Source organism: Collinsella sp. BA40 (assembly GCF_008014645.1).
Classification (GTDB): domain Bacteria; phylum Actinomycetota; class Coriobacteriia; order Coriobacteriales; family Coriobacteriaceae; genus Collinsella.
In genome coordinates, this window is record NZ_VOWY01000011.1 from 62,293 (window position 1) to 147,348 (window position 85,056).

At 64.4% G+C, this 85,056-nt stretch carries 59 protein-coding genes, 3 tRNA genes and 1 other RNA gene; 47 read left to right on the forward strand and 16 right to left on the reverse strand.

Features of this window, described 5'->3' with window-relative positions; all coding sequences use genetic code 11:
- Positions 1–6 precede the first annotated feature (6 nt).
- Positions 7–444, reverse strand: coding sequence for a universal stress protein (locus E4J93_RS05455; RefSeq protein ID WP_147588456.1), 438 nt, complete (start codon positions 442–444; stop codon positions 7–9).
- Positions 445–678: 234 nt separating this feature from the next.
- On the opposite strand from E4J93_RS05455, the gene E4J93_RS05460 reads away from it, so the two are divergent.
- The 7 genes from E4J93_RS05460 (at position 679) to E4J93_RS05490 (ending at position 14,014) form a co-directional block, all read left to right on the forward strand.
- A complete protein-coding gene (locus tag E4J93_RS05460; protein WP_147588457.1) occupies positions 679–1,635 on the forward strand; it encodes an undecaprenyl-diphosphate phosphatase in 957 nt (318 codons plus the stop codon).
- Positions 1,636–1,834: 199 nt separating this feature from the next.
- The gene (locus E4J93_RS05465; protein ID WP_147588458.1) at positions 1,835–3,151 is read left to right on the forward strand and encodes an NCS2 family permease; all 1,317 of its coding nucleotides are present in this window, start codon (positions 1,835–1,837) and stop codon (positions 3,149–3,151) included.
- Positions 3,152–3,400: 249 nt separating this feature from the next.
- Positions 3,401–4,528 (forward strand): hypothetical protein, encoded by a 1,128-nt coding sequence (locus E4J93_RS05470; RefSeq protein WP_147588459.1) that lies wholly within the window; start codon positions 3,401–3,403, stop codon positions 4,526–4,528.
- Positions 4,515–5,183, forward strand: a complete 669-nt coding sequence (locus tag E4J93_RS05475) for an ATP-binding cassette domain-containing protein (protein ID WP_147588460.1) — start codon at positions 4,515–4,517, stop codon at positions 5,181–5,183. Before E4J93_RS05470 ends, E4J93_RS05475 begins: the two co-directional genes overlap by 14 nt.
- A gap of 219 nt (positions 5,184–5,402) precedes the next feature.
- Positions 5,403–5,744, forward strand: a complete 342-nt coding sequence (locus E4J93_RS05480) for an arsenate reductase family protein (RefSeq protein WP_147588461.1) — start codon at positions 5,403–5,405, stop codon at positions 5,742–5,744.
- Between the two features lie 237 nt (positions 5,745–5,981).
- Positions 5,982–8,960, forward strand: coding sequence for an ATP-dependent helicase (locus tag E4J93_RS05485; RefSeq protein ID WP_255431932.1), 2,979 nt, complete (start codon positions 5,982–5,984; stop codon positions 8,958–8,960).
- A gap of 272 nt (positions 8,961–9,232) precedes the next feature.
- The gene (locus E4J93_RS05490) at positions 9,233–14,014 is read left to right on the forward strand and encodes a discoidin domain-containing protein (RefSeq protein ID WP_147588462.1); all 4,782 of its coding nucleotides are present in this window, start codon (positions 9,233–9,235) and stop codon (positions 14,012–14,014) included.
- A 248-nt stretch (positions 14,015–14,262) separates the two neighbouring features.
- Here the strand turns inward: E4J93_RS05490 and E4J93_RS05495 are convergent, their stop codons facing one another.
- Together E4J93_RS05495 and E4J93_RS05500 are read right to left on the reverse strand one after the other, a co-directional pair.
- Positions 14,263–15,321 carry a ribonucleotide-diphosphate reductase subunit beta gene (locus E4J93_RS05495; protein WP_147588463.1) on the reverse strand — a complete coding sequence of 353 codons (1,059 nt, stop codon included), beginning with the start codon at positions 15,319–15,321 and terminating at the stop codon, positions 14,263–14,265.
- 42 nt (positions 15,322–15,363) lie between these two features.
- Positions 15,364–17,919, reverse strand: coding sequence for a ribonucleoside-diphosphate reductase subunit alpha (locus E4J93_RS05500; protein ID WP_147588464.1), 2,556 nt, complete (start codon positions 17,917–17,919; stop codon positions 15,364–15,366).
- 215 nt (positions 17,920–18,134) lie between these two features.
- Between E4J93_RS05500 and brnQ the strand changes: the two genes are divergently transcribed.
- The 3 genes from brnQ to E4J93_RS05515 all read left to right on the forward strand — a co-directional run bounded on the left by brnQ (position 18,135) and on the right by E4J93_RS05515 (position 21,206).
- On the forward strand, positions 18,135–19,454 hold the full coding sequence (gene brnQ, locus E4J93_RS05505) for a branched-chain amino acid transport system II carrier protein (protein WP_147588465.1): 1,320 nt from the start codon (positions 18,135–18,137) through the stop codon (positions 19,452–19,454).
- A gap of 479 nt (positions 19,455–19,933) precedes the next feature.
- Positions 19,934–20,650 carry a YitT family protein gene (locus E4J93_RS05510; protein WP_255431933.1) on the forward strand — a complete coding sequence of 239 codons (717 nt, stop codon included), beginning with the start codon at positions 19,934–19,936 and terminating at the stop codon, positions 20,648–20,650.
- 76 nt (positions 20,651–20,726) lie between these two features.
- Complete coding sequence (locus E4J93_RS05515) at positions 20,727–21,206, forward strand: S-ribosylhomocysteine lyase (RefSeq protein WP_147588520.1); 480 nt, start codon at positions 20,727–20,729, stop codon at positions 21,204–21,206.
- 7 nt (positions 21,207–21,213) lie between these two features.
- Here E4J93_RS05515 and E4J93_RS05520 read toward each other — a convergent pair whose 3' ends face one another.
- The gene (locus E4J93_RS05520) at positions 21,214–22,095 is read right to left on the reverse strand and encodes a MurR/RpiR family transcriptional regulator (protein WP_147588466.1); all 882 of its coding nucleotides are present in this window, start codon (positions 22,093–22,095) and stop codon (positions 21,214–21,216) included.
- A 187-nt stretch (positions 22,096–22,282) separates the two neighbouring features.
- Here E4J93_RS05520 and E4J93_RS05525 point away from each other — a divergent pair, with 187 nt between their 5' ends.
- The 15 genes from E4J93_RS05525 to E4J93_RS05595 all read left to right on the forward strand — a co-directional run bounded on the left by E4J93_RS05525 (position 22,283) and on the right by E4J93_RS05595 (position 38,665).
- Positions 22,283–23,722 carry a glycoside hydrolase family 1 protein gene (locus E4J93_RS05525; RefSeq protein WP_147588467.1) on the forward strand — a complete coding sequence of 480 codons (1,440 nt, stop codon included), beginning with the start codon at positions 22,283–22,285 and terminating at the stop codon, positions 23,720–23,722.
- A 295-nt stretch (positions 23,723–24,017) separates the two neighbouring features.
- The gene (locus E4J93_RS05530; protein ID WP_147588468.1) at positions 24,018–24,845 is read left to right on the forward strand and encodes a PRD domain-containing protein; all 828 of its coding nucleotides are present in this window, start codon (positions 24,018–24,020) and stop codon (positions 24,843–24,845) included.
- 111 nt (positions 24,846–24,956) lie between these two features.
- Positions 24,957–26,408: a PTS transporter subunit EIIC gene (locus E4J93_RS05535; RefSeq protein ID WP_147588469.1), complete on the forward strand. Its 1,452-nt coding sequence runs from the start codon at positions 24,957–24,959 to the stop codon at positions 26,406–26,408.
- A 78-nt stretch (positions 26,409–26,486) separates the two neighbouring features.
- A complete protein-coding gene (locus E4J93_RS05540; protein WP_147588470.1) occupies positions 26,487–27,041 on the forward strand; it encodes a PTS glucose transporter subunit IIA in 555 nt (184 codons plus the stop codon).
- Positions 27,042–27,063: 22 nt separating this feature from the next.
- Positions 27,064–27,321 carry an HPr family phosphocarrier protein gene (locus E4J93_RS05545; RefSeq protein ID WP_147588471.1) on the forward strand — a complete coding sequence of 86 codons (258 nt, stop codon included), beginning with the start codon at positions 27,064–27,066 and terminating at the stop codon, positions 27,319–27,321.
- Between the two features lie 228 nt (positions 27,322–27,549).
- Positions 27,550–27,861, forward strand: a complete 312-nt coding sequence (locus tag E4J93_RS05550) for an aspartyl/glutamyl-tRNA amidotransferase subunit C (RefSeq protein ID WP_147588472.1) — start codon at positions 27,550–27,552, stop codon at positions 27,859–27,861.
- Complete coding sequence (gatA, locus tag E4J93_RS05555; RefSeq protein ID WP_147588473.1) at positions 27,861–29,354, forward strand: Asp-tRNA(Asn)/Glu-tRNA(Gln) amidotransferase subunit GatA; 1,494 nt, start codon at positions 27,861–27,863, stop codon at positions 29,352–29,354. The genes E4J93_RS05550 and gatA overlap by 1 nt, the downstream gene beginning before the upstream one ends.
- Positions 29,351–31,009: an Asp-tRNA(Asn)/Glu-tRNA(Gln) amidotransferase subunit GatB gene (gatB, locus tag E4J93_RS05560; RefSeq protein WP_147588474.1), complete on the forward strand. Its 1,659-nt coding sequence runs from the start codon at positions 29,351–29,353 to the stop codon at positions 31,007–31,009. The genes gatA and gatB overlap by 4 nt, the downstream gene beginning before the upstream one ends.
- 206 nt (positions 31,010–31,215) lie before the next feature.
- Positions 31,216–31,581, forward strand: a transfer-messenger RNA (tmRNA) gene (ssrA, locus tag E4J93_RS05565).
- Positions 31,582–31,846: 265 nt separating this feature from the next.
- Positions 31,847–32,722 (forward strand): patatin family protein, encoded by an 876-nt coding sequence (locus E4J93_RS05570; RefSeq protein WP_147588475.1) that lies wholly within the window; start codon positions 31,847–31,849, stop codon positions 32,720–32,722.
- A gap of 166 nt (positions 32,723–32,888) precedes the next feature.
- Positions 32,889–33,332 (forward strand): 50S ribosomal protein L13, encoded by a 444-nt coding sequence (gene rplM / locus E4J93_RS05575; protein WP_147588476.1) that lies wholly within the window; start codon positions 32,889–32,891, stop codon positions 33,330–33,332.
- Positions 33,333–33,334: 2 nt separating this feature from the next.
- Complete coding sequence (gene rpsI, locus E4J93_RS05580) at positions 33,335–33,730, forward strand: 30S ribosomal protein S9 (protein ID WP_147588477.1); 396 nt, start codon at positions 33,335–33,337, stop codon at positions 33,728–33,730.
- Between the two features lie 182 nt (positions 33,731–33,912).
- On the forward strand, positions 33,913–34,410 hold the full coding sequence (locus E4J93_RS05585; protein WP_147588478.1) for a PTS glucose transporter subunit IIA: 498 nt from the start codon (positions 33,913–33,915) through the stop codon (positions 34,408–34,410).
- Positions 34,411–34,437: 27 nt separating this feature from the next.
- Positions 34,438–35,169 carry a glucosamine-6-phosphate deaminase gene (nagB, locus tag E4J93_RS05590; RefSeq protein WP_147588479.1) on the forward strand — a complete coding sequence of 244 codons (732 nt, stop codon included), beginning with the start codon at positions 34,438–34,440 and terminating at the stop codon, positions 35,167–35,169.
- Positions 35,170–35,845: 676 nt separating this feature from the next.
- Complete coding sequence (locus E4J93_RS05595; protein ID WP_222705691.1) at positions 35,846–38,665, forward strand: BTAD domain-containing putative transcriptional regulator; 2,820 nt, start codon at positions 35,846–35,848, stop codon at positions 38,663–38,665.
- 2 nt (positions 38,666–38,667) lie between these two features.
- On the opposite strand, the gene yhbY is transcribed toward E4J93_RS05595, so the two are convergent.
- From yhbY to E4J93_RS05610, 3 genes are all read right to left on the reverse strand, one after another.
- A complete protein-coding gene (gene yhbY, locus E4J93_RS05600; protein ID WP_147588481.1) occupies positions 38,668–38,967 on the reverse strand; it encodes a ribosome assembly RNA-binding protein YhbY in 300 nt (99 codons plus the stop codon).
- A gap of 196 nt (positions 38,968–39,163) precedes the next feature.
- A complete protein-coding gene (locus E4J93_RS05605; protein ID WP_147588482.1) occupies positions 39,164–40,036 on the reverse strand; it encodes a class I SAM-dependent methyltransferase in 873 nt (290 codons plus the stop codon).
- Positions 40,037–40,268: 232 nt separating this feature from the next.
- A complete protein-coding gene (locus E4J93_RS05610) occupies positions 40,269–41,633 on the reverse strand; it encodes a PFL family protein (RefSeq protein WP_147588483.1) in 1,365 nt (454 codons plus the stop codon).
- A gap of 151 nt (positions 41,634–41,784) precedes the next feature.
- On the opposite strand from E4J93_RS05610, the gene E4J93_RS05615 reads away from it, so the two are divergent.
- Positions 41,785–42,798 carry an SGNH/GDSL hydrolase family protein gene (locus E4J93_RS05615; protein WP_187231621.1) on the forward strand — a complete coding sequence of 338 codons (1,014 nt, stop codon included), beginning with the start codon at positions 41,785–41,787 and terminating at the stop codon, positions 42,796–42,798.
- On the opposite strand, the gene E4J93_RS05620 is transcribed toward E4J93_RS05615, so the two are convergent.
- From E4J93_RS05620 to E4J93_RS05630, 3 genes are all read right to left on the reverse strand, one after another.
- Positions 42,795–45,290, reverse strand: a complete 2,496-nt coding sequence (locus E4J93_RS05620; RefSeq protein ID WP_147588485.1) for a homocysteine S-methyltransferase family protein — start codon at positions 45,288–45,290, stop codon at positions 42,795–42,797. The two genes, E4J93_RS05615 and E4J93_RS05620, sit on opposite strands and share 4 nt — an antisense overlap.
- Positions 45,291–45,400: 110 nt before the next feature.
- The gene (locus E4J93_RS05625; protein WP_255431934.1) at positions 45,401–46,123 is read right to left on the reverse strand and encodes a hypothetical protein; all 723 of its coding nucleotides are present in this window, start codon (positions 46,121–46,123) and stop codon (positions 45,401–45,403) included.
- Between the two features lie 45 nt (positions 46,124–46,168).
- Positions 46,169–47,041 (reverse strand): methylenetetrahydrofolate reductase, encoded by an 873-nt coding sequence (locus tag E4J93_RS05630; protein ID WP_147588487.1) that lies wholly within the window; start codon positions 47,039–47,041, stop codon positions 46,169–46,171.
- 336 nt (positions 47,042–47,377) lie between these two features.
- Here E4J93_RS05630 and E4J93_RS05635 point away from each other — a divergent pair, with 336 nt between their 5' ends.
- From E4J93_RS05635 to E4J93_RS05655, 5 genes are all read left to right on the forward strand, one after another.
- Positions 47,378–52,720, forward strand: a complete 5,343-nt coding sequence (locus E4J93_RS05635) for a discoidin domain-containing protein (protein WP_147588488.1) — start codon at positions 47,378–47,380, stop codon at positions 52,718–52,720.
- 111 nt (positions 52,721–52,831) lie between these two features.
- Positions 52,832–57,844 (forward strand): glycoside hydrolase N-terminal domain-containing protein, encoded by a 5,013-nt coding sequence (locus tag E4J93_RS05640; RefSeq protein ID WP_147588489.1) that lies wholly within the window; start codon positions 52,832–52,834, stop codon positions 57,842–57,844.
- 440 nt (positions 57,845–58,284) lie between these two features.
- A complete protein-coding gene (locus E4J93_RS05645) occupies positions 58,285–60,375 on the forward strand; it encodes a glutamine synthetase III (protein WP_147588490.1) in 2,091 nt (696 codons plus the stop codon).
- Positions 60,376–60,456: 81 nt separating this feature from the next.
- Positions 60,457–60,533 (forward strand) — tRNA-Glu (locus tag E4J93_RS05650).
- 67 nt (positions 60,534–60,600) lie between these two features.
- On the forward strand, positions 60,601–61,134 hold the full coding sequence (locus E4J93_RS05655) for a biotin transporter BioY (protein WP_147588491.1): 534 nt from the start codon (positions 60,601–60,603) through the stop codon (positions 61,132–61,134).
- A gap of 222 nt (positions 61,135–61,356) precedes the next feature.
- Here the strand turns inward: E4J93_RS05655 and E4J93_RS05665 are convergent, their stop codons facing one another.
- The 5 genes from E4J93_RS05665 to E4J93_RS05685 form a co-directional block, all read right to left on the reverse strand.
- Complete coding sequence (locus tag E4J93_RS05665) at positions 61,357–62,139, reverse strand: hypothetical protein (RefSeq protein ID WP_147588493.1); 783 nt, start codon at positions 62,137–62,139, stop codon at positions 61,357–61,359.
- The gene (locus tag E4J93_RS05670; protein ID WP_147588494.1) at positions 62,132–62,599 is read right to left on the reverse strand and encodes a peptidylprolyl isomerase; all 468 of its coding nucleotides are present in this window, start codon (positions 62,597–62,599) and stop codon (positions 62,132–62,134) included. Before E4J93_RS05670 ends, E4J93_RS05665 begins: the two co-directional genes overlap by 8 nt.
- Before the next feature lie 126 nt (positions 62,600–62,725).
- Entirely contained in the window at positions 62,726–63,742 is a 1,017-nt protein-coding gene (locus tag E4J93_RS05675; protein WP_147588495.1) for a hypothetical protein, read from the reverse strand.
- Positions 63,742–64,824: a hypothetical protein gene (locus tag E4J93_RS05680; RefSeq protein ID WP_147588496.1), complete on the reverse strand. Its 1,083-nt coding sequence runs from the start codon at positions 64,822–64,824 to the stop codon at positions 63,742–63,744. The genes E4J93_RS05675 and E4J93_RS05680 overlap by 1 nt, the downstream gene beginning before the upstream one ends.
- 262 nt (positions 64,825–65,086) lie before the next feature.
- Entirely contained in the window at positions 65,087–65,500 is a 414-nt protein-coding gene (locus tag E4J93_RS05685) for a NusG domain II-containing protein (RefSeq protein WP_147588521.1), read from the reverse strand.
- A 225-nt stretch (positions 65,501–65,725) separates the two neighbouring features.
- Here E4J93_RS05685 and E4J93_RS05690 point away from each other — a divergent pair, with 225 nt between their 5' ends.
- On the forward strand, positions 65,726–66,940 hold the full coding sequence (locus E4J93_RS05690) for an iron-containing alcohol dehydrogenase (protein WP_147588497.1): 1,215 nt from the start codon (positions 65,726–65,728) through the stop codon (positions 66,938–66,940).
- A 554-nt stretch (positions 66,941–67,494) separates the two neighbouring features.
- Here the strand turns inward: E4J93_RS05690 and E4J93_RS05695 are convergent.
- Positions 67,495–67,570 (reverse strand) — tRNA-Val (locus E4J93_RS05695).
- A gap of 148 nt (positions 67,571–67,718) precedes the next feature.
- Here E4J93_RS05695 and E4J93_RS05700 point away from each other — a divergent pair.
- The 15 genes from E4J93_RS05700 to E4J93_RS05770 all read left to right on the forward strand — a co-directional run bounded on the left by E4J93_RS05700 (position 67,719) and on the right by E4J93_RS05770 (position 84,899).
- Positions 67,719–69,281 (forward strand): Mur ligase family protein, encoded by a 1,563-nt coding sequence (locus tag E4J93_RS05700; protein ID WP_147588498.1) that lies wholly within the window; start codon positions 67,719–67,721, stop codon positions 69,279–69,281.
- Between the two features lie 157 nt (positions 69,282–69,438).
- The gene (locus E4J93_RS05705; RefSeq protein ID WP_147588499.1) at positions 69,439–70,344 is read left to right on the forward strand and encodes an HAD family hydrolase; all 906 of its coding nucleotides are present in this window, start codon (positions 69,439–69,441) and stop codon (positions 70,342–70,344) included.
- A 10-nt stretch (positions 70,345–70,354) separates the two neighbouring features.
- Positions 70,355–71,266, forward strand: coding sequence for a glutamate racemase (gene murI / locus E4J93_RS05710; RefSeq protein WP_147588500.1), 912 nt, complete (start codon positions 70,355–70,357; stop codon positions 71,264–71,266).
- Between the two features lie 66 nt (positions 71,267–71,332).
- Positions 71,333–72,067, forward strand: coding sequence for a ribonuclease PH (gene rph / locus E4J93_RS05715; protein ID WP_147588501.1), 735 nt, complete (start codon positions 71,333–71,335; stop codon positions 72,065–72,067).
- Positions 72,068–72,127: 60 nt separating this feature from the next.
- Positions 72,128–72,772 (forward strand): RdgB/HAM1 family non-canonical purine NTP pyrophosphatase, encoded by a 645-nt coding sequence (gene rdgB / locus E4J93_RS05720; protein WP_147588502.1) that lies wholly within the window; start codon positions 72,128–72,130, stop codon positions 72,770–72,772.
- Positions 72,769–73,215, forward strand: coding sequence for a D-aminoacyl-tRNA deacylase (gene dtd, locus E4J93_RS05725; RefSeq protein ID WP_147588503.1), 447 nt, complete (start codon positions 72,769–72,771; stop codon positions 73,213–73,215). Before rdgB ends, dtd begins: the two co-directional genes overlap by 4 nt.
- A 174-nt stretch (positions 73,216–73,389) precedes the next feature.
- Complete coding sequence (locus tag E4J93_RS05730) at positions 73,390–73,686, forward strand: Veg family protein (protein ID WP_147588504.1); 297 nt, start codon at positions 73,390–73,392, stop codon at positions 73,684–73,686.
- Entirely contained in the window at positions 73,686–74,579 is an 894-nt protein-coding gene (ispE, locus tag E4J93_RS05735) for a 4-(cytidine 5'-diphospho)-2-C-methyl-D-erythritol kinase (protein ID WP_147588505.1), read from the forward strand. Before E4J93_RS05730 ends, ispE begins: the two co-directional genes overlap by 1 nt.
- A gap of 37 nt (positions 74,580–74,616) precedes the next feature.
- Positions 74,617–74,693 (forward strand) — tRNA-Pro (locus E4J93_RS05740).
- Positions 74,694–75,039: 346 nt separating this feature from the next.
- Positions 75,040–75,306, forward strand: a complete 267-nt coding sequence (gene tatA, locus E4J93_RS05745; protein ID WP_147588506.1) for a twin-arginine translocase TatA/TatE family subunit — start codon at positions 75,040–75,042, stop codon at positions 75,304–75,306.
- Between the two features lie 104 nt (positions 75,307–75,410).
- Positions 75,411–75,884: a transcription elongation factor GreA gene (gene greA / locus E4J93_RS05750; RefSeq protein ID WP_147588507.1), complete on the forward strand. Its 474-nt coding sequence runs from the start codon at positions 75,411–75,413 to the stop codon at positions 75,882–75,884.
- Between the two features lie 130 nt (positions 75,885–76,014).
- Positions 76,015–78,012, forward strand: a complete 1,998-nt coding sequence (lysS, locus tag E4J93_RS05755) for a lysine--tRNA ligase (RefSeq protein ID WP_147588508.1) — start codon at positions 76,015–76,017, stop codon at positions 78,010–78,012.
- A 508-nt stretch (positions 78,013–78,520) separates the two neighbouring features.
- Positions 78,521–80,407: a hypothetical protein gene (locus E4J93_RS05760; protein WP_147588509.1), complete on the forward strand. Its 1,887-nt coding sequence runs from the start codon at positions 78,521–78,523 to the stop codon at positions 80,405–80,407.
- Positions 80,408–80,564: 157 nt separating this feature from the next.
- On the forward strand, positions 80,565–82,022 hold the full coding sequence (locus E4J93_RS05765; RefSeq protein ID WP_147588510.1) for an aminoacyl-histidine dipeptidase: 1,458 nt from the start codon (positions 80,565–80,567) through the stop codon (positions 82,020–82,022).
- Between the two features lie 201 nt (positions 82,023–82,223).
- Positions 82,224–84,899 (forward strand): ATP-dependent Clp protease ATP-binding subunit, encoded by a 2,676-nt coding sequence (locus E4J93_RS05770; protein ID WP_147588511.1) that lies wholly within the window; start codon positions 82,224–82,226, stop codon positions 84,897–84,899.
- The last annotated feature ends 157 nt before the right edge of the window (positions 84,900–85,056 follow it).

Sequence of the window (85,056 nt, forward strand, 5' to 3'; positions counted from 1 at the left end):
CCGAACCTATTTCACAACCAGAATGTCGCAGTCCGTGTTCCGCAGCAGGAACGTGGAGATCGACCCCAGCAGCGCGTACTTGATGGATGACAGCCCGCGTGCGCCGCACAGCACGAGGTCCGGCTGGATCACGTCGAGCATCTCGTCCTTGAGCGTCTCGCGGATGCGTCCAGCGCGGATGACGACTTCGACCTCGGGGATGTCCGGGTTGGCCTCGGCTTCGGCCACCTGGTCCGCGATGGAGCTGCGGAAGGCGGTTTCTAGGCCGTTGACCAGGTCGACGGGGTAGGAACCGGCGGATTCGAGCGCGGTCGAGTCGATGACGTGGCCGATGACGAGTTTCGCGTTGTTGTTCGCCGCGACCTTGATGGCGCGTGCCAGCACGAAGTCTTGCTGCTCGGTGCCGTCGAGCGAGACAAAGATCTTGGAATACCCTTCGTTCATAAGATCCTCCTGTCAACCGGTGGCCGGCGAGCGTTTGCTGGTCACCAACGTTTGCTGACGCTTTACCTAGCTAAACATATACCCATATGTTGCATGGGAACCTCTCTATTCCGTGAACGAATCCGCATTTTTCTTGCAGCGGCTCCGCCTGGGCGATAATGAATGACACGTTCAAACATATTGTGCGGGTCCGCATCGCTGGGTATTCGGGCGCGCCGTCGATTGGAGGCGCCGATGGACATCGTCGAGCTGCTTAAGTCTGCGTTCCTCGGCTTGGTCGAGGGCATCACGGAGTGGTTGCCCATCTCGTCGACCGGCCACATGATCTTGGTCGACGAGTTCATCAAGCTCAACGTGACCGAGGAATTCTGGAACATGTTCCTGGTCGTCATTCAGCTGGGCGCCATCCTGGCGGTGTGCGTGCTGTTCTTCCGCGATCTCATCCCCTTCGGTTTCGGCAAGGACCGCGAGGAGCGCCGCAGCACTTGGAGCCTGTGGGGCAAGATCATCGTGGGCTGCCTCCCCGCGGCGATCATCGGTATCCCGCTCGACGATTTCATGGAAGAGCATCTCTACAGCTCGACGGTCGTCGCCGCCGCGCTCATCGTGTACGGCATCGCGTTCATCCTCATCGAGAACTGGCGCGCGAAGAAGCTCGCGGCGCGCCTCGCCTCTGGTCGGCCTGCTCCGGGCGCTCGCCCCGCCGGCGCGCATTTTGCGGCGTCCCCTGCCGTCGCCGACGCCACGCCCGAAAGCGACTTCGGTTCCATCACCTCGCTGGACGACCTGTCGTATAAGACCGCGCTGGGCATCGGCTGCTTCCAGGTGCTCTCGCTTATCCCCGGAACCTCGCGCTCCGGTTCCACCATCATCGGCGGCCTGCTGCTGGGCACCACGCGTTCCGTTGCGGCCAAGTTCACGTTCTTCCTGGCTATACCCGTCATGTTCGGCGCTAGCTTTCTCAAGCTCGTGAAGTTCTTCCTCAAGGGCGGCGTGTTCGACCCCAGCGGTCTGGCCATCCTCGGCGTGGGTTGCGCCGTGGCCTTCATCGTGTCGCTGCTCGCCATCAAGTGGCTCATGGGCTTCGTCCGCCGTCACGATTTCAAGGTGTTCGGTGTCTACCGCATCGTGCTGGGCGTGATCGTGCTGGCGTACTTCTTCGGCATCGCGCCGGCGCTCGGGTTGGCGTAGGCGCTCTTCATACGGGAAAGCGCGAACGAGCGCGCGGGGCCGCAGGACGTAAGGTGCCTGCGGTCCCGCTGCGTTTGGGAGTCTTTTACAGCGTGTAGCTGCTGTTATACTTTTACGAGTGTTTTCCATACGAGGAACACAATGTGCCCGCGTTCTGCTATGGTGAAGCAGTTTTTTGTTCGCCATAGAAGGGTAACGCATGGACAAATTCTTCAAGTTCACGGAGCGTGGCTCCAGCCTGGGCACCGAGGTCCGCGCTGGTATCACCACGTTCCTCGCGATGGCATACATCATCGCGGTCAACCCCGCGCTGCTCTCGGCGGCCGGCATCCCGGTCTCCGCAGCCGTCACCTCCACCTGCTTTGCCGCGGGTATCATGACCATCCTCATGGGCCTGTTCTCCAACCGTCCGCTCGCCTGCGCCTCCGGCATGGGCATCAACGCGGTCGTGGCGTTCTCGCTCACCGCTGCCGCCGGCGGCGACTGGAAGGTTGCCATGGCCGTCATCCTGCTCGAGGGCCTGGTTATCCTGGCGCTTGTGCTGTGCGGCCTTCGCGAGGCTATCATGGACGCCGTGCCCGTTTCGCTGCGCCACGCCATCGCCGTGGGCCTGGGCATCTTCATCGCCCTGCTCGGCCTTATCAACGGCGGCATCGTGGTGAACGATGAAGCCACCCTCATCACCTTCGGCTCGGTGTACGACCCGGTCTTCCTCGTCGGCATGATCTCCGTCGTGGTCACCTTCATGCTCTATGTGTTCAAGATCAAGGGCTATATCCTGTGGGGCATCATCATCGCTGCCGTCGTGGGCATTCCCCTGGGCGTCACCGCCCTGCCCGAGGGCATCGTCTCCATGCCCGATTTCACCACGTTCGGCGCACCCTTCCAGCAGGCTGCCGATGGTTCCGGCATGGCTATCGTCAAGGTGTTCGTGAACCCCACGCTGCTGGTGTTCGTCTTCTCCATCATGCTTTCCGACTTCTTCGATACCATGGGCACCGCCGTGGCCGTGGGCAAGCAGGGCGACTTCCTCGATGAGGACGGCAACGTCAAGGACATCCGTCCGATCCTGATCGTGGACTCGCTGGCCGCGTCCGTGGGCGGCCTGCTGGGCGCTTCTTCCTGCACCACCTTCGTCGAGTCCTCCGCCGGCGCCGCCGACGGCGGCCGCACCGGCCTGTCCTCCATCGTGACCGGCATCATCTTCCTGCTCGCTGCGTTCTTCTCGCCGCTGGTGGGCATGATCGCCGCGCCCGCGACCTGTGGCGCGCTGGTCATGGTTGGCTTCCTGATGATGAACGTCGTGGCGGACATCGACTTCACCAACCCGCTCGACGGCATCCCCGCCTTCATGACCATCATCGGCATCCCGCTGACCTACTCGATCTCCATCGGTATCGGCTTGGGCTTCCTCACCTACACCGTGATGGCCGCCTGCACCGGTAACATCAAGAAGATCAAGCCGCTCACCTGGGTGGTCGACATCGCCTTCATCATCTCGTTCATGATCGCCTAGCAAGCGCGAACAACGAGTTACACTCCGTGCCCTGGCACGCCCTTCTGCGGCGTGCCAGGGCTTCTTTTGCGATAATGGGCGCTATAGTTTCGTTTGGTTGATTATCATTCGCTTGATCGCTGCAGATAATATACAGAATTCTCTATATAACACTATTGCGTAAGCAATTCGTAAAGTGTTATTCGCGTAGACGCCATTGGGACTCTACTGTGATAAAGTGACCTCACTCGTTAATGATTGGAGGTCAGATTGATTCGCTATCTTGAAAGCAATCTCTTAAGAGACAGGGGCATATGGATAGGCGTGGTGATTTTATGCGTAATTGGACTTATGCCGTTTCTTCTTGCTACTCCGACGAGCAATTATAATTTTTCGCCAGAGCGCTTTAAAATGGAGCAGCAGATCCTATCGGATGGGATGCTTGCGGGCGCATATGATACTGCTCCCTCTGGTCTGCAGGAGCTGCTTGGGCGTGAATCCGAGGCGTACGGTAGGATTTTGGCGCAAAGTCCAGGGTCTGTTCTGTATTACAAGGCTGTAGACGACCTGGAGGGGCTCCAGGCTGAAGAGCGTGGTGCGGGGTATCTTGTCGGCGACGATGGCGTGGGCGATTTCTGTGCCTCTATTGCTGGGCGCCTTTCGGATATGAGAGAGCCTGGGTTGTTTGCCTCGGCTCGAGAGCTGCCTGCAGCGTATTACCTTTCTTTCTTGTTTTCACAAGTGCCGTCACCGGTCTTCTTTTGTCTTGCATTTTTGGTTTGCTGGAAGAGTCGGTCGGTTTGGATGTCTACATCCATTCTGTTTCGATCTCCAATACCGGCAGGCAGGCGGTATTTCACGTACCTCTTGCTATCGATAGGGAATTCTGTCGTTTTATATAGCGCGGTCGTCTTCATCATCTGCCTTCCGGCGTTGGCGTATAACGGAATCGGCTACCTTGAGTACCCGGTGGCTATGCTCCAGGGCGGCGGGGTGACCGAGAGTACCGTCGGACTCTCTCTTGCCCAATCTTTTACGTCAGTTTTGCTGGTTTCCAGTTTGAGCGCGGCTCTGATGGGCCTATTTCTCAGGTGCGATGGCTGGGCTTTTGTCTCCCTCCTCATCCTTGTAGGTTTTTCTTTGCTTCCAATGACCCCTCTTTTCTTTGGTCTTGGAGATGCAGCGATGGGGGCTTTTTATTCTTCTCCTCTTGCTGTGTTTGATTTCAACCGAGTGTTCGGCGGCTTTTCGTATGTTGCTGATATCGAGAATGCTCACATCTTGATCGACTTGGATTTGATCTTGTTTACCGCCTGCGCATTTGTGATTGCATGTGTTCTGCTTGGGGTGGTTGTATGTGCTGCATATAAGGGGGGTCGTAGAAATGCTGCTACTTGAGGATGTTTCCATTAAGCGAGGCGGTCATTCTTGTCATGTGGAGAAGCTTCATTTGAAACCAGGTACCGCTCTTGGGCTTGTAGGTCCAAATGGATCGGGTAAAACAACCTTCATGAACGCGCTCGTCGCCGCTCCGGGAATTCGGATTTGCGGGAAAGTCGAAGCCGATGGAGCTGGTTACGGAAGCTATTCGGGCTATCTTGCTCATTTCTTTTACTCCGCAGGAACCGGACGCGATTTATACCGAAGGCTGACCGTGCGGGAGACTCTGGAGCTAGTTCGATCTGCCTGGAAATCGCATTCCGATGTTGATAGTACGCTGCAGCTGTTCCACATGGAAGCGTACTCCAACAAAAGGGTCGAGGCTCTTTCGCAGGGGCAGGAGCAGATTCTCTACCTGTCTCTAGCATGGATATCAGATGCGCCGTACGTGCTGCTTGATGAGCCGATGAATGCACTGGATCCCATTCGATCTCGGCTCGCATGTCGGATCGTTCTCGATTTAAAGCAGCAGGGGAAGGGCGTGATCATTTCATCGCACATCATGAGCGATATCGATGCGTTATGCGATTCTGTTGCTTTTCTAGTGGATGGCGAACTCCGCTTAGAGGAGGTGACGGACAGCAGGGAGCGCTATCTACAGCTGTACTCGTAGATGACAATCATCTTTCTATGGAAGAAGTGACAACAAGTGTGAGTACAGGGTCTGGTGAGCGGGCTCGGTGGGACCTGGGCGATATAGCCTGCCGCACGCATCTTCTGAAATGAGAGCTCTTGTAGACGGGATGGCTGTCAACGGACGGTCATCCCGTATTATTTCAAAAGAGTAGAAATGCATCGCGACCGTAGGTGTCGCCACGAAGGAGGGAAGACTGTGAACATCCAGATCTTCGGGACCAAGAAGAGTTTCGACACCAAGAAGGCGCAGCGCTGGTTCAAGGAGCGCCGCATCACGTTCCAGTTCATCGACCTTAAGGAGAAGGGGATGAGCAAAGGTGAGCTCGAGAGCGTGATGCGCTGCGTGGGCGGCATCGACGGCGTGCTTGATGCAGGTGCCAAGGACCAAGACACCGTGGCGCTCATCACCTACCTGGCCGAGAGCCAGAAGTTCGAGAAGCTGTTGGAGAACCAGCAGGTGCTGCGCGAGCCCATCGTGCGCAATGGGCGGCAGGCCACCGTGGGTTACCAGCCCGATGTATGGGGCGGCTGGGAGTAGCTCGCAAGTGGGACGCGTGCGGGAGCTGTGACGAACGGGCGCGGTGCGCGAGACGACGGGCGCGCGGGCATGGCGTTGGCGCGGGAGCCGTCGCGGCGGAGGCGGAGTCGCGTGGGAAAACGGTAGGCGCGCCCGCGTGCGGCGGACGCGTTGGTACGGCTCGGTATACTAAGTGGGTTCAAATGAGGGGTCTGCTCGCATGCGGGCGGGCCGCGTGAATGAGTCCAAGGAGTGTCCATGCCTCGCCAGCCGTATCCGTGGGAGAAGAATATGAGTGCCCAGCAGGGCGAAGCCGAACAGCCGACGCGCCCCGCGTATCCGTGGGAGAAGGCCTCGCCTGCGTCGCCGTCGCGTCCTGCTGCCGCCCCGGCGCCCCGGGCGGTTCAGGGCTCGCTGTTCGGCGATGCAGCGCCCTCGCCGACGCCCGAGCCGCTGCCGTGGCAGACGGCTGCCCCCGCGCCTGCTGCGGCTCCGACGCCGTTACCGTGGGAGGCGCCCGCGCCCGTGCCGGCGGCCCCGGAGCCCGACCTCGTGCCGCTCGATGCCTATGGCGCCGCCCCCGAGGCAGCCGCGCCGCGCCCGCGCCCGCAGCTGCCGAAGGTGGATATCGACTCGCTCAACCCCGCGCAGCGCGAGGCCGTTACCACCACCGAGGGCCCGCTGCTGGTGCTCGCCGGCGCCGGCTCCGGCAAGACGCGCGTGCTCACCTTTCGCATCGCGCATATGATCGCCGACCTGGGTGTGCGCCCCTGGCAGATCCTCGCCATCACCTTCACCAACAAGGCCGCGGCCGAGATGCGCGAGCGCCTGGGCGCCCTTCTGCCCGACGCCACGCGCGGCATGTGGGTGTGCACCTTCCATGCCATGTGCGTCCGCATCCTGCGCGAGGACGCGGACCTGCTGGGCTACTCCGGGCAGTTCACCATCTACGATGATGACGATTCCCGCCGCATGGTGCGCGAGATCATGCAGGGCCTCGACATCGACCAGAAGAACTTCCCCATTAACATGATTCGCGGCAAGATCTCTGCCGCCAAGAACGCCATGGTGGGCCCCGAGGAGATGCTCGAGCGCGCCGACGATCCCAAGGAGCGCAAGGCCGCCCAGGTCTACCTGGAGCTGGAGCGCCGCCTTCGCGCCGCCAACGCCATGGACTTCGACGATCTGCTCGTGCGCACGCTCGAGCTGTTCCGCACGCGCCCCGAGGTACTGGAGAAGTACCAGGAGCGGTTCCGCTACATCAGCGTCGACGAGTACCAGGACACCAACCACGTCCAGTACGAGATCGCCAACCTGCTTGCCGCCAAGTACCAAAACCTCATGGTCGTGGGCGACGACGACCAGTCCATCTACAGCTGGCGCGGCGCCGACATCTCCAACATCCTCGATTTCGAGAAGGACTTCTCTCAGGCCAAGGTGGTCAAGCTCGAGCAGAACTACCGCTCTACCGGGCACATCCTCAACGCGGCGAACGCCGTGGTGCGCAACAACTCGCGCCGCAAGGACAAGCGCCTCTTCACGGCGCTGGGCGACGGCGAGAAGATCCAGGCGTACCAGGCCGGTGACGAGCGCGACGAGGGCCGCTGGATCGCGGGCGAGATCGACAAGCAGCACGACGCGGGCGTGAGCTACGACGACATGGCCGTGTTCTACCGCACCAACGCGCAGTCGCGCGTGCTGGAAGATATGTTCCTGCGCGCCGGCGTGCCGTATAAGATCGTGGGCGGCGCGCGATTCTTCGACCGCGCCGAGATTCGCGACGTGATGGCCTATCTCAAGATGATCGTGAACCCGGCGGACGAGATGAGCGTGAAGCGCGTGATCAACACGCCGCGCCGCGGCATCGGTTCCAGCTCCATCGAGAAGATCGAGCAGCTTGCGGCCGAGAACGGATGCTCGTTCTTCCAGGCCTGCGAGCTCGCGTGCGCCGAGACCGGGCGCTTCACGGCCAAGGTGCGCAACGCTCTGGGCGCCTTCGTGAACATCGTGCGCGAGGGGCGCCGCATGGACGGCGAACTCAAAGACGTGGTGGATGCCATCGTCGATCGTTCCGGTCTCATCCAGGCGTTTCGCGCCGAGGGTACCATGGAGGCCGAGGGCCGCATGGAGAACATCCAGGAATTCCTGGGCGTTGCGGCGGAATTCGAGGAGACGCACGACGACATCGAGGGTACGCTGGAGAGCTTGGCCGAGCTGCGTGCCGCGGGCCTGGCCGATGTACCGCAGGACGTTCCCGCAGGCGCGGTTGGCGCGGTGAGTGCCGCGGCGCTGCCCACGGGCGCCGGCATGCCGCTCAACGCCGCCCTGGCATCGGCGGGCTCCGCGCTCGGGGGCGTACCGGCCGATCCCGCCATGGAGCCGGCGGGCGAGGGGCCCAATGCGGCCGTCATCGCCGCGGCCGAGCTCGAGCGCACGTACGGACCGCTGGCGTGCAAGGCGCTGCCGGCGCTGCTCGAGTGGTTGGCCCTTCGTAGCGACCTCGACTCCCTTGCCGGCGACTCGCATGCCATCACCATGATGACCGTGCACTCGGCCAAGGGGCTGGAGTTCCCCGTGGTCTTCGTGGCGGGCATGGAGGAGAGCATCTTCCCGCATGTGGGCGGTTTCGGGGGAGACGACGATCCGGGCAAGCTCGAGGAGGAGCGTCGCCTGGCCTACGTCGCTATCACGCGTGCGCGCAAGCGCCTGTTCCTCACCTACGCGGCGACGCGCCGTACCTACGGTTCGACGCAGGCGAATCCGCGTTCGCGCTTCATCAACGAGATCCCCGCCGAGGACATCGAGTTCTCCGGCGTTGGTTCGGCCGGTTTCGAGGGCGTGGGCTGGGAGAAGCGCGGCGATCGTCGCGGAACCTACGGTTCCGGCACCGGCAGCGAGTACGGTGGCAGCGTCTTTGGCTCGTATACGCGCTCGACCGGTCGTACGCAGCGCCGCACGGGCGTGAGTCCGGACGCCGGGCGCAAGCCCGCGACCTTCGGGTCGGGCTCCGGCGCCGCGCGGCCGCGCAAGGCTGCCGCCACGCCCGCGGTCGAGCAGCGTCGACCCGATGCGGCGAAGGCCGCCGAGACCTTCGCGCCGGGCGACCACGTGAGCCATAAGACGTTCGGTCCGGGTACGGTCGTGTCGGCATCCGGCGACATGATCGAGGTGCAGTTCGAGAAAAGCGGGCAGACGAAGAAGCTTATGAAGGGGTTCGCTCCCATCGTCAAACTCTAGGGCGGCTTCCCCGGGCACCGCATCTCGGCCTTCAAGCGGGGGACGCGCCACCCTAAGGTGCGCCCCCGCTTTCGGACCGATCCGCGGCACCTAGGAAACCTGCTGGCGTTACGGGTGGGCGGTTTCTGATACCGTTTGTGGAACCAGTAGGGCCTTTCGCCGAAAATGTGCATTGCTATCTGCTTTATACCAATAACCTAGATTGGATTACCTATGTGAACGCTGCGCCCTGGAGGGTGGGGCGGTGAGGTGTTCGCAGATTGGAGTAAGGCATGCACATGTCTGGAAAGGGCGCGCGTTTCTCGCTGACGCGCATGGTCGCTGCGGTTGCAGTGGCTGTGGCGTTCGCGCTGCTCGCCGTTCCGCTCGGGGTGGCCTACGCGGCTGACACCGTAGTGGACACGGTGGGCGTGAACCACGTGCGCACGGCCACGATGGAGGCAAGCGCTTCCGAGGCGCCGACGCTCGGTGCCGAGAAGGCCAACGATGGAAGCAAGGAGAAGGCTTCCCGTTGGTCCAGCGGTACCCAGGTGCCCGCCAAGGACGACAAGACGTTCCTTTCGGCAACGTTCAAGGTCCCGACGCTCATCAAGCGCGTCGAGGTGACGTTCGAGAACCGCGACGTCGACATCAAGCCCAGCAACGTTAAGGGCTTCGAGCTGCAGTATCAGGATGCGAACAGCTCCGAGTGGAAGACCGCCCAGGTTGTGAGCAACAAGACCAGCGGCTCGACCGGCGGCTTCGCCACCGAGGTCACCGTCGACCTCAAGACCGCTATTACGGCCAAGGCTATCCGTCTGACCAAGTTCGATGTTGCTGCCGGTTCCACCGAGTGGAACGGCGTGTCCGTCGTCGAGCTCGAGGCGTATTCCAACGAGAAGCTCGATATCGAGGAGACTGCCGACGTCAACCACGTTCGTAAGTCCACGATGTCCGCAAGCGGCCAGGAGGCCCCGACCCTCACCCCCGACAAGGCGGGCGACGGCGACAAGGGCACCCGTTGGTCCAGCGGCGAGCAGAAGCCCGGCAAGGACGAGCGCACCTACCTGGTCTCCACGTTCGAGAAGGCCACCAAGGTCCGCTTCTTCAAGGTTCAGTTCGAGGATCGCGGCTCCAACCCCGTTGCCCCCAGCAACGTGAAGGCGTTCGACATCCAGTACAAGGCTCCCGGTAGCGATGCCTGGACGAAGCTCCAGACCGTTACCAATAAGAAGAGCGGCGAGGGCTACACCCCCAACGTCGACGTCTTGCTGAGCGAGGACGTCGTCGCGACGGCCGTCCGTCTGACCAATTTCGATATCGCTGCGGGCACGAGCCCGTGGAACGGCGTGTCCGTCGTCGAGCTCGAGGCGTACTCGAACGACCGCACCGCCGTGAAGACGCTCGACCAGGTCGTATCCGAGATCGCCAACAACGTGACCGTTGAGGCCGATGCCGCGCAGCTGCCGAAGCCCGTCGTTCCCGAGGGCTTCACCGTCGCGCTGAACGGCTGCGATTTCGAGCAGGTCGTCGCTGCGGACCGCACCGTCGTGCATCCGCTCACCGACAAGGACGTCAAGATCTCCTGGACCGTTACGGAGACCAAGACCGGCGCCAAGAAGACCACGGGCGACCTCAACTACGTGATCAAGGGCAAGAATACCCAGGCCGAGGGCAAGAACGCCCGTCCCGTGGTGGTCCCCGAGATCCAGGAGTGGTTCTCCAACTCCACCGCCAAGGTTGCGCTGAGCAAGCTCACCAAGGTGACCTACCAGGCTGACGAGCTCGAGGCCGTCGTCGAGGAGTTCGTTGCCGACTACAAGGACTTCACCGGCACCGAGCTCAAGGTCGTGAAGGGTGCCGCCCAGGCCGGCGCCTTCAACTTCACCTTCGGCGCGCCCGAGGGCGATAAGATCCTCGGCGACGAGGGCTACACGATGGACATCCAGGCCGACCGCATCAACGTGCAGTCGCAGTCCGTCACCGGCAACATGTACGGCATGCAGACCATCCTGCAGATGACCAAGACCGAGACCGATGGCTTCCCCGTCGGCCAGATGCGCGATTATCCGCGCTTCCCGATCCGTGGTTTCATGTGGGACATCGCGCGCAAGCCCATCTCGCTCGAAATGGTCGAGATGACCGCCCGCACCATGCGTTACTACAAGATGAACGACTTCCAGCTTCATCTGTCCGACAACCTGATCTTCCTGGAGAACTACAAGTCCGACGACGAGGCTCTGGAGAAGGCGTACGCTGCGTTCCGTCTGGAGAGCAGCGTGAAGAACGAGAAGACCGGCGAGACCGCTACGGCGAAGGACTACTTCATCACCAAGGATGAGATGCGTTCCTTCATCAAGACGCAGCGCTCCTACGGCATGAACATCGTTCCCGAGATCGATATGCCCGCGCACGCCGTCGCGTTCACGCGTGCATTCCCCGAGCTCGCCGTTATGGACGCGACGGTCACCACGCGTCCTGCCGACCGTTGGGCCGTCGACCACCTGGATCTTCGCAACCCGAAGACCATGCCTTTCATCAAGAGCATCTTCGACGATTACACCACGGGCGATAACGAGGTCTTCGACGACGAGACCGTCGTGCACATCGGTGCCGACGAGTTCATCATCCCCAACGGCCGTCCGGTGTACTGCGAGTTCTACAACGACCTCGTTCCGCACCTGCAGGCTAACGGCAACACGCCGCGCGTGTGGGGCAGCTTCGACAGCTCCTGGCTCGCGGGCGGCGGCACCGAGCCGGCCGACGGCTCCGTGCTGTGCACCGGTGTCCAGATGGATATCTGGTCGCTTGGCTGGGCTAACCCCATCCGTATGCACCAGAAGGGCTTCTCGCTCATCAACATCCTGGATAGCTACGGCTACATGGTTCCCAACGGCGGCGGCAACCGCGGCGCCTATGGTGACTACCTGAACACGAAGAGCCTCTACAAGAGCTTCGATCCCAACAACTTCGGCGGTAGGGTCCTCCCCGCCAGCGATCCGAAGATCCTGGGTGCCGAGTTCGCCATCTGGAACGACAACATCGATACCAACGCCTGCGGTCTCACCGAGGCCGACGAGTACGCGCGCTTCTTCGATGCGATGCCGGTCTACGCCGAGAACAACTGGGCTCCCACCGGTCAGGAGAAGGGTGCCGGCGACGAGGGCTTCAACAAGCTGTACGAGATCGTCGAGACCACCGGCGATGCTCCGCGCGTGAACCCCTACAGCAAGGTGTCCAAGAAGGGTGACACCTACGCCGAGTACACCTTCGAGAACGGTCTGAAGGATTCCAGCCAGAACGGCCGCAACCTCACCGAGGGCGCCAAGGCACAGGTCAAGAAGGGCGAGCTCGTCCTCGAGGGCGGCGCTTCCTACGTGACCTCCCCGATCCAGAAGATCGCCACCGGCACCGAGCTGTCCTTCGACATCACGCTCGATGAGCCCGCCTGCCCCGGCGACGTCCTCTTCGAGGCCGACGCCCCGTACGGCACCCTCGACATCCGCGTGATGGACAACGGCAAGCTCGGCTTCACCCGCGAGCTGTACGATTACTACTTCGATTACAAGCTCCCGGTGGGCAAGAAGGTCAGCATCATGCTGCGCGCCGAGACCCAGAAGACGACGCTCTTCGTTGACGGCGAGAAGGTCGGCACCGCAACCGGTCGCTTCTTCGATCACGACATGGTGAAGAAGGACGGCATCGAGCACGCCACCCTGACCATGCCGCTCGAGCGCATCGGCTCCAAGGAGAACGGCATCGCCGCTCGCATCGACAACGTCGTGGTGAAGCCTGCTCAGGCTGAAGAGGCTGTCGACCAGTACAACAAGGCTGCCTGGAAGGGCAAGACCAACTCCCAGACCCTCACGGGCGAGAGCGCTGGCGGCCACATCGAGCATGCGTTCGACAACAATGCGTCTACGATCTGGCATTCCAACTGGAAGGCCGCCACGAGCGATAACGTCAACGGCAGCCTGAAGGTCACGCCCATGATCTGGGCCGAGATCGACTTCGGCAAGGGTTATGAGATCAACCAGTTCTCGTTCACCCCGCGCCAGGACGGCACCGGCAGCGGTCGCATCACCAAGGCCAGCCTGTTCCTCAAGAAGTCTGCTGACGGCGAGTTCGAGAAGGTCGCTACCGATCAGGTCTTCGCAAATGATTCCAAGAAGAAGGTCTTCACGTTCGACACCCAGAAGGTATACGGCGTGAGGCTCGAGATCACCGATGCCAACGAGCACGGTAACAACAAGTACGTTGCCGTCTCCGAGTTCGATATCGCCAACAAGCCGGTTCCCACCAACACCGTCTACGTTGCCGCTAACAGCTACGCTGCGGCCGAGGACGGCACGCTCGATCTTGCCACCGGCAAGCCCGTCGACGGCGTCGTGACCGGCACCGGCAAGGACCTGGACGATTCCAAGTCCGTGTACCGCGCCGAGGTCAAGGCCGGCAGCGAGCTCACCATGACCGCGAAGCCCGGCGAGAAGCTGGAGTTCGTGGGCTGGTTCGCTCCGTGCTCCGATGAGCCCGTGTCCGAGGACCTGGCCTACAAGGTTCCCACCGCCTACAACGTTGCGCTCGAGGCCCGCTTCAAGCGCGTCGACGGCGGCGTGACCCCCGAGCCCAAGCCCGAGACGTTCACCGTGACGTTCAAGGCCGACGGCAAGGTCGTCGAGACCCAGACGGTCGAGGAGGGCAAGGTCGCTACCAAGCCCGCAACCGATCCGGTGAAGGACGGCTACACGTTCGTGGCCTGGCAGCTCGACGGCAAGGACTTCGACTTCTCCACCAAGGTGACCTCCGACCTGGAGCTCGTCGCCAAGTTCCAGAAGAACGAGGATCCGAAGCCTCCGGTCGACCCCGACAAGCCGGTCGATCCCGACAAGCCCGTGAACCCGGACAAGCCCGTGAACCCGGACAAGCCGGCCAAGCCCGGTAAGCCCGACGGCGGCAACAAGGGCGACTCGCTCGTCCAGACCGGCGACGCCTCCATGGCCATTGCAGCCCTCTCCATGCTGGGCGGCAGCGGCCTGCTGGCAGCTGGCTACGCGCGCGCTCGTCGCCGCAAGTAAGCCCAGCGCCTAGGCGCCGTGCTTATATAAAGCAATAGGGATGGAGCCCTCGGGTTCCATCCCTATTTTTATGGCTCGCGGTCCTGCGAACATCCCCTGCATGCGAATCCTCTTCGTGGTCGCCCAACATGGCGGCGATGCGAAAACGAGCCGCGCCCGCATCGCGATGGCGACATGCGGGCGCGGCTCGTATAGTCCCGTGCGAATGATCGGGGGGCGTTATCGAAGCGGGCGGGTCGTCGCGGGTCTTACAGGTCGTCGACGAGCGCCGTGGACTTTGCGTAGGCGGTCGACTTCGCCTCGAAGAAATCGGTCTTCACCATGTTAGCGTTGCTGTACTGCGAGACCCAGGCCATATCGGCGGGCTCGCGCTGGTTGTCGTCGAAGAGGTAGCCGTACCCCAGCGAGCTCCAGCGCAGGTTGCCCAAGTAGCGGATGTAGTCCGTCACCATCTGCTTGGTGAGGCCGCGGATGTGGTCGCCGATGACGTAGTGGCCCCACGCGATCTCCTGGCGCACGCCCTCCTCGAGCATGGCGCGCAGCTCGGCGACCGCCTCGTCGGTGAAGAGCCGGGGCTCCTCCTTCTGCAGCTCCAGGATGATGCTGCGGAAGAGCCAGAGGTGCGTGTTCTCGTCGCGGTTGATATAGCGGATCTCCTGCGCGCTACCGGGCATTTTGCCCATGCGCGCGAGGTTGTAGAAGAACATGAAGCCCGAGTAGAAGTACACGCCCTCCAGGATGTAGTTGGCCATGAGGACCTTGAGCAGCGTGGCGCCGTCCTTCTTCTGCTGGAACTCGTTGTAGCGCTCGCCGATGAAGGTGTTGCGCGCGAGCAGGCGCTCGTCGGTCTTCCATTGATAGAGGATGGAGTTGCGCTGTTCGGGGCTGCAGATGGTATCGAGCATGTAGCTGTAGCTCTGGCTGTGCACGCACTCCTGGAACGCTTGGATGTGCAGGCAGAGGTTCACCTCGTTGGCGGTGACGTACTCGCTGATGTTGGGCAGATTGGCCGTCTGCAGCGAGTCGAGGAACACCAGGAACGACAGGATCTTGTCGTATGCCGCGCGCTCGTCGGGCGACAGGTTGGGGTAGTCCTTCACGTCCTGCATGAGGTTGATTTCCTCAGGGATCCAGAAGTTGTTCATGGCCTGGCGGTACCAGCTGGAGACCCAGGGGTACTTGAGGTTGTTGAAGTCGTTGAGGTTGGTGGTGTCGCCGCCGATCATGCGGCGCGCGGCGACGTCGGTGGGTCCGTCGGGGTTGAAGAGCGGCTTGGGCGCGAGCCCGGCTGCGGGGTCGATGGACATGGGTCCTCCTTCTGCGTGCGGTGCTGTCTGATGGCGCGGGGGCTAGCTGGAGCAGCTCTCGCACTCCTCGACCTCGAGGGACTTGCTGCGTACATAGTAGATGGTCTTCACGCCGCGCCGCCATGCCTCCAGGTAGAGGTCGAGCACCTGGCGCATGGTGTAGTCGTTGGTGATGTAGAGGTTCATCGACTGGGCCTGGTCGATGTGGCGCTGGCGCACGCCGGCGGCGCGGACGCTCCAGGTCTGGTCGATGTGGTGCGCGGGCTTGTAGTACCAGTAGGTGGCGGGGGAGAGCTCGGGGGCCACGCGCGGCAGCATACTGCCCTTCTTCTCCTCGAGGAAGAACTTGCGCATGACGGGATCGATGCCGGCGGTGGTGCCCGACAGGATCGAGGTCGAGCTGGTGGGGGCGACCGCCAGCAGGTAGCCGTTGCGCATGCCCTGCTCGCGGACGCGCGCCGCCAGGGCGTCCCATGCCTCGCCCGTGTAGCCGCGCTTCTCGAAGTACGCGCCGTTATCCCAGTCGCTGCCCTCGAAGAGCTGGTAGGCGCCGCGCTCGGCGGCCAGGTCGCACGAGGCCTCGATCGCGAAGCGGTTGATATCCTCGAAGACGCGGTCGACGAACTCCAGATGCGCGTCGCTCTCCCAGGCGATGCCGTTGACGGCGAGCATATGGTGGTAGCCCGAGACGCCCAGGCCGATGGCGCGATAGCGCTTGGTGGTGATCTCGGCGTACGGAAGCATGTAGTAGTTGAGGTCGATTACGTTGTCCAGCGCGCGCACCACGGTGCGGACGGTCTCGCGCAGCTTGGGCGCATCCGCCACGGGCAGGCGGCCGAGCGACAGGCTCGCCAGGTTGCACACGACGAAGTCGCCGGGGCGCGTGGTCTTGACCACCACGGTGTCGCCGTCCTCGGTGCGCACCTCGCACGAGACCTCCTCGATGGGGCTCATGTTCTGCGCGATCTCGGTGCAGAGGTTCGAGCAGTAGATGATGCCCGCCTGGGGGTTGGGGTTCGCGCGGTTCACGGCGTCGCGGTTGAAGGTGAAGGGCGTGCCGGTCTCGACGGCGCTCTTCAGGATGAGGCGGACGATGTCCTTGATCGAGAGCGTGCGCTTGGGTATGCGCGGGTCGGCCACGCAATCGAGGTAGCGGCGCTCCCACTCCTCTCCGTAGTAGTCCTCGAGCGCGTAGCCCTTCACGGTGAGGATGTCGTGCGGGCACATGAGGTGCCAGGACTGGTCGAGGTCCTCGTCGGCCATGCGCCAGAAGAGGTCGGGATAGCAGATGGCGGGGAAGACGTCGTGCGCCTTCATGCGGTCGTCGCCGTTGTTGGTGCGCAGCTGCAGGAACTCGGGCAGGTCGCGGTGCCAGGCGTCGAGGTAGACGGCGACGGCCCCCTGGCGCATGCCGAGCTGGTCCACGGCGACGGCGGTGTCGTTGATGACGCGGATCCAGCGGATCACGCCGCCGGCGACGCCGGAGAACCCGCGGATCGAGCCGCCGGTCGCGCGGACCTTGCCGAGGTACATGCCCATGCCGCCGCCGTACTTGGAGACCTGGGCGAAGTTGTCGACGCTGCGGTAGATGCCGGCGAGGCTGTCGGGCACGGTGTCGATGAAGCAGCTGGAGAGCTGGTGGTAGGGCTTGCGGGCGTTGGAGAGCGTGGGCGTGGCCATGGTGACCTCGAGGCGCGACAGCATGTCGTAGAAGCGGCGCACCCATCCCAGGCGGTCGACCGGCTCGCGCATGGCCAGGTGCAGCGCGATGCCCAGGTACATCTCCTGCGGGCTCTCGAGCACCTCGTGGTCGTGCGAGCGAACGGTGTAGCGCTTGAGCACGAGGTCAAGGCCGGCGTAGGTGAACAGCTCGTCACGGGAGTCGTCGATGAACCCTGCCGCCTCGTCGATCTCGGCGCGCGCGTAGCTCTCGAGGATATACGGGCCGTAGAGGCCCTCGTCGGTGAGGAAGCGGATCTTGTCGTACAGCGACGCCAGGCCCCGGCGCGCCTCGGCGCGGCTGAGCGCGCGGTGCGCGGAGAATGCGAGCAGCCGTCCGGCGATGAGCTCCCAGCGCGGCGCCTCCTGGCAGGTGAGCTCGACGGCGGCCTTGGTGAGGGCGTCGAGCCGGTCCTCGATGGACATGCCCGGCTTCGCGAACGACTGGAAGCGATGGTCGAGCTGGTCGAGGCTGTAGGCGGGTTCGGGGAAGTCGCGGGCGATGCGCTCCAGGACGGGCTCGAGTCCGGAGTCGCCGGCCGCGCGGGCGATCCCCGCCCGGAGCCCGCGCTGCTCGGCGCGCTCGTGGCGGTAGAGGATGTAGGCTTTTGCGACGTCGTAGTAGCCCTGTTCCATCAGCGTGCGCTCGACGAGGTCCTGGATCTCCTCCACGCTGCGCGCCCCGGTGCGCCCCATGGCGTCCTCGACGGAGGAGAGCAGCTCGTCGAGCTGCTCGTCGGCAGCCTGCTGGTCGATGTCGGCGAAGGCGCGCTGCATGGCTACGCGGATCTTGCTGCCGTCGTAGCTCTCGACGCGGCCGTCGCGCTTCGTGATCTGCGCGGCACGCGGTCCGGTTGCGGTGGATGCGGTTTGCTGCATGCGCGTGGTTCCTTTCAAGCGTATTGGTTCGATTCGTTTCATGTGGCTAACTATGCTACCAAAACTATCTCATTTATAGGACGCGAAACGGCGGGCGATGGTCCCTTCTTATTAACAACGGGAGTCATCGAGAAGTTTGTACCCATCGCGCAGGGGGAGTTTGATAGAGTACATCCCTAATACGCCGGCGCAATCTCGACGTGAATGGAGCGGCCATGGAAAAGCAGGCTTTAAGCCCACGGCAATCGGTTCTTGTGGGCGTCACGCTGTTCTCGATGTTCTTCGGTGCGGGAAACCTTATCCTGCCTCCGCTCGTCGGCTTCCAGGCGGGCTCCGAAGGCGTTCCCGCCATGGTTGGATTCCTGCTGGCGGGTATCGGATTGCCCGTGCTCGGCATCATAGCAGTGGCGCTTGCGGGAACCATTCGCGATTTAGCCTCGCGCGTGCACCCCGTATTCGCAAGCGTGTTCGTGGCCGCCGTCTACCTGGCGATCGGCCCCTGCCTGGCGATCCCGCGCACCTCTTCGACGTCGTTCGAGATGCTACAGCCCCTGCTTCCCGTCGGGGTTCCGCTCGAGGCGGGCCGCCTGGCGTTTTCCATCGCATTTTTCGTGGCGGCGTACCTGCTGGCCATGCACCCTGGGCGCCTGACGCATCTTTTGGGCCGCGTGACCGGTCCCGCGCTCATCGCGCTCATCATCGCCGTCACGGGCGCCGCGCTGCTCAGCCCCGCCCCCGAGGGCGTGGCCGCAGCCCAGGGCGCGTACGCGCAGGGTGCGGGCATGCAGGGATTCCTGGTGGGCTACCAGACCATGGACCTGCTGGCCAGCCTCACGTTCGGCATCGTGATCGCCACTAATATCCGCGAGCTCGGCGTAACGAGCGACGCCGGCCTCACGCGCGAGGTGTCGCGCGCGGGCCTGTTCGCCGGCATCCTCATGGCGCTCATCTATTGCGGCCTCGCCGCGGTGGGCGCCAACCTGAGCGTCGCGCAGCCGGAGCTTACCAACGGCGCCGCCATCTTGAGCGCTTCCGCGTCCCTGCATTTCGGCACCGTGGGCTTGGTGCTTGTCGCCGCGATCTTCCTGCTTGCCTGCTTGAACGTCTGCATCGGCCTCATCAGCTGCTGCGGAACGTATTTCGCCGGCGTGTTCCCCCGTGTTCCGTACAAGATGTGGGCGCTTGGCTTCGCGGTGTTCTCCTGCGTGGTTTCCAATTTCGGCCTCGATGCCATCCTGGCGTTCTCGGTGCCGTTGCTCAATTCCATGTACCCCATTGCCATCGTGCTGGTGCTCATGGGGTTGCTGCATACGGCGTGCGACCGGCTTCCGCAGCTTTGGCCCTGGGTGGTGGGCCTTACCGCTTTGGTGAGCGTGGCGACGAGCGTGCGCGATGCGTTCTTCACGGGCGCTTGGCTGCCGTTCGACGCGATCCCGCTGGCGTCGCTTGGCATGGGATGGGTTCTGCCCGCGCTGCTGGGCGTGGTTCTCGGTGTAATTCATGCGCGGATCGAAGCTGCGCGCGAGAAGGCGTAGCCGGACGCACCGTTCGGCATCGCCGGTGGCAGTAAAAGCAATAAATGAGTCTTTCGAAGACGCGGGCCCCCGAATGTATATTCGGGGGCCCGCGTTTTGCTCTACACATGTGAAATAAAAGGTATGCTTCGGCGGCTAAAGCTCGAAATGCGAGGGCGTTTCGCCGTCCGGGTGGCAGGGCGGGGTTCTCCAGGTGCCCGCAGGACCCCTTCGCAACGCTGCCATGGACTCAAAATTTGCATTTTCTGCCATTGCATCCGGCGTTCAGGGCCTTGTGGTCGACAATGAAAACGGATGTCCATTATCTATATGCAGAAGATGGGAATTATTATTCAGTTTCGCCGTTGGAAACCAAAACCATTGCCAATAGTCCGAAATCGGACATATGGAGCTGTCGTGTACTCTGCTGGTCGAGCCTTGGTCGCATTTTTCTCGTTGGATACGCTGGAAGGGCAAACCATCGTAGGGGGATTATCGTCATGGGACAGGCTAGGGATATGCGCCGCCTCCGTGCGGCGCGCTTTTTGAAGAAGCTGGCCATCGTGCTGCTGGGCGCTGCCATCTTTACATTCGGCGTCCACAACATTCACGAGGTCACGGGTATCACCGAGGGCGGCGTTATCGGTTTCATGCTGTTTCTCAACAAGTGGTTCGCCGTTCCCTCGTCCATCGCGTCGCCGGTTTTGGACATCATCTGCTATGCCGTGGCGTTCAAGCTTCTCGGCGGCGGGTTTCTGGGTTGGTCCGCCATCGCCACCACGGCGGTTGCCGGGTTTTATCGCGTGTGGGAGAGCTTTCCGCCCATGCTGCCCGATTTTAGCGGCGACCCGCTGATCGCGGCTATTCTGGGCGGTCTGTTCGTAGGGGTGGGCGTCGGTCTGGTCGTGCGCCAGGGCGGGTCGGCCGGCGGAGACGATGCCTTGGCCCTGTCCATCTCGAAGGTGACCGGCTGGCGCGTGGGGCGCTGCTATCTGTTTACCGACCTGTCCGTTCTCGCGTTGTCGCTCAGCTATATCCCGGTCGAGCGCATCGCCTGGTCGCTGATCACGGTGACGATCTCGTCGGCCGTTATCGACGTTGTGGGAGAGATCTCGTGGAACCACGTGCACGAGCTGGGCGAGGCCCTGCGGGAACGCCGCCTGCCCCGCTTTGGCTCGGTGGAGGCGCTCCAGCCATGCGAGGAACGATCGGAATAGGGTAGGGGATACGGCTGCGTCGGAGTAGAATCTGATGCAGCCGTTTTTGTGTGAAGGAGAGCGCATCATGCAGGACATGGAAAAGATCGCCAGTTTCACCGTCGACCACCTGGTGCTCGAGCCGGGCGTGTACGTATCGCGCGTGGACCGCGATCCCGCAAGCGGGGCCGTGGTGACCACGTTCGACCTGCGTCTGACGGCGCCCAATCGCCAGCCGGTCATGAACACCGCCGAGCTCCATACGATCGAGCACCTGGGCGCCACCTATCTGCGCAACCATGCCGAGTGGTCGAGCCGGGTGGTCTATTTCGGTCCCATGGGGTGCCGTACGGGCTTTTACCTGGTGGTATTCGGCGAGGTCGCTTCTCGCGATATCCTGCCGCTGGTCACGGGCCTGTTCGAGTTCGTGCGCGATTTCGAGGGCGAGATTCCGGGCGCCCGCCCCGAGGAATGCGGCAACTATCTTGACCAGAACCTGCCCATGGCGCGCTGGCTCGCCCGTCGCTATCTGGATGAAACGCTGCTCGTGGCCGACGACGCGCACCTGGCGTACTGATCTTGTGCTAGCGCGGTAGCTCCGCTTCGCTTCGACTGAGCGCGGGCAGCTTGGTACGAGGGAGCGCGTGCAGCAGAAACGCCTCGCTGCGCGCCCAGTTGCCGGCGAAGATGCGCGCGAAGAGCGAGTCGAGCACGTATTGCACGGCTATATGGCTGGCAAACTGCGTGATGCGCTGCTGGAGGTCCTCGCGGTCGCTGACATGCAGGTAATGGGCGAGGCCGGGGTTGAGCCGCGCGGCGCGGGGCGTCCCCACGAGCACGGCGGGGACGTGGCGCTCGGCGAGGACGGGTAAGAGCGTGGCGAGATTGGGGGCCATGCCGGAGTACGAGATGAGCAGCGCCGCGCTTCGATCGTCGGAGGCGAGCGCTCCCCAGATCTGGCGCTCCACGTCGGCGTGGCAGGCGGCGGGCATGCCGCATGAAAGCAGGCGGTTGCAGAACATCTGGGCGGGATAGAGGTTGTGCGACTGCGTGTAGATGTCGATACGGTCGGCTTGGATGAAGAGGGCCGCCGCGCGGTCGAGCTCATCGGGGTCGAGCAGCGCCCGGGTATCGCGAAGGGTTTCCTCGTATACGGAATTCATGCGGTCGAGGATGGCGGCCGCGTCGTCGTGTGCCGCGAAGGGGAAGTTGATGTCGACCGGTGCCTCGCGAGAGTCGCGCCCCGTCCGCGCGCGGGCGAACTCGACTTTGAGCTCCTTGTAGCCCGAGAGCCCGATTTTCTTGCAGAACCGATGCACGCTGGGGATGGAGGCGTGGGCCGCTTCGGCGAACGCTTGGATGCTGTAGGCTTCGAGGCGGTCGGCCAGGGAGAGCGCCGTGGCGGCGAGTTGCTGCTCGACCGGCGTGAGGCCGCGTGCATGCTCGATGCGGTGCAGAATATCCATAGGGGCCGCCTTTCATCCTACGGTGGTATCAGAATGTATCAAAAATATCATGCCCATCATCATGAGCTTGGAAAATAAGTATCGGATTCGATGATCTCTATTGCGGACACAGGGTCGCGCTGGCACGATGTGCGATGAAGGGCGGCCGAAAGGTGCGGCCGCGTCCGAGCAGCCAAGGAGGACTGCCATGCGGTTTCCGAAGAACTTTTTCTGGGGCGGTGCCACGGCGGCGAACCAGCTTGAAGGGGCCTGGAACGTCGATGGCCGGGGGCCGTCGGTCGACGATCATTTCACCGGCGGCGGCTACGGAAAGCCGCGCGAGATCACGATCGACATCAAGCCCGACGTGCTGTATCCCAACCACGATGGCGTGGATTTCTACCATCGTTACGAGGAGGATATCGCGTTGTTCGCGGAGATGGGCTTCACGATGTTCCGGATGTCCATCGCATGGAGCCGCATCTTTCCCCAGGGGGACGACGCCGCGCCCAACGAGGCCGGTCTGGCGTTCTACGACCGCGTGTTCGAGTGCTGTCGTGCTCACGGCATCGAGCCGCTGGTGACGCTGTCGCATTACGAGATGCCCTACCACCTGGTCGAGCTCTATAACGGCTGGGAGAGCCGCGAGCTCATCGGCCTGTTCGAGCGCTATTGCGCCACGGTGTTCGAGCGCTATCAGGATAAGGTGCGCTATTGGCTCACCTTCAACGAGATCAACTGCGGCACCTCGCGCATGGGGGCGCTGTTCGAGACCTCGATGATCCGAGGCTACGAGGGCCCGGGTTCGAAGGTCGTGGTCACGCCGCAGCAGTGCTATCAGGCGCTGCACCACCAGTTCGTGGCGTCCGCCCGCGTGGTGCGCCTGGCGCACGAGCGCTATCCGCAGTTCAAGATGGGCAACATGGACTGCTTCATCCTTTCCTACGCGGCCACGTGCGATCCCGTCGACGTGCTGGCGACGCAGCAGGAGATGAACCGCATGAACTGGTATTGCTCCGACGTGCAGGTGCGCGGACGCTATCCGTTCTACGCGAAGCGCTATTGGGCCGAGCACGGCATCGAGCTCGATGTGCGCCCGGGCGATCTTGAGGATATCGCTGCGGGCACGGTCGATTTCTATACGCTGTCGTACTACATGTCGGCAACCGTGGGCACGCATGGGGACCACGAGCAGACGGCGGGCAACATGTCGTTCGGCGGCAAGAACCCCTATCTGGAGAGCACCGACTGGGGATGGCAGATCGATCCGACGGGCCTGCGCATCGCGCTCAACGAGATCTACGCGCGCTACGAGATTCCGCTTATGGTGGTGGAGAACGGTCTGGGCGCCTTCGACGAGGTCGAGGAGGACGGGGCGATACACGATCCGTACCGCATCGCCTACCTCGAGAGCCACGTGCGCGCCATGGGCGAGGCCGTGGCCGACGGCGTCGACCTTATCGGATACACCTGGTGGGGGCCGATCGACCTGGTGTCGGCGGGCACCGGCGAGATGCGCAAGCGCTACGGGTTCATCCATGTCGACAAATACGATGACGGCACCGGTACGTACGAGCGACGCCGGAAGGATTCGTTCTATGCGTATCAGCGCATCATCGCGACGAACGGGGCCTGCCTGGATGGGTAGGGCGGATCCAACCGCCCGCCCGCCGGCGATGTCCGCGGAGGCGTTCCGTTGCGCGCGGCGCAGATCGCGACCGACGGGCACGGGGCGGCGTGCGTCCGTTCGTCGTGTGCTAACATACCGCTCGCCGTGAAATACCTACCGTTTACGGTGTGATATACCGAGCGATTGCGGGCCCTGTTCTACCATCCATGGCTGCAGCAAGGTTGTTACTCCTCGGGAGGCATCACTTGCGCACCAAGATGCGGGGGCCTGGTGGCTCCGGTTCGTGCGCAGCGATGTTCCGAGGAGTTTTTTCATGCTCATCCTGAAGAAAATCAACAACAACGTGGCCCTGGCGTCCGATGGCGCCGGCGAGGAGATTGTTGTCTTCGGCAAGGGCGTCGGGTTTCCCCGCATGCCGTATGAGCTCGAGGACGAGTCGGTGGTCGAGCGCGTGTTCGCGCACGTGGACGAGGAGTATCGGGCGGTTCTGCAGTCGGTGTCCGACGACGTCTTGCTGGCGGCGTCCGATATCGCCGCCATGGCCGCCGAATCCCTCGATTGCGCGCTTTCGGGCAACCTTGCATTCACCCTGGCAGACCACTTGCAGTACGCCATCGAGCGAACCGCCGACGGTATCGTGTTCGAGAATCCCCTGGCGAACGAGGTCCGCTTCGTGTACCCCCGCGAGGTCGAGCTCGGCGCCCGCGGCATCGAGATCGTGCGCGGGCGCACGGGGGCGGAGCTCCCTGGCTGCGAGGCCGTCTCGATCGCGCTGCATCTGGTGAACGCCGAGCTCGACGGCATGGGGTCCGTGCAGGATATGGACGTCGTCATGAAGAGCACCGCGGCGATCGAGCGCGCCACGCAGATCATCGAGCGCCGTTTCGGCATCGAGCTCGATCGCACATCCTATGCATACGTGCGCTTCGTCGCGCACATGCGCTTCCTCATGCGCCGCCTCATGCAGGGCGGCGGCAAGCAGACGCAGAACTCCAGCCTGTTCCGGCGCGCCTCCCGGGAATTTCCCGAGGCATACGCATGCGCGCGCGATATCGACGAGCACCTGTGCTCCGCCTACGGCTGGAATTGCTCCGATGAGGAGCTCCTCTACCTCATGATGCACGTCAACCGCCTGCGCTAGCGCGGCGGGCTCGCAACATTTGTTTGGTCTCATATCGCCGGCGCCGGGCCCGTGCCGTGCGGTCGAGCATAGTTCGTAACGTATTTTCCTTGATGAGAAAGGAACGTATCCATGGCAGGAACGTACGATGACCTCGCACGCGTCATCCTTGAAAACGTGGGCGGCAGCGCCAACGTGGACAGCATCGGCCACTGCATCACCCGTCTTCGCTTCAAGCTCAAAGATGAGGCGAAGGCGAACGACGAGGTGCTCGAGGCGACCGACGGCGTGGTGAAGATCATGCACGCCGGCGGCCAGTACCAGGTCGTCATCGGGCCGCACGTGAACGAGGTCTACGATGCCGTGGTCGCGGCGGGCGATTTGAACGCCGGCGGCTCGGTGGACGAGGACGCGCCCGCCAAGAAGCAGACCTTTATGAACGTCGCCATCGACCTCATCTCGGGCATCCTCCAGCCCGTCCTGCCCGTGCTCGCCGCGGGCGGCATGACCAAGGGTTTGCTGAGCCTCGCCGCTTTCCTGGGTTGGATCAGCAAGGACTCCGGAACCTACACCGTGATCTGCTCCTTTGCCGACGGTATCTTCTACTTCCTGCCGATCTTCTTGGGCCTTACCGCCGCTCGCAAGTTCAAGATCAACGAGTTCGTGGGCGCGGCCATCGGCGCCGCGCTGTGCTTCCCGGCCATGGTGAACATCGGCGCCACCGCCGAAGCGCTGGGCTCCGTGCTCGCGGGCACGCCGTTCGAGATGAGCTACTACGCAACGTTCCTGGGGCTGCCCGTGATCATGCCGCAGTCCGGCTACACCTCGAGCGTCATCCCCGTCGTCCTGGCCGTGTGGTTCGCCTCGGTTCTCTATAAGAAGCTCGAGTCCGCTACGCCGTCCGCCATCCGATTCTTCGTGGTGCCCATGGCGACGCTGCTCGTGACCGTGCCCATGACCTACCTCGCGATCGGTCCCGTGGCCTCGATCGTCACCAACGGCTTGTCGCTGCTGCTCCAGAGCATCTACGAGATCCCCATGGTCGGCGGCCTGCTGTGCGGCGCGTTCCTGGGTGGCGTCTACCAGGTCATGGTCATCTTCGGCCTGCACTGGGCATGTGTTCCCATCGTCCTTACCAACCTTTCCGTCCTGGGCTTCGACGCCGTGCTGTCCGGTCGCGAGGTGTGCACCTTCGCCCAGACCGCCGCGACGTTCGCGATCTTCCTGAAGACCCGCGATTCCAAGCTCAAGCAGATCGCGCTGCCCGCTGCCATCACCGGCTTCTTCGGTACGACCGAGCCCTGCATCTACGGCGTGACCCTGCCCAAGAAGAAGCCGTTCATCATCAGCTGCATCGCTTCGGCTATCGGCGGCGGCTTCGTGGGCCTGATGGGCGTCAAGAAGTTCACCTCCGGGTTCTCCGGCATCCTGGGCCTGCCGATCTTCGTCGATCCCTCGGGTGCCGAGGGCGTCACCAACGTGATCTGGCTCGTGGTGGGCATCCTTATCGCCATGGCCATCTCGTTCGTGGGCACCTGGCTGACCTACCGCGATGAGGATAAGCAGGCGGCTGCTGCTCGATAGGAGGCCTGCCGTTCGGTTGCGGTTCGCGGGAGAGCCCGCCGTGCAGGAAAAACGGTTCATATGATTGGGGAATGTGCCATGGGTTTGTTCGATGTGTTCAAGAAGAAGGACGCGCCGTCGAAGCGCGAGGAATCTCGGGTCGCCATCGAGGCGCCCGCGACGATCGAGGTCCAGGCGGGGGCGGGCATCGTGTGCGCTCCGGTGACCGGAACGCTCATCGCGATGTCCGAGGTGCCCGACCCGGTGTTTTCCAGCGAGGTGCTGGGTCGCGGCTGCGCCGTCTGGCCCGCGTCCGATGTGGTACGCGCGCCCGTTTCCGGCGAGGTCACGGTCACCATGGGCCACGCGGCCGGCATCAAGTCGGACGACGGCATCGAGGTGCTCGTGCACGTGGGCATCGATACGGTGAATCTCGAAGGCAAGGGGTTCACGGGGTATGTGGCCGCTGGGGACCGCGTGGTGGCGGGCCAGCCGCTGCTGGCGATGGACCGCGCGGCGATCGCCGCGGCGGGGTATAAGGACTGCGTCATCGTTGCCGTATCGAACTCCGCCGCCTTCTCGTCGGTCGAGCTCGCGGCCGATGCGAACGCCGAGATTCAGGCTGGCGCCGCCGCGCTGCGGGTCACGCGCTAGCATATCCTTCGAAAGGACGCCCATGCAGACGTTTGTCTATGAAATCACCGATCCCGCGGGCTTGCATGCCCGGCCTGCCACGAGCATCGCCGCCGAGGCGAGCAGATGGCCGTGCGAGATCATCGTAGCCCTCGACCGCACGCGGGATCGCGTCTCGGCGTGCGACCTCATGGGGCTTATGGGGCTCGATGCGCGCCAGGGCGACCGCCTGCAGGTGAGCGCGGACGGCTCGCGCGCCTCCGAGGCGCTGGCATCGCTGCTGCCGGTGTTCGATTTCTAGCCGTCTTGCCCGGGGCCGTCGCGCCCGGGTGGTCAGCGGGTCCCATCAACCGCCCCTTTCGTTTCCGTACGGAAATGGATGGGGCGGTTTTTTGCGCCCGCTGGGGGCGCGCGACCCAGCGGGCCATGCGCCGCGACGCGCGCGATGCCCGTGCTTGCTCCATCGCAATAAAGCGGCCGCCATATGTCTATAATGGTGAACATTCGTACGCAAGCGGAAGGAGCGCCTATGGCACTCACCGAAACGGACGTGCGCGGCATTGCGGAATATGCGCGCATCGCCCTGGATACCGACGAGCTCGCCGAGATGACGGCCTATCTGAACGATGCCGTGGCCATGCTCGATCCCATATTGGAATATGCCGATGCAGACGTCGAGCCGACGTTCCATCCCATCGGGGACCTTGCGAACGTCGTGCGCGCGGACGCCGCGGACGCGGGGCGCTCGCTTCCGATCGACGAGGCGCTCAAGGATGCGGCGTCCACGCGCGGGCGCTCGTTCCGCGTGCCCTCGATTCTGGGCGAAGGGGGTGATTGCTGATGGCGTGGATCGATTCGCTTTCGGCGGCCCAGATCGCCGCGGGCGTGGTGGCGGGCGAGTTCGGCGCAACCGAGGTCGCGCGCGCTTCGCTCGATGCGGTCGAGTGCCGCGATGCCGAAGTGGGCGCGTTTTTGCAGGTGTCGGCAGACGCCGCGCTCGAGGCGGCGGCGCGCATCGATGCCTCCCGCGCGGCCGGCGACCCGCTGCCCCCGCTGGCCGGCGTCCCGCTGGCCATCAAGGACAACATGAACCTGGCCGGGACGCGCACCACATGCGCCTCGCAGATGCTGGCATCGTATGAGAGCGTCTACACGGCCACGTGCGTGCAGCGCATGCTCGATGCCGGCTGCCTGCCCATCGGCAAGGTGAACATGGACGAGTTCGCGTTCGGCTCGTCCACCGAGAACTCGGCATTCCACCCCACCAACAACCCATGGGACCTCGAGCGCGTGCCCGGCGGGTCGTCGGGCGGCTCGGCTGCCGCGGTGGCGGCGGGCGAGGTGGCGCTCTCCTTGGGCTCCGATACCGGCGGCTCCATTCGCCAGCCTGCATCTTTCTGCGGCGTCGTGGGCATGAAGCCCACGTACGGCGCGGTCTCGCGCTACGGCGTGGTGGCTTTTGGCAGCTCGTTGGATCAGGTGGGCCCGTTCGGCCGCACGGTCGAGGACGTCGCGCTCGCCATGAACGCGCTCACCGCGCCCGGCCGCGATCCGCTCGACGGCACCTCGCAGGAGTTCGCCGTTGATTTCTGCGAGCACCTGGATGACGGCGTGACGGGGAGACGCGTGGGCGTCGTCCCGGCGCTCATGGAGGCCGAGGGCCTCGCGCCCGAGGTGCGCCGCGCCGTCGAACGCGCGGCCGCCCAGCTGGAGCAACAGGGCGCGCAGGTCGTTGAGGTTGAGCTTCCGCATCTCGACGCCGCTATCGCCGCTTATTACGTGATCGGGCCCGCGGAGGCGTTCTCTAACCTGGCCCGCTTCGACGGCATTCGCTACGGCTATCAGGAGGAGGACTGCGCGAACCTGGCGCAGCAAAGCGCGCTGTCCCGTGCCCACGGCTTCGGTAGGGAGGCGAAGCGTCGCCAGATGCTCGGCGCCTACCTGCTGTCCAGCGGCGTGTACGACAAGTATTACTACGCGGCCCAGAAGGCGCGCACCATGATCACGCGCGATTACGCTCGGGCGTTCGAGCAGGTGGACGCCATCCTCATGCCCGCCGCGCCGCGTACCGCGTTCAAGCACGGCGAGCTGTCCGACCCCACGCAGATGTACCTGTCCGACCTGTATACGATCTCGCTCAACATCGCGGGCAACGGCGGTATCTCCGTGCCGCTCGGCCTGGGCGAGGATTCGGGTCTGCCCGTGTCCGCCCAGCTGGTGGCGCCCGCGTTCCACGATCGCGAGCTTCTCACGTATGCCCGTGCACTCGAGGTCGCGTTCGGTGCGGCGCCCGTAGCGCCCGCTTGCGCCCAGAAGGGAGGTGAGCTTGCATGAAGGAGCTCGCCGAGGTCCTGAAGGACTGGGAGGCCGTGATCGGCCTCGAGATCCATACCGAGCTCACCACGCTCGATACGAAGATGTTCTGCGGCTGCACGCTCAGCCATGACGACGAGCCCAATGCGCACGTGTGCCCGGTGTGCCTGGGCCTGCCCGGCGCGCTGCCCGTGCCCAACGAGCGCGCGATCGAGTATATCGTCAAGGCGGGCCTGGCAACCAACTGCCAGATTCAAAAGCGCTCGATGTTCTATCGCAAGCACTACTTCTATCCCGATATGGCCAAGAACTTCCAGACAACGCAGGGGCCCGTGGCGTTCTGCATGCACGGCAGGTTGGACCTGGACGTGCGCGGCCGCGGCGCCGCCGAGCGCCCGGAGTGCGCGTTCGGCGAGGGCGAGGCGAGCAGCCTCGCCAGTGCGAGCGCCAACGCCGTGGGCCTGTCGGCGAGCATGGGCGAGCAGATGCCCGAGGGCGCGTCGTGCGGAGGTGCGGGCGAGCTGGGGCTGCCCGAGCGCTTCGACGACGGCAGCTACCGCGTGCCCATCCGCATTCTGCGTATCCACATGGAGGAAGATGCGGCCAAGCTCAACCACCTGGGTGGCGAGGAGGGCCGTATCACGGCGGCTGCCGAGAGCCTGGTCGATTACAACCGCTGCGGCACCCCTTTGATCGAGCTGGTGACCGAGCCCGACCTGCGTACGCCCGAAGAGGCTCGCCTGTTCATGGAGAAGCTGCGCCGCATCTTCCTGACGCTGGGCATCTCCGATTGCTCGATGGAGAAGGGCTCCATGCGCTGCGACGGCAACGTGAGCCTGCGCCGCCGCGGCGAGACGGCCCTGGGTACCAAGACCGAGCTCAAGAACCTCAACAGCTTCAAGGCGTTGCACGACGGCTTGGCGTACGAGATCTGTCGCCAGGCCGAGGTGCTCGAGGAGGGGGGCGTCATCTACCAGGAGACTCGCCACTGGGAGCCGAGCCGCAAGCGCACCGTGGTGATGCGCGTGAAGGAGACGGCCGACGACTACCGCTTGTTCCCCGACCCCGATCTGGCTCCGTTCGACTTGTCGGATGAGTTCATCGATCGCTGCGCATCGGAGCTGCCCGAGCTGCCCGATGCGAAGCGCGACCGCTTCGAGGGCGCATTCGGCATCAAGCGCGCGGACGCCGAGCAGATCGCCGGCGACCCGGCGACCGCGGCGTTCTTCGAGCAGGCGGCCGACGGTCTTGCCGGAAAGGCGGCGCAGGTGGTGGCCAACCTCATCGTGAACGAGCTGGCAGGCTATCTCAAGGCCGCGGGGGCGTCGTTGGAAGAGAGCGGCATCGCGCCGACGCAGGTTGCCTCCCTGGCCCGCCTGCTCGCCGAGGACGCGATCTCGAGCAACCAGGCGCACGAGGTCTTCGAAGCCATGGCGGAGAGCGGCGACGACCCCGAGAAGATCGTGGACGAGCGCGGCATGCGCCAGGTGAGCGATGCGGGCGCGTTGCAGCCCATCGTGGACGAGGTGCTTGCGCGATGCGCCGACCAGGCCCAGCAGTATCGCGACGGCAACCAGAAGGTCATCGGCTTTTTGGTGGGGCAGTGCATGAAGGCGAGCCGTGGTAGCGGCAACCCCAAGCTCTTCAACGAGTTGCTGCGCGCGAGCCTGTCGTAGGCCGGGGCGCGGTGGCGCCGGGCTGTTACGATGGGAGTCGCCATCACGTCTGCACGTTCGCGGCGCGCGGTCGGCTCCGTGGTTTAGCAACGACGTAAACGTGGTAGAATACGTAACCCAGCCATCGCGTTGCCGCGAGGGCGGTGTACTTTGACAGGTCGATGCATGCGCGGCGCATGGCCGCGGTGCCCAGACCTCTCGCACGAGGGGGCGACTGGTTTCGACACGATAGCTCTGAGAGAGGAAGCAAGCCGTGGTCTCCTCGCCCACGTTAAACTGGGGTACCGTCAAAATGAATTGACAACAATAATTTCTCTGGGCAGTATGCCCTCGCTGCTTAATTAATTAGCGGCGCGTCAAACCGGGGATTTCCCCGACTCCGGGGCGACGTCATGTTAGGGGAATGCTCCCGTGCACGTAGCCGGTATGGCACGGGATAAGATCGAACCAGCTAGGAACCTGCGAGCGCGTTGCCGCGCGCAACGGTTCCGAATCTAAATCGGCGACTGAGCTTGGAGATGCCGATCAGGGAGCTTTCGTGGACCGGAGTTCGATTCTCCGCGCCTCCACCAACCGTTACAGCAGGTAGATGTATGCGTCTACCTGCTTTTTTCTTGTGTATGGATCTTGCTGGGAGCGATGCCGGGGCGGGGCTCGGGGGCCGTGTGCGACGCTCGCGCCCCGCCTTCGAGCCCGCTGCACGGCCGGCAAGTCTCGCCGCGGGCTCGGGCTTGCTCGGATACGGCGTCCTGATTGTCTGGAGGGTGTTTGCGCGGCGCGTGTTTGTGGTAGAAGAACAGTTGTCGCTCATGTGCCTCGCCGAGAAAGGACATCGTCATGGATGCTCAGCAAAAAGCCGCCAACGCGGGAAAGGTCGCCCTGGTGCTCGAGGGTGGTAGCTTCCGCTGCGAGTTCACGGCGGGCGTCCTCGACGTGCTGCTTGAGCACGGCGTCGATTTTGCCGCGTGCTATGGCGTATCGGCTGGTGCGCTGAGCGGTATGAATTACAAGTCGCGCCAGATCGGCCGCGTGAACCGCGTCAACCTGGCGTACTGCAACGACGGCAACTATATTGGCGCGAAGTCGCTCGCAACGAGCGGCAGCATCGTTGGTTACGATTTCCTGCTCAACGATATCCAGGATCGAATCGATCCCTTCGATAACGAGACATTCGAGGCAAACCCCATGAAGCTGTTTGCCGTAGCCACCGACGTGGTGTTCGGTACGGCCGCCTACCTTCCGGTTGCCAACGCCGTGCTCGATGTCGACGTCTTGCGTGCCACCACCTCGCTTCCCTTGGTGACGCAGCCGGTCGAGATCGACGGCGACCTGTACCAGGATGGTGGCGTGGCGGACTCCGTGCCCATCGAGCACGCGCTCGAGGAGGCGGGCTTCGACCGCGCGGTCGTGGTGCTTACCCAGGATCGTTCGTATGTGAAGGGCCCCTATGACCTCATGGGTCCCGCCCGCGCCCGCTACAGCGCCTATCCGTATTTCCTGGAGGCGCTTGAGAACCGTCATGAGCGCTACAACGAGCAGCGCGAGCATATCTGGGAGTACGAGCGCCAGGGCCGCGCGCTCGTGGTTGCCCCTCCGACGCCGGTGGAGATCGGGCATATCGAGCATGATCCAACCAAGTTGCTGGGCCTGTATATCCAGGGCCGCCAGGAGGGTAAGCGCCTACTAGGGGCGATCTGCGATTTCTGCGCATAGGCGACCGCCGTCATGTGCGCTGACAATCATGTTCCGTCTGTGCAGAAACTCTGGTAGACAGCCGAAAGCACGTTGACTCGCGCCGCCTAAGCGGTATACTCAACAGGTTACTTTGCAGAGCCCCGTGAAACTCTGTTAAGACACGTACTGTACATGGAGGAGTCAAGTGATTCAGAAGTCGACTCACTACGCCAAGCAGGGTGAGGTTTCCCGTAACTGGGTCCTCATCGACGCCGAGGGCGCTATCCTGGGCCGCCTTGCCACCCAGATCGCAGCTATTCTGCGCGGTAAGACCAAGCCCCAGTTCACGCCCAACTCTGACTGCGGTGACTTTGTGGTAGTCATCAACGCCGATAAGGTCCAGCTTAGCGGCAACAAGGCAGACCACAAGGTTTACTACCGTCACACCGGCTACAATGGCGGCCTCAAGGCCGAGAGCTTCCGCCAGGCCATGGAGAAGCACCCCGAGCAGGTCATCGAGCGCGCCGTCCGCGGCATGCTCCCCAAGACCACGCTTGGTCGTCAGCAGCTCAAGAAGCTCAAGGTCTACGCTGGTGCAGAGCATCCGCACGCTGCCCAGAACCCCGTTAAGATTGACCTGGAGGCTTAAAGATGGCTGAGAACACCGTTGTTTACTACGGCACCGGCCGTCGCAAGAACGCCGTTGCTCGTGTCCGTATCGTCCCCGGCACCGGCAAGGTGACCATCAACAAGCGTGACGCTGCCGAGTACTTCGGCCGTCAGCAGCTGCTCGATGGCGCCCTGGCCCCCTTCAAGGTTACCGACACCCTCGGTTCCTTCGACGTCATCGCCCTGTGCGATGGTGGCGGCATCTCCGGTCAGGCTGGCGCCCTGCGCCTCGGCATCGCTCGTGCTCTGCTGAACGCTGGCGACTACCGTGCCGACCTCAAGCGCGCTGGTTTCCTTACGCGCGATGCTCGCGTCGTCGAGCGCAAGAAGTTCGGTCTCAAGAAGGCCCGCCGCGCTCCGCAGTTCTCCAAGCGCTAATTTCTTCTCCAAGAAATACACGCTTCGACGGGATCCACCCATTACGGTGGGTCCCGTTTTTTCATTGCATGGCATATTAAGAACATTGCAGTATATAGGTATAGGCTACCTAACACAGATGTTTTGGGTTACGATAATGACGTCTGCCAAAACGGTCTCTGCACGGGTGATCGAGGGAAATAATGTTCAGTAGGCTTCTACAGTCGTTTGGTTTGGGTGTTCGCGAGCGCGTGCTGTGCGCTCCGCTTGCGGGCAACGTGAAACCGCTCTCCGAGGTCCAGGATCAAACGTTCGCGCTTGGTTTGCTGGGCGAGGGCGTTGCGATCGAGCCCACGGGAAACCGTGTGGTTGCGCCTGCCGACGCAAAGGTCGAAGCCATATTTCCAACCGGTCACGCTGCCGCCCTTCGTACTGACGACGGCTTCGATGTCCTCATTCACGTGGGTCTCGAGACGTACAATCTGGAAGGGCGCCACTTTTCCGTGAAAGCGGAGCCGGGAGATAGCGTTGCCAAGGGTGATGTGCTGATCGAGTTTGATCGCGAGGCCATCGCCGCCGAAGGATACGACATCACGGTGTTGGTTCTCATCCGCAACGCTGCCGAGTTTGCAAGCCTCAAGGGCAGCGTGGGTACCCATGTTGCCGAGCTTGACAAGTTGATTGCCGTCAAAAGTCGGTAATCCGCGATCCTAGGGAAAGGGGTCACTATGATCAGGATCGTTCGTGCTCGTGACTACGAGGATATGAGCCGTAAGGCTGCCAATATCATTTCCGCTCAGGTGGTGCTGAAGCCCAATTGCGTCCTTGGCCTCGCTACGGGCTCTACTCCCATCGGTACCTATGAGCTTCTCGTCGAGGGCTACAAGAAGGGCGACCTCGACTTCTCCCAGGTTTCCAGCTACAACCTGGATGAGTATCGCGGTCTCACCCACGATGATCCCCAGAGCTATCATTATTTCATGAATGAGAACCTCTTCAAGCATGTGAACATCGACGTTGCCAACACCCACGTGCCCGACGGTGCCAACCCGGATGCCGCCGCCGCATGCTCCGAGTACGATGAGATGGTCGCTTCCGCCGGCTATCCCGACCTCCAGCTGCTGGGCATCGGCAATAACGGCCACATCGGCTTCAATGAGCCGGCCGAGGCGTTCTCGAAGGGTACCCACTGCATCGATCTTACCGAGAGCACCATCGAGGCCAACAGCCGTCTGTTCGACAACATCGAGGACGTGCCGCGCCAGGCGTACACGATGGGTGTTCAGACCATCATGAGCGCCCGTAGCATTCTGGTTGTCGCCAACGGCGAGAAGAAGGCCCAGGCCGTGTACGACATGTGCTTTGGTCCGATCTCCCCGGCTTGCCCCGCTTCCATTCTTCAGCTGCATGGCAACGTCACCCTGGTTGCCGACGAGGCCGCCCTCGCGCTCTGCAAGTAAGCGCGCGCTGCTGGCGGAAGGCTTAACTGCCATAGGCATCGTTCCATGTTGTCGAAGCCGCTCGGTCATGTACGACCGGGCGGCTTCGCTGTGTTTTGAGCTTCTTTGGACCGAGCGACGATGTATCCACAGCTGGTCCGGGAATTCGATTGTGACTAACAGCTGGCTAACAGTTTTCTAACAACCGGTGGATCTCCGCGCATCGCCCTCTCATTATCACAATTACCATGAAGATGGTAATAAATTATGCCAAGGGTCCCTATAGTTCTGCGAGGGGTTCTCGTTACACTCTCAACTGAATACCTGCTACCATAGGAAACGGGATAATGCATGCAAATGTGCATAAACCTGTTCTGTATGGATCAACTGTGACCCTACAGACAGGTATTGGTTCTCTTACCGGCAAAGCGAATGAGAGAAGATCCCTGACCCTTGATCACCTCATTCGCTTTACCGTGTAAGCGTGCACGCGAGGTGATTGGGGGAAGGAATGGACGAGATGACCAATGCACGTGCGATGGCGCGATCCGTGGGGAGCCAAGTAGGTGATTGCAGTCCGGTCGACCGTGGGGACCACTTGGTGGTTCGAGGTGAACAGGTTCGAGCGCTGCTTGCGGCGATGGATGGCGCGGGAATCGTATTTTTAAGCGCGCCGAAGGGATTTGGCAAGACATCCATGTTGATGCAGTGCGCCGGCACGCTGCGCGAGATGCCCTCGACGGGCGACGTGGTGCTTCGGGATGCATCGAGCTGCGACGCTCCGGGATTCGTCGGGCTGCTTGATGATCTTTCGAATTCGCTTTCGCCCCTTCCCACGCCGTATGTGCTGCTGGATGGTTTGCCGCTTTTAAATAAAGAACAAGTACAGGTAGTTGCGGCACGCCTGAGGGCCATGAGGGACGAGGGAATGAAAATCGCCATCGCGTGCACGCCGGCGAGTGCGAATCTGATTCGTGCGGTTTCGGACTCGACGAAGTACGGTGCTCCGTTTTTGCTGGTGCAGCCGCGTGAATACGCTGCATGGTCCAAGCTGTATGCCATCTCGCCCTCGGTGGATATCTATGCGCTGACACGCGGTATCCCGTGCTTGGTTGCCGAGGCGCATGGTGTGGGAGCGTCGGGGGAGCGCGGGCAGCTTGAACGGGCCGTGGCGACCTTGTACCAGGATGTTTTGCAGGATCTGGGGGAGCGTAAAGACCCTCTCGCGGTTTTGCTCGCATTCATGGTGATGATGGGCAGCGGAACGATTGCCGACTTCGAGAGAAACGGCATGGGGGTTCATACGGAGCTGCTCGTGCGCCTGCAGCGCGAGTATCCGATCGTGATATACGATGCGGAGCAGCGCGCGTTTCGCTGTTTGGGAAGCGATTCCGGTGTGCTTTCGCTGCTGCGTCGATCAATCGTGGAAACTCGTCGCCAATTCGCGATGAAGACGGTCAGAATGCTGATGCGTGCTCGGCGCGTGGATGCTGCCGTAGCCCTTCTGGAAGAGCTTTGCGATACCGCGGAATGCCTGCAAGCCATCTCGCAATTCCCCGTTTTGTTTGCGCTGCATGGCCATGTTAAGTTCATTCGGTCGGTGCTTGCCCATATGGACGGAGAGCAATTGGCGACCATGGATGTTTCCGTTGCGTTGGCTGGATGGATGGCCGGGCTCTTTACCGGGGAGTATAAGCTCGCTCGTGCGATGGCTACCGAGTTGCGTCATCGCGCGCATGAGATTGCCTCGTGCGTAAGCTATGAGGACTGGGTGATCGCGGTCGCCGTATCGGGACTGTGGAGCGATTGCAGGGCTGTGAACTTGCCCGCCATTATGGATTCGTATAAGGAGACGGGCTCGGTACGCGAAGCGGAGATCTTGAAGCGCCATGTGTCGAGGCTGGATGGCGTGCTGAGCGAATCGGCATCCAAGATGGCGATGCCGTATAGCGCGCCCGAGGAGGGCGAGGACGACGTTATCGTAACGAATATCCTCGAATACCTCGATGGTGTCTATATCGGGGCGCTTGTAGACGGTTGCGAATGGGACACGTCGGTCGACGAAAGGCTGACGAACCTGGTAAGACTGCTGAATGCGCACGATATGGGTGCGATCGCCGCTCGCGCCCGCGTGGTCGCATCGGTGCATCGACTCATGCATGCACGTCCGCTGATCGATGAACGAGCGTTTTCCGATGCGTCTCGCGTGGCGGTTCGCGAGTCGAATTTGGATGAGCAGCTTTTGATGTTGTTGCTCGAGGGCTGGCAATTCTTGATGTTGGGGCAGTTCCTGAATGCGCGCTTCCGTGCCCAGCAGGTGCAGAAGCTATCGGATGGTAGCAGGACGTTTCTGGTTGGTTGGGCGCAGATTCTCGAGCGCGTGGCAAAACTGCGTACGGACGCACGGCTGACGGTGCGCGAGGAGGCCGAGCAGTGCGATCTGTCAACGACCGCCCGTACGCCGGCGGAGGCATGGGTGACTGCGATGCAGCTTTCGGTGGCGCGCTTCGATGCCGATTTGTCGGCATGGTTCTCGGTGAACCGTGCGCAGCTGCTCGATCCGGCGTTTCGCATGCGCATACGCGTTGCCCTGTATGCGCTGGGAGGCCGCGCCGAATCCGTGCAGCGATTGATTCCACGCGATATGGCCAATTCGTACATGCTCGAGGACGGGCTTACGAAGGGGTCGTCGGGGCATACGGACTCCGTCGCGCTGCGTGAATGCATGGAGGATGCGGACATGGTGAACGTGAGCCTGTTTGGAGGCTTCAGCGTATCCCAGGGTGGCCGTATCTTGACGAACGAGGTGTGGAAGCGTCGCAAGGCGGCGATCCTGACGGCGCGCTTGGCGCTGGGAATTCCTAGCTTCGTAAGCAAGACGGTGCTGACGAACGAGCTATGGCCGGAGATGGAGCCGAGAAAAGCGCGGCAGAACCTGTATGTGAATCTGACGGCGGTGCGCCGGGCATTCGGCCAGCGCGACCAGGGGCCGCAGTATATCGTGACGCAGGCGGACGGCATAGCGTTGAATGGGGAGTATTCGGATACCGATATACGTGATTTCAATACGCTGGCGCGCGAGATATTGGTTCAGCGGGCGGGCGTCTCCATGCGTCAGGTGGTGGATGCCGCGCTAAAGCTGGAAGAGGTGTATAAGGGACCGCTCTACGTGCCCGATTGCGGCGATACGCGCTTCTTCGTCCGTATGAGGAAGATGTATCAGGCTAAGTTCATCGACTGCATGATGCGGGGAGTCGATGCGGCGATCGAGGAGGGCGATCTCTTGTCGGCATCCTGGCTGTCGAATGCAGCGATACGGCAGGAGCCGACAAGAGAAGACGTGGTGCGCCGGGCGATGCGCGTGATGGATCTTGAAGGCCGACGTCGCGAGCTCGTGGAGCTGTATCAAAGCCATCTCCATTATGTGCGTACGGAGCTGCATGGTCAGCCCGAGCGCGAGACCCGCGAGCTCTATGAGCGCATCATCAAGGAAAACGAGGATAGGGTCTTGTTGTAAGGCTAGGAGAGCACGATCCTTTCGATATCGTCACGGCTGCTCTCGCGATACAGGGCGAAGCGATGGCCGATAACCTGCACGACTTCGGCGCCGGTGCTGTTGGCGAGCAGGTTGGCGGCCTCGCGCGTCTCGAGAGTGCTGCCATCCTGGACGGCGCATTTGATGAGCTCGCGTGCCTCGAGTGCGGCCTCGGTTTCCTTGACGAGGGAATCGGTGATGTCGGACTTGCCGATATGGATGATGGGGTTGAGGTGGTGGGCCAGGCTACGGAGCTGGCGAATGTTCTTACCTGAGAGGGCCATGGGTGATCGCTCGCTTTCTGGATGGCTTGAAAATGACTGATGCATTACCGTAGCGCAGCTTTCGGCGGGAACAAGGGAATACGTGGTAGTTCGCAAAGAATGCGCAAGCGGAGAAGGGGAGGCAGGGGGCATGGTCCGGCGGTGCCGTGTCGTGGCGCGAATCGAAACCGGACGGTCGGGGTAGCTTGGGAAGGCATTATGCGCCGGCAGGATTCCAGGAGATGAAGGCCCAGGTAACGGTGCGCTCGTGGTCGAGCCGCAGGGCGCCTTGAGGCTTGCCTTTGCCTCCGGGTTCACCTGCATGCGGATTATCGAGAAGATGGTCGGCGAGATATGAACGCAGTTCGGGAAGCTTGTGGGCATGTGCATCGTCGAGCATGCGGGAATAGTCGGCAACGGCCTCGTCGAGGGAGTCGAAGGTGTCAAGGCGGGGGGAGACGATATAGGAGACTTCGGGCAGACGACCGAGTTCTATAAGCATGTTGAAGGCATAGATGAAGTCGTTGCTAGGGGTGACATCGATGCCGATGCCCTCCATGACTCGAGCGTCATAGCGCGGGCTCGGTCCGACTACGAGCGTGGTGCAGCAGCGACGACGCGCTGTTTGGTCGAGCTTGAACAGGGCGGCCTGGAGGTCGGTGGTGGCGATGGATCTGCTGGCGATTGCTACGTCTACGGATTTACGGGCGATGCCGCAGGCTTCCCAGTCATCTTCCCACGCAAGGTGGCGGCATGAGATCTGCTGGCCGAGGGAGGCTTCTTCGGCGCACTCGCGCAGCGTGTCGAGCATGGCGTGCGAGAAGTCGCATGCCAGGACCAAGGCTCCGTTATGGGCGAGCGGGATGGCGAGGGAGCCGGCGCCGCAGCCCATGTCCAATACGGTTTCGCCGGAGAGGACGCCTGCGTGCTCGAGGAAGGCGGTACTGTAGGGATGGGTTGCGTGGGGTCGAAAATGACGGGCGCGCTGGTCCCAGATGGCGGGGTCGTCGGCGGCGCGACGGTGCTGCTGTCGAGCTTTCCAGGCTTCGCTCCAGTTGATAGAGGAGGGGTCTGCGATGTCGTCGTGCATATCGCATGTCCTTTCGGGTCGATCGGTCGATGCGCGGATACGCTGCGTGCAGCCGGTGGGGAGCGTCCGCTTCGTCGGGCCGTCCTGTTCTTGAGCACCCGCATATGACACGGGCGTGAGGGGAGGCGCCCCGCATGGGAAAAGGGCCGCACCCGAAGGATGCGGCCCAGGTGTGCCTTGCGATTGCGCTCGCCGGAGGCCGCGTGGAGAGCGGCGTGGAGAGGGGTGGATGCTAGTTCTTGAGCGAGTTGAGGGGAGCCGGGAAGCGACCGCCGCGATGGGCGAGGACGGTGCCGGCATGGGGGTTGACGCGCATGATGGGGGCGCGACCGAAGAGCCCGCCGTAGTCCACGCATTCGCCTTCCTTCTTGCCGAAGGCGGGGATGATACGGACCGCGGTGGTTTTGTTGTTGATGACGCCGATCGCCATCTCGTCGGCGATGATGCCGGCGATGGCCTCCACGGGGGTGTCGCCAGGGATGGCGATCATGTCGAGGCCGACCGAGCAGACGCAGGTCATGGCCTCGAGCTTTTCGAGGGACAGGGCGCCGGATTCGGCGGCGGCGATCATACCGGCGTCTTCGGACACCGGGATGAAGGCGCCGGACAGACCGCCGACGGACGAGCTCGCCATGACGCCGCCCTTCTTGACGCAGTCGTTGAGGAGGGCGAGGGCCGCGGTGGTGCCGGGGCCGCCGCACTGGCCGACGCCGATGATCTCGAGGATGCGGGCAACCGAATCGCCGACGGCGGGGGTGGGGGCGAGAGAAAGGTCGACGATGCCCTTCTCCACGCCGAGGCGACGTGCGGCCTCGCGGCTCATGAGCTCACCGGCACGGGTGATCTTGAAGGCGGTCTCCTTGATCTTCTCGGCGACCTCCATCATGTCCGCCGTATCGGGCAGCTCCTCGAGGGCGGCGGCCATGACGCCGGGCCCGGAGACGCCGACGTTGATGACGGCGTCGGCCTCGCCGCTGCCATGGACGGCGCCCGCCATGAAGGGGGAGTCCTCTACCATGTTGGCGAAGCAAACGAATTTCGACGCGCCCACGCACTCGCGGTCCTGGGTGATGCGGGCGGCTTCCTGGATGGTCCGGGCGCACATCAGCACGGCGTCCATGTTGATGCCGGCGCGCAGGCTGGCAACGTTGACCGAGGAGCATACGCGGCTCGTCTCGCTGAGGGCCTGCGGGATGCAGTTGATGAGGCGACGGTCGGCATCGCCGATGCCCTTGTGGACGAGGGCGGAGTAGCCGCCGAGGTAGTCGATGCCCAGGGTCTCCGCGGCGCGGTCGAGCGCATGGGCGAGCGGGACCAGGTCGACGTCGCTGCATGCGGCGGCAACCTGGGCGATGGGTGTAACGGAGATGCGCTTGTTGACGATGGGGATGCCGTATTCGCGCTCAAGGTTCTCGGCGGTTTCGACGAGGTGCTCGGCCGTTCGGGTGATGTGGTCGTACACCTTGGTGCACATCCGCTCGAGGTTCTCGTCTGCGCAACCCATGAGCGAGATGCCCATGGTGATGGTGCGGATGTCGAGGTTTTGCTTGGAGACCATGCCACGGGTCTCGGCGATTTCGGCGGGCGTGATTGACATGCGCCTCTCCTGTCGGATTCTCGGGTTGCGTGCATCCCTGGATTTGCGGTTCTCACCATTCTACCGTGCACCCGAGGGGGTCTCTGCCATACGATTGAATTTATGCAGAAGTTACCTGCTCAAGCAGGAAAGGGAAGAGGAGGGCTCGGATATGGAGGAGAACGTCGTGGCGGGCACGGGCAGCGCGTGCGGTGCGTGCGAGCGGATGACGGCTGCCCGGCGAGCGGCGATCGAGCTGGTGGGTCCAGGCGTCTCCGTGCTGGGGGATTCGATCAGCACGCTGCGCGGTGCCGTGCCCGAGGGCTGGCGCGTGCATTATGAGGGGGAGGTTCATGTCCCAGGTGTCGAGAGCCGGGGCGACACATGGTGGGGCAAGGTGATCGAGCACGTGGGTGGGCGCCTCGTTGCGAATTCATCGTATTCTGGTTCGGTGGTCGAGGGCTTCGGCTTTCCCGCGGGCATAAGCGATGCGCGCATCGGGGCCCTGGTGGGCGCTGCGGGCGAGAAGCCCGACCTCGTCTTGGTGTACATGGGAATCAACGATTACGGATGGGGTGGCGGCAGGAACCAGGTGATGGGTGGAAGCCTGTCGGCGTCGGCGCGTCGGGAGGAACTCGAGGGACCCGCCATGGTGGAGCGCGTCGTGGGCCCTGTCTCGCTCGAGCGGTTTGAAGCGGCGTACATGCGCATGCTGGAAGGTGTGCGACGGATAGCGCCCGAAGCGCAGGTGTGGTGCTTGACGCTGTGCCCCGGCCATACCGAGGAGCGGCGGTTCGCGTGCTTCAAATATGCGATCAGGGGCGTTGCGCTTGCAGAATACAACGATGCCATCAGGCGCGCGGCGGCCGTCGCCGGTGCCCATGTGGCGGATATCGCTTCGTGCGGCGTGTGCTACGACGCCGTCGATGCATGCCATCCCACGGCTGCGGGTATGCAGCAGATAGCGGACATGGTGATCGCGCAGATGGAGGGCGTGCCGGCTCCGGCGTGGGCGGCGCGAGCCCCGCATGCGCTGCCCGTGTGCGCCCGGCCGTACTGCGCCGGATGCCCCCGCGACGACGCGGACGTCCGTCGGTGGAGCATCGCTTGCGCGGGGCCGCGGGCGGAGCGCAACGGTCGCTGCGGGGCATCGCCGGATGCGGGTGACGGCGTGCTCCGCAGCTAGCTTGAGAAAACGCGCTCGGCGATGCGCGCGGATTCGGCGGCGTCCTTGGCGTAGAAGTCCGCCCCGATCTGCTGCGCGTATTCGGGGGTGAGGACGGCTCCGCCCACGAATACGCGAACGCCGGGGGCTTCGCGCCGCAGGATCGCGATGGTCTCCTCCATGCTGGCGACGGTGGTGGTCATGAGGGCGGAGAGCCCGACCAGGGGGATATCGTGCGTGCGGACGGCGTCGAGCACGGCGAGCGGATCCACATCGCGACCCAAGTCGAATACGTGGTAGCCGTAGTTTTCCAACAGCATCTTCACGATGTTCTTGCCGATGTCGTGGATGTCGCCCTTGACGGTGGCGAGCGCGATGCGGCCCTTGTCGGCGACGTCGCCGGCGGGCATCGCATCACGGATCGTGTCGAATCCGGCGCGCGCCGCTTCGGCGGATGCCATGAGCTGGGGGAGGAAGAAGGTGCCGCGGTCGAAGCGTTCGCCCACCTCGTCCAGAGCGGGGATGAGCATGTGGTCGATGATGTCGAGCGCGCCGTAGCCGGCGAGCAGCTGGCGTACGCGCGCGGGGACATCGGCCTTGCGCCCGGTGAGGACGAGGTGATGCAGTTCTTCGACGGGCGATTGCGAGCCGGGGGCGATCGGTGCGTCCGGGGCTCCGGCGCCAGGGGCTTCGATGCTCGCGCCCGCCGGGGTTGTATAGGGGTCGGACCATGTCGCGTAGCGCTCGATATAGGCGCCCGAACCGTCGTCCTCGCCGTTGAGCACGCGGTAGCTGCGGACCGTATCCATGTAGCGTGCGGATCCGGGGTTCATGATGGGCGCATCGAGGCCCGCTCCGAAGGCGGCGGCGAGGAAGGTGGAGTTCAGCAGCGAGCGGGCGGGTAGTCCGAAGCTCACGTTCGAGACGCCCAGCGCGCAATGGACGCCCAGCTCCGCGCGGCATCGCGCGACGGCGTCGAGGATCTGGCCGACCTGTTGCTGGTTGGTGGAGGCGGTCATGACGAGGCAGTCGATGAGGATGCGATCGCGGCCGATGCCGTAGCGCGCGGCCTCGTCGATGATGCGGCGCGCGATAGCGATGCGCCCCTCTGCCGTGGCGGGGATGCCGTCCTCGTCGAGCGTGAGCCCGATGACGTTGCAACCGTAGTGCGCGGCGAGCGGCAACACGGCGTCGAGCGCCTCGCGCGACCCATTTACCGAGTTGATGATGGGTTTGCCCGCGTAGGCGCGTACGCCGGCCTCGATAGCGCGGACATCGGTGGAGTCGATCTGCAGCGGTAGCAACGTGGCGCCTTGCAGCGCCTCGACGGCGCGCGCGATGAGCGCGGGCTCGTCAAGGCCGGGAAGGCCGACGTTGACATCGAGGATGTCGGCGCCCTGCTCTTGCTGGCTGATGCCCTGGCCCACCACGTAGTCGATGGATCCCTCGCGCAGCGCCGCCTGCAGGCGCTTCTTGCCCGTGGGGTTGATGCGTTCGCCGATGACCGCGATACGGCGACCTTCGGCGGGCAGCTCTACCAGGCCTTGCGCGCTGGTGACGGTGAGCGAGCCGGGCGCGCGGCGCGGTTCGGGCGCCCGCCCGGCGATGATTCGAGCGAGCTGCTCGATGTGTCGCGGGTCGGTGCCGCAGCAGCCGCCGATGATGCCGACGCCGTCGGCGACCATGGCGGCAACGTCGTCGCGATAGGCGTCGGGCCCGATGTCGAACACCGTGCAGCCATCTTCGATATGGGGAAGCCCTGCGTTCGCCTGCACCATGACGGGCTTGGCGGTCGCGGCGAGCATATCGCGCGCGAAGGGGCGCAGCTCCGAAGGGCCGAGCGAGCAGTTGATGCCAAGGACCTCGACGCCGAGCGCATCGAGCGTGACGGCGGCTATGGCGGGGGACGTGCCCAGGAAGGTGCGTCCGTCGGCTTCGAAGGTCATAGTGGCGAAGATGGGCAGGTCGCATACGTCTTTGGCTGCGAGGACGGCGGCCTTTATCTCGGCGAGGTCCGTCATGGTCTCGATGACGATGAGGTCGCACCCCGCATCGGCCGCGGCACGCGCGCAGCGCGCGAATTGCCCGTAAGCCTCGTCGAAGCTCATCGTGCCCAAGGGGCGCAGCAGCGCGCCCAGCGGGCCGATATCGCCTGCGACGTAGCGGGCGCCGGCGGCGCGGGCGCACGCGGTGGCAGCTTGGTAGACCTCCTCGACTTCGGCGCGCCCATCGAGCTTGAGCGCGTTGGCGCCGAACGTATTGGTGGTGACGACCTCGGATCCCGCCGCTACGTACGCGGCGTGGATGCGCGTGATGGCGTCGGGATCGCTGAGGCACAGCAGTTCGGGTAGGGCGCCGGCGGCCAGGCCGGCGGCTTGCAGCATGGTGCCCATGCCGCCGTCGAACAGCAGATGGCGACGGCCCTCGAGCGCCGCGCGCAGGTCGGCATCGGCGATGCGGATGCTATCGAGGGTGCGTGGTGCTGCGGGGACATGATGGGCGTAGGTGGGCATGGGGAATCCAATCGGGGATGGGGTGGTGGATGACGGTTGGCCGGCGGGCCGAAGGCCGGTGCCGGGCGAGGGCGCCGCCGCGTGTGTGGCGAGGGTTCGCGCAGGCGGGGCTAGCTGTAGCAGACGAGGCCCCGGGAGCGGTACGGGCACGCGTTGGATTGCCGGCAGATGGCGCAGCTCGGGCGCGTGTCCGCATCGCTGGCGGGCCCGTCGAACAGGCCTATGAGCGCGGTGACGCTCTTGCAGGGAACAAGCAGGTTGGATGGCGTGGGTGCCACGCCAAGCAACCGTGCGGCGTTGAGGGCGTCGAGCAGCGACGGTTGCGCATCGAGCGGGCAGTCGCCGTATCCGCAGCTAAAGCGCCAGTTGGTGGAAAGCCCGCGCGCGCTGCCCGTGGAGCGGATGCGCGCTTCCAAGGCGTCGACGGCGTCTTCGACATAGGCCGAGCAGGCCGCATCGTATAGGGTGGCTGCCAGCGGGTCGCTCGCGCTCAGGACGCGCATGCGCCGTTCGGTGCCCATCCCGAGGGTGCAGCAGAGCACGGCGCAGCCGACGGCGTCCTTGAGATGGCGGAAGATGTCGCGCCCGCGCAGCTCGATGCCGCTGCCTGCAAGGTGGATGCACGGCGCCCCGTTCGCGTCGACGCCGGCTGCATCCACGCCGAACGTGCGAAACGCCCCGGCGGGCCGGGCGTCTGCGACGGCGAGCTCGGCGGCTTCATCGATGCGCCTGGCAAGGTCTGGACCCAGTTGCTGGCCGGTGTAGCCGAGGTAGCGCAGCATCTCCGGTCGGCTCAGCTCGGGCAGCTCGTCTGCGCTCGGTTTCCAGACCATGGACGCGTGCAGCTCGCTCGCGGCTCGGGCGGCGTCGGCGCCCATCTAGCGTCGCAGCGCGCTCATGGCGGCGCGCGCCACATCGAGGCGGTTCATGGTGTAGACGTGGCAGCCGTCAACGCCGTGCGCGGCGAGGTCCTCGAGCTGGCGGCACGCGTACTCGATGCCCGCGGCGCGCAGGCTCGCGGGATCGTTCTCGTAGCGGGCGAGCAACTTGATAACGGGCGATGGAAGCGAGGCGCCGCACATGAAGACCATGCGGGTGATCTGCTGCTTGCTCATGAACGGCATGATGCCGGCCGTGATGGGAACGGCGATACCCGCGGCCGCCGCGCGCTCGCGGAAGCGGTAGAAGTATTGGTTGTCGAAGAACAGCTGGGTGACGAGGAAGCTCGCCCCGGCGTCCTGCTTCTGCTTGAGGCGCTGGATGGAGAGGGCGGGGTCGTCGCATTCGATGTGGCCCTCGGGGTACGCCGCGGCACCCACGCAGAAACCGGCGTCGACCAGCGCGGGGATGATGTCCTTGGCGTAGCGGTAGTCGGCGCAGCCCGGTCCGGTGGGCGCGCCATCGGGGACGTCGCCGCGCAGCGCGAGCACGTTGCGGATGCCCGCGCCGCGCATCTCCTCGATCTTCGCGGCGAGGTCGGCGCGCTTCAGCGATATGCAGGTGAGGTGTGCGACGGACGGTGTCTGCAGCTCGTCGTTGATCATGCGGGCTATGTGCGTGGTGGCGGCGTTGTTGCCCGATCCGCCGGCGGAGTACGTCACGCTCACGAAATCGGGGGCGAGCGGTGCGAAGGCATGGGCTACCTCGCGGGCTCGCTCCAGTGAAAGCTCTCCTTTTGGCGGAAACATCTCGAACGACACCGGTAGGGTGCCGTCGTGCTGGGCGCGTTCGAATATCTGCGCGATCGTCATATGAAATCCCCCTTGTGCGACATGTGCAGTCCACTATAGCGCAGCAGCCTGATCGGCCCGGCGGGCGACAGCCTACGATACAGGTTGGTTACGAACGCTCGCTCGCGCGCGCGATTGGTTGGGTGTCGCTTTCCATCTGGGTGCTCCGTTGCCCGTCCACCCATTTCGAGCTGGCATTATGATAGTGATACCAATATTGAAGCAATGTGCCGTTCGCCGTTTAATGGGTTGCGTTTGCCATGTAACCGGTGGGTTGGTGTGCTGGTTATGGCATGCTGCCCCTTATATATGGCGAAGCTATGCGTCGATATCGAGTCGATGCTAGAAGGAGGTTGCATGACTACATTGCACACCCAGAATCGCCCTGAAAAGGGGGTGCGGAACACGCGGAAGCGTCGTGTTCTGTGCGCGGCGCTCGCGGGCGCCCTGGCGTTTGGCGCGCCCGCTACGGCGGCCATCGCTGCGGGCCTCGCTCCGTCGGTGCGCTCGCAGTCGACCACGCAGATGAGCTCCAAGCCGGAGGTCGTCTATATCAATAGCGTGGCCGATCCCGCCCAGCGCGTTCAGGGCTTCAACGAGAACTGGAAGTTCAAGCTCGGCGAGGCGTCCGGCGCCAGCGCCGAGGCCTTCGACGATTCCTCGTGGACCGTCGTCGATCTTCCGCACGACTACAGCATCGACCAGGACTACACCAAGACGGGCGAGGCCGAGAGCGCTTACAAGCCCGGCGGTATCGGCTGGTATCGCAAGTCGTTCGAGGTTGGCAAGGATCTTGCCGGCAAGCGGGTTCGCGTTGATTTCGACGGCGTGTACATGGATGCGACGGTGTATATCAACGGCCAGGAGCTGGGCAACCACCCCTATGGCTACACGCCGTTCTCCTTCGACCTCACCCCGTATCTCAAGGTGGGCGAGCAGAACGTCATCGCCGTTCGCGTGAACAACGAGATCCCGTCCTCCCGGTGGTACTCCGGTTCCGGCATGGGCCGCGACGTCGACCTGGTCGTGACCGATCCGGTCCATGTTGCCAAGGACGGCGTACAGGTAACCACCCCGCAGCTGGAGACCCAGAAGGGCGGCAACGTTACCACGCACCTCAAGACCACCGTCGCCAACGCGGGCGAGAGCCAGGTCGAGGCCACGCTGGTCCAGACCGTCTTCAAGCGCGGCGGCAACCCCGAGCAGGCCATCGGTACCCAGACCACCAAGGTCGCCGTCAAGGCCGGTACGTCCAAGGCCGTCGAGGCCGACCTCTCGGCTGCCAAGCCCGAGCTGTGGAGCACGGACAATCCCGTTCTCTACACCGTGCGCACCGAGGTGAAGGTGGGCGGCAAGACCCTCGACACCTACGATACGGACTTCGGCTACCGCTTCTTCAAGTTCGACGCCAACAAGGGCTTTTCCCTTAACGGCAAGACCATGAAGATCAAGGGCGTCTGCATGCACCACGATCAGGGCGCCCTGGGCTCCGTCTCGACGCGCGACGCGCTCGAGCGCCAGGTCAAGATCTTGAAGGACATGGGCTGCAACTCCATCCGCACCTCGCACAACACGCCCGCCCGCGAGCTGGTGGAGGTCTGCAACGAGCAGGGCATGCTGCTCGACCTCGAGTTCTTCGACGGCTGGACCGCTCGTAAGAACCAGAACTCCAAGGACTACGCGCGCTTCTTCAACAAGGCGATGGGTGAATCCAAGCTGGTGGGCGCCGAGGCGAACAAGCCCTGGGCCCGCTTCGACCTCGAGCAGAGCATCGCGCGCGATTTCAACTCCCCGGCAGTCATCATGTGGTCCATCGGCAACGAGATGACCGAGGGCACCGATGCCGGCGTGCCGCAGTTCCAGAAGGTTCAGAAGGACCTGATCGACTGGGTGAAGGCCGCCGACGCCACGCGTCCGGTCACCACGGGCGACAACCAATATAAGAACAACGGGAGCACGGCGCTCAACCCGCAGGGCATCGCCGATGCCAACGGCATCGTGGGCTTCAACTACGCCGATGGGGGCGTGTACGACAAGGCCCATAGCGAGCATCCCACCTGGAATCTGATCGGTTCCGAGACCGCCTCGGCCATCAACAGCCGCGGTGTCTACAACACGCACGGCAAGGACAACGCCGCCCAGCAGCTCACCGCCTATGACTACAGCGCGGTTGGCTGGGGCCATGTTGCCTCCCAGGCGTGGTACGACGTGCTGACCCGCGACTTCATGTCCGGCGAGTACGTATGGACCGGCTTCGACTACCTGGGCGAGCCCACCCCGTGGAACGGCATCGACGCCGGCGCCAAGGGCACCTGGCCGTCGCCCAAGAACTCCTACTTCGGCATCATCGATACAGCCGGCCTCCCCAAGGATTCCTACTATCTGTATCAGAGCCTGTGGAACGAGGACCTCAACACCCTGCACGTCCTGCCTGCATGGAACGGCGACGTTGTGAAGAAGGACGGCCAGAACAAGGTCGACGTCGTGGTGTACACCGACGCGCCGAAGGTCAAGCTGTTCTTCACGCCCAAGGGCTCCGACCAGCGCCAGCTCATCGGCGAGAAGTCCTTCACCACGAAGACCACCAAGGACGGCCTGTCCTACCAGATGTACGAGGGCGAGGGCGCCTATACCGGTAGGGACATCCATCGCAACCTCTACCTCACCTGGAAGGTCCCGTACGCCGACGGCACCATCACCGCCGAGGCCTACAACGCCCAGGGCGAGAAGATCGATACCACGAAGTGGCAGGGTCGCCAGAGCGTAACCACCGCCGGCCCCGCCGCCAAGCTCAAGGCCGAGGTCAACCGCGAGGGCATGACCGCTAACGGCACCGACCTCGCCTACATCACCGTGAGCGTGACCGACGCAGCCGGCAACCTGGTTCCCAACGCTGCCAACAACGTGAAGTTCGAGGTTTCCGGCGCCGGTAGCCTTGCCGGTATCGACAACGGCAACTCCCCCGATCACCAGTCCTATCGCGACAACAACCGCAACGCGTTCTCCGGCCAGCTTGTGGGCATCGTCCGCGCTGGCGAGAAGGCGGGCGACGTCACCGTCAAGCTGAGCGGCAAGGGCCTGGAGACCCAGACCGTCACCATCCCCGTTGCCGCCGCCGCGGATGCGCCTGCCGCCAAGACCGCCGACAGCCTGCTGTTCGCGCGCTATCACTATGTGAAGACCGGCTCTTCTCTCGAGCTTCCCAAGACCGTTCAGGTTCGCTACGTCGACGGCACCTCTGCCGACAAGGCCGTGGCCTGGGATCAGGTGCCCGCCGACAAGCTCGCTGCCCCCGGCAGCTTTACCGTGAGCGGCACCGTTGCCGACACCGATGTTCGCGCGACCGCCGTGGTCACGGTTGTCGACGACATCGCGGCGCTGCTCAACTACTCCACCACGGTGAGCAAGGGCGCCACGCCGGTGCTGCCTGATTCGCTTCCCGCCGTCATGTCCGACGGAACCGTGCTGAGCGCGAACTTCCCCGTGAAGTGGACCGAGCCCGAGGCCAGCGCCTACGACAAGGCGGGCACCGTCGAGCTCACCGGTACGTCCAACGTCTTCGGCAAGGATGTGACCGTCACCGCGTCTATCCGCGTCCAGGAGGAGGCCATCGCCATCGGCGGCAATATCGCCAAGGATGCGATGAAGATCACGCAGAGCGTGCCCGAGAACAAGCAGAGCGACACGCTCATGGCCATCGTCGACGGCGCCACCGATCCCGGTGCCAATACCGACGGCGGCAAGAACCCGACCTTGTGGTCGAACTACGCTTACTCGCAGGACGGCAACAAGACCGCGAGCATCACCTTCGAGTACGCCACGCAGCAGCGTTTCGGCCAGTTCAAGGTCATGTTCGCCAAGGACAGCTGGTCCGCCCGCTTCCCGGCTGATAACACCACGAAGTTCGAGGTGTCCGAGAACGGCAAGGAGTGGACCCCGTTGACCGTTACCGAGACACGCGGCGAGGCCCAGGGCAACAAGCGCCTCTATACGTATGATTTCGCCCCGGTGACCGCGACGTTCGTGCGCCTCACGGTGACCAATGCCGACGAGACGCTTTCCGGCCGCAAGCCCTGCACCGCGATCACCGAGGTCGAGCTCAACACCGCCCAGGGCAGCTTCACGACCAACGCTACGGCCAAGCTGGCCTCCCTCAAGGTGAACGACCGCGCCGTGCCCGACTCGGCGCTCAAGCAGGGTAGTTACAACACGGCCGCCCAGGCCGCCAAGGTGGAGCCCGTCTCCGCGGACAACGCTGCCGTGACGGTGCTTCCCGCCCACGATGGCAAGATCTTGATCATCATCGAGTCCGAGGACCATCAGACCCGTAGCACCTTCACCATCAACCTCGGCGCTCCCGAGACGATGGATCCCGCGGACGACTCGCGCGACTATCCGGTCGACAAGATCGTGAGCAAGGAGACCGGCAGCGTGCACGAGCCCGCTTCGGGCAACGAGGGCCCGCTGGCCTTCGCCTTCGACAAGAACAACGACACCTACTACCACTCCCACTGGACGGCCACCACGCTCGACAACCTGTGGGTGACCATGGAGCTCGAGGAGCCCACCGCTATCGACGGCCTGCGCTATCTGCCGCGTCCCGCCAACAGCGGTAGCCACAACGGCACCATGTTCGGCGCCAAGCTGCAGTACAGCGAGGACGGCAAGACCTGGAAGGATGCCGGCAGCGCCACCTGGCCCTCGCCGGAGGAGTCCGGCTACACGCGCGACTGGAAGCTCCTGCAGCTCCCCAAGCCCGTCACCGCCAAGTACTTCCGTCTCCAGGCTACGGCCACCTATGCCGACGGCGGCCGCAACAACGCGTTCCTGAGCGCGGCCGAGCTGCGCCTCACCAAGGCTGCCGCCAAGCCCGCCACGGACATCGCTAGCGATGCCGTGTCCATCGAGGTTCCCGCCTCGGTGACGGTGGACCGCGTCGACGCCCAGCACCCCGTGGACGCCTCCCAGGTGAACGTCGTGGTCAAGCACGGAGACAAGACCCTGGAGAACGGCGTGGACTACACGCTCGAGTTCGCCGACAACACCGCTGCCGGCACCGCCAAGGTGACCATCAGCGGCATGGGCGCGTATACCGGCTCCGTCGAGCGCTCCTTCGAGATCAAGCTCGCCGACCCCGTGCTCGAGGGCATCGCCGTGAAGGCTGCGCCCGCCAAGACCATCTACAAGGTGGGTGACAAGCTCGACCCCGCGGGACTCGTGCTCGTTCTGAGCTTCTCGAACGGAACCACCCGCGAGGTGGCCTACGGCTCCGACACCGCTGCGGCCTTCTCCTTCGTGCCCGCGCTCGATACGGTGCTCGACCAGGAGAACCCCGCGCTCGAGGTCACCGTTGCCTACGAGGGCAAGACGGCCGTCTTCGATGTTCGCGTCGAGAAGGCCGAGGACCCCAAGCCCGAGCCCGGTCCCGACCCCAAGCCCGAGCCCGGTCCCGACCCCAAGCCCGATCCCGAGCCCAACCCCGGCCCCAACCCCGAGCCCAACCCCGAGCCTGCTCCCGATCCGGAGCAGCCAGGCGGCGGCAACCAGGGCGGCCAGGGCAACCAGGGCAACCAGGGTGCCAACGGCAAGCCCGGCACCAACGGCGGCCTTGTCCAGACCGGTGACCCGGCGGGTATCGCCGGCATCATCGCCATGGGCGGCGCTGCAGCGCTCGTTGCCGCGCGCCGTCGTCGTCGCTAGTCGACAGCTTTGATACGAGGGAGAGCGCTGCAGCAAGCGCCCTCCCTCGTTTTGTATCTGCGCTGCCTGCGGGCATGCGCTCATGAGCATCACGAGAGAATGGACCCAACCATGTGGAACGGTCGAACATCAAAGGGGGCGAAGCGTCCGCTCGCAGCCGCCGCGATGGCGGTGCTGGCGGCGACCGTCGCCCTGCCGGGCGTAGGTTGGGCGGCATCGCGCATCGCCGATGCCGCCGACGTCACGGTGAACGCGGTGACGCTGGGCAACCCGCTGCGCCTGCGCTACGACGAGTCCGCGTCTGCGGCCGGTGACGCCGCGGGCGACGTGTGGGCGAAGCGCACGCTGCCCATCGGCAACGGCGATATGGGCGCCAACGTGTACGGCGAGGTGCAGACCGAGCACCTCACCTTCAACGAGAAGACGTTGTGGACGGGCGGCCCCAGCGATTCGCGCAAGAATTACAACGGTGGCAACAACGCCTCGAAGGGCGATAACGGCCGCACGGTCAAGCGCATCCAGCAGCTCTTCGCCGAGGGTAAGAACGAAGAGGCCGCGCGTATGTGCGACCAGCTCATCGGCGATCAGGCGGGCTACGGTGCCTACCAGGCCTGGGGCGATATCTACCTCAAGCATACCGATGTCAAGGCGTCCGGCGCCACGGGCTACGAGCGCTCCCTCGACCTGCAGACCGGCGTGGCGGGCGTCGAGTTCGAGCAGGGGGGCAAGCGCTTCTCGCGCGAGTTCTTCGCCAGCCATCCCGACAAGGTGCTGGTGGGTCGCCTCGAAGCCGCCGGCAAGGCCGGCGTGAACGTGGAGATCAGCTTCCCCTCCAAACAGCCGGGCGCGCGCGTCCAGGCTTCCGGCGACCAGATCACCATGACGGGCCAGGTGCAGGATAACCAGCTGCAGTACGCCGCGGTCCTGAAGGTGGTCGCAACCGGCGGCAGCGTGAAGGCCCAGGGCGACAAGCTCGTGGTGTCCGGTGCCGACGACCTCACGTTCTACGTCGCTGCGGCTACGGATTACAAGAACGACTATCCCGTGTACCGCACGGGCGAGAAGGCCGACGTCCTGCTCGCGCGCGTGCAGAAGACGGCCGACGACGCGGCCGGGCGCGGCTACGACGCCGTGCGCGCCGCGCACGTCGAGGACTTCTCCGCGCTCATGGACCGCGTCGAGCTCGACCTGGGCTTCGACGGCGCGGTGTCCGACCGCATGACCGACGACCTGCTGGCCGCCTACCGCAACGGCTCGGCCAGCGCCGCCGAGCGCCGCCAGCTTGAGACCATGCTGTTCCAGTATGGGCGCTACCTCACGCTGGGCTCCTCGCGCGAGGATTCGCAGCTGCCCAGCAACCTGCAGGGTGTGTGGAATGACAGCAACGCGCCTATGTGGGCGTCCGACTACCACATGAACGTCAACCTGCAGATGAACTACTGGCCCACGTACTCGACGAACCTGGCCGAGTGCGCCACGCCCCTCATCTCCTACATCGATTCGCTGCGCGAGCCCGGCCGCGTGACCGCCGCCATCTACGCCGGCGTATCCACGCCCGAGGGTGATACGCAGGGCCAGGGCTTCATGGCCCACACGCAGAACACGCCCTTCGGCTGGACCTGCCCGGGCTGGCAATTCCAGTGGGGCTGGTCGCCCGCGGCCGTGCCCTGGATCCTCCAGAACGTTTACGATGCCTACCGCTACAGCGGCGACGTCGAGCTGCTGCGCCGCGATATCTACCCCGCGCTGCGCGAGGAGGCCCAGCTCTACAGCAAGACGCTCATCAAGGACGAGAACGGCAAGTACATCTCGTCTCCCGCGTACTCGCCCGAGCAGGGTCCGCGCACTGCGACCAACACCTATGAGCAGGTGCTCGTGTGGCAGCTGTTCCACGATGCCATCGAGGCCGGCAAGCTGGTGGGCGAGGACGAGGCCGTGCTCGCCGTGTGGCAGGACCGCTTCGACAACCTGCGCCAGCCCATCGAGATCGGCGCCGACGGCCAGATCAAGGAATGGTATATCGAGGAGAAGTTCAACAAGGACGCCGCCGGCAACACGCTGGGCGAAGGCTACAACCATCGCCACATCTCGCACATGCTGGGCCTGTTCCCCGGAACCCTCGTGTCCCAGGACACGCCCGAGTGGTTCGAGGCCGCCCGCACGTCTATGAACCTGCGCACCGACTCCAGCACCGGCTGGGGCATGGGCCAGCGCATCAACACCTGGGCGCACCTGCGCGATGGCGACCGCGCGCTCAAGCTCATCGGCGACCTGTTCCGCAGCGGCATCTATCCCAACCTGTGGGACACGCATCCGCCGTTCCAGATCGACGGCAACTTCGGCGCCACCTCGGGTATCGCCGAGATGCTGCTCCAGAGCTCCGGCGGCTACATCGACCTGCTGCCCGCCCTTCCGCGCGACTGGGACCACGGTAGCGTGTCGGGCTTGGTGGCGCGCGGTGACTTCGAGGTGTCCATGGAGTGGGCCGCGGGCAAGCTCGTGACCGCCGATATCACCTCGCGCGATGGCGGCGTGGCCACGGTGAACGTGAAGGATGCGGCGCTCGCTACCGTGACGGACGCTTCCGGCGCGCCCGTTTCCGTGAAGGCTATCGCTGCCGACCGCATCAGCTTCGACACCGAGGCCGGTGCCACCTACCGCATCTCGCAGATTCCGTCGGTCGAGCGCCCCGCGGCCCCGCAGAACGTGGCCGTCGCCCGCACGGGCGAGGGCCAGGCTACCGTGAGCTGGGACGCCGTTGCCGAGGATGCGACCTATATCGTCGAGCGCCGCGTGGATAACGGCGATTGGACGCCCGCGGGCAACGCGCTTGCCGCCACGAAGCTGGTTGACGATGCCTGCCCGATGGGCTTCGGCGTGGTCGAGTACCGCGTGACGGCCATCGTGGCCGGCCTTCGCGGCGATGCGAGCGCTCCCGTGGCGTTGCCCGAGGTGGGCGCCGTGTGCGAGGCCCTGGGCCGCGTGGACGACCAGGATCCGGCCGTGGCCTATAGCGGCGCTTGGGCCAACTGGAACAACACCACCGACGGCAACTATGCCAACACCATCAAGTACCTGCAGAACCCCACGGGTACCGAGACCGCCAGCCTCACCTTCCGCGGCACGGGCATCGAGGTCGTCACCGTGACCAACAACGACCGCGGCTACTACGAGGTGAGCATCGACGGTAAGGTCGTGGCCGAGCGCGTCGACACCTACTCCGCCACCAGCGTTCGCCAGAAGACCGTCTATTCCAAGACGGATCTGGAGCCCGGCGTGCATACCATCGTGCTGCGCGCCACCGGCGCCAAGAACAGCGCCTCTTCGCTTGCCAAGGTCGAGCTCGATGCGTTCAGCGTGATCGATGCGTCGGCCAAGCCGGTGACTGCTGTGACCGTGCGCTCCGCCAGCGGCATGACCACCCTGGCTCGCAGCGCCTCGACGCTGCAGATGGTGGCCGACATCAAGCCCGCCGATGCCCGCGTCGCCGACCTGAGCTGGTCGGTGGCGCCCAAGAGCGGTAGCGCCACGGGAGCTATCACCGCCGACGGCCTGCTGACGGTGCAGGGCGAGGGCGTGCTCACGGTAACCGCCGCATGCGGCGATGTGGCCGGCTCGATCGACATCACGGTGGCGCCCGCGGGCACCGTGTCCACGGCGGTGGAGGACTGCAAGGGCACCCCGCCGGTGGACGCCCGCGGCACCCTGAACGACGACCCGCGCCTTACCTGGACGGGTGGCTGGTACAGCTGGGGCGAGGCCGGGCACCACGGCGGCTCCAAGGGCGAGAGCAACGCGCTGGGCGATTCCGTGACGCTGCGATTCGACGGCACGGGTATCCGCGTGTACTCCGCGCGCAACGACGACAACGTGGCCTTCAAGGTCGAGTTGGATGGCGCGGTCGTGGAGGAGGCCCTGTCGCTGGGCGGCGCTGATCAGAAGAACGTGAAGGTCTTCGAGAAGCTCGGCCTGGAAAACGGGCCGCACACCATCAAGCTCACGTCGGTCGCCCGCGCCGGCGCAGGCCAGAACAAGTCCAACGTGGACTGGTTCGAGATCATCGCCCCGAGCGATGCCGCCGATAAGACGGAGCTCCAGGCACAGATCGAGGCCGGCTCCGGTCTGCTCGAGGGTGCCTACACGCCCAAGAGCTGGGACGTCTACGACAAGGCGCTCGACGCTGCGGTGAAGGCCATGAACGATTCCAAGACCACTTCGCACGCGGCGGCCGAGCACGCGGCGGCCCTGAAGGACGCTCGCGAGCAGCTCGTCGAGGTGGATGACGCGTCTATCGAGGTGGACACCTCGGCTAAGATCAGCTTCCGCGCGGTCGAGTCCCGTGCCGTGTTCGCCACCTGGGGCGCGGTGAAGGATGCGGCGAGCTACCGCGTGCGCGTCTACCAGGCGAGCGCCGAGGGCGAGCCCGTGGCCGAGCTCGTCGTCGACGGCGCCGCCGCACGTGCGAAGGGCCTGTCGCCCGAGACCGCGTACGTGCTGCGCGTGGATGCCCGCAACGCCCAGGGTCGTGTGATAAAGCGCATCGAGGGCGCCTTCGACACCTTGCCGTCGGCGTCCGCGGACGCCCTGGCGGCACCGACCAACCTCGCCGTGAAGTTTGCCGCCGAAGCAGGCAAGGCCCTGCTCACCTGGGATGCCGTCGAGGGTGCCGAGCGCTATCGCGTGTACGTGAACGGCGTTGAGCGCGGCGTGTCGCAGACCGCTTCGGTCGAGTTGTCCGGCCTGCAGGAGGGCATGCTGTACTCGGTGAAGGTCGTGGCCGGCACTGATGACGGCGCGATGTCCCTACCGGGTGCGCTCGCGTTTACCTATGACGGTCCGCAGAAGCCCGACCCCGAACCGGAGCCGAATCCGGACCCGAAGCCCGGCCCCGAGCCGAATCCGGACCCGAAGCCCGACCCCGACCCCGAGCCCGATCCGGGGCAGCCGGGTGACGGCAACCAGGGTGGCCAGGGCGGCCAAGGTAGCCAGGGTAACCAGGGCGCTAACGGCAAGCCCGGCTCCAACGGCGGCCTTGCCCAGACCGGCGATCCGGCGAGCATCGCCGGCCTCGTCGCCATGGGCGGCGCGGCAGCGCTTGTTGCCGCACGCCGTCGCCGTCGTTAGCCGATAGCGCGATCAGGCGGGGGAGAACGCGATAACGCGTTCTCCCCCGCTTTTGTTTTGGAGCGACGGTGAGGAGCGTTCCGATGTCGCATACAAGGGCGTTTTGGAGGAGACGGAAGAGTGTGCCCAGTCGACTGCGCGGCGCGCCTCTTGCATTGCGGAGGCGTGGTTGCCCTTGTGCCCCGCGCCCGTCCCATCACAGGAATGCGGGTCTGGCAGCGTACGGGACGCTGGAAGATATCTGACGTCGCACGTTGTCAATTGTTGTTTCAGAACGGCTCCGCTATGCTTAAGCGAATGCACTCTGTTGGGAACGCGCCTGCGTGTGAACCGCGGCGCCCGGTGTAGGCCGGCGGGGGAGCGCATCCGTAATGACCGTTCGTCAGGGAGCGGCGTCCTGCGACGCTGCGTCCGTCGCTCCATATGAAAGGGAACGCCCTATGGCTGATCTTACCGAGCGCTTTGGAACCATGGTCTTCTCGGAAGACGAGATGAAGCGCTGGCTGCCCAAGGATGTGTACAAGAAGCTCGCCAGGACCATCGAGGAGGGGGAGCCGCTCGACCTCGACGTGGCGAACGCCGTGGCGCACGCCATGAAGGAATGGGCGCTCCTGCACGGTGCAACGCATTACGCGCACTGGTTCCAGCCGCTCTCGGGTATCACCAGCGAGAAGCATGACAGCTTCCTCGAGCCCAACCACGACGGCACGGCCATCACCAAGTTCTCGGGCAAGGCGCTCATCAAGGGCGAGTCCGATGCGTCGAGCTTCCCCAACGGCGGCCTGCGCGCGACCTTCGAGGCGCGCGGCTACACGGTGTGGGACGCTACCAGCCCTGCATTCATCAAGGACGACGTTCTGTGCATCCCCACGGCGTTTTGCTCCTATACCGGCGAGGCGCTCGACAAGAAGACCCCGCTGCTGCGTTCGATGACCGCGCTCGACATCCAGGCCAAGCGCGTGCTGGCGCTCTTCGGCAAGCATCCCAAGAAGGTCGTCCCCAACGTCGGCGACGAGCAGGAGTACTTCCTTATCAAGAAGGAGGCGTACCGCCGCCGCCGCGACCTGGTCATCACCGGCCGCACGCTGTTCGGCGCCGCGCCCGCCAAGGGCCAGGAGCTCGAGGAGCATTATTTCGGCGCGATTCGCCCCACGGTTTCGGCCTATATGAAGGATCTTGACAACGAGCTGTGGGCGCTGGGCATTCCGTCCAAGACCAAGCACAACGAGGTCGCTCCCTGCCAGCACGAGCTCGCGCCCGTGTACTCCGAGCTTAACGAGGCCGTGGACAACAACCTTCTCATCATGGAGAAGATGAAGCTCATCGCCAGCCGCCACGACCTGGTGTGCCTGTTGCACGAGAAGCCGTTCGAGGGTATCAACGGCTCGGGCAAGCACAACAACTGGTCGCTCGGCACGGCCGACGAGAACCTGCTGGAGCCCGGCGACACGCCCGAGGAGAACCTGCAGTTCATCGTCTTCCTCACCGCCGTCATCGAGGCCGTGGACAAGTACCAGGACCTGCTGCGCGCCAGCGTCGCAAGCTGCGGCAACGACCATCGCCTGGGCGCGGGCGAGGCGCCGCCGGCCATCATCTCGATCTTCCTGGGCGACCAGCTCACCGAGGTCGTGGAGATGATCATGGACGGCGAGGCTTCCGTTCACGCTACCACCGACACGCTCGACCTGGGCGCCGTGGTGCTGCCCAACCTCGAGCAGGACAACACCGACCGCAACCGCACGAGTCCGTTCGCCTTTACGAATAACAAGTTCGAGTTCCGCGCCGTGGGCTCCGAGGCCAACGTGTCCGACGCCAACATGGTGCTGGACACCGCCGTGGCGCAGGCGCTGCGCGACTTCGCCGACGCGCTCGAGGGCACGCCGGCAGACGAGTTCCCCGACGCCGCGTTGGCCTACTGCGCCGAGCACCTGCGCGAGCACCGTCGCATCCTGTTCTCGGGCGACGGCTATTCCGAGGCATGGCACGAGGAGGCGGCTGCCCGCGGCCTGGTGAACCTGCCTACGACCGCCGAGGCCCTGCCCGCGTTCGTCGCGCCTAAGAACCTCGCGCTCTTCGCCGAGATGGGCGTGCTCACCGAGGCCGAAGCGGCGTGCCGCTACGAGGTGAAGCTCGAGAAGTACAACAAGCTCATGAACATCGAGGCAACCACGATGGTGCGCGAGGCGCGCCGCACGTACCGACCGGTCATCACCGCGTATGCAACGAAGGTGGCAAAGGGTCTCGAGACCATCCGCGCCGCCGGGGCCGAGGCTGCCATGGTCTTCGAGCAGGAGACGCTCAACGAGCTGTGCGAGGGCATCACGGCTATCAACATGTCCATCGCAAAGCTCGATCAGCTGCACACCAAGGCCGAGGCCGTCCAGGACGGGCAGTCCCAGGCCGAGGTCTACGCGCACGAGGTCGTGCCCGCCATGGCCGAGCTTCGCGCCGCTGTGGACGCGATGGAAGAGATCGTTGCCGCTGACTACTGGCCGGTGCCCACGTACGACGACATCCTCTTCTACGTGTAGGAGGCTTCTCCGCGTTGCTTGGGGCGTAATTCCAATTTGACGCAACCGCGACCGAAGATTTCTGCTATACTGTCACGCGCTGTCCCCATCGTCTAGCGGCCTAGGACGCCACCCTTTCAAGGTGGATATCACGGGTTCGAATCCCGTTGGGGGCACCATCGAATTATCAAGCCCGGTTCCCTGGTGAGCCGGGCTTTTTGCTGTCGAGCCTCACGGAGGGCGAGTATGCAGGCACGAACTATTACGACCGCGGGTATATCCGTCGCGCTGCTAGCGGTGTCGGCATGGTTCACCGTGCCGCTGGGCCCCGTTCCGTTCACGCTGCAGACCATGGTGCTGGCGATGCTTCCCGCTGCGCTCGATCGCAAGACGGCGTGCGCTGCGGTGGCGGTCTACCTGCTGGTGGGAGGCATCGGCGTGCCCGTGTTCTCGGGTTTCGGCGCCGGAGCGGGCGTGCTCGCCGGTCCTACGGGCGGTTACCTGTGGGGTTTCCTGCTGGGCATGCTGGCGGCCACGACCATCGTGCGTGCGCTGTCCGGCCGCTTGTCCCGCTTCGCTGCTTCGCTTGCGGGCGATATCGCCATGCTTCTGATCGCCTATGCGTGCGGCACGCTGCAGTTCATGATGGTGGCGTCGCTCGATGCCGCCTCGGCGCTGATGCTCGCCGTCGTTCCGTTCGTAGTGCCCGACCTTGTAAAGCTCGTGGTGGGCGCTCGCGTCGGCTGTGCGGTTGCACGGGCGCGTGCTACCCGGCCGTAAGCGCGCCTGCAGCATCGATGCGCAATCGTACGCGCTCGCCGAGCCTGATGCCTGCAAAACGAGGGTTTTGTACGATCTTTTGCGGAGCTTCGCAATAATCAAGAAAGCCGCAGGTGTTGCACCTGCGGCTTTCTTTTTGAAAAAGCTGGGTATTTGCAGCCGCTGCGCCGGAGCCGTACAAAACGGCCACGGAACAGTCGGCTCGCATCCAATTCGAACACGCTACCCGCGTGCAGCATCGTAGCGCTCGGCTGAGCGCTGCTGGGCCGTGTGGCGCGTGCGCGGGGAGTAGATCACGTGCGTGCGGCAGTACGCGCAGCACAGGTCGCAGCCCGAGCAGGCATCGGCGTCCACGCGGTAGGCGGGGGGAGCGAAGACGAGCGCGGGACATCCCGTGATCTGCTTGCACCGGTGGCAGCCCACGCAGGCGTAGCGGTCGATGTCTACCGGTGCGGGCGCATCGCGACCGATCAGCTGCGCGCACGGCGAGGCGAAGATCACGGCGCGCACGCCCGGCGCGTCCAGCGCCTCGCTCATCGTGTTCGCGGCGGCAACGGTGTCCAGCGGGTCGACTACGGCAACGCTCGTCGCGCCCAGTGCCGTAGCGCGCCCTGCAAGCCGTTCCAGCGACTCGTGAGTAAGGAATGAGCTGCTCGAGGCCATGACGGCTAGAACGGTTACCGTGCCTTCAGCGGCCAGGTTCCCCAGCGGGCCGTCGTCTGCGGCCTCGGCGAGCTGCGTATCGCGGACGAAGTGCACGCAGGCTTCGACCGCGGGCTCCTCTGCGGTGCCGCCGGCGGGGACGGCCGCGCGATAGCGCTCGAGGAGCGCGTCCTCGCCGCCCGGGCAGGTGGTGGCGGCGGGATGCATCGGCCCCGCCGCCGTGCAGCCCGCGTCTCCGCAGATCACGCGCCCTGCACCGCGCCCCAGGGCTTCTTTGCAGGCGATATATGCTGCTCGATGCGGGCAGCCGGCGCAGGCGACGCCCCGTTCCACCTTACGCATGGGCGCCTCCGTCCACGGGCTCCGTGTAGTCCTCGCGCGACAGCAGCTCGAGCTCGAAGTTGAGTCCGCAGCCGGCCATGGGATGGTTGAAGTCGAAGATCGTCATGCCGTCGTCCTCGACTTTGACCACGCGCGCGAGCTGCTGGTAGCCCTCGTCGTTCATGAGGTAGATCATCTCGCCTACAACGAGGTCGTCGTAGTTGGGAATCTCGACGGTGGGCATGGTGTAGAGCAGCTCCATGCGGCGCTCGCCGTAGGCCTCGCAGGGCTCCAGATGCACGCGCTTCTTCTCGCCGGGCTCCATCGAGAGGACGGCCGCCTCGAATCCAGGCACGACCTCGTGGTTGCCCTCGACGTAGGTGAGCGGCGTGCGGCCCTGCGTGGTGTCGAACACCTCGCCATCGTCGAAGCTGCCGGTGTAGTGAACGGTGACGGTGTGCTTGAGCGAGAAATCAGACAAGGCGCGATCCCTTCTTGCGCGTGGAGCCGCCAAAGGCGACGTGAGTCTTGCAGATATTGCAGGTTGCAGGGGCGTTTGACGAGCCGGTTGCAAGGATGTGCGCAACCGGCTCGAGAGGAGCCGCTGCTAGAAGCCGCGGCGGCGGGCGAAGTCTTCCGAGGCGGCCTCGACGCCCTCGACGGTGGCGGCCCAATTGGCGAAATCGGGCGTGTCGGCGATGATGCCGTCGGCTTCCCAGACCGCCTGATGCGAGCGCCGCCAGGCTTCGGAGACCTCGGGCCGTACCGGGAGGTAGGGTGTGAGGTACGTGGGGTTGAGCAGGAAGAACGCCCCGCCCTCGCAACGGCCTGCGAAGTCGCGCAGCGCCCGACGGGCGTTCTTGCGGCGGCCGAGCTTGTAGAACAGCAGCGTGCGTCCGAGCAGGTACCAGGGCGATTCTTCCGCTGCCTCGCCGATTGCGCGGGAACAGGCGAAGAACGCGTCTTCGTCTTCGAGGCGCGCGAGCGCCAAGAACAGCGTGCCCTCGGCGTGGTTCGCGTAGCCGCGGGCACGAAGGACCTGCTGGGCGTATGTCCCCGCCGCACGGTAGCGTGCGCTGGTAAGGCTGCCCTGCGAGAGCGCCTCGACGCAGTGGAGCCATCCGATGACCTGAGGGTCTTCAAGCGTCCGCGCCGCGGCCTCGTCCTCGTTCGCGCCGCGCCACAGGCCCGGTGCCTCGGGGTCGAAATCATCGTGCGCGCAGCGGATCTGCTCGCGTGCCTCGCGCTCGAGTGCCAGCAGGTCGCGCAGGCAGTCATCGAGCGGAACGTCGGCCAGCAGCAGGTCGAGTAGGCGCGCGTCGATGCACGACCGGTCGGTTTCGATGATCTTGAAGAGCGCGAGGCGTGTTTCGTCGAACAACCGCGAGCGCTGCCGCTCGAACTCGCCGTCGGGAAGCTCCTCCATGCGCGCGAGCTCGGCGATCATACGGGCGTGCACGCGCGCGTACGAGACGAGCGCTTGCGCATGCGGTTCGTGCGCATAGGCCTCGGGGTTGCGTTCGATCTCGGAGCGCACGAGCTCGCGCGCGGCGTCGGTAAGATCGGGGTGCGCGGCAGCGTACGACGCCTCGAGGTATCGGCATACGTAGATGGCGGGATCCATCAGTTCCTCCCCTCGGGCGAGCCGCCGCGTCCGCTGGGCGAGGGCTCGGCGTGGGATCCCAGCGCGTCGCGGACGAGGTCGTGGTTGGCGATCCAGCTCGAGAAGCAGGCGTTGTCGGGAGATCCGATGCCTTCCTGCAGCAGGGGCGTGGCCTCGCTGAGCGCGAGCACCAGCTCGTCCTCGCTCCCCGGGGCCACGTGGACGCGGGCGAACACGCCTTCGGGGAATTCGGGTTGGAAGTAGAGCGCTTGCACGGCATGGGGGAAGCCGTGCACGATGGCGGCGAGCGTCTCGGTGGCGCCGTCGAAGTCGTAGGCGCGATATGCAGCGCTCATCTCGGCGAGCAACGTCCAGGGGTCGGCGGCGCGCTTGGCGGGGCGTCCGGCGCGGCGCGGCTGGAGGGGCGTCGAGGCATAGGCGAGGGTGTGGCGGCTGCGGTAGGCGGCGAGCTCCTCATGCGTGGCCTCGAGCTTGGCGAGGGCGAGCAGGCCGGTGTGGCGGATGTCGCCGGGGTCATGCGGGGCGATCGCGAGGCATTGCTCGGCCACGGTGAACGCCATGCGGTACTGGCCGGAGATGAGTGCCTGGGCCGCCAGCGCGGACAGCCAGCGCAGGTAGGGGCGCGTGCCCAGGTCGCTGGCGAATTCGCGGGTGTATGGATCGTCGGCCGAGCCGGCCAGGGCCGACAGGTCGTCGAGCGCCTCCTTGCGATGGTCGAGCAGGAAGCTCACGTACGCGTCGTTGCTGGGCGATTCCAGCGCGGCGAGCATGCGCACCGCATCCCAGTTCTTCGGGTCGAGCTCGACGGCTTCGCGCAAGAACCCTTCTGCGAGGTCCTCCTGGCGTACGACGTCCTCCTCGGATGTGAGGAACGGGATCTGATAGTCGATGACCTCGGCTGCGCGCGCCGTGAGGTGGAAGGAACGGTCGCGGTCGGTGTGGATGAGCTGCGACGGGTCCGTCTGGTACGCGCCCATGCCCTGCTCGATGAACGCGGCGTCCTCCAGGGGAAACACGTTCTTGCGGCGCATGTCTTCCAAGATGAGGCGCAGGCAGTCCTCTTGTATGGGGTCGAACGCCACGGCGCCTCCTTTCCCTAGGGTTGTTTCGTAAGGTACTAGTGTACCCGCTCGGCGGCATATGCGGGGTGCCGCCATGTTCGCGGGCACATCCGTGTCACAACTGCGTGGCGCCGAAGCCCGGCATTTCGCGCGCAGATGACGGGGGGCGGGCTTCGCGCGCCGCAAGCCGCGCGGCGGGCGGGCCGCCCGGCCGGATCGCGTGGCCGCCGAGGGCCGGGTGCGATCGTCGGGCTTCGGGCTTCGGGGCGGGCGCCCCGTGCGTCTACGAGAGCCGCGCCGCGTCCTGCTCGTTTGCCACGATCTCTACGACAACGCCGTGGGGGAGGCAGACGATCTGCTCGCCGGGGGCGTCGACGGGGTCGTGCTGGACGCATACCTGGTTGCCGCAGTTTGCGGATTCGACCCGCACCGCGCCGTCATGGATGGATATGCGGTTTTCGCCCGCGTCGACGTCGGCGCCACGGCCCGTTCCCGGCGTCCCGACGGTGTAGGAGACCGAGGAGCCAAGCGGGTCGCAGCGGTAGAAGCCGTCTTTCGACTGGCATACCACCAGCGCGCCCGCGGCGTTCGCGCCGTCGTCCGCACGGCCCAGCGCGAACCAGAGCGCGCCCGCCGCGACGCCCAGCGCGATCAGGGCGATGAGGATGCGGTCACCTGTTTTTATATGAAGAGCCATGTCGACGACCTCGGTGGCGAGTGGTGGGGGAATAAGAGGCATGTTCGGGGTGGTCCGGAACGGTTTTGCCGAATTTATAGCGCCATCATTGTTCCAAAGGACTACACTAAACACAAGCCTGTGCACAGAGGGGTGCATGGTCTCATATGGTCCAAACGGAGCCGTTTGGGTGCTCCGTTGCATAGCGGGCCCTGGAGAGAGGGGTCTGCAGAATGGAGGCATTCTATGGGACGTTTTACTAATCCGCGCGATCTGTATTTCGGCGAGGGCGCCCGTCACGAGGTCAAGAACCTCAAGGGTTCCCGTGCCATGATCGTCACCGGCGGCGGCTCCATGCGTCGCGGTGGCTTCCTGCAGGATGTCGAGGCCGATCTTAAGGAGGCCGGTTTCGAGGTCGAGATCTTCGAGGGCGTCGAGTCCGACCCGTCCGTCGAGACGGTCATGAAGGGCGCCAAGGCCATGGAGGCCTTCCAGCCCGACTGGATCATCGGCATCGGCGGCGGCTCGCCCATCGACGCCGCCAAGGCCATGTGGCTGTTCTACGAGTATCCCGAGGAGACCTTCGAGCAGGCCGTCGTGCCCTTCTCCTTCCCGGAGCTCCGCACCAAGGCCCACTTCTGCGCGATCGCCTCGACCTCCGGCACCGCAACCGAGGTCACCGCGTTCTCCGTCATCACCGACTACGAGAAGGGCATCAAGTACCCGCTGGCCGACTTCAACATCACCCCTGACGTCGCCATCGTCGACCCCGAGCTCACCTACACCATGCCTGCCAAGCTCTGCGCCCACACCGGTATGGACGCGCTGACCCACGCCATCGAGGCCTACGTCTCCACCGCCGGCTCCATGTACACCGACGGCAACGCGCTGCACGCCATCCGCGAGATCGTCGAGTGGCTGCCCAAGTCCTACCAGGGCGACCATGAGGCCCGCGCCCACATGCACGACGCCCAGTGCATCGCCGGCATCGCCTTCTCGAGCGGCCTGCTCGGCATCGTTCACTCCATGGCGCACAAGACCGGCGCCGCCTTCACCGGCGACCACATCATCCACGGCTGCGCCAACGCCATGTACCTCGGCAAGGTCATCCAGTTCAACGCCCGCGACGCCCGCGCCAAGAGCCGTTACGCCTTCATCGCCAAGGACGTCCTGCACCTCGCCGGCGAGACCGAGGACGAGCTCGTCGAGGCTCTGGTCCAGAAGATCCGCGACCTCAACGACGCCCTCGACATCCCGCAGGGCATCAAGAACTACGGTCAGTACGGCGTGAAGGCCGACGAGTCCATCATCGACTACGACGAGTTCGAGTCCAAGAAGGCCGACGTCGCCGCCAACGCCATCCTGGACGCCTGCACCGGCTCCAACCCGCGTATCCCGACGCAGGAGGAGATGGAGCAGCTGCTCGAGTGCGTCTATACCGATACCCCGGTGACGTTCTAAGATTCGAATTGCATGCGCGCGATCACTTCGCGCGCCGCACGGCCCGGCAGCCCCAGCGGTTGCCGGGCCGTTTTGCGCTTCAGGGCGCGGGTGGCTGCACTTTTATCATCGAAGTCCCGCTCTAGAGGAGGGGGCTTCGTGGCTGTCACCCCCGAAGTGGGTGGAATATTGCTGGCACTCAATATACACTCCAATACAGTAAAGTGCTCAACTGGGGAAATATTGCCGATTCCAGGCAAATCAGGAGGTCTCTGAACGTGGTTGGGAAAAATCCACTCACTTCGGGGGTGAGGGGATGGGCTCGAGTGCGGCCTGTTCGCCGAGGCCCTCGGAAAAACCGCTCACTTCGGGGACGAGGGGATGGGACAACCCTCGGGAGGTGGGATTCCGCGTGCGTCCCGCGCCGCCCGCGCCCTCGCTTCGGGCTTCGCGGCCCTCGCGCTGCGCCGGCGAACGCCCGCGCGTTCACTCGGCTCCGCGCCCCCGTGGGTTCGAATCCCGTGCGCCGCGCCCGAAAAAGAAACGGCCCCGTTGCCGGGGCCGTCGCAGATCAATGGTGGGCGATGAGGGATTCGAACCCCCAGCCTTGTGCGTGTAAAGCACCTGCGCTAACCGTTGCGCCAATCGCCCGTGGGGTTTGAGTATAGTGGCAAAGGTGCATGTATGGCAAGGATGCATTTGGAAGAAGTTCAATCTATGATGAAACGATAAGCTGAAAAGGGGACGCGGTCGTGCAAGCGACCGGATTTATGTTCGTGCGGCTTCGTTTGGAGGAGCTATGACTACGTCTGTCCATGCCTCGCTGGACCCCGAGGCCCTGCAGGTTCCCGGTGTGCTGGGTGAGTATATCGACGTGCTCGACGCCGCGGGCGTGCTCGATGGCATCGCTGGTGCGGCCAATCTCGATGAACTGTCCGATCTGCCCATATCGTTTGTGAGCTATGATTCGCGTGCGGTGGTCCCGGGCACCCTGTTCATCTGCAAGGGGGCCGCGTTCAAGCCCGAGTACCTGGCCCAGGCCGCCGAGGCGGGCGCCGTGGCATATGTGTCCACGCAGCATTACCAGGATATCGATTTGCCTTGCTTGCACGTATCCGATATCCGACGCGCGTTGGCGCCGTTGGCGTCGCGCGCGTACGGCAATCCGTCCCAGAACGTGCGCATCAGCACGTTTACCGGTACCAAGGGCAAGACCACCAGCGCGTTCTACCTCAAGGGGATTCTCGACGAGCAGGCGCGCCTGGATGCGCACGGCCCCGCGGCCATCATATCGACCATCCTGATCGACAACGGCGTCGAGCGCATCCCATCCCAGCTCACGTCTCCCGAGCCCCTCGAGCTCAATCTCTATCTGGCCAGCGCGGCCTCGCTGGGCGCTACCGACGTGGTGATGGAATCGTCGAGCCAGGCGCTCAAGTACGGACGCGTGGCCGGCGTGCGCTTCGCGGTGGGTGCGTTCACCAACATCAGCGAGGACCACATCTCGCCCATCGAGCATCCTACCTTCGAGGACTACTTTGCCAGCAAGCTCACCTTGTTCGCCCAGTGCGATGCCGCGGTGGTCAACCTCGATATGGACTTTGCCGATGAGGTCCTGCGAGCGGCGTCGTGCTGCCCGCGCGTGCTCACGTGCTCCATGCGCGACGAGTCGGCCGACATCTACGCCTCCACCTGGCGACAGGAGGGGCACGACACGAAGATGACGGTCGTGGCGCCGCGCGGTACCTACGAGGTGCTCGTGCCCACCATCGCCGAGTTCAACCTCGCCAACGCGCTCGGTGCCATCGCGTGCGCCGAGGCGCTGGGGGTCGATGCTCGCGCCATCGAGCGGGGCCTGGCAGCCGTCCGCGTGCCCGGCCGCATGGAGCGTATCGACTCGCCCGATCCCGATATCGCCGGCATCGTGGACTATGCCCACAACGAGGTGAGCCTGCGCGTCTTGCTCGAAAACGTGCGTCGCAGCTATCCGGATCGCGAGCTCTGCGTGGTCTTTGGTTCCACCGGAGACAAGGGGCGCGACCGCCGCGAGGGCATGGGCCGCGCCGCGGGCGAGCTGGCCGACCGCATCATCGCGACCGAGGACGATGCGGGCACCGAGGACGTGGTGGAGATCTGCCGCACGATCGAGCGCTATGCGCGCGAAGCGGGTGCGACCGATATCGTCATCGAGCCCGATCGCGAGCGCGCGGCGCGCCTGGCGGTGCGCGGCTGTACCGGCCCCGCGGTGATCGTGATGGCGGGCAAGGGCCATGAGCACCATATGATTCGCGCCCATGGCCGCGATGCATACGAGGGCGACGCCTCGTTGCTCGCGCGCGTGTTCGAGCAAGAGGTCAAATAGGTAAGCGAAGGGGCCGGGCGATGCGTTTGGCCCCGTGCTTTATGCGTTTCGGCTGGGTGAAAACGATGTGTACGCGCCGAGCCGCATGCGGGCGGGTATGATAGTCCACAGCATTGACGTTGGCGCGCCCTGCGCGCACGAGGTTGGAAGGACGATTATGCCGAACACCGTTTTGCCCGAGCGCGTCGAAGGGGAGCTGGCCGAGCGTTTGAGCCGTGTGCGCTTCGTGTTCACGGATCTTGATGGCACCATGCTGGGGCCGGGCTCGTGCGTCTTGCTCGACAACGAGGGCAACCATAGCCTCGACTTCGTTTCCACCCTGGTAGAGCTCAAGCGCGCCGGCGTCGAGGTGATTCCGTGCTCGGGCCGCAACAGGTCCATGCTGCACGAGGATGTTCGCCTCCTGGGCCTTAACTCCTACATCGGCGAGATGGGCGGCCTGCTCATGCTCGACCACAAGAAGAACGAGTGGGAGTACTTCACCGCCGATATGCCCTACGACCCGGAGTCGGGCTTGACGCCCCACGAGGTCATCGAGCAGACGGGCGTCCTCGACGAGTTCATGGGCCGCTGGCCCGGCATGTTGGAGTTCCATAACGACATGTCGACGGGTTACAAGCATCGCGAGGTCACGGTGGGTATGCGCGGCGAGGTTCCCGACGAGGAAGTGCGCGCCATCATCGACGCCGCCGGCGCGCAGCTGTGCTGGGGCGACAACGGCTACCTCAACTACATCTCGGCTCCTACGACGCTCGAGCTTCCCGAGGGCGTGCGCGGCCGCGCCTTCAACCTGATGCCCGCGGGCCTCGACAAGGGCCGCGCCGTGGCGCGCTTCTGCGAGCTGCGCGGTATCGACCCGGCAGAGACCCTCTCGATCGGCGATGCGTCGTCGGACTTCCTGATGGCGGACGCGACGTCGCTGTTCTTCCTGGTGGAGAACGGTTTGAAGGATCCGCGAGCCGCCGAGTTCCTCGAGACGCATGAGCATGCGTACGTGACGCGCGGCCGTATCCTGGACGGCTGGATCAGCTCCATGCGCACCCTGCTGGCTGCGCGCGCATAAGGTGAACTCGATGGACAGCATGGAAGTGCCGGATATCACGCTCAACGCCATGCCGATCGGCGTGTTCGATTCCGGTTTGGGCGGACTTACGGTTGCGCGGGCGATCGCCCGCGCGCTGCCAAACGAATCGATCTATTACGTTGGCGACACGAAGCGTTGCCCGTACGGCATCAGGACGATGGACGAGGTGCGCTCCTTCACGGCGCAGGCAGGACGCTGGCTGGAAGCCCACGCGGTCAAGATCATGGTGATCGCATGCAACACCGCGACGGCCTCCGCGCTCTCGACGGTGCAGACCATGCTGGATGTGCCCGTGATCGGGGTGATCGCGCCGGGTGCCCGCGCCGCCATCCACAGCACGCGGTCGCGCCGCGTAGGTGTGCTTGCAACCGAGCTCACGGTGGGGTCGGGTGCGTATGCCAAGGCGATCCACGCTCTTGATGCCGGCGTTCAGGTATTTGGTTGCCCGGCGTCGAGTTTCGTCGAGATCGTGGAGCGCGAGCTTGCTACGGGCGCGCACGTGCACGAGACCTGGCTCGAACACGCCGACGTCTTCGATACGCCGGAGATTCGGGCCGAGGTCGCGCGCGTCGTCGAGCCGCTTTCTCGCGAGGAGATCGACACCGTCGTGCTGGGTTGCACGCATTTCCCGCTGCTGGCGGGGCCGATTCGCGCCGCTCTGGGGGATCGGGTGCGCGTGGTGTCGTCGGCGGAGGAGACCACGCTCGAGCTCACCGAAATCCTTCGCCGGCGCGGTCAGCTTGCCATGGACGGCGCCGTGCCCGAACATCGTTTTGCTACGACTTCGGACAACCTGGCGGAGTTCGCGGCGGCGGGCAGCTTCATCTTCGGCCAGCCGCTCAAGAGCATCGAGCATATCTCGCTCGACGAGCTGGACAGCCTGACCATCCGGGCGCGCTGACAACTATAGGGTTTCGATGCGGGCGCGGGTCGCCCGCATCGCTTCTACGTGAAAAGGAATACGTGAATGGATCATATGGAGATTGTTCGCGCAAGCGGCCGTGCCGCCGACCAGATGCGCGCCGTGCGCCTCGAGCGCGATGTCTTGAAGCACGCGCTCGGCTCGTGCGTGGTGGAGTTCGGCGATACGAAGGTGCTGTGCGCCGCAACTATCGAGGACGGCTTGCCCGCATGGCGCCGCGCGAGCCGCTGCGGCTGGGTGACCGCCGAGTACGCGATGCTCCCCGCGTCGACCAATCGCCGCACGAATCGCGAGGTGGGCAAGCGCAAGGGCCGCTCGATGGAAATCGAGCGCCTGATCGGCCGCAGCCTGCGCACCGTGGTGAACCTGCGGGCGCTGGGCGAGTACACGGTGACGGTGGACTGCGACGTGATCCAGGCCGATGGCGGCACGCGCACCGCGTCGATCACCGGTGCCTGGGTGGCGATGCACGATGCGCTCATGGCGTGGGTCGAGGCGGGCAAGATCGCTCGGCTGCCCATTACCGGCCAGGTGGCTGCGGTGTCGATGGGCGTGGTCGATGGCTGCGAGCTGCTCGACCTCGATTATTCGGAGGATTCGAACGCCGAGATCGATATGAACCTGGTGGCGACCGATTCCGGCGAGATCGTGGAGCTGCAGGGTACGGGCGAGCGGACGCCGTTCGATCGCCAGCGCCTGAATCGCCTGCTCGACCTGGGCGACGCGGGCATCGCGAAGCTGGTGGCGCTGCAAAACGAGGTGACGGGTTTTCGCGACTAGCCGGCAGCTGGCATATCGGGACGCGCGGCGTATGGCGCCGCATGAATGAAAGGGGCTCCCATGGCGTTGGAGCATATCGATAGCACGACGCTCGATCCCGCGAACACCATCGTGGTCGCGACGGGCAACATGCACAAGCTCACCGAGATCGAGGCGATCCTGTCGAAGGTGCTACCCGGCACGCGCTTCGTGGCGCTGGGCCAGCTGGGTTCGTTCGATGATCCCGAGGAAACGGGGACGATGTTTTTGGAGAACGCGCTTATCAAGGCCGAGGCCGCGGTTGCCCAGACGGGTTTCACCGCGATCGCCGACGATTCCGGTTTGGTGGTGGATGCGCTGGACGGCGAGCCCGGCGTGTACTCTGCTCGTTATGCGGGCGAGCACGGTAACGATGCCGCCAATAACGAGAAATTGCTGGTAAAGATGGACGGGGTGGCGGACGCCGACCGTACCGCGCGCTTCATGAGCGTGGTCGCCCTGGTGGAGCCCTCGGGTGCGGTTTTGTCCGGAACGGGCGCCTGCGAGGGGGCGATCGGGCACGAGGGGCGCGGCGACCATGGCTTTGGCTACGATCCTCTGTTCCTGCCTGCAGATACGCCCGGCAAGACGATGGCCGAGCTGACCCCCGATGAGAAGAACGCCATCAGCCATCGCTTCTATGCACTGCAGGACCTGGCGGCGCAGCTCGTGGAGCGCGGCGCATGAGGGCGGTCGTCCAGCGCGTGAACAGCGCGAGCGTGACCATCGACGGCGAGGTGGCGGGCAAGATCGGCCGCGGCTACCTGGTGTTGCTGGGCGTAGGCCAGGCCGATACCGAGCTGGAAGCGGATAAGCTATGGGGCAAGCTGCGCGGCCTGCGCATCAACGACGATGCGAACGGGAAGACCAACCTTGCGCTCGCCGACGTTGATGGAGAGGTTTTGGTGGTCTCGCAGTTCACGCTGTATGCCGATTGCAGGCGCGGTCGCAGGCCCTCGTTCACGGCTGCGGGAGCTCCCGATATGGCCAATGCGCTGTACGAGTATTTCGTCTCCCTCGTGAGGGAGGACGTGCCGCATGTGGCGACCGGTCGTTTCGGCGCGGATATGCAGGTTGCCCTGGTGAACGACGGGCCCTTCACCATCGTTTTGGATACCGACGAGCTGTAGGGCGCGCTGCCTGCGCGCCGCTTTCCAAATCAAATATACGCCTGGTCATCGGCGCGGGATCCGCGGTGTAGAGCCGCGCCATCCTGCGTCGATGTGCATTTTATAGGCACGGCTGCTATACTATGTGCGTTTATAGCTATTTTGGGCGTATTTTGCCCTTATGGAGGCCGGTAGATGGAAGAGCTTGAAGTTAACCACGTGGACGATATCCAGGATAAGCTGAAGACCATGGTAGGCGAGCGCGTGCGCGTTCGCGCGAACATGGGGCGCACCCGCGTCGTCGAGCGCATGGGCACGATCAAGACCGTTCATCCCGCGGTGTTCATCGTCGAGGTCGACGAGCGCCGTGGTCGCAAGTCGCGCCAGTCCTATCAGTACGTCGATGTGCTGACGGGCACGGTCGAGCTGTTCGACCCCGAGTCGGGCGAGCATATCTTCGTGCCGCTCGGCAATCAGCTCGAGGAGCATTAATGCCGGCTCAGTTCATTTTGGTGACGGCCCCCGCGAAGGTCAACCTGTATCTGGGCGTGCATCCCGGCAAGGGGGAGGATGGCTACCACCGCGTGGATACCGTCATGAGCACCATCGATTTGTCGGATACGCTCGCCATCGCTCCGTCGGACGAGCTCGTCGTTCGCATGGTGCCCGAGGCGGACTTCCCCATGGAGGAGAACAGCGCGTATAAGGCGGCGGTGGCGATGGGCGAGGCCTTCGACCGCGATCCCGCGTTCACGATCCTCATCGATAAGCACATCCCGGTGCGCGCCGGCCTGGGCGGTCCCTCGACCGACGCCGCGGCCACCATCATGGGTATCTGCCATTACTGGGGCATCGACCCCACCGATCCCCGCATCGACGCGGTGGCGCGTTCCATCGGGGCCGACGTGGCGTTCTTCCTCTATGGGCCGCCGGCGTACCTGTCGGGCCGCGGCGATGTCATGGAGGAGCTGTACCGGCCGCTGACGGGTACGGCCGTGGCGCTGGTCAAGCCCAAGACAGGTGGCGTGAGCGCGGCTGACGCCTACCGCGTGTTCGATGAGGCGCCCCTCGAGCCCGCTCCCCTCGAGCCGATGCTCGAGGCGATGCGCGATCATCGTGAAACGGACATCTTCGCACAGGTGGCGAACAATCTCGCCCCCGCCGCGTGCGCGCTTTCGCCCGAGATCTCCGATGTCCTTGCATGGATTCGCCAGCAGCCCGACGTGCGCGTCGCCGAGGTGGCCGGTTCGGGGTCGTGCGTTTTCGCCGTATGCAACACGCAGATGGCGGCCGAGCGCATCGCGCTCGCGGCGCTCAACGACCATCACTGGTGGGCCCAGGCGGCAAAGATGGAAAAATCTGGACCATTTATTGCAGTCGGCTAGCTTTTTCCAAATTTGTCTGTTACTATAATCGAGCTAACGGGTTGTGGCTCAGTTTGGTAGAGCACTGCGTTCGGGACGCAGGGGTCGCTGGTTCAAATCCAGTCAACCCGACCATTGCATTGAAGAAGCCAGGGTTTTCACCCTGGCTTTTTTCATGCGGCGTGCGGACCAGGGGCTCGTCTCCACAATCTGCACATCGAGCGGATGCCGATCAGGGCCGGAGGCCTGTGGAATAGCGAACGTCTTTGCTGTTCCTGTTGAGCAGGTACCTTAAAGTCTTTACCGAGCGTTAACGTTCGTGGTGTCCTCGCGTGCTTGCTATGGCGGTGTTGTCATGATTGCAGGGTGCGCGGTATACTCAACCGAGCTGTACAAGGCACGGCCTACAAGGGCCGGATCGCGCATTCGCGGTGATACGTCGATGCGGATCGCATCGACTTTACTAGTTGGAGGAAGTAACATGCGACTTGGTCCTATGGAGCTCGTAGTCATCCTGGTTGTGGTCCTGCTTATCTTCGGACCCAAGAACCTTCCGAAGCTCGGCAAGGCCTTCGGCTCCACCGTGAAGAATATTCGCGAGGGTATGGAGGGCGACGACAAGACCGAGCAGGTCGAGTCCGAGACCGTGGTCGACGAGGATGCCGACGACGCCGAGATTCGCGAGCTCGAGGCCAAGCTCGCCGAGGCCAAGGCCAAGAAAGAGGACGCAGCTCAGCACGCTGAGTAGCCTCTCTCAACAAGGGAGAGCAGCGACCGGCTTTCCCGCGAGGGGTGCCGGTCGCTTTTGCTGTTTGAAAACAGGGAGCATAGACGGAGCAAGGAGTTTCCTAAATGGACGCTAGCCAGATCGTACTGACCGCAGAGGGCCGCAAGAAGCTCATGGAGGAGCTCGAGTGGCGCGAGGGCGAAAAGAGCCGCGAGATCGTCGAGCATATCAAGGAGGCCCGCGCGTTCGGCGACCTTTCCGAGAACGCCGAGTACGATGCCGCCAAGGAGGAGCAGGCTAAGAACGCCGCCCGCATCGCCGAGATCCAGGCCATCCTCGCCAACGCGAAGGACGCCGAGAGCGGCGAGTACGGCCTGACCGTTTCCATCGGCTGCACCGTCTCGCTGGTCGACGGCGACGGCGTCGCAACCGAGGTCACCCTCGTCGGCACCACTGAGACCAACTCCCTCGAGCACAAGATCTCCAACGAGTCCCCCGTGGGCCGCGCCATCATCGGCCACGCCGAGGGCGAGACCGTCGAGATGATCACCCCGTCGGGCAAGCGTCGCGTCTACACCATCACCAAGATCTCGCGCTAGGGTTCGCTCTAGAATCCTAGCGCTTATCCGCTCCTCAAGGCCGGCAACGGTCTTGGGGGGCGGTTTTCGTTTACGTCTTGCGGCGCGCATGGAAACCGGTCGCGCGCCGCGTGTATGAAGAGGGGAAACCATGGCCGAGAACACCACGACCGCGGCGGCCGAGACCGAGGCCGCCAACATCCTGAACGACGAGCGCGCCCGTCGTCTTGCCGACCGCGCCTCGCTGTACGCTGCCGGCAAGAATCCGTATCCCGAGCATTCGGACGTGACCGACCACGCTGCCGACCTGCTTGAGCGCTACGCCGGCCTCGCCAACGAGGAAGAGGGCTCCGAGACCGTGACCGTGGGCGGCCGTATCGTGGCCAAGCGCGGCCAGGGTAAGATCATGTTCCTCGTCCTGCGCGATCCCTCCGCCGACATCCAGCTGTTCTGCCGCGTCAACGACGTGGAGGAAGCCTCCTGGGAGGTTCTGAAGTCGCTCGACCTCGGTGACATCGTCCAGGCGACCGGCGTCGTCGTGCGCACCAAGCGCGGCGAGCTCTCCGTGGCGCCCCGCACCGCGCGCCTGCTTTCCAAGGCCGTGCGCCCGCTGCCCGAGAAGTTCCACGGTCTGTCCGACAAGGAGACCCGTTACCGCCAGCGCTACGTAGACCTCATCGTGAACGAGGATGTCCGCGAGACCTTCCGCAAGCGCTCCCTGATCATCTCGACCTTCCGCCGCTTCATGGAGGACGACGGCTACATGGAGGTCGAGACGCCCATCCTGCAGTCCATCCAGGGCGGCGCGACGGCCAAGCCCTTCATCACGCACTTCAACGCGCTCAACCAGGAGAACTACCTGCGTATCGCCACCGAGCTGCACCTTAAGCGCCTGCTGGTGGGCGGCTACGAGAAGGTGTTCGAGATCGGCCGCATCTTCCGTAACGAGGGCATGGACCTCACCCATAACCCCGAGTTCACCACCATGGAAGCCTATCGCGCCTACTCCGACCTCGACGGCATGAAGGAGCTCGCCGAGGGCGTCATCAAGGCTGCCGCGCGCGCCATCGGTCTGGAGGGCGTCATCGACTACCAGGGCCAGGCCATCGACCTGTTCTCGCCCTGGCCGAGCCGCCCCATGACCGACGTCGTCTCCGAGGTCCTGGGTCGCGAGATCACGCTCGACACGCCCATCGAGGAACTGCGCGCCGCCTGCGCCGAGCACGATATCGAGTATAAGGACGAGTGGACCGCCGGCAAGCTGGTCGCCGAGCTCTTCGACGAGCTGGGCGAGGCCATCCTCATCAACCCAACCTTCGTCGTCGACTACCCGGTCGAGGTCTCTCCGCTTGCGAAGCGCCACGAGGACGACCCGCGCCTCACGCACCGCTTCGAGCTGTTCATCGCGGCGCACGAGTACGCGAACGCGTTCTCCGAGTTGAACGACCCCGTCGATCAGGCCGAGCGCTTCGCCGCCCAGATGGAGGAGAAGGCTTCCGGCGATGACGAGGCCATGGAGTACGACGAGGATTACGTGCGCGCGCTCGAGTACGGCATGCCTCCCGCGGGCGGCATCGGCATCGGCATCGACCGCGTCGTCATGCTGCTCACTAACTCCACGTCCATCCGCGACGTCCTGCTGTTCCCGCACATGAAGCCCGAGAAGGGCTCCAAGTCCGGCGCCGCTGCCGCCAAGGCCGCCCAGATGGCCGAGGCCGGTGTGTCCGCGAGCCCGTTCCTCGTGCCCGCGAAGCCCACGAACGATTACTCCAAGGTTGTCATCGAGCCGTTGTTCGAGGACTTCGTCGATTTCGAGACCTTCGCCAAGAGCGACTTCCGCGCCGTGAAGGTCAAGGACTGCGTCGCCGTTCCCAAGTCCAAGAAGCTGCTGAGCTTCACGCTGGATGACGGTTCGGGCACCGATCGCGTGATCCTCTCCGGCATCCACGATTATTACGAGCCCGAGGATCTTATCGGCAAGACCCTCATCGCCATCACCAATCTGCCTCCGCGCAAGATGATGGGCATCCCCAGCTGCGGCATGATCATCTCCGCCGTGCACGCCGAGGCCGAGGGCGACGAGACGCCCGAGCGCCTGAACGTGCTGATCGTGGACGATTCCATCCCGGCCGGTGCCAAGCTGTACTAGGCCTCTTCGGGTTCCCGCGCCCGTCGATCGCCCCTTGCGCACAGCGCGTTTGGCGCGCGGTCCGTTCGCTCGCGGCATTCGTTGCCGCCTGGAACGCCCTGGGCGGGGGATACCCTGCGTTCGGGTTCAACCGTCTGGCATCTGGCGGCATCTCTCTTTCGCCCGTATCCGGGGCACCTGGGAACATGTGGTTCCGGGTGCCCCGGTTTTTTCATGCGCCGTGATAGTCCCTGGTTCTTTGCGCGTATGCCCCGGGACCGCTTAACGACTCCGGAGCGGTTCCGGGACATACGCATGAATCCCGCGGAGCGAGACGGGGCGATCAGCGCGCGGAGCCCCCTGCCGTTCGCGGCGCCCCAGCTACCCTTCACCGTGTAAAAGGCGCAGTACCTTACGAACAAAGGCGATGTGTGGAAAGTCAACCTACAACAACACTAGGGATACGTATACTCGTGCGCACATAATGCGCGTTGTGTCTGACTGCCGATATACGTTCGAAGGAACACCCATGACAACCAATCATCATGGTGCGGGTTTCGACCCCTTTCACACATCGTCCGTCTCGAGCTTCCCGTGCGTCGCGCGTTGCGCGCACGGCTCGGCGCTCGCGGTCGCAGCCGTGCTGGCCGCATCGCTCGCAGCGCCGGTAGCGCTTCAGCCCGCCATGGCGTTCGCGCAGGCGGCTGAATCCGCCGCCGCGCAGCAGGCCGGGGCGCGTCCCGACGACCTGATGGCCGCCCTTGCTCCCTATGACGAGCAGATCCGCCAGGCGGGTAGCGCGAAAGACCTGGCGGCCGCAGCGGCCGACGGCACGCTTCCGGCTGCAACCGAGCTGCTCGTCTTGCAGCGCGAACTGGTGGCGCGGGCCGGCGGCACGAAGCTCTGGGAGTATGCGGCTACGTCGCGCTCGCATAACGAGTTCGTCTCATGGCTGCTCAACGACCACGCCGCCTTGCGCCACTACATCACGGGCGGTGCCGTGTGGGCCAACCCCAAGACGGGTCCGACGGCCGATGACTATCTAAAATCCCTTGATACGCTGCGGCGAATCCGCGAGGTGCACGGCGACGACCTGAAGGCCGCCGACGGCGATGTCTACCTGCGCATGATGATCTCGGCGTCGATGGACGTCTCCGATCGGGTGCGCCTTTGGACGGGAGATCCCGGCTTCGTGTCGAAGCCGTTGGTGCGCTACGAGACCATCAAGACCTTCCGGTCCGACCCGAGGTATCGGTTCCAGAAGGAGCTGTTCGATGCGCTGTCCGTGGAGAACATGCGCTATGTCTTCGAAAACCAGATCACCGATGCCGAGCTGCCGTGGCTGGCGAACTACTCGCTGAGTCGTCATCCGGATGCCGACAAGGAGGGCAAGCGCCTGGATGCGTATTCCTATATCTGGTACGGCGGCGTGGATAACGGCTTCACGAAAGACGGCGGATATAGCGATCCGCGCTTCTACGACGACGCGCTCTTCAGCGGTCCGGTGACCGAGGTCAAGCCCTCGGACGGACCCGGTAAGGAGCCGAAGAGGTGGGAGGGCGGTTGGAAGCAGAAGTATGGCCTGGTATATGATGATGCCAACTTCCCCAACGCCAAGCCGGGGGACCCCTTCCACATCGGATGCGGGGATGTTTCGACCGCACCGGGGGCGACGACGGCCAAGACCGCGTACCATCGCCTGTGGATGGTGTTCGAGAAGGGCGGCGTGTGCGGCGCCCTGGCGAAGACCTTTGCGAACCTCAACGGCATGGTGGGCGTTCCCTCGTACGTGATGGGGCAGCCCGGCCACGCGGCGACGGCGACCTACGAGCTGCGCCAGGACAAGGCGACCGGCAAGAAGGTGGCTACCTATCGCATCCAAAACGCGGTCACGGGGTGGTCGAAGAGCAAGAGCCCCAGCGTGGCGCACTGGCTGTGCGGATGGGGAAGGGATGCCGGCTCCGAGTTCGCCGCGCCCTATACGCTCTACGCGCAAAGCGCCCTGAACGAAACGGAGGCGTACCAGCGCAGCTATCTCGCGCGCCTTGTGGCCGAAAGCTATCAGGAGGATGCGGCGAAGCGCGAGGCCGTCGACGCCGCCCTGGCGGCCCAGCCGTCCAACTACGATGCCATCAGGGCGAAGGCCGACCTGCTCGAGCGCATGAACGCATCGGCGGATGAATGGCTGGCGCTGGCGAAGCACATCGCAGCCGAGCTCGCGTACCATCCGTTGCCCTTGCACGACCTGCTGACATCGATCGCGTCGAAGCCCGGGGCGGCCGGTCAAAAGCAGGCGATCGAACAGGTGCGTATCGATGCGCTCACCAAGGCGTCGAAGGCCGACGACGCGCAGACGATCAACGCCAAGGATTGTCGCGACACCGCGGCGGACCTGCTGAAGAAGCAGGGCGTGTAGACGTCTAGATCGTATAGCGCTACGGAGCCTCGGCATATGTGGTAGCCGCTCCCTGCCTTCTGAATGCAGCTTGCATATTCGTACGGGTTAGTTTGCGCAAACTCTGGGAAAATAGAAGGGTATGCAAGTATTCGTCCGGAAGCGCCAAGGAGGCACCATGGAGTACAAGATCACCGGGTACGAGCCCGCCAAGCTGTTCCACTATTTCGAGGAGATCAGCGCGATCCCGCGCGAGTCGGGCAACGAGAAGGGCATCAGCGATTACCTGGTGGCGTTTGCCAAGGAGCACGGCCTGTGGTTCTACCAGGATGACGTGTACAACGTGATCATCAAGAAGGCGGCTTCGGCTGGTGCCGAGGCCGCCCCTGCCGTGATGCTGCAGGGTCATATCGACATGGTCTGCGACAAGCTGGGAACGGTCGAGCACGACTTCACCAAGGACGGTATCGACCTGGTCGTGAAGGACGGCGTCCTCACGGCCAACGGTACCACCCTGGGCGCCGACAACGGCATCGCCGTGGCCCTCATGCTCACCGTGCTCGACGACGATACCCTGGCCCACCCGGCCCTCGAGTGCGTCTTCACCACGGACGAGGAGTCCGGCCTGGTGGGCGCCGAGACGCTCGATAAGTCGCAGATCGACGCGCGCATCATGATCAACCTCGATTCCGAGGAGGAGGGCGTGGCTACCGTGAGCTGCGCCGGCGGCGTCGTCGTCACCTACACGCGCCCCGCCACGCGCGAGCACAAGTCGGGCAGTCTGCTCACGCTCGAGATCTCGGGCCTGTTGGGCGGCCACTCCGGCGCCGACATCCACCTCGAGCGCGGCAACGGCAACCTCATCATGGCCCGCATCGTCGAGCGCCTCATGCTCGCCGGCGAGCCCGCCCTCGTGAGCTTCAACGGCGGTACCAAGGACAACGCCATCAACCGCGAGTGCAAGGCCGAGCTGGTCTACGCCGACCACGCCGCCGCCGAGGCCGGCGCCGAGCTGGCCCGCGACATCGCTGCGAAGGTGGCCGTCGAGCTCGAGACCTATGACCCCGGCTTCACCTGCGACGTCGCCGTTGCGGACGACGCCGAGGTCGAGGCCATCGACCAGGACACCGCCCTGGCCTTCGTTCGCGCCATCCGCCTGGCCCCCAACGGCGTGATGCGCCGCAACCTCGCAGCCGACGGCGCCGTGGACGTATCCTCCAACATCGGCGTGGTCGCCACGTCCGCCGACGAGGTCAAGATCCTGCTGTCGCCCCGTTCCTCCATCACCTCGCTGCAGGAGGAGTTCAAGGACCGCCTGCAGACGCTCGCCGACGTGCTGGGCTTCGATGCCAAGTTCGAGTTCGAGTACCCCGGCTGGAGCTATGCCGAGCACTCTCCCGTGCGCGACGTCTTCGTGGATACGTATCGCGAGCTGTTCGATAGCGAGCTGCGCATCGAGTCCATCCATGCCGGTCTCGAGTGCGGCCTGTTCGCCGAGGCCCTCGACGGCCTGGACGCTATCGCCGTGGGCCCCACGCTCAAGGACGTCCATACGCCGGACGAGTCCATGGAGCTGGCTTCCTCCGAGCGTTTCTACCAGCTGCTCGTGGCCGTGCTGAAGCGTCTGGCTTCCTAATTCCCACTCGATATCGAACAGGGTCGCCACGGTGCCGCCGTGTCGCCTGTCGGGCACCCCGTGGCTTTCGGGCCGCGGGGTGCCCGCGTATCGGATGCGTTCATTGAGTTCCAACGTTTTGCCGCCATCGGGTATCATAAAAACCTTAACGGGGTAAAGAAGAACACTAGCCACTAGAGCTCGCACGTTAGAGGTACCTGCATGCTTGATAGATTCACCGATCGCGCGCGCCGCGTCATGTCGCTTGCCAAGGAGGAGGCGCTCGCCCTTTCGTCATCGAAGGTCGGCACCGAGCACCTGCTGCTCGCCCTCGCCAAAGAGGAGGAGGGCATCGCCGCGGAGGCCTTGCGCGACCTCGAGATCGCGTACGACGATATCCTCGCCACCATGAAGGAGATGGCCACCACCGTTCCCGCCGAGGCGACGGATCCGGCTGCAAAGTCCGAGGGGCAGCCCGCATCGGAGGGTGAGAACGCCGAGGCCGCGCGCCTGGCGTTCACCCCGGCCGTCATCGCGGTGATGGAGAAGAGCTTCCGCCTGGCGCGCGAGAACAACCAGACCTACGTTTCGACCGAACACCTGCTGCTCGCCATCGTCGCTCAAGCCGATTGCAAGGCCATGGAGGTCCTGCAGCGCCTGGGCGTCTCCGCGGCGAGCGTACGCGGCGCCGTCGAGAAGCTCACGGCGAAGGATCCGGGCAAGAACCGCCCGCTCGCCGGCTCGGCCTCGGGCAGGCCCGGAAGCGGCCTGCCGTTCTTCTCGGGCGAGGCCGGCCAGGGGCAGGGCCAGTCCGAGAGCACCCTCAAGCAGTTCGGCGCCGACCTGACCGAAGAGGCGCGGGCCGGCAAGCTCGATCCGGTCATCGGCCGCGAGAAGGAGATTTCCCGCATGATGGAGATCCTGTCTCGCCGCACCAAGAATAACCCGCTCATCCTCGGCGACCCCGGCGTTGGCAAGACCGCCATCGTGGAGGGGCTCGCGCAGGAGATCGCCGCCGGCAACGTGCCCGAGAACCTGATGGGGCAGCATGTGTGGACGCTGGATCTTCCCGGCCTGGTCGCGGGGGCGAAGTACCGCGGCGAGTTCGAGGAGCGCCTGAAGAACGTGATACGCGAGGCCACCGAGGCCGATGACATCATCCTGTTCATCGACGAGATGCACACGCTCATCGGCGCCGGTTCCGCCGAGGGCTCGATCGACGCGAGCTCGATGCTCAAGCCGGTGCTGGCGCGTGGCGCGTTCCAGATCATCGGTGCCACCACGGCCGAGGAGTTCCGCAAGCACTTGCAGAAGGACCCTGCGTTCGAGCGCCGCTTCCAGGCGATCGACGTCGAGGAGCCCAGCGTCGAGGACACCGTGAAGATCCTCGAGGCGCTGTGCCCGCGCTATGCCGAGCACCATCACGTGACGTACACGCCGGCCGCCATCGAAGCCGCCGCGCGTCTTTCGAGCCGCTATATCCAGGATCGCTTCCTGCCCGATAAGGCCATCGACCTCATGGACGAGGCGGGCGCTCGCGCCCGTATCGCGGCCAATCGCGCGCCGCAGGCGGTGCGCGACGCCGAGGCGCGGTTGTCCGAGCTGCAGGATGCCGTGGCAGAGGCCACGGCCAGCGACGACATGAACCGTGCCGCCGAGCTCAAGCAGGACGAGGCACAGGCCGAGACCGCGCTGGCGCAGGCCCGCGACGCCTGGACCGCCGAGCTCGATGCCCGTCCGCTCGTCATCGACGTGCCGCAGATCGCCGATATCGTCTCGGCGGCTTCGGGTGTGCCCGTCTCCTCGCTTACCGAGGACGAAAGCCGCAGGCTGCTGGCGTGCGAGGAGGCGCTCAAGACGCGCATCATCGGCCAGGACGATGCCGTGGCCGCCGTGGCCAAGGCGATTCGCCGCAGCCGCTCCCCCCTCAAGGACCCGCGTCGTCCGGGCGGCTCGTTCATCTTCCTGGGTCCCACCGGCACCGGCAAGACCGAGCTCGCCAAGACACTCGCCGAGTATCTGTTCGGCAGCAAGGATGCGTTGATCAGCTTCGACATGTCCGAGTTCGCCAGCGAGTACGAGGTTTCCAAGCTCATCGGCTCGCCTCCGGGATACGTGGGGCACGACGAGGGCGGCCAGCTCACCAAGGCCGTGCGCCGGCATCCGTATTCGGTGGTGCTGTTCGATGAGATCGAGAAGGCGCACCCCGACATCTTCAATATCCTGCTGCAGGTGCTCGACGAGGGCCGTCTGACCGATGGCCAGGGCAAGACCGTCGACTTCCGCAACACCGTGGTGATCATGACTTCCAACGTGGGCGCTCGCGAGATCGCTCAGGACGCATCGGTGGGCTTCGGTACCACGGGCGAGTCGGGCCTCACCGCCGACGAGATCCGCACGCGCGCGATGGGCGAGCTCAAGCGCCTGTTCCGCCCCGAGTTCCTGAACCGCATCGACGATATCGTGGTGTTCAAGAAGCTGGTGGGCGCGCCGCTTACCAAGATCGCCGGGCTGCTCGTGGACGACCTGCGCCAACGGCTCATCGCCAACGGCATGAACATCGTCCTCACCGATGCCGCCATCGACAAGATCGTGGCCGAGGGCACCGATCTTAGCAACGGCGCCCGTCCGCTGCGCCGCGCTATTCAGCGCCTGATCGAGGACCCGCTGTCCGAGGAGCTGTTGGCGGGCGAGTGGCACGAGGGCGACACCGTCCTGTGCGACGTGGAGGACGGCTCCTTCGTCTTCACCCATGGCGTCGGCGAGATCCCCGCTCCGCGCGCCGCGGGCGAGCTCGGTGCCGGATTCGCCGCGGCCCCGCGCAGCGCCGGCGCGGCCCCGAGCGGCCGCGGCCTGGGTGCGGGCGGCGGCCAGCTCGGGGCGGCCGCACGCGGCTAGCCGCTGCGGCTGCCCTGCGCTGCCGGCGACAGGGGCGCTGTTTTGGAATCAAAGATGAGTCCAAAAGGGTGCGATGCGCGCGTTGCGCATCGCACCCTTTAATATGAGTTGAACATTGTCAAGAGGCAAAACCGGCCCGGCCGTCCGCGGAGCTACC

Excerpts from the sequence above, each read along its gene's own strand:
- E4J93_RS05455 (WP_147588456.1), bottom strand. The coding sequence starts at position 444 with ATGAACGAAGGGTATTCCAAGATCTTTGTCTCGCTCGACGGCACCGAG.
- E4J93_RS05460 (WP_147588457.1), top strand. The coding sequence starts at position 679 with ATGGACATCGTCGAGCTGCTTAAGTCTGCGTTCCTCGGCTTGGTCGAG.
- E4J93_RS05465 (WP_147588458.1), top strand. The coding sequence starts at position 1,835 with ATGGACAAATTCTTCAAGTTCACGGAGCGTGGCTCCAGCCTGGGCACC.
- E4J93_RS05475 (WP_147588460.1), top strand. The coding sequence starts at position 4,515 with ATGCTGCTACTTGAGGATGTTTCCATTAAGCGAGGCGGTCATTCTTGT.
- E4J93_RS05485 (WP_255431932.1), top strand. The coding sequence starts at position 5,982 with ATGCCTCGCCAGCCGTATCCGTGGGAGAAGAATATGAGTGCCCAGCAG.
- E4J93_RS05490 (WP_147588462.1), top strand. The coding sequence starts at position 9,233 with ATGCACATGTCTGGAAAGGGCGCGCGTTTCTCGCTGACGCGCATGGTC.
- E4J93_RS05495 (WP_147588463.1), bottom strand. The coding sequence starts at position 15,321 with ATGTCCATCGACCCCGCAGCCGGGCTCGCGCCCAAGCCGCTCTTCAAC.
- E4J93_RS05500 (WP_147588464.1), bottom strand. The coding sequence starts at position 17,919 with ATGCAGCAAACCGCATCCACCGCAACCGGACCGCGTGCCGCGCAGATC.
- brnQ (WP_147588465.1), top strand. The coding sequence starts at position 18,135 with ATGGAAAAGCAGGCTTTAAGCCCACGGCAATCGGTTCTTGTGGGCGTC.
- E4J93_RS05510 (WP_255431933.1), top strand. The coding sequence starts at position 19,934 with ATGGGACAGGCTAGGGATATGCGCCGCCTCCGTGCGGCGCGCTTTTTG.
- E4J93_RS05515 (WP_147588520.1), top strand. The coding sequence starts at position 20,727 with ATGGAAAAGATCGCCAGTTTCACCGTCGACCACCTGGTGCTCGAGCCG.
- E4J93_RS05520 (WP_147588466.1), bottom strand. The coding sequence starts at position 22,095 with ATGGATATTCTGCACCGCATCGAGCATGCACGCGGCCTCACGCCGGTC.
- E4J93_RS05525 (WP_147588467.1), top strand. The coding sequence starts at position 22,283 with ATGCGGTTTCCGAAGAACTTTTTCTGGGGCGGTGCCACGGCGGCGAAC.
- E4J93_RS05530 (WP_147588468.1), top strand. The coding sequence starts at position 24,018 with ATGCTCATCCTGAAGAAAATCAACAACAACGTGGCCCTGGCGTCCGAT.
- E4J93_RS05535 (WP_147588469.1), top strand. The coding sequence starts at position 24,957 with ATGGCAGGAACGTACGATGACCTCGCACGCGTCATCCTTGAAAACGTG.
- E4J93_RS05540 (WP_147588470.1), top strand. The coding sequence starts at position 26,487 with ATGGGTTTGTTCGATGTGTTCAAGAAGAAGGACGCGCCGTCGAAGCGC.
- E4J93_RS05545 (WP_147588471.1), top strand. The coding sequence starts at position 27,064 with ATGCAGACGTTTGTCTATGAAATCACCGATCCCGCGGGCTTGCATGCC.
- E4J93_RS05550 (WP_147588472.1), top strand. The coding sequence starts at position 27,550 with ATGGCACTCACCGAAACGGACGTGCGCGGCATTGCGGAATATGCGCGC.
- gatA (WP_147588473.1), top strand. The coding sequence starts at position 27,861 with ATGGCGTGGATCGATTCGCTTTCGGCGGCCCAGATCGCCGCGGGCGTG.
- gatB (WP_147588474.1), top strand. The coding sequence starts at position 29,351 with ATGAAGGAGCTCGCCGAGGTCCTGAAGGACTGGGAGGCCGTGATCGGC.
- E4J93_RS05570 (WP_147588475.1), top strand. The coding sequence starts at position 31,847 with ATGGATGCTCAGCAAAAAGCCGCCAACGCGGGAAAGGTCGCCCTGGTG.
- rpsI (WP_147588477.1), top strand. The coding sequence starts at position 33,335 with ATGGCTGAGAACACCGTTGTTTACTACGGCACCGGCCGTCGCAAGAAC.
- E4J93_RS05585 (WP_147588478.1), top strand. The coding sequence starts at position 33,913 with ATGTTCAGTAGGCTTCTACAGTCGTTTGGTTTGGGTGTTCGCGAGCGC.
- nagB (WP_147588479.1), top strand. The coding sequence starts at position 34,438 with ATGATCAGGATCGTTCGTGCTCGTGACTACGAGGATATGAGCCGTAAG.
- E4J93_RS05595 (WP_222705691.1), top strand. The coding sequence starts at position 35,846 with ATGTTGATGCAGTGCGCCGGCACGCTGCGCGAGATGCCCTCGACGGGC.
- yhbY (WP_147588481.1), bottom strand. The coding sequence starts at position 38,967 with ATGGCCCTCTCAGGTAAGAACATTCGCCAGCTCCGTAGCCTGGCCCAC.
- E4J93_RS05605 (WP_147588482.1), bottom strand. The coding sequence starts at position 40,036 with ATGCACGACGACATCGCAGACCCCTCCTCTATCAACTGGAGCGAAGCC.
- E4J93_RS05610 (WP_147588483.1), bottom strand. The coding sequence starts at position 41,633 with ATGTCAATCACGCCCGCCGAAATCGCCGAGACCCGTGGCATGGTCTCC.
- E4J93_RS05615 (WP_187231621.1), top strand. The coding sequence starts at position 41,785 with ATGGAGGAGAACGTCGTGGCGGGCACGGGCAGCGCGTGCGGTGCGTGC.
- E4J93_RS05620 (WP_147588485.1), bottom strand. The coding sequence starts at position 45,290 with ATGCCCACCTACGCCCATCATGTCCCCGCAGCACCACGCACCCTCGAT.
- E4J93_RS05625 (WP_255431934.1), bottom strand. The coding sequence starts at position 46,123 with ATGGTCTGGAAACCGAGCGCAGACGAGCTGCCCGAGCTGAGCCGACCG.
- E4J93_RS05630 (WP_147588487.1), bottom strand. The coding sequence starts at position 47,041 with ATGACGATCGCGCAGATATTCGAACGCGCCCAGCACGACGGCACCCTA.
- E4J93_RS05635 (WP_147588488.1), top strand. The coding sequence starts at position 47,378 with ATGACTACATTGCACACCCAGAATCGCCCTGAAAAGGGGGTGCGGAAC.
- E4J93_RS05640 (WP_147588489.1), top strand. The coding sequence starts at position 52,832 with ATGTGGAACGGTCGAACATCAAAGGGGGCGAAGCGTCCGCTCGCAGCC.
- E4J93_RS05645 (WP_147588490.1), top strand. The coding sequence starts at position 58,285 with ATGGCTGATCTTACCGAGCGCTTTGGAACCATGGTCTTCTCGGAAGAC.
- E4J93_RS05655 (WP_147588491.1), top strand. The coding sequence starts at position 60,601 with ATGCAGGCACGAACTATTACGACCGCGGGTATATCCGTCGCGCTGCTA.
- E4J93_RS05665 (WP_147588493.1), bottom strand. The coding sequence starts at position 62,139 with ATGCGTAAGGTGGAACGGGGCGTCGCCTGCGCCGGCTGCCCGCATCGA.
- E4J93_RS05675 (WP_147588495.1), bottom strand. The coding sequence starts at position 63,742 with ATGGATCCCGCCATCTACGTATGCCGATACCTCGAGGCGTCGTACGCT.
- E4J93_RS05685 (WP_147588521.1), bottom strand. The coding sequence starts at position 65,500 with ATGGCTCTTCATATAAAAACAGGTGACCGCATCCTCATCGCCCTGATC.
- E4J93_RS05690 (WP_147588497.1), top strand. The coding sequence starts at position 65,726 with ATGGGACGTTTTACTAATCCGCGCGATCTGTATTTCGGCGAGGGCGCC.
- E4J93_RS05700 (WP_147588498.1), top strand. The coding sequence starts at position 67,719 with ATGACTACGTCTGTCCATGCCTCGCTGGACCCCGAGGCCCTGCAGGTT.
- E4J93_RS05705 (WP_147588499.1), top strand. The coding sequence starts at position 69,439 with ATGCCGAACACCGTTTTGCCCGAGCGCGTCGAAGGGGAGCTGGCCGAG.
- murI (WP_147588500.1), top strand. The coding sequence starts at position 70,355 with ATGGACAGCATGGAAGTGCCGGATATCACGCTCAACGCCATGCCGATC.
- rph (WP_147588501.1), top strand. The coding sequence starts at position 71,333 with ATGGATCATATGGAGATTGTTCGCGCAAGCGGCCGTGCCGCCGACCAG.
- rdgB (WP_147588502.1), top strand. The coding sequence starts at position 72,128 with ATGGCGTTGGAGCATATCGATAGCACGACGCTCGATCCCGCGAACACC.
- dtd (WP_147588503.1), top strand. The coding sequence starts at position 72,769 with ATGAGGGCGGTCGTCCAGCGCGTGAACAGCGCGAGCGTGACCATCGAC.
- E4J93_RS05730 (WP_147588504.1), top strand. The coding sequence starts at position 73,390 with ATGGAAGAGCTTGAAGTTAACCACGTGGACGATATCCAGGATAAGCTG.
- ispE (WP_147588505.1), top strand. The coding sequence starts at position 73,686 with ATGCCGGCTCAGTTCATTTTGGTGACGGCCCCCGCGAAGGTCAACCTG.
- tatA (WP_147588506.1), top strand. The coding sequence starts at position 75,040 with ATGCGACTTGGTCCTATGGAGCTCGTAGTCATCCTGGTTGTGGTCCTG.
- greA (WP_147588507.1), top strand. The coding sequence starts at position 75,411 with ATGGACGCTAGCCAGATCGTACTGACCGCAGAGGGCCGCAAGAAGCTC.
- lysS (WP_147588508.1), top strand. The coding sequence starts at position 76,015 with ATGGCCGAGAACACCACGACCGCGGCGGCCGAGACCGAGGCCGCCAAC.
- E4J93_RS05760 (WP_147588509.1), top strand. The coding sequence starts at position 78,521 with ATGACAACCAATCATCATGGTGCGGGTTTCGACCCCTTTCACACATCG.
- E4J93_RS05765 (WP_147588510.1), top strand. The coding sequence starts at position 80,565 with ATGGAGTACAAGATCACCGGGTACGAGCCCGCCAAGCTGTTCCACTAT.
- E4J93_RS05770 (WP_147588511.1), top strand. The coding sequence starts at position 82,224 with ATGCTTGATAGATTCACCGATCGCGCGCGCCGCGTCATGTCGCTTGCC.